This window comes from Nesterenkonia sp. CL21 (genome assembly GCF_031705515.1).
Lineage (GTDB): Bacteria > Actinomycetota > Actinomycetes > Actinomycetales > Micrococcaceae > Nesterenkonia > Nesterenkonia aethiopica.
Genome location: NZ_JAUTWR010000010.1, coordinates 1 through 114,139, shown reverse-complemented (window position 1 = coordinate 114,139; position 114,139 = coordinate 1). Strand labels below are relative to the sequence as shown.

At 69.7% G+C, this 114,139-nt stretch carries 102 protein-coding genes and 4 tRNA genes (1 of these 106 cut by a window edge); 50 read left to right on the top strand and 56 right to left on the bottom strand.

Annotated features, from left to right (window positions below; translation table 11 throughout):
- The 5 genes from Q7C18_RS13780 to Q7C18_RS13760 form a co-directional block, all read right to left on the bottom strand.
- A protein-coding gene (locus Q7C18_RS13780) for an NADP-dependent isocitrate dehydrogenase (protein WP_311025862.1) crosses the window boundary here: on the bottom strand, positions 1-169 show its 5' end (the start). 2,054 nt of this gene lie to the left of the window's left edge; 169 of the gene's 2,223 nt are visible here — the first part of the coding sequence; the start codon lies at positions 167-169; the stop codon falls past the left edge of the window.
- A 166-nt stretch (positions 170-335) separates the two neighbouring features.
- The gene (mgtE, locus tag Q7C18_RS13775) at positions 336-1,676 is read right to left on the bottom strand and encodes a magnesium transporter (protein WP_311025861.1); all 1,341 of its coding nucleotides are present in this window, start codon (positions 1,674-1,676) and stop codon (positions 336-338) included.
- A 104-nt stretch (positions 1,677-1,780) separates the two neighbouring features.
- On the bottom strand, positions 1,781-3,445 hold the full coding sequence (gene purH, locus Q7C18_RS13770; RefSeq protein WP_070159690.1) for a bifunctional phosphoribosylaminoimidazolecarboxamide formyltransferase/IMP cyclohydrolase: 1,665 nt from the start codon (positions 3,443-3,445) through the stop codon (positions 1,781-1,783).
- 148 nt (positions 3,446-3,593) lie between these two features.
- Positions 3,594-4,274 (bottom strand): response regulator transcription factor, encoded by a 681-nt coding sequence (locus tag Q7C18_RS13765; protein ID WP_070159667.1) that lies wholly within the window; start codon positions 4,272-4,274, stop codon positions 3,594-3,596.
- Complete coding sequence (locus Q7C18_RS13760; protein ID WP_083277443.1) at positions 4,271-5,509, bottom strand: cell wall metabolism sensor histidine kinase WalK; 1,239 nt, start codon at positions 5,507-5,509, stop codon at positions 4,271-4,273. The genes Q7C18_RS13765 and Q7C18_RS13760 overlap by 4 nt, the downstream gene beginning before the upstream one ends.
- A 206-nt stretch (positions 5,510-5,715) precedes the next feature.
- Here Q7C18_RS13760 and phoU point away from each other — a divergent pair, with 206 nt between their 5' ends.
- A complete protein-coding gene (gene phoU, locus Q7C18_RS13755) occupies positions 5,716-6,375 on the top strand; it encodes a phosphate signaling complex protein PhoU (RefSeq protein ID WP_070159669.1) in 660 nt (219 codons plus the stop codon).
- 168 nt (positions 6,376-6,543) lie between these two features.
- Here the strand turns inward: phoU and Q7C18_RS13750 are convergent, their stop codons facing one another.
- The 3 genes from Q7C18_RS13750 to Q7C18_RS13740 all read right to left on the bottom strand — a co-directional run bounded on the left by Q7C18_RS13750 (position 6,544) and on the right by Q7C18_RS13740 (position 8,969).
- On the bottom strand, positions 6,544-7,290 hold the full coding sequence (locus Q7C18_RS13750) for a phosphoglyceromutase (RefSeq protein WP_311025860.1): 747 nt from the start codon (positions 7,288-7,290) through the stop codon (positions 6,544-6,546).
- Between the two features lie 104 nt (positions 7,291-7,394).
- Positions 7,395-7,703 carry a DUF2516 family protein gene (locus Q7C18_RS13745; protein WP_070159673.1) on the bottom strand — a complete coding sequence of 103 codons (309 nt, stop codon included), beginning with the start codon at positions 7,701-7,703 and terminating at the stop codon, positions 7,395-7,397.
- Between the two features lie 9 nt (positions 7,704-7,712).
- Complete coding sequence (locus tag Q7C18_RS13740; RefSeq protein ID WP_070159692.1) at positions 7,713-8,969, bottom strand: PLP-dependent aspartate aminotransferase family protein; 1,257 nt, start codon at positions 8,967-8,969, stop codon at positions 7,713-7,715.
- Between the two features lie 164 nt (positions 8,970-9,133).
- Here Q7C18_RS13740 and tmk point away from each other — a divergent pair, with 164 nt between their 5' ends.
- The 5 genes from tmk (at position 9,134) to Q7C18_RS13715 (ending at position 14,006) form a co-directional block, all read left to right on the top strand.
- Positions 9,134-9,883 (top strand): dTMP kinase, encoded by a 750-nt coding sequence (gene tmk, locus Q7C18_RS13735; protein ID WP_070159675.1) that lies wholly within the window; start codon positions 9,134-9,136, stop codon positions 9,881-9,883.
- The gene (locus Q7C18_RS13730) at positions 9,876-11,066 is read left to right on the top strand and encodes a DNA polymerase III subunit delta' (protein ID WP_311025859.1); all 1,191 of its coding nucleotides are present in this window, start codon (positions 9,876-9,878) and stop codon (positions 11,064-11,066) included. Before tmk ends, Q7C18_RS13730 begins: the two co-directional genes overlap by 8 nt.
- A gap of 14 nt (positions 11,067-11,080) precedes the next feature.
- Positions 11,081-12,646: an alpha/beta hydrolase gene (locus tag Q7C18_RS13725; protein ID WP_311025858.1), complete on the top strand. Its 1,566-nt coding sequence runs from the start codon at positions 11,081-11,083 to the stop codon at positions 12,644-12,646.
- A 131-nt stretch (positions 12,647-12,777) separates the two neighbouring features.
- Entirely contained in the window at positions 12,778-13,788 is a 1,011-nt protein-coding gene (locus Q7C18_RS13720) for a universal stress protein (RefSeq protein ID WP_070159679.1), read from the top strand.
- A 145-nt stretch (positions 13,789-13,933) separates the two neighbouring features.
- Positions 13,934-14,006 (top strand) — tRNA-Thr (locus Q7C18_RS13715).
- A 66-nt stretch (positions 14,007-14,072) separates the two neighbouring features.
- On the opposite strand, the gene Q7C18_RS13710 is transcribed toward Q7C18_RS13715, so the two are convergent.
- The 3 genes from Q7C18_RS13710 to Q7C18_RS13700 form a co-directional block, all read right to left on the bottom strand.
- The gene (locus Q7C18_RS13710; RefSeq protein WP_311025857.1) at positions 14,073-14,543 is read right to left on the bottom strand and encodes an HD domain-containing protein; all 471 of its coding nucleotides are present in this window, start codon (positions 14,541-14,543) and stop codon (positions 14,073-14,075) included.
- 2 nt (positions 14,544-14,545) lie between these two features.
- The gene (locus Q7C18_RS13705; RefSeq protein ID WP_311025856.1) at positions 14,546-14,977 is read right to left on the bottom strand and encodes a hypothetical protein; all 432 of its coding nucleotides are present in this window, start codon (positions 14,975-14,977) and stop codon (positions 14,546-14,548) included.
- Positions 14,978-15,139: 162 nt separating this feature from the next.
- The gene (locus tag Q7C18_RS13700) at positions 15,140-15,598 is read right to left on the bottom strand and encodes a DoxX family protein (RefSeq protein WP_311025855.1); all 459 of its coding nucleotides are present in this window, start codon (positions 15,596-15,598) and stop codon (positions 15,140-15,142) included.
- A gap of 139 nt (positions 15,599-15,737) precedes the next feature.
- On the opposite strand from Q7C18_RS13700, the gene Q7C18_RS13695 reads away from it, so the two are divergent.
- Together Q7C18_RS13695 and Q7C18_RS13690 are read left to right on the top strand one after the other, a co-directional pair.
- Positions 15,738-16,328 (top strand): MarR family winged helix-turn-helix transcriptional regulator, encoded by a 591-nt coding sequence (locus Q7C18_RS13695; protein WP_311025854.1) that lies wholly within the window; start codon positions 15,738-15,740, stop codon positions 16,326-16,328.
- 59 nt (positions 16,329-16,387) lie between these two features.
- Positions 16,388-17,218, top strand: a complete 831-nt coding sequence (locus tag Q7C18_RS13690; RefSeq protein WP_311025853.1) for an SDR family oxidoreductase — start codon at positions 16,388-16,390, stop codon at positions 17,216-17,218.
- Positions 17,219-17,252: 34 nt separating this feature from the next.
- On the opposite strand, the gene Q7C18_RS13685 is transcribed toward Q7C18_RS13690, so the two are convergent.
- The gene (locus Q7C18_RS13685) at positions 17,253-17,990 is read right to left on the bottom strand and encodes a pentapeptide repeat-containing protein (protein WP_311025852.1); all 738 of its coding nucleotides are present in this window, start codon (positions 17,988-17,990) and stop codon (positions 17,253-17,255) included.
- Between the two features lie 118 nt (positions 17,991-18,108).
- Here Q7C18_RS13685 and Q7C18_RS13680 point away from each other — a divergent pair, with 118 nt between their 5' ends.
- Together Q7C18_RS13680 and Q7C18_RS13675 are read left to right on the top strand one after the other, a co-directional pair.
- Positions 18,109-18,546 (top strand): NUDIX hydrolase, encoded by a 438-nt coding sequence (locus Q7C18_RS13680; protein ID WP_237089932.1) that lies wholly within the window; start codon positions 18,109-18,111, stop codon positions 18,544-18,546.
- A 34-nt stretch (positions 18,547-18,580) separates the two neighbouring features.
- Positions 18,581-19,201: a flavin reductase family protein gene (locus tag Q7C18_RS13675; protein WP_311025851.1), complete on the top strand. Its 621-nt coding sequence runs from the start codon at positions 18,581-18,583 to the stop codon at positions 19,199-19,201.
- Here the strand turns inward: Q7C18_RS13675 and Q7C18_RS13670 are convergent.
- From Q7C18_RS13670 to Q7C18_RS13655, 4 genes are all read right to left on the bottom strand, one after another.
- Positions 19,192-21,222: a glucose PTS transporter subunit IIA gene (locus Q7C18_RS13670; RefSeq protein ID WP_311025850.1), complete on the bottom strand. Its 2,031-nt coding sequence runs from the start codon at positions 21,220-21,222 to the stop codon at positions 19,192-19,194. The genes Q7C18_RS13675 and Q7C18_RS13670 overlap by 10 nt on opposite strands.
- Before the next feature lie 120 nt (positions 21,223-21,342).
- Positions 21,343-21,777, bottom strand: coding sequence for a hypothetical protein (locus tag Q7C18_RS13665; RefSeq protein ID WP_311025849.1), 435 nt, complete (start codon positions 21,775-21,777; stop codon positions 21,343-21,345).
- Positions 21,778-21,896: 119 nt separating this feature from the next.
- The gene (locus Q7C18_RS13660; RefSeq protein WP_311025848.1) at positions 21,897-22,883 is read right to left on the bottom strand and encodes an NAD(P)H-quinone oxidoreductase; all 987 of its coding nucleotides are present in this window, start codon (positions 22,881-22,883) and stop codon (positions 21,897-21,899) included.
- A gap of 81 nt (positions 22,884-22,964) precedes the next feature.
- On the bottom strand, positions 22,965-23,834 hold the full coding sequence (locus Q7C18_RS13655) for a bifunctional 2-polyprenyl-6-hydroxyphenol methylase/3-demethylubiquinol 3-O-methyltransferase UbiG (protein WP_070160320.1): 870 nt from the start codon (positions 23,832-23,834) through the stop codon (positions 22,965-22,967).
- 200 nt (positions 23,835-24,034) lie between these two features.
- Between Q7C18_RS13655 and Q7C18_RS13650 the strand changes: the two genes are divergently transcribed.
- Positions 24,035-24,122 (top strand) — tRNA-Ser (locus Q7C18_RS13650).
- Between the two features lie 97 nt (positions 24,123-24,219).
- Here Q7C18_RS13650 and Q7C18_RS13645 read toward each other — a convergent pair.
- Entirely contained in the window at positions 24,220-24,774 is a 555-nt protein-coding gene (locus Q7C18_RS13645; protein WP_311025847.1) for an AAA family ATPase, read from the bottom strand.
- An 89-nt stretch (positions 24,775-24,863) separates the two neighbouring features.
- On the bottom strand, positions 24,864-26,156 hold the full coding sequence (locus Q7C18_RS13640; protein WP_311025846.1) for an HAAAP family serine/threonine permease: 1,293 nt from the start codon (positions 26,154-26,156) through the stop codon (positions 24,864-24,866).
- 312 nt (positions 26,157-26,468) lie between these two features.
- Between Q7C18_RS13640 and Q7C18_RS13635 the strand changes: the two genes are divergently transcribed.
- Positions 26,469-27,395, top strand: coding sequence for a hypothetical protein (locus tag Q7C18_RS13635; protein WP_311025845.1), 927 nt, complete (start codon positions 26,469-26,471; stop codon positions 27,393-27,395).
- A gap of 50 nt (positions 27,396-27,445) precedes the next feature.
- Here Q7C18_RS13635 and Q7C18_RS13630 read toward each other — a convergent pair whose 3' ends face one another.
- Together Q7C18_RS13630 and Q7C18_RS13625 are read right to left on the bottom strand one after the other, a co-directional pair.
- A complete protein-coding gene (locus Q7C18_RS13630; RefSeq protein ID WP_311025844.1) occupies positions 27,446-28,387 on the bottom strand; it encodes a hypothetical protein in 942 nt (313 codons plus the stop codon).
- Between the two features lie 65 nt (positions 28,388-28,452).
- Positions 28,453-29,667, bottom strand: coding sequence for an MFS transporter (locus Q7C18_RS13625; RefSeq protein ID WP_311025843.1), 1,215 nt, complete (start codon positions 29,665-29,667; stop codon positions 28,453-28,455).
- Positions 29,668-29,744: 77 nt separating this feature from the next.
- On the opposite strand from Q7C18_RS13625, the gene Q7C18_RS13620 reads away from it, so the two are divergent.
- The 9 genes from Q7C18_RS13620 (at position 29,745) to Q7C18_RS13580 (ending at position 40,573) form a co-directional block, all read left to right on the top strand.
- The gene (locus tag Q7C18_RS13620; RefSeq protein WP_311025842.1) at positions 29,745-31,160 is read left to right on the top strand and encodes a phosphomannomutase/phosphoglucomutase; all 1,416 of its coding nucleotides are present in this window, start codon (positions 29,745-29,747) and stop codon (positions 31,158-31,160) included.
- 108 nt (positions 31,161-31,268) lie between these two features.
- Positions 31,269-32,801 carry an OFA family MFS transporter gene (locus Q7C18_RS13615; protein WP_311025841.1) on the top strand — a complete coding sequence of 511 codons (1,533 nt, stop codon included), beginning with the start codon at positions 31,269-31,271 and terminating at the stop codon, positions 32,799-32,801.
- A 292-nt stretch (positions 32,802-33,093) separates the two neighbouring features.
- Positions 33,094-34,095 carry a DctP family TRAP transporter solute-binding subunit gene (locus Q7C18_RS13610; RefSeq protein ID WP_070160311.1) on the top strand — a complete coding sequence of 334 codons (1,002 nt, stop codon included), beginning with the start codon at positions 33,094-33,096 and terminating at the stop codon, positions 34,093-34,095.
- Positions 34,096-34,097: 2 nt separating this feature from the next.
- Positions 34,098-34,601 (top strand): TRAP transporter small permease, encoded by a 504-nt coding sequence (locus Q7C18_RS13605; RefSeq protein WP_070160328.1) that lies wholly within the window; start codon positions 34,098-34,100, stop codon positions 34,599-34,601.
- Positions 34,598-36,067, top strand: a complete 1,470-nt coding sequence (locus tag Q7C18_RS13600; RefSeq protein ID WP_070160310.1) for a TRAP transporter large permease — start codon at positions 34,598-34,600, stop codon at positions 36,065-36,067. Before Q7C18_RS13605 ends, Q7C18_RS13600 begins: the two co-directional genes overlap by 4 nt.
- 2 nt (positions 36,068-36,069) lie before the next feature.
- Positions 36,070-36,846 (top strand): SDR family NAD(P)-dependent oxidoreductase, encoded by a 777-nt coding sequence (locus Q7C18_RS13595; RefSeq protein ID WP_237089934.1) that lies wholly within the window; start codon positions 36,070-36,072, stop codon positions 36,844-36,846.
- Positions 36,847-36,895: 49 nt separating this feature from the next.
- Positions 36,896-38,065: a thiolase domain-containing protein gene (locus Q7C18_RS13590; protein ID WP_311025840.1), complete on the top strand. Its 1,170-nt coding sequence runs from the start codon at positions 36,896-36,898 to the stop codon at positions 38,063-38,065.
- A complete protein-coding gene (locus Q7C18_RS13585; protein WP_311025839.1) occupies positions 38,062-39,675 on the top strand; it encodes an AMP-binding protein in 1,614 nt (537 codons plus the stop codon). Before Q7C18_RS13590 ends, Q7C18_RS13585 begins: the two co-directional genes overlap by 4 nt.
- Positions 39,676-39,766: 91 nt before the next feature.
- Complete coding sequence (locus tag Q7C18_RS13580; protein ID WP_311025838.1) at positions 39,767-40,573, top strand: SDR family oxidoreductase; 807 nt, start codon at positions 39,767-39,769, stop codon at positions 40,571-40,573.
- Here the strand turns inward: Q7C18_RS13580 and Q7C18_RS13575 are convergent.
- From Q7C18_RS13575 to Q7C18_RS13555, 5 genes are all read right to left on the bottom strand, one after another.
- On the bottom strand, positions 40,549-41,301 hold the full coding sequence (locus tag Q7C18_RS13575) for an FCD domain-containing protein (protein WP_311025837.1): 753 nt from the start codon (positions 41,299-41,301) through the stop codon (positions 40,549-40,551). The genes Q7C18_RS13580 and Q7C18_RS13575 overlap by 25 nt on opposite strands.
- Before the next feature lie 71 nt (positions 41,302-41,372).
- Positions 41,373-42,308 carry an alpha/beta hydrolase gene (locus Q7C18_RS13570; RefSeq protein ID WP_311025836.1) on the bottom strand — a complete coding sequence of 312 codons (936 nt, stop codon included), beginning with the start codon at positions 42,306-42,308 and terminating at the stop codon, positions 41,373-41,375.
- A 113-nt stretch (positions 42,309-42,421) separates the two neighbouring features.
- Positions 42,422-44,578 carry an iron ABC transporter permease gene (locus Q7C18_RS13565; RefSeq protein ID WP_311025835.1) on the bottom strand — a complete coding sequence of 719 codons (2,157 nt, stop codon included), beginning with the start codon at positions 44,576-44,578 and terminating at the stop codon, positions 42,422-42,424.
- A gap of 44 nt (positions 44,579-44,622) precedes the next feature.
- Positions 44,623-45,630, bottom strand: a complete 1,008-nt coding sequence (locus tag Q7C18_RS13560; RefSeq protein WP_070160300.1) for an iron-siderophore ABC transporter substrate-binding protein — start codon at positions 45,628-45,630, stop codon at positions 44,623-44,625.
- A 108-nt stretch (positions 45,631-45,738) separates the two neighbouring features.
- Positions 45,739-46,632, bottom strand: coding sequence for an ABC transporter ATP-binding protein (locus Q7C18_RS13555; protein WP_311025834.1), 894 nt, complete (start codon positions 46,630-46,632; stop codon positions 45,739-45,741).
- A gap of 422 nt (positions 46,633-47,054) precedes the next feature.
- Here Q7C18_RS13555 and Q7C18_RS13550 point away from each other — a divergent pair, with 422 nt between their 5' ends.
- Genes Q7C18_RS13550 through Q7C18_RS13540 form a run of 3 tightly spaced genes read left to right on the top strand, consistent with a single transcriptional unit; the run spans position 47,055 to position 50,097 of the window.
- Positions 47,055-48,227 (top strand): iron ABC transporter permease, encoded by a 1,173-nt coding sequence (locus Q7C18_RS13550; protein ID WP_311025833.1) that lies wholly within the window; start codon positions 47,055-47,057, stop codon positions 48,225-48,227.
- Positions 48,228-48,254: 27 nt separating this feature from the next.
- The gene (locus Q7C18_RS13545; RefSeq protein WP_311025832.1) at positions 48,255-49,280 is read left to right on the top strand and encodes an ABC transporter substrate-binding protein; all 1,026 of its coding nucleotides are present in this window, start codon (positions 48,255-48,257) and stop codon (positions 49,278-49,280) included.
- Complete coding sequence (locus Q7C18_RS13540; RefSeq protein WP_311025831.1) at positions 49,267-50,097, top strand: ABC transporter ATP-binding protein; 831 nt, start codon at positions 49,267-49,269, stop codon at positions 50,095-50,097. The genes Q7C18_RS13545 and Q7C18_RS13540 overlap by 14 nt, the downstream gene beginning before the upstream one ends.
- Before the next feature lie 282 nt (positions 50,098-50,379).
- On the opposite strand, the gene Q7C18_RS13535 is transcribed toward Q7C18_RS13540, so the two are convergent.
- From Q7C18_RS13535 to urtA, 9 genes are all read right to left on the bottom strand, one after another.
- The gene (locus Q7C18_RS13535) at positions 50,380-50,886 is read right to left on the bottom strand and encodes a Fur family transcriptional regulator (protein ID WP_311025830.1); all 507 of its coding nucleotides are present in this window, start codon (positions 50,884-50,886) and stop codon (positions 50,380-50,382) included.
- On the bottom strand, positions 50,883-51,470 hold the full coding sequence (locus Q7C18_RS13530; protein WP_311025829.1) for a TetR/AcrR family transcriptional regulator: 588 nt from the start codon (positions 51,468-51,470) through the stop codon (positions 50,883-50,885). Before Q7C18_RS13530 ends, Q7C18_RS13535 begins: the two co-directional genes overlap by 4 nt.
- Positions 51,467-52,129, bottom strand: a complete 663-nt coding sequence (locus Q7C18_RS13525; protein ID WP_311025828.1) for a TetR/AcrR family transcriptional regulator — start codon at positions 52,127-52,129, stop codon at positions 51,467-51,469. Before Q7C18_RS13525 ends, Q7C18_RS13530 begins: the two co-directional genes overlap by 4 nt.
- Positions 52,130-52,140: 11 nt before the next feature.
- A complete protein-coding gene (locus Q7C18_RS13520) occupies positions 52,141-53,865 on the bottom strand; it encodes a hypothetical protein (RefSeq protein WP_311025827.1) in 1,725 nt (574 codons plus the stop codon).
- A gap of 26 nt (positions 53,866-53,891) precedes the next feature.
- Positions 53,892-54,590 (bottom strand): ATP-binding cassette domain-containing protein, encoded by a 699-nt coding sequence (locus Q7C18_RS13515; RefSeq protein WP_085437906.1) that lies wholly within the window; start codon positions 54,588-54,590, stop codon positions 53,892-53,894.
- Complete coding sequence (gene urtD, locus Q7C18_RS13510; protein WP_070158524.1) at positions 54,583-55,338, bottom strand: urea ABC transporter ATP-binding protein UrtD; 756 nt, start codon at positions 55,336-55,338, stop codon at positions 54,583-54,585. The genes Q7C18_RS13515 and urtD overlap by 8 nt, the downstream gene beginning before the upstream one ends.
- Positions 55,335-56,666 (bottom strand): urea ABC transporter permease subunit UrtC, encoded by a 1,332-nt coding sequence (gene urtC / locus Q7C18_RS13505; RefSeq protein WP_311025826.1) that lies wholly within the window; start codon positions 56,664-56,666, stop codon positions 55,335-55,337. The genes urtD and urtC overlap by 4 nt, the downstream gene beginning before the upstream one ends.
- The gene (urtB, locus tag Q7C18_RS13500; protein WP_237090229.1) at positions 56,663-57,541 is read right to left on the bottom strand and encodes an urea ABC transporter permease subunit UrtB; all 879 of its coding nucleotides are present in this window, start codon (positions 57,539-57,541) and stop codon (positions 56,663-56,665) included. The genes urtC and urtB overlap by 4 nt, the downstream gene beginning before the upstream one ends.
- 69 nt (positions 57,542-57,610) lie before the next feature.
- A complete protein-coding gene (gene urtA / locus Q7C18_RS13495) occupies positions 57,611-58,933 on the bottom strand; it encodes an urea ABC transporter substrate-binding protein (protein ID WP_311025825.1) in 1,323 nt (440 codons plus the stop codon).
- Positions 58,934-59,249: 316 nt separating this feature from the next.
- Here urtA and Q7C18_RS13490 point away from each other — a divergent pair, with 316 nt between their 5' ends.
- The 6 genes from Q7C18_RS13490 to Q7C18_RS13465 are packed head-to-tail and all read left to right on the top strand — an operon-like array spanning position 59,250 to position 63,928.
- Positions 59,250-59,579 carry an urease subunit gamma gene (locus Q7C18_RS13490; RefSeq protein WP_083277221.1) on the top strand — a complete coding sequence of 110 codons (330 nt, stop codon included), beginning with the start codon at positions 59,250-59,252 and terminating at the stop codon, positions 59,577-59,579.
- 14 nt (positions 59,580-59,593) lie between these two features.
- Positions 59,594-59,926, top strand: a complete 333-nt coding sequence (gene ureB, locus Q7C18_RS13485; protein WP_070158527.1) for an urease subunit beta — start codon at positions 59,594-59,596, stop codon at positions 59,924-59,926.
- Entirely contained in the window at positions 59,926-61,629 is a 1,704-nt protein-coding gene (locus Q7C18_RS13480; RefSeq protein WP_311025824.1) for an urease subunit alpha, read from the top strand. The genes ureB and Q7C18_RS13480 overlap by 1 nt, the downstream gene beginning before the upstream one ends.
- Before the next feature lie 10 nt (positions 61,630-61,639).
- The gene (locus Q7C18_RS13475) at positions 61,640-62,419 is read left to right on the top strand and encodes an urease accessory UreF family protein (RefSeq protein WP_311025823.1); all 780 of its coding nucleotides are present in this window, start codon (positions 61,640-61,642) and stop codon (positions 62,417-62,419) included.
- Complete coding sequence (ureG, locus tag Q7C18_RS13470; RefSeq protein WP_311025822.1) at positions 62,412-63,167, top strand: urease accessory protein UreG; 756 nt, start codon at positions 62,412-62,414, stop codon at positions 63,165-63,167. The genes Q7C18_RS13475 and ureG overlap by 8 nt, the downstream gene beginning before the upstream one ends.
- Positions 63,168-63,223: 56 nt before the next feature.
- Positions 63,224-63,928, top strand: coding sequence for an urease accessory protein UreD (locus Q7C18_RS13465; protein WP_311025821.1), 705 nt, complete (start codon positions 63,224-63,226; stop codon positions 63,926-63,928).
- A gap of 95 nt (positions 63,929-64,023) precedes the next feature.
- Here Q7C18_RS13465 and Q7C18_RS13460 read toward each other — a convergent pair whose 3' ends face one another.
- Positions 64,024-65,868 (bottom strand): phosphoenolpyruvate carboxykinase (GTP), encoded by a 1,845-nt coding sequence (locus Q7C18_RS13460; RefSeq protein ID WP_311025820.1) that lies wholly within the window; start codon positions 65,866-65,868, stop codon positions 64,024-64,026.
- A 364-nt stretch (positions 65,869-66,232) separates the two neighbouring features.
- On the opposite strand from Q7C18_RS13460, the gene Q7C18_RS13455 reads away from it, so the two are divergent.
- Positions 66,233-66,306 (top strand) — tRNA-Arg (locus tag Q7C18_RS13455).
- 172 nt (positions 66,307-66,478) lie between these two features.
- Here Q7C18_RS13455 and Q7C18_RS13450 read toward each other — a convergent pair.
- Both Q7C18_RS13450 and Q7C18_RS13445 read right to left on the bottom strand, forming a co-directional pair.
- Complete coding sequence (locus Q7C18_RS13450) at positions 66,479-67,495, bottom strand: hemolysin family protein (protein WP_311025819.1); 1,017 nt, start codon at positions 67,493-67,495, stop codon at positions 66,479-66,481.
- On the bottom strand, positions 67,492-68,844 hold the full coding sequence (locus tag Q7C18_RS13445; protein ID WP_311025818.1) for a hemolysin family protein: 1,353 nt from the start codon (positions 68,842-68,844) through the stop codon (positions 67,492-67,494). Before Q7C18_RS13445 ends, Q7C18_RS13450 begins: the two co-directional genes overlap by 4 nt.
- Before the next feature lie 334 nt (positions 68,845-69,178).
- Here Q7C18_RS13445 and Q7C18_RS13440 point away from each other — a divergent pair, with 334 nt between their 5' ends.
- Entirely contained in the window at positions 69,179-71,062 is a 1,884-nt protein-coding gene (locus tag Q7C18_RS13440) for a DUF2207 domain-containing protein (protein WP_311025817.1), read from the top strand.
- A 138-nt stretch (positions 71,063-71,200) separates the two neighbouring features.
- Here the strand turns inward: Q7C18_RS13440 and Q7C18_RS13435 are convergent, their stop codons facing one another.
- Positions 71,201-71,689, bottom strand: coding sequence for a GNAT family protein (locus Q7C18_RS13435; protein WP_311025816.1), 489 nt, complete (start codon positions 71,687-71,689; stop codon positions 71,201-71,203).
- Positions 71,690-71,999: 310 nt separating this feature from the next.
- Between Q7C18_RS13435 and Q7C18_RS13430 the strand changes: the two genes are divergently transcribed.
- From Q7C18_RS13430 to Q7C18_RS13410, 5 genes are all read left to right on the top strand, one after another.
- The gene (locus Q7C18_RS13430; RefSeq protein ID WP_311025815.1) at positions 72,000-72,806 is read left to right on the top strand and encodes a DeoR/GlpR family DNA-binding transcription regulator; all 807 of its coding nucleotides are present in this window, start codon (positions 72,000-72,002) and stop codon (positions 72,804-72,806) included.
- Entirely contained in the window at positions 72,803-73,801 is a 999-nt protein-coding gene (locus Q7C18_RS13425; RefSeq protein ID WP_311025814.1) for a hexose kinase, read from the top strand. Before Q7C18_RS13430 ends, Q7C18_RS13425 begins: the two co-directional genes overlap by 4 nt.
- A gap of 83 nt (positions 73,802-73,884) precedes the next feature.
- The gene (locus Q7C18_RS13420) at positions 73,885-75,921 is read left to right on the top strand and encodes a fructose-specific PTS transporter subunit EIIC (protein ID WP_311025813.1); all 2,037 of its coding nucleotides are present in this window, start codon (positions 73,885-73,887) and stop codon (positions 75,919-75,921) included.
- Positions 75,922-76,065: 144 nt separating this feature from the next.
- Positions 76,066-77,820, top strand: coding sequence for a phosphoenolpyruvate--protein phosphotransferase (ptsP, locus tag Q7C18_RS13415; RefSeq protein ID WP_311025812.1), 1,755 nt, complete (start codon positions 76,066-76,068; stop codon positions 77,818-77,820).
- A 132-nt stretch (positions 77,821-77,952) separates the two neighbouring features.
- Positions 77,953-78,225 carry an HPr family phosphocarrier protein gene (locus Q7C18_RS13410; protein WP_070158986.1) on the top strand — a complete coding sequence of 91 codons (273 nt, stop codon included), beginning with the start codon at positions 77,953-77,955 and terminating at the stop codon, positions 78,223-78,225.
- A gap of 159 nt (positions 78,226-78,384) precedes the next feature.
- Here Q7C18_RS13410 and Q7C18_RS13405 read toward each other — a convergent pair whose 3' ends face one another.
- The 3 genes from Q7C18_RS13405 to upp all read right to left on the bottom strand — a co-directional run bounded on the left by Q7C18_RS13405 (position 78,385) and on the right by upp (position 80,742).
- Positions 78,385-78,894, bottom strand: coding sequence for a histidine phosphatase family protein (locus tag Q7C18_RS13405; RefSeq protein ID WP_311025811.1), 510 nt, complete (start codon positions 78,892-78,894; stop codon positions 78,385-78,387).
- 39 nt (positions 78,895-78,933) lie between these two features.
- Entirely contained in the window at positions 78,934-79,746 is an 813-nt protein-coding gene (locus Q7C18_RS13400; protein ID WP_070158984.1) for a winged helix-turn-helix domain-containing protein, read from the bottom strand.
- A gap of 360 nt (positions 79,747-80,106) precedes the next feature.
- Entirely contained in the window at positions 80,107-80,742 is a 636-nt protein-coding gene (gene upp, locus Q7C18_RS13395; protein WP_070158983.1) for a uracil phosphoribosyltransferase, read from the bottom strand.
- A gap of 218 nt (positions 80,743-80,960) precedes the next feature.
- Between upp and tadA the strand changes: the two genes are divergently transcribed.
- The 3 genes from tadA to Q7C18_RS13380 all read left to right on the top strand — a co-directional run bounded on the left by tadA (position 80,961) and on the right by Q7C18_RS13380 (position 82,244).
- Positions 80,961-81,440, top strand: a complete 480-nt coding sequence (gene tadA, locus Q7C18_RS13390) for a tRNA adenosine(34) deaminase TadA (RefSeq protein ID WP_311025881.1) — start codon at positions 80,961-80,963, stop codon at positions 81,438-81,440.
- A 95-nt stretch (positions 81,441-81,535) separates the two neighbouring features.
- Positions 81,536-82,084, top strand: a complete 549-nt coding sequence (locus tag Q7C18_RS13385; protein WP_311025810.1) for an adenine phosphoribosyltransferase — start codon at positions 81,536-81,538, stop codon at positions 82,082-82,084.
- Positions 82,085-82,153: 69 nt separating this feature from the next.
- Positions 82,154-82,244: transfer RNA gene (locus Q7C18_RS13380), tRNA-Ser, on the top strand.
- Here the strand turns inward: Q7C18_RS13380 and Q7C18_RS13375 are convergent.
- The 5 genes from Q7C18_RS13375 to Q7C18_RS13355 form a co-directional block, all read right to left on the bottom strand.
- Positions 82,223-82,621, bottom strand: a complete 399-nt coding sequence (locus tag Q7C18_RS13375) for a helix-turn-helix domain-containing protein (protein ID WP_311025809.1) — start codon at positions 82,619-82,621, stop codon at positions 82,223-82,225. The genes Q7C18_RS13380 and Q7C18_RS13375 overlap by 22 nt on opposite strands.
- Positions 82,622-83,032: 411 nt before the next feature.
- On the bottom strand, positions 83,033-84,049 hold the full coding sequence (locus tag Q7C18_RS13370) for a LacI family DNA-binding transcriptional regulator (RefSeq protein WP_311025808.1): 1,017 nt from the start codon (positions 84,047-84,049) through the stop codon (positions 83,033-83,035).
- Between the two features lie 66 nt (positions 84,050-84,115).
- Positions 84,116-84,949 (bottom strand): nitrilase-related carbon-nitrogen hydrolase, encoded by an 834-nt coding sequence (locus Q7C18_RS13365; protein WP_311025807.1) that lies wholly within the window; start codon positions 84,947-84,949, stop codon positions 84,116-84,118.
- A gap of 7 nt (positions 84,950-84,956) precedes the next feature.
- Positions 84,957-86,123, bottom strand: coding sequence for a hypothetical protein (locus Q7C18_RS13360; protein WP_311025806.1), 1,167 nt, complete (start codon positions 86,121-86,123; stop codon positions 84,957-84,959).
- 30 nt (positions 86,124-86,153) lie between these two features.
- Positions 86,154-87,149, bottom strand: a complete 996-nt coding sequence (locus Q7C18_RS13355) for an ester cyclase (protein ID WP_311025805.1) — start codon at positions 87,147-87,149, stop codon at positions 86,154-86,156.
- 189 nt (positions 87,150-87,338) lie between these two features.
- Here Q7C18_RS13355 and hisD (Q7C18_RS13350) point away from each other — a divergent pair, with 189 nt between their 5' ends.
- The 3 genes from hisD (Q7C18_RS13350) to Q7C18_RS13340 are packed head-to-tail and all read left to right on the top strand — an operon-like array spanning position 87,339 to position 90,213.
- Positions 87,339-88,664, top strand: a complete 1,326-nt coding sequence (gene hisD, locus Q7C18_RS13350) for a histidinol dehydrogenase (protein ID WP_311025804.1) — start codon at positions 87,339-87,341, stop codon at positions 88,662-88,664.
- Positions 88,661-89,419: an SDR family oxidoreductase gene (locus Q7C18_RS13345; RefSeq protein ID WP_311025803.1), complete on the top strand. Its 759-nt coding sequence runs from the start codon at positions 88,661-88,663 to the stop codon at positions 89,417-89,419. The genes hisD (Q7C18_RS13350) and Q7C18_RS13345 overlap by 4 nt, the downstream gene beginning before the upstream one ends.
- A complete protein-coding gene (locus tag Q7C18_RS13340; RefSeq protein ID WP_311025802.1) occupies positions 89,419-90,213 on the top strand; it encodes an aldolase/citrate lyase family protein in 795 nt (264 codons plus the stop codon). The genes Q7C18_RS13345 and Q7C18_RS13340 overlap by 1 nt, the downstream gene beginning before the upstream one ends.
- A 101-nt stretch (positions 90,214-90,314) precedes the next feature.
- On the opposite strand, the gene Q7C18_RS13335 is transcribed toward Q7C18_RS13340, so the two are convergent.
- From Q7C18_RS13335 to hisD (Q7C18_RS13315), 5 genes are all read right to left on the bottom strand, one after another.
- A complete protein-coding gene (locus Q7C18_RS13335; RefSeq protein WP_311025801.1) occupies positions 90,315-91,031 on the bottom strand; it encodes an alpha/beta hydrolase in 717 nt (238 codons plus the stop codon).
- Positions 91,031-91,951, bottom strand: a complete 921-nt coding sequence (locus tag Q7C18_RS13330; protein ID WP_311025800.1) for a carbohydrate ABC transporter permease — start codon at positions 91,949-91,951, stop codon at positions 91,031-91,033. Before Q7C18_RS13330 ends, Q7C18_RS13335 begins: the two co-directional genes overlap by 1 nt.
- Positions 91,948-92,817, bottom strand: a complete 870-nt coding sequence (locus Q7C18_RS13325; RefSeq protein WP_311025799.1) for a sugar ABC transporter permease — start codon at positions 92,815-92,817, stop codon at positions 91,948-91,950. Before Q7C18_RS13325 ends, Q7C18_RS13330 begins: the two co-directional genes overlap by 4 nt.
- 71 nt (positions 92,818-92,888) lie before the next feature.
- The gene (locus tag Q7C18_RS13320) at positions 92,889-94,199 is read right to left on the bottom strand and encodes an extracellular solute-binding protein (protein ID WP_311025798.1); all 1,311 of its coding nucleotides are present in this window, start codon (positions 94,197-94,199) and stop codon (positions 92,889-92,891) included.
- A gap of 192 nt (positions 94,200-94,391) precedes the next feature.
- Positions 94,392-95,714, bottom strand: coding sequence for a histidinol dehydrogenase (gene hisD, locus Q7C18_RS13315; protein ID WP_311025797.1), 1,323 nt, complete (start codon positions 95,712-95,714; stop codon positions 94,392-94,394).
- A gap of 144 nt (positions 95,715-95,858) precedes the next feature.
- On the opposite strand from hisD (Q7C18_RS13315), the gene Q7C18_RS13310 reads away from it, so the two are divergent.
- A complete protein-coding gene (locus Q7C18_RS13310) occupies positions 95,859-96,794 on the top strand; it encodes a LysR family transcriptional regulator (RefSeq protein WP_311025796.1) in 936 nt (311 codons plus the stop codon).
- A gap of 37 nt (positions 96,795-96,831) precedes the next feature.
- On the opposite strand, the gene Q7C18_RS13305 is transcribed toward Q7C18_RS13310, so the two are convergent.
- Together Q7C18_RS13305 and Q7C18_RS13300 are read right to left on the bottom strand one after the other, a co-directional pair.
- Positions 96,832-97,047, bottom strand: a complete 216-nt coding sequence (locus Q7C18_RS13305) for a helix-hairpin-helix domain-containing protein (RefSeq protein WP_311025795.1) — start codon at positions 97,045-97,047, stop codon at positions 96,832-96,834.
- Between the two features lie 3 nt (positions 97,048-97,050).
- Positions 97,051-97,812 (bottom strand): polyketide cyclase, encoded by a 762-nt coding sequence (locus Q7C18_RS13300; protein WP_311025794.1) that lies wholly within the window; start codon positions 97,810-97,812, stop codon positions 97,051-97,053.
- A gap of 143 nt (positions 97,813-97,955) precedes the next feature.
- Between Q7C18_RS13300 and Q7C18_RS13295 the strand changes: the two genes are divergently transcribed.
- Positions 97,956-102,149, top strand: a complete 4,194-nt coding sequence (locus Q7C18_RS13295) for a 5'-nucleotidase C-terminal domain-containing protein (protein WP_311025793.1) — start codon at positions 97,956-97,958, stop codon at positions 102,147-102,149.
- 232 nt (positions 102,150-102,381) lie between these two features.
- Complete coding sequence (locus Q7C18_RS13290; RefSeq protein ID WP_311025792.1) at positions 102,382-105,216, top strand: ExeM/NucH family extracellular endonuclease; 2,835 nt, start codon at positions 102,382-102,384, stop codon at positions 105,214-105,216.
- Positions 105,217-105,333: 117 nt separating this feature from the next.
- Here the strand turns inward: Q7C18_RS13290 and Q7C18_RS13285 are convergent, their stop codons facing one another.
- From Q7C18_RS13285 to guaB, 3 genes are all read right to left on the bottom strand, one after another.
- A complete protein-coding gene (locus tag Q7C18_RS13285) occupies positions 105,334-106,476 on the bottom strand; it encodes a GuaB3 family IMP dehydrogenase-related protein (protein WP_311025791.1) in 1,143 nt (380 codons plus the stop codon).
- A gap of 141 nt (positions 106,477-106,617) precedes the next feature.
- Positions 106,618-107,403, bottom strand: coding sequence for a TenA family protein (locus Q7C18_RS13280; protein ID WP_311025790.1), 786 nt, complete (start codon positions 107,401-107,403; stop codon positions 106,618-106,620).
- Between the two features lie 12 nt (positions 107,404-107,415).
- On the bottom strand, positions 107,416-108,936 hold the full coding sequence (guaB, locus tag Q7C18_RS13275) for an IMP dehydrogenase (protein ID WP_311025789.1): 1,521 nt from the start codon (positions 108,934-108,936) through the stop codon (positions 107,416-107,418).
- Positions 108,937-109,251: 315 nt separating this feature from the next.
- On the opposite strand from guaB, the gene Q7C18_RS13270 reads away from it, so the two are divergent.
- The 4 genes from Q7C18_RS13270 (at position 109,252) to groL (ending at position 114,005) form a co-directional block, all read left to right on the top strand.
- Complete coding sequence (locus tag Q7C18_RS13270; protein ID WP_311025788.1) at positions 109,252-110,445, top strand: sulfurtransferase; 1,194 nt, start codon at positions 109,252-109,254, stop codon at positions 110,443-110,445.
- Positions 110,442-111,743 (top strand): YeeE/YedE family protein, encoded by a 1,302-nt coding sequence (locus Q7C18_RS13265; RefSeq protein WP_311025787.1) that lies wholly within the window; start codon positions 110,442-110,444, stop codon positions 111,741-111,743. Before Q7C18_RS13270 ends, Q7C18_RS13265 begins: the two co-directional genes overlap by 4 nt.
- Before the next feature lie 312 nt (positions 111,744-112,055).
- The gene (gene groES, locus Q7C18_RS13260) at positions 112,056-112,352 is read left to right on the top strand and encodes a co-chaperone GroES (protein ID WP_070160649.1); all 297 of its coding nucleotides are present in this window, start codon (positions 112,056-112,058) and stop codon (positions 112,350-112,352) included.
- A gap of 60 nt (positions 112,353-112,412) precedes the next feature.
- Entirely contained in the window at positions 112,413-114,005 is a 1,593-nt protein-coding gene (groL, locus tag Q7C18_RS13255; RefSeq protein WP_311025786.1) for a chaperonin GroEL, read from the top strand.
- Positions 114,006-114,139: the final 134 nt, after the last annotated feature.

Below are 114,139 nucleotides of genomic sequence, written 5' to 3'. Positions count from 1 at the left end.
CCTCGGTCAGGTGATCGGGGAACTGGGAGATGATGCGACCGGCCAGCGAGATGTCTCGGGTCTCCACCTCCACGCCTGCGGTCGAGGCGAAGGCCTCCACGATCGGTTTGAACGAGTAGGTCGCCAGCATCGGCGCTTCGTCGGTGTGGGTGTAGATGATCTTGGCCATCGGCGCGTGATCTCCCTCGAGGTCTGGGTTCAGGGAACAGGCTGGAGCGTCGCCCCGGCCTGTTTTCGGTCAGTCGACGATCCAAATCTACCGGAGTGCGGGCTTGAGCCCGTGCTCCGTTTCGTCGCCTGCGGCGACGCGCTCATCTCCCGGGTCATGTCCCGGGTCATATCCCGAGCACGGCGCGGGCGATGAGGAAGTAGACGATCAGTCCGGTCGCGTCCACGAAGGTGGAGATGAACGGATTGGCGAACACGGCGGGATCCGCACCCAGCTTCTTGCCCAGGATCGGCATGAGTCCGCCGGCCGAGGCCGCCAGGGTGCAGATGGCCAGCAGCGTGAGCCCGATCACCGCCCCCACATGCCATTCCCACCGCCAGCTGACCAGTAGGAACCCGAGGACCCCCAACACGGAGCCCAGCGTGAGGCCGACCCTGACCTCCCGCCAGAACACCTTGAACACGTCCCGGGTGGTGACATCGCCCAGCGCCATGGCGCGCGTGACGGTGGTGGCCGCCTGATTGCCGGTGTTGCCTCCGGTGCCGATCAGCAGCGGGACGAACAGCGCCAGCACGACGACGGCCTCCAGCGTCTCCTCGAAGACGTCGAGGACCTGCACCGTCAGCGTGGCCCCGATCGCCAGGACCAGCAGCCATACGATGCGCGAGCGCATGATCGTCAGCACCGGTGTCGACAGGTACGGCCGGTGCAGCGGCTCGGCACCGCCGTGACGGGCGGCGTCCTCCGACTCGGCGCGCTCGAGGATGTCCAGGGCGTCATCGACGGTGAAGATCCCCACGACCCGGTGCTCGGAGTCGGTGACCGGCATCGCCAGGTGCTTGCGGTCCGCACACAGACGGGCCGCGTCCTCGGCGTCATGGTCCGCATCCACCGAGTCCGCCTCCGTGGTCAGGGAGGAGATGCTCACGTCAGCGTCAGCGGCGACCAGGTCCCGCAGCGAGACGACCCCCTTCAGCAGCCGCTGCCGGTCCACCACCGGCAACGTGTAGAGGGTCTCCGCCTCATCCCCGGCCCGGCGGATCTTCTCCATCGCCTGCCCCACCGACCAGTGCTCCGGGATCGCCACGAATTCGGGGCTCATCTGGCGACCGATCGTGCCGGAGGGGTAGCCCAGCACGATGTTGGTCAGGCTCCGCTCGCGCGGGTCCAGATGCCGCATCATCTTGCGCGCCACCGAGGCCGGCATCTCGTCCATCAGACGCACACGGTCGTCGGGGTCGAGTGAGTCGAAGTACAGCGCGACGTCGACGTCCTTCAGGCCCTCGATGATCTCGTGCTGCAGCGCCTGGTCGAGCAGGTCGAAGACCTCCACCGCCCGGTCCTTGGGGAGCAGGCGGAAGGCCACGGCCCGGTCCTGCACGCCGAGGCGCTCCAGGAAGTCGACGATCTCGCCGACCGGAAGGTCGTCCAGCGCCTCGCGCAGATCTCGCAGCCGCTCATGGCGGACCAGGTCTGCGAGCTCATCCAGTCTCTCTGACACTGACATCACCCCTTCCGAGGGTGTTGGCACCGATGAGTGGTCATCGCCGGCGGGATCCGCCGGCCGGTGCCGAGCGGGCCCGCACGCTGAGGGGCTCGCGGCCCCTCAGGTCAGTGGAAGAAATGTCGCGCGCCGGTGAGGTACATCGTCAGGCCCGCCTCTTCGGCGGCGTCGACGACCTCCTGGTCCCGCTGCGAGCCGCCCGGCTGCACGACGGCGCGCACCCCGGCGGCGATCAGGCTCTGCAGCCCGTCCGCGAACGGGAAGAACGCATCCGAGGCGGCCACCGAGCCGCGGGCGCGGTCCACGCCGTCACCTGCGAGCGTGTTGGCCCGCTGCACCGCCAGACGGCACGAGTCCAGGCGGTTGACCTGGCCCATCCCGATGCCGACCGTCGCGCCCTCACGGGCTAGCAGGATCGCATTGGACTTCACCGAGCGCACCGCGCGCCAGGCGAACTCGAGGTCTGCCAGCGTGGCCTCGTCGGCGGCCTCCCCGGAGACCAGCTTCCAGGAGTCGACGACGTCGCCCTCGGCGTCCAGGGCATCCGAGGCCTGCAGGAGCATCCCCCCGGAGATCTGCTTGTACTCCACCCGGTCCCGCCGGTGGCCCTCCGGCAGCCGCAGCAGCCGGATGTTCTTCTTCCGGGTGAGGATCTCCAGAGCCTCCGGCTCGAAGTCCGGGGCGACGACGACCTCGGTGAAGATCTCGGCGACCGTGCCGGCCATCTCGGCGGTGATCGTGCGGTTGGCGGCGATGACCCCGCCGAAGGCCGAGAGCGGGTCGCAGGCGTGGGCCCGACGATGCGCCTCGGCGACCGTCTCCCCCACCGCGACGCCGCACGGGTTGGCGTGCTTGATGATGGCCACCGCCGGGCCCGCGAAGTCGTAGGCGGTGCGGACGGCCGCGTCCGCGTCGACGTAGTTGTTGTAGCTCATGGCCTTGCCGTGGAGCGTCTCCGCCTGGGCCAGGCCAGGGGCGGCGTGCGTCTCCGTGTACAGGGCCGCCGGCTGGTGCGAGTTCTCCCCATAGCGCAGCCCGGTGATCCGCTGGAGGGCCAGCCCGGCGTAGGGCGGGAACTGCAGCGCCTTGTCCTTCCGGGGCAGAGGGGGCGCCGGCACCGAGGCGGCGTCGAAGTCGTCGTCGTACTGCTGGGAGGTCCAGCGGGCCACCGCGGTGTCGTAGGCGGCGGTGTGGGCGAAGGCCAGGGCCGCCAGCCGCTGGCGGGTGGCCAGGGTGAAGCCGCCCTGCTCGGCGGCGGTGATGACCTCCCCGTAGCGCAGCGGATCCACGACGACGGCGACCGAGGCGTGGTTCTTCGCCGCGGCGCGCACCATGGAGGGCCCGCCGATGTCGATCTTCTCGACGATCTCATCCTCCGACGCGCCGGAGGCCACGGTCTCCGCGAACGGATAGAGGTTGACCACCACCAGGTCGAAGGGCCGGATCTCCAGCTCGTCGAGCTGCGCCCGGTGGTCCTCGCGCCGCCGGTCGGCCAGGATGCCTGCATGGACGCGGGGGTGCAGCGTCTTGACCCGGCCGTCCAGACACTCGGCGAAGCCGGTGACCTCGGAGACCTCGGTGACCGGCACGCCGGCGTCGGCGATGCGCTGGGCGGTGGAGCCGGTGGAGACCAGCTCGACGCCGGCCGCGTGCAGCCCCTGGGCGAGCTCCGTCAGCCCCGTCTTGTCGAAGACGGAGACCAGGGCGCGGCGGATGGGCTGCCGATCCGTGGCGGAGGAGTTCTCCTCAGGGCTGGGACTGGTGTTCTGCACGTTCGACACGCACGCTCCTTACTCTCCGACACGGCTGGAGGGCAGGACCGCTGCGGGTCCCGCCGCTGCGGGGCACGGCGGCCCGGGCGCCCTGGACGAGGGCGCGGCGGACCTCGATCAGTCTAGCGCCCCGGCACTGGCCTGCGCCTCACTCCTCGAACTTGTATCCCAGGCCGCGCACCGTGATCAGGTGCTGAGGCCGGGAGGGGTCCGGCTCGATCTTGGCGCGCAGCCGCTTCACATGCACGTCGAGGGTCTTGGTGTCCCCGACGTAGTCGGAGCCCCACACTCTGTCGATCAGCTGACCCCGGGTCAGCACACGTCCGGCGTTGCGCAGCAGCATCTCCAGCAGCTCGAACTCCTTCAGCGGCAGGCTCACACCGTCTCCGCGGACCTCCACCGTGTGCCGCTCCACGTCCATGCGGACGGGCCCGGCCGCGACGGAGGAGGTGTCATCCACCTCGGTGTCCACGTGCCGGCGCAGCACCGCACGCACCCGGGCCAGCAGCTCCCGGGAGGAGTACGGCTTGGTCACGTAGTCGTCGGCGCCGAGCTCCAGGCCCACCACCTTGTCGATCTCCGAGTCCTTGGCGGTGAGCATGATGACCGGCACATTGGAGCGCTGGCGGATCTGCCGGCACACCTCCGTGCCGGGCTGGCCCGGCAGCATCAGGTCCAGCAGGACCAGGTCGGGGCTCTCCTTGTCGAAGAGCTCCACGGCCTGCAGGCCGTCGTCGGCGACCGAGACGTCATACCCCTCCTTCTGCAGGGTGTACGACAGGGCCTCGGAGAACGAGGTCTCGTCTTCGACGATGAGAATCCTGGTCACGCTGTTCCTCCTTCACCGGCGCGAGCGCGGTCGGACTGTTGATGGTCGGTGCGGGGGGCGCCGTCGGCGTCGGCCTCCGGGGCGCCCTCCTCGGGCTCCCCGGGCCCCTGGCCCTCCTCGAGCTCCGGGATCCGCACGGTGAACGTGGACCCCTTGCCCTGCTGGGACCAGAGGGAGACCTCTCCCCCGTGGTTGGTGATGACGTGCTTGACGATGCTCAGCCCCAGACCGGTGCCCCCGGTCTGACGCGAACGGGCGGCGTCGACACGGTAGAAGCGCTCGAAGATCCGCTCCTGGTCCTCCGGGGCGATGCCGATGCCCTGGTCCGTGATGGTCACCTGCGCGATCCCGTCGCGGGAGGACAGCCCGATCCCGATGCGGGTTCCCTCCGGGGAGTAGCGCACGGCGTTGTCGATGAGGTTCCGGAAAGCCATGGTCAGCTGATCATGGTCCCCGTGGACCGAGCGGGTCAGGCTGCCCCCGACCTTGATGGTGATGTCTTTGGCCTCCGCGGGCAGCGTGGAGCGGTCCACCGCCTCCGAGATGACCTCTCCCAGGTCCACGGGGCGCCCCGAGTGGACCACGTTCTTGCCCTGCACGCGGGAGAGCTCGATGATGTCCTGGACCAGTGCCGCCAGGCGGGCCGACTCGCGCTGCAGGCGCTGGGCGAAGTGCCGCACCGCCTCCTCGTCGTCGGCGGCGTCCTCGATGGTCTCGGTCAGCAGCGAGATGGCGCCCACCGGGGTCTTCAGCTCGTGCGAGACGTTGGCGACGAAGTCATGCCGCACCGCCTGGGTGCGGGAGAACTCGGTGCGGTCGTCGGCCAGGACCAGGATGTACTCGTCCCCCAGCGGAGCCACACGCAGATGCACCACGATGGAGGACTCCCCCTGCAGCCCGCGCGGCAGCTCATGGTCCTGATCGATGATGACGCCGTCGGCCCGGACCCGCGCGGTGAGGGCGAGCAGCTCCTGGTGCACCACGGTGTGGCCGCGCACCAGGCCGAAGGCGTAGGCGGCCGGATTGGCGCGCACCACGCCGTCGACGGTGTCGACGACGATGTAGGCCAGGCCCAGCGAGGCGAGCACCTCGGTGGCGCCGGCGGGCATGGTCGGCTCGTCCACGTCGATCCCGGCGGCGCGCTGCAGCTCGCTGACCCGGAACGCGTGCATCCCGGCGACGCCCAGGAGCAGGCCGACCAGGCCGGAGACGATGGCGATGAGCAGGGAGTCCACGCCTACAGCTTAGGCATGTGTTCATGCGCTCGTCGCCGCAGGGCCCCGATGCGTCAAGGGGTTCAACGAGCGTTCACCTGGTGGTTGACTGGGGCGCGGGCCCGCGTTCACGTCCGTCGGTGAGCCTGGAGCGTCGGGATGCTCCGGGACGACCCGGCGCGCCCACGGCAGGCCGCGGCCCCCTCACGACGAAAGGACCGTCACCCGTGCGCAAGCTCTTTCAGGAAGACCTCCAGAACCTCGGCGAGCAGCTGATCGACATCGCCACCCTGGTCTCCCAGGCGATGCAGAAGGCCTACCGATCCTTCGAGACGGCCGACGTGCAGCTGGCGGAGGAGGTCATCGCCGCGGATCAGCGGATCGACGCGCTGCAGAACGACCTGGACGAGCGTGCCATCGACCTGCTGGCGCTGCAGGGGCCCGTGGCCTCCGATCTGCGCACCATCGTCGGCGCCCTGCGGATGAGCACCTCGCTGGAACGCATGGGGGATCTGGCGCGCCACATCGGGCAGCTGGTCCGCCTGCGCTACCCGGACCACGTCTCTCCGGAGCACCTGAAGCCGGTGTACGCGCGGATGGCCCAGCACGCGCAGGATCTCGCTGAGAAGGTCGTGAGGCTCCTGCAGACCCGGGACCTCGCCCTCGTGGACGAGATCACCGCGGAGAACGAGGCCATCAATGCGCTCCACGCCTCCGTGTTCCGCCTGATCGCCGAGGACGAATGGGATGCCAGCCCCGCCACCACGGCGGACTGCACGCTGGCCAGCCGATACTTCGAGCGCTTCGGGGACCACGGCGTCTCCGTGGCCAAGAAGGTCGCCTACCTGGTCACCGGAGAGTGGGACGTGAAGGCCCACGCCGAATGAGCTGAGTCGGCTCTCCGGCCCGGATGTGACCGCCCGAGCAGGTGAGGAAGACGGCCCCGACGTCATCGAGCGGGAGACCCGTGGTCGGGTCTCCCGCTCGATGACGTCGCTGGGACGGTGCTCGCGCGTCGCGCGGCCGTCCCGCTCAGCAGGGCGGCCCGGACAGCCTCACTTCTTGCCCTGGTTGGCCACCGCCTCGATGGCCTCCTTCGCGGCCTCAGGGTCCAGGTAGGTGCCCCCGGGCTTCACAGGCCGGAAGTCCTCGTCCAGCTGGTAGTGCAGCGGGATGCCGGTGGGGATGTTCAGCCCGGCGATGTCCTCGTCGCTGATGCCGTCCAGGTACTTCACCAGGGCGCGCAGCGAGTTGCCGTGCGCGGCGAGCAGCACCGTCCTGCCGGCCTTCAGGTCCGGGATCACCGCGGACTCCCAGTACGGCAGCATGCGCTCGACGACGTCCTTGAGGCATTCGGTGCGCGGGGCGGCGTCACCGAGGCCCGCATAGCGGGGGTCGCCGATCTGCGAGTACTCGTCGTCGGCGTCGAGCTCCGGCGGCGGAGTGTCGTAGGAGCGGCGCCAGGTCATGAACTGGTCGTCGCCGTACTGCTCACGCACCTGGGTCTTGTCCTTGCCCTGCAGCGCGCCGTAGTGGCGCTCGTTGAGCCGCCAGTCCCGCTTGACCGGGATCCAGAGCCGGTCCGCCGCCTCCAGGGACAGGTGCGCGGTGGTGATGGCCCGCTGCAGCAGCGAGGTGTGGGCGACGTCGGGCAGCAGGTCGTTCTCGGCCAGCAGCTCGCCGCCGCGGGCGGCCTCGGCCCTGCCCTGGTCGGTCAGCGGCACGTCGACCCAGCCGGTGAACAGGTTCTTCTGGTTCCAGTCGCTCTGTCCGTGACGGAGCAGAATGAGGTCATAGCTCATCTGGCGGTGATCCCTTCCGATGCGTGATGTGGGTGGAACGTCGGTGGTCAGGGCGCACGTCGGCGGGCGCGGAGTGGAACGGCGATCGCGTCAGCTCATCCGGCTCACTCGGAGACGGCGGGCTCGACGTCGGCCAGGTAGACGGCGGCCATGGTCGCGCCGATGACCGGGAACAGGAAGCCGAAGGGGCCTCCGAACAGCTGGGAGTAGACGCCGAACAGGCACAGCAGCGCCGCGCCGCCGGTCATGCCGAGCCAGAACCCCTTGGTGCGCTTGAATGCGATGTCGAAGCGCTGCGCGTTCTTCGGCAGGCATTTCAGCAGCGCCACGCCCGCCACGATCAGGCAGACGACGGCGAAGGCGAGGAAGAGGTAGATCTCAGAGACGAGGACGGCGTACCAGATTCCGGACATGTGTCGATGCTATCGCTTCTCGTCGCGGTTTTCCGAGGCGACCAGCCGCAGCGCCTGCAGCAGGTCGGCATACAGGTCGTCCACGTGCTCGATGCCCACCGAGAGCCGGATCAGCCCGTCCGGCACCGTCTCCGGTTCGGTGGAATGCCGACGGCGGCGCTCCGCCAGGGACTCAACTCCTCCGAGGCTCGTGGCCGGGGTCCACAGGGTCAGGTGCTGGAGGACGGCGTCGGCGGTGGCGGCGTCGGGCAGCTCGATGGTGAGGATCGCTCCGAAGCCGCCCAGCTGGGCCGCGGCCCGCGCATGCTGCGGGTGGCTCTCCAGCCCCGGGTACCGGACGCCGCGCAGGGGCGTCTCCCCGGTGGGGAGCAGCGCGGCGAACCGCCGGGCGAGCTCGGCGGCGTTGGACTCCGCGGCGTCGAGGCGCACCGCCAACGTCCGCACCCCGCGCAGGGCCAGGAAGACCTCCATGGGCCCGGGCACCGCGCCATGGAGGGTGCGGTGCTGGTGCAGCCTCTGATGCAGCTGCTCATCGGCCGTGATCGCCGCCCCCATGATCAGGTCCGAGTGTCCGGCCAGGAACTTGGTCACGGAGTGGACCACGACGTCGGCTCCGTGCTTCAGCGGCTGCTGCCGCAGCGGGGTGGCGAAGGTGTTGTCCACCACGGTGAGGATGCCGCGCCGCTTCGCCTCGGCGAGCAGCGCCGGCAGGTCGGCGACCTCGAGCATCGGGTTGGTGGGGGACTCGATCCAGAGCATCACCGGCGCGTCCTGCGCCTGGGCGAGGGTGGCGACGTCGGCGATGGTGGTCCTCACCGCCTCGGTCTCGGCGATGTCCACCCGGTGCAGGGTCAGCAGGCCCCGGTCCGCCATCTCCTGGGCCAACGTGGAGAAGCCCATATAGCTGTGCCGGGGCAGGATCAGGTGGCCGCCCGGGGGCAGCAGATGCACCACCGCGGAGATCGCGGCCATCCCGGAGGAGAACAGCAGACCCGGCAGCACCGGCACCGGGTGTTCCTCGGCGGTGGTGACGAAGCCCTGACCGCTGTGGCCCCGGCGCGTGCCGGCCTCCAGGTGGGCCAGCAGCTCCTCGAGCGGCTGCCAGGAGGGCACGCCTTCTCGGGCGTACTCCCAGCGGTTGTCGCCGCCGGGCCGATAGCTGTAGGTGGAGGTGAAGTCCACCGGGGGATTCACCGGGGAGCCGGCCTCATGGATGCCGCGGCCTCCGGACACGAGGTAGGTGCGTTCGTCAGTCACATCAGCCACGGTAGTCGACTCCCCCGTCACGAGGGCCGCCCGCCGGGCCGCGTCCAGGCTCTGAGACGCCGGCAGGGCTCGCGGGGCGCCGGCGGAGGTGCTCACACAGGCCTCCGGTGACGTTCGATGATCGCGTCACCAGAAGCGTCACCGGAAGCCGATAGGCTGTCCGCGTGACACAGACGAAGCCAGCGAGCACGCGCGGAGCCTTCATCGTCGTCGAAGGCGGCGACGGGGCCGGGAAGACCACGCAGCTGGACCTGTTGGAATCCTGGCTGAGCGCCCACGACGTCGCCTGTGAGCGGACCCGGGAGCCCGGAGGCACCCCCATCGGCGAGCGGATCCGGGCGCTGGTCCTGGAGCACGGCCACGGTGAGGTGGACCCCCGCACCGAAGCGCTGCTCTTCGCGGCCTCACGCGCGGCCCACGTGGTGCAGCGGATCCTTCCGGCTCTGGAGTCCGGGGCCACGGTGCTCTGCGACCGGTACATCGACTCCTCGGTGGCCTACCAGGGCGTGGGACGCGGCCTGGGCCCGGAGAAGGTGGCGGAGATCAACGGCTGGGCCACCTCCGGACTGCAGGCGGACCTGACGATCCTGCTGGATGTGGACCCGACGATCTCCCAGCGGCGGCGGGCCGGACGCGACGGCGGCCCCGGGGACCGTATGGAGTCCGCCGACGACGCTTTCCGAGCCCGCATCCGAGAGGCCTTCCGCAGCCGGGCCGAGGCCGAGCCGGACCGCTATCTCGTCATCGACGCCGACGACGACGTCGATGCCGTGCAACGGCAGATCCGGCGCCGAGTCGCCGCGCTGATCGGCGAGCCTCTGCGCGCCGCCCGGCCCGCCGGGTCCGAGGCCGCAGATCCCGAGCTGAACGAACCCGAGCTGAGCGAGAGCTCCGGGGAGGCCGGTCTTGGCTGAGCCCGCCGTCTTCGCCGAACTGCCCGCGGTCTTCGCCGAACTGGTGGGCCAGGAGCCCGTGGTGGACCAGCTGCGCCGGGCCGTGGCCGCGAGCGCTCCGGCCCATGCCTGGCTGGTCACGGGGCCGCCCGGATCGGGTCGGTCCAACGCCGCCCGGGCCTTCGCCGCCGCACTGAACTGTGAGGTGGCAGAGCCGACGGAGCGCGGCTGCGGGACCTGTCGCTCCTGCCGACTGGTCGCCTCCGGCGCCCACCCCTCGGTGAAACTGGTCTCCACCGAGAACGTCACCTACCGGATCGATGACGTCCGCGAGCTCGTCACCACCGCCCAGGACAGCCCGCAGGGGGCACGCTGGCGAGTCATCGTCGTCGAGGACGCAGACCGGATGACCGAGCGCGCCACCAACGTGCTCCTCAAGGCCATCGAGGAACCGCCGCCGCACACGCTCTGGGTGCTGTGCGCCCCGAGCCCCGCCGACGTCCTGGTCACCATCCGCTCACGCTGTCGACTGGTGAGCCTGCGGATCCCCCCGGCCGACGCCGTCGCCCGGCTGCTGGTGGAGCGGGACGGACTCAACGCCCAGCAGGCGCACTTCGCTGCCCGGGTGTCGCAGAACCACGTGGGGGTGGCCCGGCGCCTGGCCCGCGACCCCGAGGCGCGCCAGCGGCGGGAAGATGTGGTGACGCTGCCGCTGCGGGTGCGCAGCTCCACCGACGCCGTCCGGGCCGCCGGCACACTGGTGGCGATGACCCAGGCCGACGCCGAGGCGACGGCCGACGCCCGCCTCGCCGAGGAGCAGGCCGCGCTGCGGCGCTCGTTGGGGCTGGAGCCGGAGGAGAAGATCCCGCCCAAGCTGCGCAGCCAGTTCAAGAGGCTCGAAGAGGAGAACACCCGGCGCGCCAAACGCGCCGTGGCCGACTCGCTCGACCGGGCTCTGATCGACCTGACCGCGGTGTACCGGGACGTGCTGAGCCTGAAGCTCGACGCCGACGTCGAGCTCATCAACGACCACCTGCGCGAGCAGCTGGCCGACTACGCCGAGAGCCTCAGCCCGGAGCATGCCCTGGGCTGTCTGGATGCGATCGGCGCCGCACGCACCAGGATCGGTCAGAACGTCCCGCCGCTGTTGGCCATGGAAGCTCTCATGATGTCCTTCCTGCCCGTGGAGGCCCACCGACGCTGAAGGGAGCCCTTCCCATGGAGACCACCGCAGGCCCTGTGCTCCGCCATGCGGCGACCCTCGGCGTCGCCGCGATGCTGCTCAGCGGCTGCGTGCCGCTGGGCGAACCGCCCGAGACGCAGCAGCCCTCCCCCGGCGACACTGCCGAGGACGTGGGGGGCGGGAACGCCACAGACCCCGCCTACGCCAGGTTCTACGATCAGGAGCTGGACTGGGAGGACTGCGAGCGCGGGGCGCGATGCGCCGATGTGGAGGTCCCCCTGGACCACGCCGAGCCCGACGGCGAGACTCTCCAGATCCGCATCATCAGCTCCGGCACCGGCGGGCCCGACGCCCCGCATCTGCTCATCAACCCTGGCGGCCCCGGGTCCTCCGGATATGACTCGGTGGCCGAAGACCTGCAGTACTTCTTCACCCCGGCCCTGCTGGACGACTATGACATCGTCGGCTTCGACCCGCGAGGAGTCCACCGGTCGGCGCCCGTGGAGTGCCTCACGGACGAGCAGATGGACGAGAACCGGGAGCAGGTCGCTGAAGGGGACGAGGAGCTCGACGACGAGGCCGCCGTCGAACAGGCCCGCGAGGACGCCCGCTGGCTGGGTGAACAGTGCCTCGAGCAGACCGGCGAGGTGCTCGGACACGTGGACACCGCCTCCGCCGCCCGAGACATGGACATCATCCGTGCCGCCCTGGGCGAGGAGCGACTCAACTACCTCGGCTTCTCCTACGGGACCCACCTGGGGGTGACCTACGCGGAACAGCATCCGGCTTCGGTGGGACGGTTCGTGCTCGACGGGATGATGAACACCGCTCTGAGCGACCACGAGCTCTCCCTGGACCAGGCGGTCGGGTTCGAGGAGGCGCTGCAGGGCTACGCAGCATGGTGCGTCGAGCAGTCCGACTGTCCGGTGGACGGTGAGGCTGAGGACGTCGTCGACGCCGTGGCGGGCCTGTTCGAGGATGTCGCCGAGGAGCCCTCAGAAGGCCCCGACGGGCGGACCATCTCCGTGAGCGTGCTGGTGAGCGGGTTCATCCAGCCGATGTACTTCTCCGGGGGCTGGCCGATGCTGAACCAGGCGCTGGGCGCCGCCCTCGACGAGGAGGACTTCTCCTCCTTCCAGCAGTGGGCTGACCTCGCCGCAGGCCGCGAGCCCGACGGCAGCTACGGGTGGAAGAGTCAGCTCGCCTTCCGCGCGATCATGTGCCTGGACCACCCGGTCTCGGAAGACTCCGAGACCATCGAGGCGGAGTATGAGGAGACCGTGGAGGCCGCCCCCACGTTCGGCCCGTACCTGGGGCACGCCGGCATCGCGTGCTCCGAGTGGCCCTTCGAGCCGGTGGGCGAGCCGCGGGAGCCGCAGCTGGACGAGGTGGAGGAGATCCTGTTCATCGGCACCACCGGGGATCCGGCCACCCCGGTGTCCTGGGCCGAAGACATGCACGCCATGGCGCCCACCTCCTCCCTGTTGGTCTACGACGGCGAGGGCCACCTGGCCTACCGGCCCGGCAACACCTGCGTGACCGAGATCGTCGACTCCTACCTCCTCGACGGGGCGCTCTTCGAGGGCCGCCAGGACTGCTGACCCCGGCCAGCATCCCTCCTGGTGAGCGGCATGCCGCCGCTAGAATGGCGGCAGCTGGGTGACGGTGACGTCGCCTCGGTGGCCGCACCGTCGTCGACAGCTCTGACCGTCGTCGTGTCCAGGAGGTCGCCATGAACGAGGATTCCCGGCATCGAAAAGCTGTCCCCTACACCCCCGCATCCCGGGCACTGGGCGTGATCGTCGGATTCGACGGCTCGGACCAGGGGTCCCGTGCGCTGCACTACGCCGCCGTCGAGGCTCATAGGCGCGATCTCCAGCTGACAGTCATCAGCGCCTTCACGGTGCCGCGCGCCGTCGCCGGCTATGTGGACTCCGCCGCGGAGATCACCGGAGACTCTCTGGCCCGGCGGGGCGCCGAGGAGGTCCTCGACGAGGCACGCGATCAGCTCCACGGCTATCCCGGCCACGTCGAATACCGGGTGGAGCACGGGGATGCCGCCGGGGTGATGATCGCGAGGTCCGAGAACGCCACCCACGCCGTCGTCGGCGGCCGCGGACGCGGTGGTTTCGTCGGACGCCTGCTGGGTTCGGTGTCCTCGGCGCTGCCCGCCCACGCCCACTGCCCCACCACCGTGGTCAACCGCCGCTACGATCCCGACCTGGTGGGCGGCGACACCCGATTCACCGCGCGTCGGGACGCACGACCGGTGATCGTAGGCGTCGACGGCTCCGCCCACGGACGAGTGGCCGCACTGCACGCCGCCGAGGCCGCCGGGCTGCGAGGCACCTCCCTGCAGCTGCTGCTCGCGCTGCCGACGATCGACTCCTCCCTGCTCTGGTACGCGGGCCGCACCGCGAAGGAGTCCGGCATCACCGAACTGGAGATGCAGGGCCTGCAGGAACGGCTGGACGGGGACGTCCGCTGGCTCACCGGACATTTCCCGGACCTGAGCATCGAGGGAATCATCGAACAGGGCTCGCCGACCCAGGTGATGGCCCACGCCACCGAACGCGCCCAGCTCACGGTGCTCGGGACCCGCGGCCGGGGAAGCATCACCAGCGCACTGCTGGGCTCGGTGTCCCGCAGCGTGCTGATGGAGGCCCACGGGCCCGTGGAGATCGTCCCGCTGCTGACCGATCGCCGTCTCAACGACCACGGAGAGCACGAACCCGTGCTCTGAGACACGGGAAGATGTCGCGACCTGAGCCGGCGCGTCCGAGCTGAAAGGCCTGGACAGCAGAGATCGCGCAGCCGTTTTGACCAGTCCGCCCTGAGCCGAGTAATGTTGTGCATCGCGCGCGAGGGCACGCGGCCCACGCGAGCAGGCCACCTTAGCTCAGTCGGTAGAGCGATTCACTCGTAATGAATAGGTCGCCGGTTCGATTCCGGCAGGTGGCTCCGTGGATGCAGCAGAACCCCCGGTCAGGCACGCTGGCCGGGGGTTCTGTCATCTGTCGGGCGTGCTCAGAGGCCCAGCAGCTCCCGGGCCTTCGCGTACTTCGCGGCCAGACGGTCACGGGTCTCCGGGTCCAGCTGAGAGGTCCGTGCAGGATCGGTGTTGTCCGCGAGGTCCGCCGCCTTGACCTGCAGCGCCAGTTCATCAGACCGCACACGGCGGTAGTAGTCCTCGGACGACTCTCCCTCGCCTCGGGAGACCGCCTCCACCGCGGCGACGACCTCCTCGGGCATCCGACTGGCCAGCAGATCGACGGCCGTGACCGACGTGTCCTCGATGACGTCGTGCAGCCAGGCCGCCGCCACCACCTCCGGCGCCGCACCGGCCACCTCGGTATGCCCGGCCACCCGCTCCGGATGCCCGATGTAGTCCGCCCCCAGCTTGTCCACCTGCCCGCGGTGCGCCTCGGCGGCGATCTGCGCTGCCGCACGCACCAGGGCCGGCCCGCGCAGGGGCTCCCGTCCCAGCTCCGTGGTCATCCTCAGTCCTCCCACTCCGAGCAGTGCAACGTGCCCTCCACCTCGTCATCGCCCACTGCCGCGGTGGCGAACTCCACCTGCGCCTCCCCCAGCTCGATGCCGTCGGGAGACGTCGTCTCCTGCGGACGCTCGGCGCCCTCCAGGCGCACCTGGGCGAAATCCTCGCCCGCGACCTCGACACGCGAGGAGTCGTCACCGGTGGTCGCGATCAGGTGATGGACCTCCCCCGGGGGTCCTGAGCACAGGACCTCCGACGGGGCGACCCGATGAGTCTCCCCACCCAGGGTCACCTCCAGCTCCCCGAGGTCCCCGCCGGGGTCCGCGCCATGCCGGGCATCCGTCACCTCCAGCTCGCTGGGGTCGAGGTCCTTCGAACATCCGACCGCCACGAGCGCCGCAGCGACCCACGCCACCGTGACCCACGTCGTCCTCATGCCACGGAGGCTACCACCGCGCACCGACAGGACGCCCGAGACGAGCCTCCGGTCCACCGGCTCACACAGGTCAACTCCGCGCCTTCGCACAGCTCAACTGCGCACCTTCGCACAGCTCAACTGCGCACCTTCGCACAGCTCAACTGCGCACCTTCGCACAGCTCAACTGCGCACCTTCGCACGACGCCGCGGTGCCGGGGCGATGAGCCGGTCCACACTGAAGCGGCCGGCCCCAGCGGCGACCAGGATGACCAGACCGGCGAAGATCGCCAGGACCAGCTCGTAGCCGCCCTCAGCGACGAACAGGCCCGCCGGCGCATGGACCAGGAACAGGGCCACCACCATGGAGACCGCATTGACCGCCGCGGCGATCGGGGTGAACAGCCCCACAATCAGCAGCACGCCGCCGATCAGTTCCGCGCCCGTGACCACCGCAGCACTCACCGATGCGGCCGGCACACCCATCCCCTCGAAGGAGGCGGCCGTGCCGGCCACGGTCCACTCGTCGAACTTCTGCCAGCCATGGGCCACCAGGATCACCCCCAGCGCCACTCGGGCGACCAGCAGGGCCAGATCCGTCAGCGCCGGGGCCCCAGCCGACGGGTTGAGCAGCGTCTTCATCTCAGAACGTCCTTTCGTCAGCACCTGCCGCAGCAGACACAGAATCGTCCGCGGACCCCGGAACACACCGGGCCGACCCGCGACTCGTAAGTTGTTGCGACAACCAATGTAGGGCACAACAGTTGTCCCATCAACCCCGGTGCGCAAGAATCGACCTGTGGACGCGCAATGGTTGGACTCCCGACAGCTGGCAGCCTGGGTGCGGCTGACCGCCGTGCTCGAACTGCTCCCCGGCGTGCTGGACTCCCAGCTCCGCCACGACGCCGGCCTGACCCACTTCGAGTACTACGTGCTCGCGGTGCTCTCCGAGACCGAAGGCCAGTCCCTGCAGATGAGCACGCTCGCCGTGCGCACCAACGCCACACTTCCCCGCCTGTCCCATGTCATCCGACGCATGGAGGACCGCGGCCTCGTCCGGCGCCGCCGTCGTCCGGACGACGCGCGCGCCACCCATGTGGAACTCACCGAGATCGGCTGGGAGAAGGTGAAGGCGTCCGCCCCGGGCCACGTGGCCACGGTGCGTCACCACGTCATCGATGCACTCACCGCCGAGCAGGTCGACCAGCTGCGGGAGATCGCAGAAGCCATGCTGGGCCGTCTCGACCCCGAGGGGCGCCTGATCCCCGTCTACCGCCGCCACGACACGGTCGCCGATGCGGACGCGGGGAAGGACACCGACGCCGACACGGACGCCGACCCCGACGCCGGCGGCGGCTCCGCCGGCGCGTGACCAGCTCACCACTCGCCGACTCATGCCGCTCCCCGACGAACCGCATCTACGATGGGCGCATGACCGACAGTCCCAGCCCCCTGCGCCGAGATCCTCTCCCCCTGCGGGGTCGACGGATGCTGGTCACCGGCGTGAGTCGCCGGGACGGCATCGGTCATGCCGTCGCCTGCCGGCTCGCCGCCTACGGCGCCGACGTCTTCTGCCACCATCACAGCCCCCACGACGCCGACCAGCCCTACGGCGCCGACGATCTCGGGGCGGTGCTGGCCAGCGTGGCCTCCCATGCGATCCCGGGAGCGCGGGTCGAGGATCTCGGAGCCGACCTCACGGTGACCGGCGCCCCAGACCGCGTGGTCGACGCCGCCGTCGAGACCTTCGGCGGCCTGGACGGGTTGGTGTGCAACCAGGCGCTCAACGGCTCGGACGGCGGCCTCGGTGAGCTGACCGAGCAGCTGCTGGACCGCCACTGGGCCGTGGACGCTCGCGCCTCGATCCTGCTGGCCCAGCGATTCCTGCACCACCACCGGGACGGCAGGGACGCCTCGATCGTCTTCATGACCTCGGGGCAGGGCCAGGGCCCGCTGACCGGAGAGATCGCCTACGGCGCGGCCAAAGCCGCACTGGCCGGCATCACCACCACGATCGCCGCACAGGTCGCCCCCACAGGAATCCGCGTGAACACCGTCAACCCCGGGCCGGTGGACACCGGCTACATGACACCCCAGCTCTGGAGCCAGGTGGCTTCGATGTTCCCCCGCGGCCGGTTCGGAGAGCCCGACGATCCGGCCCGCCTCATCGCGTGGCTGACGACCCCAGAGGCCGAATGGATCACCGGGCAGGTGCTGCACACCGAGGGCGGTTTCGCCCGATGGCGCACCGCGGAGGAATGACCGGCCCCGAATCCGGGACGCGCGACGACGCCCGTCAGACCCGCACATCCAGCCCCAGATGCTCGGCGAGCGCAGGGGCCAGCTCCACGAGCTGCTCCGGACTGATGGTCGCCCCACGCAGTCCGGTGAGCCCGATGATGCGCTCCAGCCGAGCGCCCCGGAGGTCCACATGATCCAGAGACGCTCCGCTGAGGTCCAGGGTGCCTATGCCGGTGTCCGTCACGCGCAGCCGACGCACGCTGGCCCCACCCAGGTCCAGCTCGGTCAGCGTGCACCCGCTGAGCTCGACGTCTGTCAGGGACGCGCCGCGCAGGTTCACCAGATCCATCTTGGACTCGGCCACCCGGACCTCTGACAGGCCGGACTCATAGAGCTCCGCCACTCCCACCCGGGAGCCGAGGACCTCCACCGCGCGCCAGGTGGAGCGAGGCGCAGCCAGATGAGGACTCGCCAGCCGCTGCAGACGGGTCTCCGCCACCGTCGCCCCCGTCAGCGTCACCTCCTGCAGCACGATGTCGATGAGCTCGCTGTCGACGATCCGGGCCCCGGTGAGGTCCTCCCCGTGGAGCGTCTCACCGATGAGGCGCAGGCCTTCGGCATGCTGGCTGAACAGCAGCTCGGAGGCGTCACCGTCGACCAGGCCCGTCGGCGCCGCGAGGTCCAGTCGCGGTGGGTGCGGTCTCGGGATCTCGCCGGAGGAGGTGCGACGGGAGCTGGAGCGGGCCGCTGGGCGGCTGGCGGGGCGGCCGGTGTCTCGGCGGGAGGACGTCATCGGCCGAGACTATCGCCACCCACTGACGACCATGGAGCGTGGACGCTCCCGAGCGACCGGTCGTGAGGCTCCGACCTGGACCGGCTCCGCGCGGTCCACGATGCTAGAGTGCGGGATCGTGGACCTGAGAGTGGGCGCATACGCCGTGATCATCGACGACGAGGGCCGCATGCTGCTGCCCCACTGGCGCGACGAGACCCTGGGCTCGGGCTGGACCCTGCCCGGAGGAGGCATGGACCCCGGGGAGCACCCGCACGACACCGTGGTGCGGGAGGTCATGGAGGAGACGGGCTACGAGATCGAGCCCGGCGAGCTCCTCGACGTCGGCAGCCTCATCATCCCCGGCGACCGGCGTCGGGCCGAGCACGGCGGCACCCCGCTGCAGGCGCTGCGGATCATCTACCGCGCCCGCATCACCGGCGGCTCCCTGCGCGTGGAGCAGGACGGCACCACCGACGACGTCGCATGGTTCGCTCCCGAGGAGATCGACATGCTGGACCGAGTGGACCTGGTGGACCTGGCCCGTCGCCGGGCCGGCCTGCTCACCTCCGCCTGAGTCCGCGGCCGAGGCCGCTGCTAGGCTCACGCACGTGCGCACCTCATACTTCTACGAGCCCTCCGCCGGGCACGGGCTGCCCCACGACCCGTTCAACGCCATCGTCGCCCCGCGCCCGATCGGCTGGGTGTCCACCAGCACGGGGCAGGGAGGGCTGAACCTGGCACCCTACAGCTTCTTCAACGCGGTCAACTACACGCCGCCGCTCATCGCGTTCTCCAGCATCGGGCACAAGGACACCGTCGCCAACATCGAAGCCACCGGCGAGTTCTGCTGGAACCTGGTGACCACGGAGCTGGGCGAGCAGATGAACGCCACCTCGGCGGCCGTCGACACCGAGATCGACGAGTTCGAGCTGGCCGGGCTCACCGCCGCGCCCTCCCGGGTGGTGAGCGTGCCGCATGTGGGCCAGGCCCGCGTGGTCTTCGAGTGCCGCCGCACCCAGATCCTGCGCCTGACGGACGCCTCCGGTGAGGACACCCCGGCGAGGATGGTCTTCGGGGAGGTCGTCGGCGTCCACCTCGACGAGTCGCTGCTCGACGACGGGGTCTACCAGACGGCGGCCGCGGACCCGCTGCTGCGCGGCGGCGGGCCGGCCGACTACTTCAGGATCCGTGGCGAGGACCGGCTGAGGATGCACCGGCCTCAGCCCTGAGCGCCGGCGTCGCGCTCCTCGTCGGCCTGGTCCGCGGGCTGCTCCTTCTCCCCGGTGATCACGGTCATCACCAGGTCACCGGGCTCGACCTCGTCGACAGCGACGGGCGTCACCGAGGCGAAGTCCTGCGCGTTGGTCACCACCACTGCGGTGATCGCGTCGAAGCCGACCCCGTGCACGAGCTCCAGATCCACATCCACCAACGGCTGGCTGACCTCCACCCGGTCCCCGGGACGCACCGCCGGGGTGAAGCCCTCACCCTTCAACGTCGGGGTGCGGCTTCCGCAGTGGACCAGGATGTCGACGCCGTCGTCCGTCCGGATCCCGTAGGCGTACCCGCCGGACGGTGCGGCGATCACCACTCCTGCCACCGGAGCCACCAGGTGGCCACTGACCGGGCGGATCGCCACGCCGGGGCCCATGGTGCCGTCTGCGAAGAGCTCATCGTCCATCGCGTCCAGTGGGAGCAGCCGCCCGGGCAACGGGGCCATGACCTCCACCATCGACGGCGTGTCGGCCCGCCCTCCCCGCTGCTCCGCCGCGGCGGGCGTCGGCGTCACCACCGGCGACATCGAGGTGGTGGTCGGCGGTTCGGGGTCGGGTTCGGCGTCGGGGTCCTCGTCGGGTCCCTCCCGGTCCACCAGCAGCAGGGTGGGCACGAATCCGACCGCCAGAGCCAGCGCCAGCCCGCCCAGCAGCAGCGCTGCTGACCCGTGGGCCGTCATTGCGGGCACACCGGCCAGCGCGGGCGGGACTGCGCTCACGGCGGCCGCCCCGGAGGCCGCCGTGAGCGCACCGCCGACCGCTCCGCCGAGCATGCCGAACAGGAACGGCTTCTTCAGCGGAAGGGTGACCCCGTAGATCATCGGCTCGGAGACCCCGCCCACCAGGCCCGCCACCGAGGAGGCCCCGGCGATCTTCCGACGCGCGGCAGAACGGGTGCGCAGCAGCACCGCACCGGCGGCCCCGGCCTGGGCCACCACCGCGGCGGCGATGACCGCGGGCAGCGTCGCCGCCGTCGGGACTCCCGCGATGCCGGTGCCCACGGACTCGGCGATGGTCCCGAGCATGCCCCACTGCAGCCCCAGGATGGTCAGCACGTGCCACAGGCCGCCGAGCACTGCTCCGGCCAGCCACGGGGTGGACTCCAGCACGCCCACCACGAGCGCCACCAAGGCCTCCCCAGTGATCACCACCATGGGGCCCAGCAGCACCAGCGCCCCGGTGACCACCAGCAGCAGGGTCACCAGCGGGGTGCCCACGCTGCGCACGGCGGCCGGCAGCATGCGGTCCAGCGTGCGCTCCACCCAGGCCTGGACGAACACCACCAGCAGGATCGGGATCACCGAGGCGGCGAAGACCATGATCGGGAACGGCACCCCCAGCAACGATCCCGTGGGGGCGGCGGTATGTGACTGGGCCTCCCCCAGGTCCAGGATCGAGGGGTACACCAAGGCGGCGGCCACCGCCATGGCCGTGAACGGCTGGGCACCGAACCGTCGTGCCGCGGTCACCGCCAAGAAGAGAGGAAGGAACAGGAAGATGCCCTCCGAGACGGCGCTGAGCACGGTGAACGTCCCGGCCTCAGGGTTCAGCCATCCGAGCTCGCCGAGCACCACGACGACGGTCTTGAGCAGCCCTGCGGCGGCCAACGGCCAGATCACCGGGGTGAACACCGCGGCGAGCATGGTGACGATGCGGCTGCCCAGCCCGCGGACCGACAGCACCGCGGTGGAGAGCTCCAGCTCCGGCATGGGTCCGGCGGGACGGCGGGTCAGCAGCTCCAGCTCCTGGTGGACGAGCTCAGCGCCTTCCCCGGTGACCACGTGAAGCTCCCCGTGGGCTCGGATCACGGTGATGACACCGGGTAGCGCCCTCAGCGTCTCAGCACGGACGGCGGATTCGTCGCGCAGCACCACCCTGACCCGGGTGGCGCAGTGCGCGGAGGAGGTGACGTTCGCGGAGCCGCCCACGCCGTCGAGGATGTCCTCGGCAAGAGCACGGGGATCCTGGGTGCTCATGCGGTCTCATGCTCCTTGGGTCCTGATGTGGGGGCGGGCCGGTGCCCGTGGGCTCCAGCCCGGCCACTATAGGCCAGCGCCGGGGATATCACCAGAAGACCCCGCAGTCGCGGGCGCCGCTCAGTGCGCCCGCTCCAGAGCGGACTCCGCGTCCTGGAGGCTGGCCAGCACCCGGTCCGCGCGGCGGCGCACGGAGAGCACCTCCGCACTGCCCACGCGCACCATCGCGGCGGCCTCGGCCGTGGTGGCTACGTGGTTGGCGGCCTTGGACAGGCATGAGTGCAGCTCCGAGGCCCGGCCCGGGATGTTCATCCCCTCAGCGGGGAAGAGCCGGTGGGCGTGGCGGCAGAGGTCTCGCACCGCGGGGAGCTGGTCGGCCAGCTCGTCCCCGATGGCGACCAGGTGATTGTGCACGACGTCGTCGTCCACACCCTCGACCACCTGGTGATAGCGATCCAGGCCCCGGACGAACCGGTCGTGGGCCTGCCGCCAGAGTCCGTCGCCCAGCTCCTTCTCCAGTCGGCGGGCACGACGGCGGCCTGCGAAGAGCTTCATGCTTCCCTCCACCTGCGTGCTGGGCCGGCGGCGCCGGACGGTCGGACCTGCGACGGACGTCGTCGATCAGACAGTCTACCCACGTCAGCACAGGGCCGTGGGGAGAGGACAGGAGCCCGTCAGAACCTCAGTAGGATCTTGCCGCTGTGGGCACCGCTGTCGAAGTAGTCGTGGGCAGCCGCTGCGTCGTCAGCGGCGAAGACGCGGTCGGTCTGCACGCGGATCCGTCCCTGCTCGATCAGCGGCCAGAGCTCCTCCCCCACTCCGGAGACGATGCCGGCCTTGGTCGCCGCGTCCCGGGAGCGCAGCGTGGTGGCGATGATCCGCAGTCGGCGGGCGAGCATGAGTCCCAGGTCAGCCTCGGCCTTCCGCCCGCCCTGCAGCCCGATGATCACCAGCCGTCCGTCCACCGCCAGGCTGCGCAGGTTGGTCTGCAGGTACTTGGCTCCGATGACGTCCAGGATCACGTCGGCGCCACGGCCGTCGGTGATCTCGGAGACCCGGTCACCGATGTCCTCCTCGCGGTAGTCGATGACGTGATCGGCCCCCAGGCTGCGGGCCAGCCGCGCCTTCTCCGGACTGCCCACGGTGGTGAGGGTCCTGGCCCCGAGGGCGTGCAGATACTGCAGCGTGAAGCTGCCGATGCCGCCGGTGCCGCCGTGCACCAGTACGGTCTCCCCCGGCTGCACCCGGGCCTCTCCGCGCAGGTTGGAGTGCACGGTGGCGGCCACCTCGATGAGCCCGGCGGCGTCCACCACGTCCACACCCGCCGGCACGGGGAGCACGTGCCGGGCATCGACGACCACCTTCTCCGCGTAGCCTCCGCCGGCCAGCAGGGCGACGACGTCGACGCCGACGAGCTCCTGCACGGCCGCGGGGCTGCCCAGTCCGGCGGCCGCCACGCGACCCGAGACCTCCAGCCCGGGGATCGGGGAAGCCCCTGCCGGGGGCGGGTAGACGCCGCGGCGCTGCATGACGTCAGCTCTGTTGAGTCCGGCCGCGGCGACGTCGATGAGAACCTCCCCGGCGGCAGGGACCGGATCCGACACTTCCGTGAGCGCGACGACCTCCGGGCCGCCGGCGTCGGTGTATTCGACTGCTCTCATGGTGCTCCCTTCCTCTGGAACGAGTGGCCTCGGAAGACGGCATCTGCGCTCTGACACGCCGGTCCGACAGGCCAGACGGCGTCATTGCTGGCCACTGGACGACGACTGCGGGGTCCGGGCCGTCCACAGCGTCCAGCGGTCGACCTCGGTGACTCCGCCCTCCGGCAGCTGGGCCCGCAGGACATCCACCAAGCGGGCCAGCTCGGCGTCATCCAGTTCATGCAGGATGCTGCGTCCGGTGCGGGCGGCGACGTCGGCCAGCAGGCTCTCGCGATCCGGATGCTCGGCGCGGACCTCCCAGAGCGTGCTCACCTCCACGTGGACCCCGGCCTCCTCCAGCGCCTCGGTCAGCTCCTGAGCACCGGGCCGACGGGCGGCCTCCACCTGCAGCAGGCGGGGAAAGGCCTCGAAGAACCAGCCTCGCACGTGCCGGGCATCGCCCGGGAGGGCGGCCGCAGTGAGGTGCGCGGCGGTGAGGTCCGGCGCAGCGAGCTCTGCGGCGGCGAGGTCGACGTCGGCGGGCTGGGAGACGTCCTCGACGGTGCGGTCCTGGACGATGAGCGTCCCGCCCGGCCGCAGCAGGCGCCGGGCTTCCTCGGCGAAGGCCCGCAGGTCCGGGAGGTGATGGACCAGGGCCCGGGAGAACACGACGTCGGCGCAGGCCTCCGGAAGGCCGGTGGCGGTGGCGTCACCCCGGTGGAAGGTGATCTGCGGATCGGCACCGTGCTCCGCCGTCGCACTGGCCAGGATGGGGGCGCTGGAGTCCACGCCGATGACGCGTTCCGCACCGAGCTCCCGCCAGGCTCGGCTGTAGATGCCGCCCCCGCAGCCCAGGTCCACGACGACGGCGGCGCGCGGGTCCACGAGCCCGGTGACGTGCGCAGACCAGCTGGGGTGGGCGCGCCGCCCGGAGTAGGTGCGTGCGTTGTGTGCCGCGGTGAAGTCGATCATCGGTGGTCCTCCTGGACGTGCGGCCCCACCGCTGCGGGAGTGGGCCGCTCCGGCGCTGACCGGCCGACGTCGGCCCACGCCGTCCGACTCGATGCCGGGGCGGGGTCTCACGTATAGTCTGAGCCTAGGTTTTCACATCGGCAGGTGCGTCCGCGGAGGAATCTCCGAGCGCGCCAGCGTGTCGAGGACCCTGATGACCGGGAGCGCTGTCCGAGCGGCCGAAGGAGCCGGTCTTGAAAACCGGTGTGCGGCAACCCCGTACCGTGGGTTCGAATCCCACGCGCTCCGCTCATGAGCAGGCCCCTGACCAGGGATTTCTGGTCAGGGGCCTGTCCTGTGCGAGCACGAGAAGAGCTCCGGAGCCGACCAGCGTGAAGGTGCCGCATCAGCGTGCTCCCTGTGCCGTGGCGTCCCGCAGCCGGATGAGGGACTCGTGCACGTCCCCCGGAACGATGTTCACCCGAAGCGTCTGGGGGCGGTTCTCGATCATGGCGATCATCGCGTCGTAGAGCTCCTCAACCGGCCGCGCGTCTGTCGCGGACTGGAGCATCGTGGCTGCACGGTGATTCGCCTGCAAGGAACCGGCTCGTGCGTCGAACTGTGCCGCCGCCTGGTCGCGCGAACTCACCAGGCACAGCTCCAGGAATCGGGCACCTGCCTGGGCAGCCACGTCTTCGAGTTCGTCGATGAACTCCTCGCGCTGAAGGAACTGGGGAACGATCACGTCATGACCAGCGGCGAGGTGGCATTCGCACATCGCCAGGGCGAGCCGACGAGCGGACCAGCCCGCCTCCGTCGGGTCCTCCTCCCAGCGCGCCAATGCCCCACGGACGGAATCGACATCCAGGACGAGCGTCATGGCCCGGTCACGGGCGAGCAGGCCGGCCAACGTCGATTTGCCGCTGGCAGGAGCTCCATTGAGCAGCGTCACAGTGGCCATGTCTTCAGTCAACGCTTGGCCCGTTGGGGCGTCAACTCCGTCGGCGCCGGCGCCTCACCCGGTTTCTTGCTGTTCACCGCCGCGGCTGTTCAGCGCAGTAGGCCCAGCAGGATCCCGCTGACGGCGACGACGCCGGCCACCACGACGAACACGTTCGAGGCCCGGCCACGGAACCGGGCCAGGGCTGGCACCCGGTGGATCGCATACATCGGCATCAGGTACAGGACCGCGGCGATGACCGGGCCGGCAAGAGATTCGATCAGGGAGAGGATGCTGGGATTCAGCACGCCCACCAACCATGTGGTGAGGATGAGGAACACGCTCACCCCGATGGTTAGCGCACGGTCACCGATCCGGTCACCCGTGCGGTCGGCCATCCCGCGGACGATCCCCTTGGCCCCTTCCGCGGCGCCCAGCCAGTGACCGAAGAAGGACGAGCCGATGGCGGCGATGGCCACCGCAGGGCCCAGCCAGGCGATGATCGGCATGTCCATGACATTGGCCAGGTGCGCCAGCACCGGCAGGTTGGCATCGCGGGCCTCCCGCAGCCCCTCGGGCCCGAGGGCCAGCACGCAGGACCAGACGAAACCCATGGTGAACACCACCAGCAGCAGGGTGGTGACGCGCAGCACGGCCGACGCCTTACGCACCGAGCCCGTTCCGTAGCGCTGACGCAGTGAGACGGAGAACTGGGAGATCGCCGGGGAGTGGTTGAACGCGAAGACCAGCACCGGGATCATCATCCACACGGCCAGGGAGAAGTCCCCCAGCGCCGGGGCGGCACCGAAGCCCTCCAGGGACCAGGACGGGATCAGCATCAGCGTGACCGCGAACAGCACAGCGATCAGCGGGTACACCAACGCCTGGGTGACTACCAGCATGACCCGACGGCCCGCTACCATGACCGCCGACATCGCCAGCACCAGCACCGCGGCGAGCAGCCAGCGCGGCCACGGCTCCAGCCCCAGCTGGTTGACCATGAGGCTCTCCACCGTGTTGGTGATGCCGACCCCATAGATGAGGACGATGGGGTAGATGGCCAGAAAGTACAGCACCGTCATCACCCGGCCGGCGTTCTCACCGAAGTAGTCCCGGACCACACCGGTGATGTCCTGGTCCGGCCGCGGGGAGGCGCAGATGATCCGGGAGAGCGCTCGGTGGGAGAAGTACGTCATCGGCCCGATCAGCAGCGTGGCCACCAGCAGGGGCCACAGGCCGCCCAGGCCCGCATTGATGGGCAGGAACAGGACACCGGCCCCCACTGCGGTGCCGAAGAGGGCGATCGTCCAGCTGGTGTCGAACTGGTTCCATCGCGGGACGTCCGACGCCTCGGGGACGGCCTTCTCCGGCGGCACGGCGTGGGTGGGTGTCGACACAGGCATGCTCCTTCGCACATCCGGGACGGTCCGTCCCGAGTCGGTCCGCCGGGGTCGGGCGGGCAGGACTGACGGCTCCGGGATGGCGGCGACGACAGACCCGGAAGGAGTGTAATCCCGCTCATAGCTCGCCGCGAATCGGCTCCTCCCGTCACCGCCCACGGGCTCCGAACCCGGGCGGTGAACACCGGCCCTGACCACCGGGCCCCGCCCACCGGCCCTGACCACCGGGCGGCGTCCGTCAGGCACGTCCGGGGGATGCTGGCACACTGGTGTCCAGCGGCCGACCACACCGGTCCAGGACCTACGGAGGGGACGATGTCAGACGCACCGCACGATCCGCGCCGATCGGGTGAGCCCGAGGAGTTCGGCTCCGGGCCGCACTATCCGTCCCCGCACAGCCACGCGCCGTACGACCCGTCCCCCTACGAGGCCGCCCCTCCCGGGCCCGTGGGTCATGACCACAGCCGCCACCCCGGCCAGGATCCCGGCCAGGATCCCGGCCAGGATCCCGGCCAGGAACCCCGCTATCCGACGCCCCATGACCCGCACGCTGACTGGTCCCGGCACCCCTCTCCGACACCTCAGGGCCACTCCACCGCTCCGTCGGGAGGCGGACCTGGGGACAGCGCGGGGCAGCCCGCGGGATACGGGTACGGCTATGCCGCCGGTCAGCCCACCTGGGGCGGTCATACCCCCGGCCAGCCCGCCTGGGGCGGCTACGTCCCAGCCCCGACTCCGCCCACCGGCCTGGGCGTCACCTCCATGGTCTTCGGCATCATCGCCCTGCTGCTGAGCGTCCTCCCGCTCATCGGACTGCTCAGCCTGCTTCTCGGCCCCCTGGCGGTCATCCTGGGCATCATCGCGATCATGCGCCGCAACGGGCGCGGGTTCGGCATCGCCGGGCTCATCACCGGTGCACTGGGGACCGCCATCTCCCTCGCGGTGCACATCATCAGCGGCATATTCATCACCGCCATCTTCGAGGAGGTCGATCTGCTCCAGGAGAACCTGGTCGAGGACGCCGACCAGCACGAGGAGGCCCCGCTGGAGCCCGCTGAGGACGACGGCGGCGGCCCCGCCGACCTCCTGCCCCAGGATGTGCTCGACGACATCGAACAGCAGATCGAGGACGCCGATGCCGACGACGTCCGGCAGCTGCTGGAGCAGTGGGGCAGCGAGATCGACGAGGAGGAGCTGGAGCGCCTGCAGCGAGAGCTCGAGCAGCAGCTCTCCGGCGACTGAGCTCGCCGCCGGTCCAGACCTGTCAGCGCCGGCGGATCAGCTCCGGCAGGTCAGCTCTGATCCTTGAACACCACCAGGAACTTATGTGCCTCTTCCTGGGTGAGCGGCGAGTGGTCCGCCAGCAGCGTGGCGGCCTCGTCCACGTGGTCGTCGCGCAGCAGAGCATAGAGCTGGTCATGGACCCACGGCTCGAGGTCCTCGTGGGACAGCGTGATCTTCTCATCTCCGCGCTGAACCTCCAGGTGGAACCCCGCCAGCTCCTGATCCTCCTGGGCCCAGTCCTCCGGGATGGTGAGCTCCTCGTCCAGGGAGAAGCCGGACTCCTCCATCAGGCGGCGTGCCTTCGCGTCCACCTCATCCTCGCCGGCAGACTCGGCGGAGGCGGCCGACGCGGCCGAGTCCGCGGACCCTCCGGAGACCGCTGAGCCGTGCGGATCCGTCATCCGGGGGCGGCCGCCGGGGATGTCCGGCACGTCCTGGCTGTTGTCGCCCAGGATCTCTCCGGTCTCCGGGTCGGCCTCGGCGATGGGCCCCTCCTCCAGGCCGGCCTCGTCGCGGACCCCGTCGATGACGTCCTCGACGTACTCGCCGTCGTCTGCGCTGGCGGCAGATCCGGCAGGCGAGGCGGCCGAGGAGGCCGTGTCCGAGCCCGGGGCCGGTGCCCCGCCGTCCAGCTCCTCCTGGAGACGCAGCTCCGACGGGGAGGCCTGCGGGTAACGATGCAGGGCCTGCACCGCGATGATGCAGTCCTTCACCGGTGCCCCGGTGGCGTGCTTGAACAGCGCCAGGGCCCGTTGCCCATCGTCGGCGGCGATGGCCTGATAAACCTCGCGATGCTGCTCATCGGTGAGCACCTTCGCCGCCATCCGGGCGTTCTCCGGGGTGACGGCCTCATTGATCCGCTTGTTCAGGCGCTGCCCCTGGCGCTGAAGGAGCAGGCGGATCCCGAGGAACAGCAGGACGGCCAGTGCGATAACTGCGAGAAACTCCACACGGCCAGTCTAGGACAGGCACCTGGACGGTGTCTGCGGGGTCACATCCGGTGCCGTGGCTGCGCTCAGTCCCGCGGAAGCACCAGGGCCGCCGCCGCCGTCGCCACGGCGACCAGCGCCAACACCATGCCCACCGTCCCCGGCCATCCGGCCAGGTGGAGGAAGGTGCCGCCCAGGAATCCGAACACCGAGGACCCGGCGTAGTAACCCAGGTTGTACAGCGACGCCGACTGGGCCCGCCCCGCCACAGCGGACGCGCCGGCCCATCCGGCTGCCACCGCGTGGGCGCCGAAGAACCCGGCGGTCAGCACCACCATGCCGAGGATCACGACCGGCAGGCTCGGCACCAGCGTCAGCAGCACCCCGGAGGTCATCACCGCGTTGCCCAGCAGCAGCACTGACCGACGCGAACGCCGGGCCGCCAGCCGACCGGCCCGCGGCGATGACCAGGTGCCGGCCAGGTAGGCCAGGAACACGAAGGAGGCCAGCCACACCGGCAGCTGGAACGGCGGCCCCGCCAGTTGGAAGCCCAGGTAGTTGTACATCGCCACGAAGCCGCCCATGGTGAGGAAGCCTTGGAGGTAGATGACCCACAGGGCCGCCGAGCGGAGGTTGCCGGTCAGCGCGGCCAGCGCCTCCCGGATGCGGCTCCGGCGCGGGGTGAAGCGCACCGCCGGAGGCGCCAGCCGCAGGAACGCCACCACGCACACCACCGCCAACGCCGTGACGGCGAGCATGCCGAGGCGCCATCCCAGCTGCTCCCCCACCGGAGCCGCCACCAGCCGCCCAGTGAGTCCGCCCACTGTGGTGCCGGAGATGTAGGTGCCCGCGGCCACCGCCGCGGCCCGCGGGTGGACCTCCTCGCTGAGATAGGCCACCGCCAGCGCCGGGACTCCGCCCAGCATGAGCCCTTCCAGGAAGCGCACACCCAGCGCCATCCAGAACTCGGGCACGACGACGGCGGCGAGCGCGAACAGACAGGCCAGTCCGACGGCCCAGCCCATGGCGGGCTTCCTCCCCTTCGCGTCCCCGATGTAGGACCAGGGGATCACGCCCAGAGCCAGCCCGAGCGTGGCGGTGGAGATCATCAGGGCGGCCTGGTCGGCGGAGACGCCCTGATCGGCGGCGATGACGGGCAGCAGTCCCTGCGGGGAGTACAGCTGGGCGAAGGTCGCGACGCCGATGACGAACAGGGCGGCCAGCAGGCGGCGGTAGGCGGGTGTCCCGGGCTCCGCACCGGAACGGTCCGGGCCGGGGGCACGGGCGTCGTCGGCTGTCACTCATCTCACTGTACGCCGGGCGACCTGACCCCGGTGGGAGGAGCCGATCTGTGACGGCACTGGCTTACGATGATCTGGTGAGCATCGATCTTTCCGCCTCCTTCAAGGCCTATGACGTCCGCGGTCTCGTCGGCGAGACCATCACCGAAGACTCAGTGCGGGCGGTGGGCGCCGCGTTCGTGGACGTGCTGGACCTCGCCGGCCGCCAAGTGCTGGTGGGAGGGGACATGCGCCCCTCCTCCGAGGCCTTCGCAGCCGCCTTCACCGAAGGCGCCCGGACCCGTGGCGCCGACGTCGTGCAGCTGGGCCTGATCTCCACGGACATGCTGTACTTCGCCTCCGGCACCCTGCAGGCCCCGGGGGTGGTGTTCACCGCCTCCCACAACCCGGCGGCCTACAACGGGATGAAGATGTCCCGCGCCGGTGCGGTGCCGCTGTCCGCGGACACCGGGCTGCTGGAGATCCGTGACGCCGCCCAGGCGTACCTGGACGCCGCCGGCTGCGCGGGGGTGACGATCCCGACCGCCGGGCGGATCGGCTCCGTGGAGTCGGCCGACCAGCTGACCGGCTATGCGGAGTATCTGCGCTCCCTGGTGGACCTCTCGGGGGTCCGGCCCCTGAAGGTGGTGGTGGACGCCGCCAACGGCATGGCCGGGCTGACCACGCCCGCCGTGCTGGGCGACCAGATCCTGCCGACACTGCCCTTGGAGATCGTGCCGCTGTACTTCGAGCTCGACGGGACCTTCCCGAACCATCCGGCGAACCCGCTGGAGTCGGAGAACCTGCGGGATCTGCAGGCCGCGGTGCGGGAGCACGGGGCGGACATCGGACTGGCCTTCGACGGCGACGCCGACCGGTGCTTCGTCATCGACGAGCGCGGCGAGCCGGTCTCCCCCTCGGCCGTGACGGCACTGGTGGCGCGCCGGGAGATCGCCCGGGCCCGCACCGAAGGTGAGCAGACCCCGGTGATCATCCACAACCTCATCACCTCCCGGGCGGTGCCGGAGCTGGTGGAGTCCGCAGGAGGCCGTGCGGTCGAGACCCGCGTGGGACACTCCTTCATCAAGGCGGTCATGGCCGAGGAGCAGGCCGTGTTCGGCGGGGAACACTCGGCCCACTACTACTTCCGGGACTTCTTCAACGCAGACACCGGCATGCTCGCGGCCATGCACGTGCTGGCCGCCCTGGGGCAGCAGGAGCTCCCACTGTCCGAGCTGGCGGCCGAGTACAACCCCTATGCGGCCTCCGGCGAGATCAACTCCGAGGTCGAGGACAAGCAGGCCGCCGCCGAGCGGGTGCTGGCGGCATTCGCCGACCGAGACGCCGTCGTCTCCCACATGGACGGCCTGACGGTCCGCGCCGAGGACGGCACCTGGTGGTTCAACCTGCGCCCGTCCAACACGGAGCCGTTCCTGCGCTACAACGGCGAGGCGCACAGTACCGAGGTCATGGAGGCCGTGCGTGACGAGGTCCTGGGCATCGTCCGGGGCTGAACCGACTGTCAGGGCCATCTCCGGGTCACACCTGTTGACAGAATCAACGGATCGGGGCGTACCATCGCTCAGGTTTCATGATCTGCAGCACACGTCCCGGGAGGTCCCATGTCCGTCGCCGTCGCTGAGCGGTCCGCGTCCCTGCAGCGGATCACCGCCGGCCCAGGGTTCAACCGGTGGCTCATCCCACCGGCGGCGCTGTCCATCCATCTGTGCATCGGCCAGGCCTATGCCACCAGCGTGTACAAGACCTCGTTGGTGGCGCATTTCGAGACCAGCCTGACCGCCGTCGGGGTGATCTTCTCGCTGGCGATCGTCATGCTGGGCCTCTCCGCGGCGATCTTCGGCACCTGGGTGGACCGCAACGGGCCCCGGCGGGCCATGATCGCCTCGGCAGTGTGCTGGGCCACCGGGTTCTTCGTCGGAGCGGCCGGGATCCTCACCTCGCAGCTGTGGCTGGTCTATCTCGGCTACGGGGTGATCGGCGGCATCGGGCTGGGCATCGGCTACATCTCTCCGGTCTCCACCCTGATGAAGTGGTTCCCGGACCGCCCGGGACTGGCCACCGGGATGGCGATCATGGGCTTCGGCGGCGGAGCGATGATCGCCAGCCCCGTGTCCTCCTCCTTGCTGAGCCTCTACGACCCCGCCTATGACCCCGCCACCGGCGTGTATTCAGGGACCGCCGTCGCAGGGCTGTTCCTGACCCTCGGCGCCGTCTACCTGGCGGTGATGCTGTTCGGCGCCTGGTTGGTGCGCGTGCCCGCGCCCGGCTGGACGCCCGAGGGCTACGATCCCTCGCGGGAGAAGAGGAAGGCGCTGGTGACCAGCGGGCACGTCACAGCGAATCGGGCGCTGCGGACTCCGCAGTTCTGGCTGCTGTGGATCATCCTGTTCTGCAACGTCACCGCCGGCATCGGCATCCTGGAACAGGCAGCCCCCATGATCCAGGACTTCTTCCGCTCGAACGGGACCACGGTGATCGCCGGTGCGGCGGCCGCCGGATTCGTCGGCTTCCTCAGCCTGACGAACATGGCCGGCCGCTTCGTGTGGTCCTCCACCTCCGACCTCGTGGGCCGGAAGAACATCTACATGCTCTACCTGGGCGGCGGCGTGGTGCTCTACACCCTGCTGGCACTCCAGGGATCGGGCTCGGTCATCCTGTTCATCCTGCTGGCCGGCATCATCCTCAGCTTCTACGGCGGCGGCTTCGCCACGATCCCCGCGTATCTGCGCGACCTGTTCGGCACCCTGGAGGTCGGGGCCATCCACGGGCGGCTGCTCACCGCCTGGTCCTGCGCCGGCGTGATGGGCCCGCTGATCATCAACGGCTTCCTGGACGCCCGAGGTGAGCCCGGGAGCCTCACCGCCGCGGACTACCGGCCCGCCCTGCTCACCATGGTGGGACTGCTGGTGATCGGACTGATCGCCAACATCCTGGTCCGTGCCGTCGACGAGAAGCACCACGTCAGTACGTCTTCCGGGGACCCGACGACGACGGCCCACGACTCAGCGACACCGATCATCGAGCCGGCCGGAGCCCCGCGAGTGCCACTGTGGCTGCCCTGGACCGTCGTCGCGATCCCCCTGGCCTACGGGGTGCTGCAGACGGCGATCAACGCGCTGGGGCTGTTCGCCTGAACGGAGCGCAGCCTCCCTTCGAACCCTGCGTCCCCGTCGGTTTCGTTCGTCCCCCGGGTATTCCCCCATGTCCTGAGACTTCACACCCGGGTATTCCCCCAGGACGGACGAAGCCGATGGGGACGAAACGGTCGGCGAATCAGGATGGGCGGATCGACAGGGCTGCCGGGACGGGCCCAGTCCGATACCCCTCGTGGACCACCCAGAGATCGTCTTGACTGGTATTACCAGATGTGACAGCCTTCACAGTCAGGGACGTGTCCCAGTTCACATCTGCGCCTCAGGGGGACCCATGAAGACGATCGCTCGACTCACCGCCGTGACGGCAGCCGGCTGCCTGGCCCTCACCGCCTGCGGCGACGGCACCGCAGACGGAGAGGACTCCTACAGCTGGGACTTCACCATCACCACGAGCGAGACCTCCACCTGGTATGAGGCCGCCGAACATTTCGCGGACGTCCTCGACGAGCGCTCTGACGGACGGATGCAGGTGACGGTCCACGCCAATGAGCAGCTCTCCGGCGGCGACCCTGCAGCCGGCGTCGAGCAGCTGATGAACGGGGACAAGGCCTTCTCGTACAACTCGACCATCATCTATGACGGACTCGACTCCAGGTTCAGCGCCATCAACGCGCCCTTCCTCTACGACGACTACGAGCAGGCGGAAGCCACCATCGAAGCCAGCGCCGGAGCAGCCTACGAGGAGATCAGTAGGGAGCTCGGAGTGGAGATGCTGGGCTTCGGCGAGTCCGGCTTCCGCCAGCTCACCACCACGGACACCGAGGTCACCAGCCCGGATGACCTGACGAACCTCGTCGTGCGCGTCCCTGGCTCCGGCCTCTTCCTCGACATCTTCAACGAGCTCGGGGCGGACCCCACCACCATGAACTTCGCCGAGGTCTATACCTCCCTGCAGACCGGCACCATCGACGGCCAGGAGAATCCCTTCGACGTCATCTACTCCAGCGGGCTCCAGGAGGTGCAGGGGCACCTGAGCATCTGGAACTACGTCTACGATCCTCTGATCCTGGGCATGAACGCTGAGCTCTTCGACTCCCTCAGCGCCGAGGATCAGCAGATCGTCCAGGAGGCCGCCACCGAGGCCAACGAGCTGCAGATCAGCCAGAACCGTGAACGGGAGGCCGAGCAGCTCGAGGAGCTGAGCGAGGACATGGAGATCACCGAGCTCAGCGAGGCCCAGATCCAAGTCTTCCGCGACGCGATGGAGCCCGTCTACGACGCCCACGCGGACAGCTGGACCGAGGAACTGCTCGACGCCGTCCAGCCGGAATGACCATGGTCGACGCCGTCCTCACGAGGGTGGAGAACACGGTCATCGTCCTGGCCTTCATCACGATGACCGGGGTGTACTTCGCCAATGTCGTCAGTCGCTACTTCCTCCACGGCTCCCTGGCCTTCACCACCGAGATCGTCGTGAATCTCGCGGTCCTGCTGACGATGGTCGGGGCGGCCGCCGGTGTGAGGCTGGGCACCCATCCCGGCTTCGATCTGCTCCCCGCCATGGCCACGGGAGTGCTCCGCACGTCTCTGATCGCCCTGATCGCGGTCGGCACGTTGGTCTTCTTCCTGGTCTTCCTGTGGCTGGGTTGGGAGATGACGTCCCGCCAGATGGCTCAGGGGCGGGTCACCCCCGCGCTCGGGGTTCCCCAGTGGGTCTTCTCCATGGCGCTGCCCGTGGGCGCCGCACTCGGTGCCGTCCGGTCGGTCCAGGCAGGAGTCATCCAACTGCGCCGCGCGGCCGCGTCGTCTCAGGCCGAGGGCAGGGAGGTGCTGCCGTGATCGAGCTGATCCTGGTCGGCAGCTTCCTGGTGCTGGTCTTCCTCGGGATGCCCATCGCATTCTCCATGGGCCTGTCCGCCGTCATCGCGATCCTCTATGCTTCCGGCGCCCACGCGCTGAATCCGGCAGCCGGCGTCATGTACGCCTCTCTGTCCTCGGAGACCCTGCTGGCGATCCCGTTCTTCATCCTCGCCGGTGTCATCATGGAGCTCACCGGCATCTCGACTCGTCTCGTCGAGCTCGCGGATCGCTGTGTGGGCCATCGCAAAAGCGGCCTCGCACTCACGGCGATCATCGCTGCTCTGCTGTTCGCGGCGATCTCCGGCTCGGGCCCCGCGACCGTCGCGGCGCTGGGGGCCGTGCTGATCCCTGCGCTGGTGAAGCACGGCTACTCGAAGCGACACGCCGCCTCGCTCCTCGCCAGCGCCGGCGGCATGGGCATCGTGATCCCCCCGAGCATCGCGTTCATCGTGTTCGCCGTCGTGGCGAGCGACCACGAGCGGGTCTCCATCAGCAGGCTGTTCATGGCCGGCGTCGTCCCTGGAATTCTGATGGGGCTGGCGTTCTATCTCGTGGCCCGATTCCTCCCCCGGCAGTTCGAGAGTCTGCGCGACACAGCCGGTGAGAACCTGAGCCGCGGTGCAGCGCGTCTCGGCGCGGTCCCTGCGTCGACCACTGGTCACGACCGACAGTCAGCATCTGGCTCTCCCCAAGGCGACCACGCCACCGAAGGCATCATCACCCTCGAGGACACGGTGGATCCTGATGCCGACGTCGGCCGGCGGACCGACCGTGCTTCCCTGCGTGAGATCCTCCAGGCCTTCCTACGGGCGATACCCGGCCTGCTCGTGCCCGTCATCATCCTCGGCGGCATCTACGGGGGAATCTTCACGCCGACCGAATCCGCTGCGGTGGCCTGCGTCTACGCCCTGCTGGTGGGCCTGGTGGTCACCCGGGATCTGAGACTGGCCGACGTGCTGAAGGTCTTCACCACCGCAGGCGTACAGTCCTCTCGCATCATGATCATCGTGGCCGCCGCCTCCCTCTACGCCTACGTCATCACCAGCAACCGCATCGCGGCCCGCGTCTCCGAGTCGCTGCTGTCCCTGACCACCAACGTCATCCTGCTGATCCTCCTGATCAACGTCATCCTGCTCATCGCGGGGATGTTCCTCGATGCAGTCTCCGCCTTCTACCTGCTGGTCCCCCTGCTGGTCCCCGTCCTGCTGGAACTGGGAATGGACATCACGACCATCGGTGTCATGATGACGATCAATCTCGCCCTGGGGCTCGTCACGCCTCCGGTGGGAGTCAATCTGCTGGTCGCAGGAAGCATCGCCAAGATCAGCTACGCGGAGGCCACACGCGGAGTCTGGCCCTTCCTCGGCGCCGGACTGGTCGTCCTGATGCTCGTGACCTTCATCCCTCAGCTCAGCAACTGGCTGCCCGACCTTCTGGGAGTCTGACCATGAACACGCCACAGCCCAGCCCCGTGCGGATGCGCGAATTCGAGGACCAGGTCTGCCTGGTCACCGGCGGCGCGCGAGGCATCGGCCGGGCCGTCGTCGATGAGCTGCTCTCCCGAGGGGCCCAGGTGAACGTGCTGGACATCGCGGGCGCTGAAGACGCCGCTGAGTCGCTCGGACCCCGAGCCACCGGCTGGTCAGTCGATGTCAGCGACCGCCGTCAGGTCCACGAATGCGTCGACGCCGTCGCCCGCGAGCACGGACGGATCGACGTCGTCGTCAACAATGCGGGCACTGCGGCCCGCATCGACCTCGAAGCGATGGACGACGCGACCTGGGCCCGCGACCTCGACACCAACCTCACCGGCACGTACCTGATGACGCAGGCGGCGATATACCCCCATATGCGGGACCGACGATACGGGCGGATCGTCAACATCAGCTCCATCTCGGGGATCATGGGCGGCCCGTTCTCCTCGGGCGCAGGAGGAGGCCGCTCCGGTCCCGCCTACGCCGCCTCCAAGGGCGGCATCATCGCGTTCTCGAAGTGGGTGGCCAAAGAAGTGGGCTCGCTCGGAATCACCGTGAACTCGGTGGCCCCCGGTCCGATCGCCACCGCCCTGACCCAGGACGTCGACTATCCGCTCGACCACCAGGCTGTCCCACGCATGGGCACGCCGGATGACATCGCAGCCGCCGTCGCATACCTCGCATCGCCCCGCGCCGGTTTCGTCACCGGTGAGACTCTGAAGGTCTGTGGAGGATCCGCGATCGGCTGACCGTCCGCCCGCACACCGGCACCGCGCATCATGGAGAAGGGACCGTCCGATGGCCTCACCACCACATCTCATCGGCTGGGCGCACACAGCATTCGGCAAACATGCCGATGTCGACCTGGAATCACTGATGGCTGAGGTCAGCACCCAAGCGATCACCGATGCCGGGCTGGAGACCACCGACATCGACGCCGTCAGCGTCGGCGTCTACAACAACGGGTTCTCTCGCCAGGGCTTCGAAGCCGCGCTCGTCGGCGCAGGCGAACCGCAGCTCGCCAGCATCCCCGCCACACGCTCCGAGAACGCCTGCGCCACAGGAGCGGCGGCCCTGGTCGCGGCCATCGAGAAGATCGAGGCGGGGCGGGCACGTGCTGTACTCGTCGTCGGTGCGGAGCGGATGACGGCGACGCCGGGTCCCGAGATCCATGACATCCTCCTCTCATCCGCTCACCGCCGGACCGAAGAATCGGCGGGAAGCTTCGCGGGAATCTTCGCGCAGCTGGCGGATCTCTACGCTGAGACGTTCTCCGACCCCCGTGAGGCGATGGCACGGATCGCGGCGAAGAACCACCGCAACGCCGTCGACAACCCGTGGGCTCACCTCCGACGCCCCCTCGACCGTGAATTCTGCGCTACTGAGTCTCACGCCAACCCCAGCGTGGTCGGACGCCTGCTGCGGACAGACTGTTCACTCGTCTCCGACGGAGCAGCCGCGGTGGTGGTCGCCTCGGCGGACGTCGCCCGCCGGGCTCGCCGAGCCGTGCGCTTCCGCGGCCGCGCGCAGGCCAACGACCATCTGGCGCTGGCCCGCCGATCCGATCCTCTCGAGTTCGCCGGCGCAGGGGCTGCCTTCCATGGAGCCCTCGCGGAGGCCAGAGTGTCCGTAGGCGGGCTGGACCTGATCGAGACGCATGACTGCTTCACCATCGCCGAGCTCCTGCAGTACGAGGCCTTCGGCATCGCTCCGCGAGGACGGGCCGGCACGGCCCTGGCCGACGGGCTGACGGACCGCGACGGGCCGCTGCCGGTCAACCCTTCGGGCGGCCTCAAGGCGAAGGGCCACCCGATCGGCGCCACAGGGGTCTCGCAGCACGTCATGGCGTCGCTGCAGCTGACAGGAGAGGCCGGAGCCATGCAGATCGCGGACGCCGGGGTCGCCGCGGTCTTCACCATGGGAGGTTCGGCGGTCACGAACTATGCCTCCGTCTTGGAGGCAGTATGAGCGGAGTGGCCCCGGAGGCCCGCGCGGTCAATCTCTCCCACGCCTTGACTCAGATCGCCCGTCGACTTCCGGCCCACGACGCGATCATCCAGGGGGACGATCGTTGGAGCTGGCAGGAGCTCGACGCGCGGTGCTCCGCCGTCGCCGAGGAGCTGGCCCGCCGCGGCGTAGGCGCAGGCGACTGTGTGATGCTCGACGGGCCCAACTCGCCGGAGTACATCCAGGCCATGTATGGCGTCTGGCGGGCGGGAGCCACCGTGGCGCCGGTGAACTCGCGGCTGCATCCCGCGGAACTCGCCGGGCTGGCCGAGGTCTGCCAGCCGACCCTGATGATCGCGCATTCCTCGACGGCCACGCATGTCGCCGCAGTCCGCGCCGCCGTCCCCGGGCTCCAGCATCTCTGGCTCGACGACGGTCCGACGGAGGAGCCGGACGGGCGCCCGGAGAGCGAGGCGCCGCAGGACGGCACGCTGCAGCGGATGACCCGAGCCCGAGGACGCGTCGTCGACAGCCCTCGGGAGCGCGGAGACCATGCCTGGTACTTCTTCACCTCCGGCACCAGCGGCAGGTCAAAGGCGGCGGTGCTCTCCCACGACCAGCTCGGATTCGTCGTCACCAACCATCTGGCAGATCTGATGCCGGGCCTCATCGCACAGGACCGCTCGATCGTCGTCGCGCCGCTGTCCCACGGCGCCGGGATCCACCTGCTCTCCCAGGTGAGTCGAGGCGCCGCCACGGTGCTGCCGACGTCCCCGCGCCTGGACGCCGCTGAGATCTGGAAGCTGGTGGAGCGGGAGAAGGTCACCAACACCTTCACCGTCCCCACGATTCTGAAGCGTCTGGTGGAGGCGCCTGAAGCCCGCTCGCGGGACCACTCGAGTCTGCGACATGTCATCTACGCCGGCGCTCCCATGCCCTCTCCGGATCTCGCCACAGCTAGGGAGACTCTCGGTGACGTCCTCGTGCAGTACTACGGACTCGGCGAGGTCACGGGGAACATCACGGTCCTTCCCGCTGATCTCCACGATCACCCTTCTCCTCCAGGGGTCCCCTTCTCGACGTGCGGGCTGCCACGCACCGGGATGGAGATCAGCGTGCAGGACGACGACGGCCGCGCCCTGCCTGCTCTGGAACCGGGAGAGATCTGTGTGGCGGGCCCCGCCGTCTTCGCCGGATACCTGAACAACCCGACCGCCACCCGCGACGCCTTCAGGAACGGATGGTTCCGCACCGGCGATGTGGGACTGCTCGACGAATCCGGTTTCCTGTTCCTCACCGGTCGGGTCTCCGACATGTACATCTCGGGTGGCTCGAACATCCATCCGCGGGAGATCGAAGAGCACATCCTGCAGCACAAGGACATCCGGGAGACGGTGGTCCTGGGCATGCCTGATCCGGAGTGGGGCGAGGTCGGCGTCGCCGTCTGCGTCCGCCGAGCCGACACCCACCTGACAGGGGCCGAACTCCGCGACTGGCTGCGGGAGAGGACGGCACGCTACAAGGTGCCGCGTCACGTGGTCTTCTGGGAGGACCTGCCACGTTCCGGCTACGGGAAGATCGTCCGGCGGACCGTGCGGGAGAAGCTCCTCCTCGAAGGCTTCAGCCCGTGACTGGTGTCCCCCTCCACCTCTCGCCGCTCGTCCGCCCACGCTCTCCACACCGTCGTCCGACCCCGCAGCCCTCCACAGAGACGGAGACTCCATGACACTGACAGGCAGGACAGCACTCATCTTCGGGGGCGGGTCCCTCGACGGGAAGCTCACCAATGGACTGGCTGCGGCCCAGGCCTATGCCGGGGCCGGCGCGGAGGTCGTCATCGTCGATCTCCAAGGCCAGGCAGCCCAGGACTCGAGGGAGGCCATCCTTCGCGCCCTGCCTGACGCCCGGGTCACGGCCCTTCAGGGTGATGTCACAGACACCGATTCCGTGCGGACATGCGTCGCGGAGGTGCTGCGGACTTCAGGGCGTATCGACATCCTCCACAACAATGTCGGTGTGGCGGTGATGGGCGGGCCCCTGGACCTGGAGGTCGCCGACTGGGACAGAGCGCTCCGGCTCAATCTGACCAGCGCGTTCGTGACGGTCAAACACGTCCTGCCGGTGATGCTCCGGCAGGGCTCAGGGAGCATCATCAACATCGCGTCGATCGGCGGGATGCGCCATGTCGGGTATGACTACCCGGCCTATGCCGCCGCGAAGGCCGGACTCATCCAGTTCACGGCACATCTTGCGATCCAGCACGGCCGGGACGGGATTCGGGCCAATGCTCTGTCTCCCGGGTTCATCGCCACTCCGATGATGCACCAGCAGATCACCGGCAGCCACAGCACCGCGGAGGAGATGATCGCCGCGCGGGATGCGCTGTCCCCCACCGGCGCCATGGGTTCGCCCGAGGATGTGGGGGCGGCGGCGCTGTTCCTGGCCTCCGACGCGGCTCGGTATGTGAACGGCGTCTGCCTCCCCGTGGATGGAGGATTCCTCCATCAGGGGGTCCCGGGAACGTCCTGATCATCGGCCATCCGCTGACGAGACTGCGTGGCGAAGAGCTCATCGAGCAGCGCGAAGTGGCGGTCCACCGCACATCGTGCGCGCTCAGGATCCTGCGCCTCCACCGCCTCCAGGATGTGGGCGTGGACCTGCCTGACCATGTCTCGCTCGTCGGCGAGGGTCACAAGCCGCAGGGTGCCCCGCAGGACCGCCCTCAGAACGCGTGACAGGAAGATCAGACCAGATGAGTTGGAGGCCACGAAGAGGCCCTCGTGGAAGTCGATGTCTGCGGCCAGGATGTCGGCGCCGTCATCGGACGCGCGCATCCGGTCCAAGGCACCGCGCATCGTGGCCAGTCCCTCCGGCACGGGGTCGGTGGTGGCCAGGATCGCCGCCTCCCGTTCCAAGGCGTGCCGCACCGTCACCAGAGACTCCACATGGATCTCCGAGGAGATCAGCCCGAGGATGAGGGCCTCACCCATCCGCTCAGGCTGCAGACCCGTGTACACCGCACCGGCCCGCTCTCTGCGTTCCACGACCCCGAGCGCCTCCAACCTCCCGATGCGGTCGCGCAGCGCCGTACGGCTGACACCGAGGCGCTCGGCGAGTTCCCGCTCGCCGGGCAGACGGTCACCAGGAGACTTCGTCCCGATCAGCTCGACCAGATCACCGAGGATCGGGTCGCGGAAGTGCGCGGCTGTGAAACGTTCGCCGTCTCGAAGCTCGGGCTTTCCCGTACCGGTGTCCACTCCTCGATCGTAATTCAGATCACAGCCCGGTGCGCCGGACGGCAGAGGACGCATCCCCCTGCCCCGCGCGATCACACTCGGCTGAGCAGCCCCTGACGGTCCAGCCAGTCGAACCAGAGGTCGATCCACGCGTCCACGGGGGTGCCGGTGACCCGGGCTCCGAAGCCGTGCAGCGCCCCGGGGTAGATGTGCCCCTCCACCGCTGCGCCGCTGAGGCGCCAGGTGTCGATGAGCTCCAGCACATCCCCGGCGCACAGCGGGTCGTGGACGTCGACCAGAGTGAACAGATCCGGAAGGCCCGGCTCCACCTCGAATCCGGCCTCCGGCAACCGTCCCCCGTAGATGCAGGCCAAGGAGCCCGGCCGCCTCTGCGGATCCTCGGCGGCGACGGCGGCTGAGATGGCGTACGCCCCCGCGGAGAAGCCGATCGCGCTCACCCGGTCGGCGTCCACGCCCCACTCCCCGGACCGACTCCGGATCAGCGCCAACGCGTCCTCGACGTCGTCGACCGCCAATCGCTGATGTCCGCCCCGGGTGTCCACCACATCGGAGTCTTCGCTCGGCGAGAAGGCGCTGGCCAGGTGGGCTCCGAAGTCCTCCAGCGTCTCACCGGTATGTCCCAGCCGGTACTTCAGGACGAACGCCGCCACCCCACGCTCCCGCAGGAGATGGGCGACGTCGGCCCCCTCGCTGTCCATCGACAGCTTCAGGAAGGCCCCGCCGGGGGCGATCAGCACCGCTGCACCCGTGGCCGTGCCGGGATCCGGCAGATAGGGGATCAGCGTGGGCCGGGTGACGTTGCGCAGGCGGTATCCGCCGTCATTGCGGCACAGCGCCTGCTCGCGGTCCGGGACACCGTCGGCAGGGCGCAGCGGGACCTCCGGCCCGGTGGCGCCCAGCAGCGTGGGCTCGGTGACGGTGAACGCCTGGGCGAAATGCCGGGCCAGGTCCTCGTAGCTGGGCTCCGGGTTCTGGTCCGGCGTCTGGTCTGGCATCGTCTCCGGCATGTCGTCGCCTCGCATCCTCGCCGCTGGTCCTCTTCTCCCTTCAGACTCTAGCCGACCTGACGTGACGGGCTTCACCCTCCGCGAGGACAGGAGCCGTCCGGCCGGCCCCGCGCTCAGGCCCGCGCCGGCGTCGTCGCCCGGGTGGTGCGGGAGGTGGACCGCTTGAGCAGCCACAGCAGGTAAGGGGGGCCGATGACCGCGACCACCAGGCCCGCCGGCAGCTGATCGGGTGCGATGACGGTCCGGCCGAAGGTGTCCGACAGGGAGACCAGTGCGGCGCCCAGCATGGCGGAGACCGGCAGGAACCACCGGTGCTCCCGGCCCACCAGCATGCGCGCCAGGTGCGGGGCGGCCAGACCGACGAAGCTGATCACCCCGACGGCGATCACCGCCACGGCGGCCAGCAGCACAGCGATGCTCAGCGCCACCCCGCGCACCACCGGCAGGGAGACCCCGAGGATCCTCGGGGTGACGTCGTCGATGCCCACCAGGTCCAGCTCCCGCCGCAGCGCCAGCAGCACCGGCACGGCGACCACCAGGAGCAGCAGCATCGGCCCCAGATCCCGCCAGGCGGTGCCGAAGGTGGACCCTCCGAGCCAGGAGATCGCCATGGCCTGATTGTGCGGGTGCGTGGTGGCGATGAGCAGCTGGGTGATCGCCTGCGCGGCGGTCATCACGCCGATGCCCACCAACACCACCGTCTCCGGGGAGCTGGTGCGCGAGCTGGCCAGGGAGAACACGATCAGGCCGGCCAGGACGGCACCGGCCGCGGCTCCTGCTGACATGGTCCACGCCGAGGAGGCCGGCAGCACGATCAGCGCGATCACCGCGCCCGCTCCCCCGGAGGCCGCCACTCCGAGGATGCCGGGTTCGGCCAGCGGATTCCGCGTCACGGTCTGCACCAACCCTCCGGCCACGGCCAGCACGGCGCCGGCCAGCAGAGCGGCCGCCACGCGGGGGGCGCGGAAGTCCAGGGAGATCTCGATGGCCCGCGGCGCCTGCCCCTGCAGCCACAGGGCCAGATCCCCCACGCGCAGCCACCAGTCACCCAGCAGCATGCCGGCGGCCACCAGTCCCAGCAGCAGGACGCCCACAGTGACGACGACGGCGAGCCTCCGCGAGAGCCGCACCCCCGAGGGAAGCCCCATGGCGGCGATCTCCTGGCTGCTGCCGCCGCTGCGCATGCGCAGGGCGAGCACCACCAGGAACACGGCGCCGATCAGAGAGGTCACCACTCCGGTGGGGATGCCGACCGCCAGGTTGAGGTCTGTGAAGCCGAAGACGCCGCCCAGGAAGATGGCCCGCACCCCGACGTCGGCTCCGAGGACGATCAGCGCCCCGAGCAGTCCGGAGCCCGCCATGGCCCAGCCGAAGCGGCCGAAGCGGATCACCCGGGTGGACAGCAGCCGCACGATGGCCGGGGCGCACAGCCCCACGAAGCCCAGCGGCCCCACCATGGTCACCGCGGAGGAGGCCAGCAGCACCGAGCAGACCAGCAGCCCACCGCGGACCAGGCCGACTCGCACGCCCATCGACTGGGCGGTGTCGCTGCCCAGGGAGAGCACATCAGTGGCCCGGGACAGCACCACCAGCACGGCCAGGGCCACGAGCACCACCGGCAGCAGGCGCAGCACCGCGCCGATCCCGGAGAGGTTCAGGGTGCCGGATCCCCACAGGAACAGCCCCTGGGTGGACTGGGCGTGGATCATCAGCAGCGCCGAGGTCACCGAGGCCAGCCCCATGGCCACCACGGTGCCGGCCAGCACCAGGCGGATGGGCGCGGACTCGGAGAAGCCGGTCAGCGCCAGCACCAGTCCCGCGGCGGCGAAGCCCCCGACGAAGGCCAGGGCGGCGGAGCTCAGCAGCGGCAGCGACAGCCCGAAGGCCGCCGCCGTGGTCAGCGCCAGGTGCGCCCCGGCGTTGACGGCCAGCGTGTCCGGGGAGGCCAGCGGGTTGCGGGTCATGGCCTGCAGCGCGCAGCCGGCGATGCCCAGCACCACGCCCACCACGAGACCGCCCACCAGCCGTGGCAGGCGGGAATCCAGGGCGATGGCGGTCAGCTGGGCGTCCTGACCGGTGACGACGGCGGACAGCAGGTCCCGGGCGCTGACCCCGGAGGTGCCCTGAGTCAGGTGCACCGCGGAGAGCAGCACCAGAAGCCCCAGCCCCACCATCAGGGTGAGCAGCACCAGGGAGCGGGCCTTCGCCGGGGTGGTGCGCGCCGCGGCGGCGCTGGTGCGCACCGCCAGAGCGTCCTTCTGCTGGGTCACGGGTGTCCGCCGTCGTCTCGTGTCAGTCGAAGCCGAAGCGGCGCTCAGGCGTCGTCGGCGACGGTCTCAGCGAGCTGCTCGGTCCACTGCATGGCCGAGCCGGGACCGCCGTAGAGCCAGGTGCGCTCGATGACGTGCATGCGGTCGTTCTCCACGAAGCCCAGCGAGTTCCAGGTGGAGTTGTCCTCCAGCGGAGCGAAGGGGTCCTCCGGCTCGGTGGAGGCGGTCCACCAGAAGAACTCGGTGTCGTCCGGCAGCGCGGTGAGGCCTTCGACGTCGGAGGAGCTGATCGCCCAGCCGGCGTCGCCCTCCTCCTCCCAGGCCGGGGTGAGGCCGATCTCTTCGCCCACGGCGCTGACCATGGCGCCGGGTCCGTGGAGCCGGAAGGTGGCGGTGTTGCCCTCCACCGAGGGGTAGACGACCACGAAGGGCGTGTCCTCGGCGTCGGCCTCGTTGAGGGTCTCCCGGGCGTCGGTGAGGGTCTGCTCGTAGTCGTCCCAGACCTGCTCGGCGTCGTCCTGCGCTCCGATCAGCTCCCCGATCTGGAAGAACGTGCGCTCCATGTGACCCAGCGGGTCGGAGGCGTCGGCGGACTCCTGCAGCACCACCGGGGCGATCTCCTCCAGGTCCTCCAGCATGCCGTCCGGCACGGACTCCTCGGCGCCGATGATGAGGTCCGGGTTCGCCTGGCCGATCGCTTCGATGCTGGGCTCGGTGCGCAGGCCGACGTCGACGACGTCCTCGTCGTCGATCTCCGCGGCGGAGGCCCACGCCTCGTAGCCTTCCAGGTCGGCCACGCCCACGAGGTTGCCGCCGAGCAGGGCGACGTTCTCGGTCTGGGCCCATTCCAGGGTGACGACGCGCTGCGCGGGAGCGTCGAGGGTGATCTCTTCGCCGGAGTGGTCGGTGACGGTGACCGGGCCGGTCTCCGCGTCGGTGCCGGTGTCCTCGTCGGTGTCGACGTCAGTGGTGCCGCAGGCGGTCAGCGCCAGGGATCCGATGGCGGCCAGGGACAGCAGCCAGCGGGTGGAGGGGGCATCGGTGAGGGTCATGGTGTCCTTTCGGGACGTGAGGGGTTCAGGGCTGCTCGGGTGCGACGCCCGCAGCCGACCCGGACGGCACGGGGCCGCCCGAGCAGATGGGGAGGATCCGGGGGGGGATCAGGCCGGCACGGCCAGGGTCCGGGAGTCGTCCCGGGTCTGGGCGGCGGACGGATCCTCGGCGCTGCGTCCCCGGCGTCCGGCGCGCCGGGCACGGACGGCGAGCCCGCCGTCGGGCAGGGAGGTGACGTCGATGGGCACGCGATAGACCTCGGTGAGCCGCTCCGAGGTCATCACCGCGGACGGAGACCCGGCCGCGACGACCCGCCCCTCCTCGAGGAGGACCACGTGATCGGCGATGTCGGCGGCCTGCTCCAGGTCATGCAGCACGACGCCGATGGTCAGGCCGTGGACGTCGGCAAGGTCCCGGATGAGGTCCAGCAGGCTCATCTGGTGCTTCAGGTCCAGGAACGTGGTGGGCTCGTCGAGCAGCAGCACGTCGGTCTGCTGGGCCAGGCAGGTGGCCAGCCAGACCCGCTGCAGCTGACCGCCGGAGAGCTCAGTGACCGGCCGGTGACGCAGATCCTCCAGCCCCGCGAGCGCCACGGCCCGTTCCACGGCCTCCGCACCTCCAGGATCGGTGCGGCGGAACCGGCCCCGGTGGGGGTGGCGTCCGAGCTCGACCACCTCGGCCACCGTCAGACCGGTCGGCGTGGGCCGCTGCTGGGCGAGGATCGTGAGCCGCTTGGCGAAGCTGCGCGGCGAGAAGCTGGTGATGTCGACGTCGTCGAGGCTCACCTGGCCCTCGGCGTCGGCCAGTCGGCACATGCCGCGCAGCAGCGTGGTCTTGCCGCTGCCGTTGGGGCCGATCAGCGCGGTGACCCCGCCGGGCAGCAGCTCGGCGTCGACGCCGTGGACGATGCGGTGGGGCCCGTAGGACACGGACACGTCGAGGGCACGGAGCGAGGTCCGGGACGTCTGCGCCGAGTCCGGGCGCGTAAGGTTCGACAGCACGGGGTCATTTTGCACATCTGCATCTTACTCAATCAAGCATAGGTTCACCTAAGAGATGTGAGGAACGCATCCCCGAACGGGCCTCCCGAACCCCACGCACCGGCATGGATCCGCACCATGCGGGCCATTCACGGGGTCCAGATCACACGACACGACGGTGTCATATCACCCCGGCATGCCCCCTCACCGGGTGATCTCACCGGTTCGTGTCTGCGGCAGTGTGAGCGATTCGTCCCCCGCACGCGCTTCTCGTGGAGGCATGACCCCACCTCGGCGCGCCGCCGCGCCAGGCTCAGCGCACGAATCCGGCCCGGGATGTAACACGGCTGACATGTCGAGGTCCCTAGGCTTCATGCGACATCGTTGCAGGACGGGACTGCGGCGCCACGGCGTCGGCAGCTCCCCCGACGGACAGGACGAAGATGACCCTCACCGGCACCGGCTCGGCCGCTCGGGTCGGCCGCACGCGGCGCCCTCCTGCTGCCGTCCTTCCAGCCCCGGGACACGCCGCCACCGGTGGCGCGGCCCCCACCGGCCCACGCCGTCACGGCCTCACCTCCGGTCCCCGGCGCCGTGCGGCCGGGTGGACCATCGGCCTCTCGGCAGCGCTGCTGGTCTCCGTCCTGGTCTGCGTGGGCATCGGTCCCGCACCCATCGCCCCGGCCACGGTCGCCGGGGTGATCGCCCACCAGCTCGGCCTGCCCGTGACGCCCACGTGGACGGACGCCCAGGAGGCGATCGTGTGGACGATGCGCGTGCCGCGTGTGCTGCTCGGTGCCGCTGTCGGGGCCGGTCTGGCGCTGTGCGGAGCCGCCCTGCAGGCCATGGTCCGCAACGTCCTGGCTGATCCCTACATCCTCGGCATCTCCGGAGGCGCGTCCACCGGGGCCGCCGGAGCCATCCTCTTCGGATTCGGCGCCGGCGCCGGGCAGCAGGCGCTGCCGCTGAGCGCCTTCCTCGGAGCCATGGCCGCCTCCCTGCTGGTCCTCGTCGTCGCCCGGTCCCAGGGTCAGGTGACCTCGCTGCGCCTGCTGCTCGCGGGTGTGGCCGTCGGCTATGCCCTCTCGGCCACCACCAGCTTCCTGATCTTCGCCTCAGACGATGCCGAGGGCTCCCGGACGGTCATGTTCTGGCTGCTGGGGTCCCTCTCCCTGGCGCGCTGGGACCCGTTCCTGCTGCTGGTGCTCGCCCTGGTGGGCGCCAGTGCGATGGTGCTGATGCTCTGGTCCCGGCGGCTCGACGCCCTCGCCCACGGCGACGAGACCGCTCGGGCTCTGGGAGTCCGCCCGACGCAGGCCCGCGTCCAGGTCCTCACGGTCGTCTCCCTGGGCACCGGGGCGATGGTGGCCGCCGCCGGGGCGATCGGCTTCGTCGGGCTGGTCGTGCCGCATCTGGGCCGCCGCCTGGTCGGCGCCGTCCACGCGCGGCTGCTCCCCGTGGTCGCCCTCCTCGGCGCAGTGCTGCTGATCTGGGCCGATGCCCTGTCCCGCGTCCTCATGCAGCCCCGGGAGCTGCCCATCGGGATCGTCACCGCCCTGGTGGGCGCGCCCTTCCTGCTCCTGCTGATCCGCCGCATGCACGCCCGGACCTCCTGACCGGATCCACCCCTCGGAAGGACTCCCATGACTCCCGGACCCCGCCAGCCCCACTCCGCTGCCCCAGCAGCGCCGGCCGCCCTCGCGGCGCTGTCGGTGCTGTCGGCGCTGGCGGTGCTGGCCCTCAGCGGATGCGCGGACGAGGGCACCGCCGCGGAGCCAGAGCGCGGCGACGCGGTGACCGTGACCGACTGCGGCCGCGAGGTGGCCTTCGAGGCCGCTCCCGAGCGGGTCATCCTTCTGGAGACCGCCCCGGTGACCATCCTGGACGGCCTGGGAGTGATGGACCGCGTCGTCGCCCGGGCCGGGGACTTCCCCGCGGGGTACTACTCTGCGGAGCTGGCACGGCAGATCCAGGACATCCCCTCGCTCTCAGAGGATCTGGACGCCTCCGGGCATCTCATGCTCTCCCAGGAGGAGGTCGTCGCCCAGGAGCCGGACCTCGCCCTGGGGCTGCCCGACGGCGTCACCCGGGACGGGCTCCGCGACGCCGGCATCGCGGTGCTGGAGCAGGAGCTGCACTGCCCGAACCACGGCACGGACGCAGACTTCGAGACCCTCTGGGCGGAGATCGACCGGCTGGGCACCGTGTTCCGCGCCCCGGAGGAGGCCACCACGCTGATCGACGAGCTGCAGGACCGGGTCGCCGCCGTCGAGACCAGCGACGCCGTCCGGCAGGAGTCGCGCACCGCCGCCGTGCTGTACCCATCGGTCGGCGGCGGGCCTGTCTACGCCTACGGCACCGGATCCATGGCCCAGCCGCAGATCGAGGCGGCCGGGCTGGAGAACGTGTTCGCCGACGTCTCCGAGCGGGTCTTCGAGGTCCAGACCGAGGAGCTGGTGGACCGGGACCCGGAGGTTCTGATCCTGCTGCACCAAGGAGAGCCCGACGGCGTCGCCGAGGCTGTGACCTCCCTGCCCGGCGCGGAGACGGTGCGAGCCGTGGAGGACGGGTCGATCATCGTGCAGCGGTTCAACTTCACCGAACCGGCGTCGCCGCTGACGGTGGAGGGCCTGGAACGGATCACCGAGGAACTGCATGCCGACCGCTGACCCGCCTCCGGTCCTGCACACCTTCGGCCTCGACTGCGCCGTCGGCGCCGGGCGCGGCAGGCGCGTGATCCTCCGCGACGTCGCCCTCACGGTCGCCGCCGGGGAGGTGGTGGGGCTCATCGGCCCCAACGGCGGCGGAAAGACCACGCTGCTGCGGACGCTCAGCGGGGCGCTGCCCCCGGCCCGCGGGCAGGTGCTGCTGCACGGGCGCCCCCTCCACCGACTCACCGCCCGACAGACCGCCCGGGAGGTCGCTCTGGTGGCCCAGGAGCCCTCGGGAGAGCTGGCGCTCAGCGTGGCCGAGACGGTGCTGCTGGGACGCACCCCACACCTGGGTATGCTCCAGCGCCAAAGCCGCCACGATGAGGAGATCGCCGAGCGTGCCCTGAGAGAGGTGGGAGTGCACCACCTGGCCCCGCAGGAGGTCAGCAGCCTCTCCGGCGGCGAGCGGCAACGGGTGATGATAGCCCGCGCACTGGCGCAGGAGGCCACCTGCCTGCTGCTGGACGAGCCCACCAACCACCTCGACATCGGGTTCCAGCACCAGGTGCTGCAGCTGCTGCGCGGACTGCGCATCACCACGGTGGTGGTGCTCCACGATCTCAACCTCGCCGCCCGCTACTGCGACCGGCTCCTGCTGCTCCACAACGGCGGCGTGCGCGCCTCCGGGCGGCCGGACGACGTGCTCGCCCCCGACCTGCTGGACGAGGTCTACGGCGTCGGAGCCGACCCGGTGGCGGCCTCCGACGGCACCGCCCAGCTGCTGTTCCGCCGCGAGGCGAGACCGCCCAGCACCCCGAAGGAGCACCGCCCATGAGCGTCCAGGACGCCCTGGACGACCACTGGACCCGGTGGGCCCCGACGACGAGGCGCAGCAGCAGAGCCGGCTGAGCAACCCCCAGGAGACCGGAGCCTGGGGTCGCGTCTGGTGCCCCGCACTCCCTTCGACCCCGGCGCGCGTCCTCGACGTCGGCACCGGCACCGCCCCGGCCCGTGGAGCGCGCCGCCGCTGGCTGAGGCCGAGGACATCTCCGTCATCGCCGAGAGCGCATCGCGCGGGCGGGGTTCAGCGACGTCATCGTGGAGGAGCTGCCGGAGATCATGGAGCGGGAGAGGTGCCGCGACAACCAGGGCAGCGACCGAGCAGCGTGGAGCGCTGAAGGTCCAGGCGGAAGCCGACTCTCCCCTCCAGCACGGCCGCGAGCTCCTCGAGCTCCTGGCGGGGCAGCGCCGTCACGGCGTCGCAGCGGTCGCAGTGACCATGCAGATGCGAGGCCGAGGCCAGATGGTAGGCCGCCGCACCTCCCGGCAGCTGCCGGACCGAGACCAGCCCAAGGGCGGAGAAGATCTCCAAGGTCCGGTACACGGTGGTGCGGTGGACTCCTCGGGCCGCCAGCAGGCTGGCCAGCTCGTCGGCGCTGAGATGCTCGTGACGCCCCGCCAGCACCTCCAGCACCGCCCGCCGGGCGGCGGTGAGCCGCTCACCGGCCTGGCGCAGCCGACCCAGCGCCTCCTCGACCAGCCGCCGCTGGCCGCCGTCGTGCAGGACGTCGTGTGCGTGCTCGACCGCGGCGGGGCCGGGTGCGGGCCGGGGGCAGCCGCTCATCGGTCGCCCGCCGGTGCCCGCAGTGCGTCCAGCAGCGCCTCGGCGGCCCAGCCTGCGGCGTCGGCGACGTCCCGGACCTCCGGCCCCACCTGACGGTCCAACGCCACCCAGGAGGACGCGGAGTCCAGGTGGCACAGGGCTGCGACGAGCCCTGCACGCTCCTGCGCGCCGACCCACGGTGTCTCCTGGCGGATCAGCTCGTCGAGCCGAGCGGCGTCCGGGGCCGTGCCCAGGCCGGCGTCGCCCCGTGTGGCGGCCTCCGCCGCCAGATGGGCGAGCTCAGGGCGGCGCGCGTAGGCCTCCATGGACTCCCGCACAATGAGCGGCAGGTCGAAGATCGACTCGGCCGACCGGCGGGTGAAGACCGCATGCTCCAACCAAGAGGCGGCCGCCAGCTGCAGCTCGCCCCGGGTCCCGTAGTGCCGGAACACCGTGCGCTCCCCCATCCCGGCGCGCCGGGCCACCAGCCGGAAGGAGACGTCGTCGGAGCCCAGCTCCTCCACCAGCTCGGCGAAGGCCGAGAGGATCCTCGCCTGCGTGCGGCTCAGGCCCAGACTCTCCGCAGGATCCTGCCCAGCGGTCACCGGTGCGCCTCCTGAGTTCGGCTTCCCTCTCCTGCGCCCGCGCCCCGCCCGAGGGCGACCTCCGCCGTGTCCACCGCCGTGTCCACCGCCGTGTCCGCCGCCGTGTCCCGGGCAGTGTCGAACCTGCCGGTGAGCCGCCCCGCGGACTGGCGGAACGCCGCGGTGACGGCCGCGGCATCCATCGCGAAGCCGGCGCGGCAACGGGCCCAGAACTGGGCCGAGGAGAAGTGCACGAGCCCTCCGGTGAGCCGGGCGACGTCCCGACGTCCGAGCCGGGGCAGCTCGCCGGCGACCATGGTCGCCACGGCCTCGGAGAAGAAGCTGGGATGGACCGGTCCCACCGGGGAGACCACCTCGGCGCGCGCCACCACCAGGGCATGCCCCGGTGCGGCGTCGAAGGCTGAGAATCGGCGCTCCGCCGCGCGGAGGAACTCCTCCCAGGTGAGGAAGGTCGGCACCGGGAAGGTCCCGTCCTCCAACGCCCGAGCGACGGCGGTCAGCAGATGCCCCTGCGTGGGGAAATGCCGGTAGACGGTGCGTTCGGAGACTCCGACGGCCTCGGCCAGCCGGCTGTAGGGCACGTCGTCGAACGGAGCCAGCGGCATCGTCTCGGCGGCGCAGGCCACGATGGCCTCCGCCGTCTGCGGCTGTGCGCCCATCCTGCCCGCTCTCATCTCATCACCGCCCCACCCCGGGCCTGCCTGTCCACCATCTGCGGCGTCCCCCGCGTCCCCCACGGCGGCGCCGCCGTGGCGGACCCGCCGTCGGCCGGCAACACATAGCGGTCGGCATCGGCGAGGGTCAGCGCCAGCGAGGAGATGTGCTGGGTCTCCCCGAAGGGCCCGGGTTCCGCTGAGGCCAGCATATCGGGGCGTTCGAAGGTGTATCCGGTGACGTGGCAGCGCAGCCGCGCCGCCGACGGGCTGCCCTGGTCGTCGATCAGCGGCAGGTCGATGCCGTCCCAGCGGCGCCGCAGATACCACTGTCCCCGGGTCAGGGCCGCGACGGTGGGCGTCACGACGGCGGCCACCAGGATCGCCACGCCCACGGCGAAGGGCCGCAGAGCCTCTCCGAAGACGCCGAAGAACGTCAGCAGCGACAGCAGCGAGGCCGCGCCCACCGAGACCAGACCCACGGGGTTCCAGTCATGCAGCATGCCCCGACGATGCTCCGGCACCACCGGGGAGATGCCCAGAAGACGCTTGTTCACGGCGATGTCCACCGCCACGGTGACGAGCCAGGCCATCACCACGTTGGCGTACAGGCTCAGCACGAAGGACATCAGCGCGAAGACGTCCATGACCATCAGACCGTAGGCCGCCGAGAGGTTGACCAGCACGAACGGTGTCCGGCCCGGATACCGTCTGGTGAGGCGCGTGCAGGCGTTCAGGCAGGCCAGCGAGCCCGAGTAGCCGTTGGTCACGTTGATCTTCACCTGAGCCACCACCACCAGCGTCATCGCCAGCACGACGGCCAACCAGTCCGGCATGAGCCGCTCGTAGAGGCCCAGGATCTGCACCACCGGCTCCGCGGCACGGCCGCCGAGGGTGGGATCCACGCGCGCAAGCACATAGACCGCCAGGAAGACGCCGATCATCTGCTTCGCGCCGCTGAACGCCACCCAGCCGGGCCCAGCCAGCAGCACCGAGGCCCACCAGCGCCCGCGGTTCGCCCGCGTGCGCGGCGGCATGAACCGCAGGTAGTCGAGCTGTTCGGCCAGCTGCGGAGCCAGCGCGAAGCACACGGCGGCGCAGGCGACGACGGCTCCCAGCTCGACCATGCCCTCCCCCGCGCCGTCGAAGGCCAGGAAGGACTCCACGACGTCGGGATCGGTGAGCACCACCCAGACCAGCGGAACCAGCGCCAGCACGAGCCACAGCGGGGTGGTCCACCGCTGGAGTCGTTCCAGGGCCCGCATGCCGAAGATGACGATGGGGATCACCACCAGGGTGGAGAGCAGATACCCCACCGGCAGCGCGACGCCCAGCCCGACGTGCAGCGCCTGGGCCATGATCGCCCCCTCCAGGGCGAAGAAGAGACAGGTGAACCCGGCGAAGATCAGCGTGGTGATGACCGAGCCGCGGTAGCCGAAGCCGCAGCCGCGGGTCAGCAGGTCGATGTCCAGGTTGTAGCGGGCCGCATACACGCTGATCGGCAGGCCCACCAGGAAGATGATCACCGAGGCCAGCAGGATCCCCAGCAGGGCGTTGAGCGTCCCATGCTCTATCCCGATGCTGGCCCCGATGGAGAAGTCGGCCAGGAAGGCGATGGATCCCAGCGCGGTGCCGCCCACGGCCAGGGTGCTCCAGCGGCGGAAGCTGCGGGGGACGTAGCGGAAGGCGTAGTCCTCCAGGCTGTCCTCCGCCGCGCGCCGTGCCCGCTCTGCCGCCGTCATCGTCTGAGCCGTCTCGTCAGGGGCGCTCAGATGGCCATCGCCTGGCGGACCGCGTCCTGGGCTCCGGCTCCGCCCGCTCCGGCGCTGGTGACCCGTCCGGCCGCCAGGACGGTGTACCGCTGAGCGGCATGCAGCGCGAAGTCGATGTGCTGGACGGCCAGCAGCACGCTGAGTCCCTCGTCGGCGGAGAGGCTGAGGATGGTGTGCTCGATCTCGGCCACCACGGAGGGCTGGATGCCCTCGGTGGGCTCGTCCAGGATGAGCAGCTTCGGCTCCGTGATGAGCGCACGCGCGATGGCCAGCTGCTGGCGCTGGCCGCCCGAGAGCAGCCCCGCCTTGCGGTCGATGACCTCCGTCAGGGCAGGGAACCGTCCCAGGGCCTGGTCCACCAGTGCGGCGCGTCGCGCGCCGCGGCGCCGGTCGGCGACCACCTGCAGGTTCTCCCGTGTGGTGAGCTGCTCGAAGGACTGCTGGCCCTGCGGCACATACGCCATGCCGCGGGCCACCCGGGCGCTGGGCGGCAGAGCGGTGACGTCCTCGCCGTCGAACAGCACCGTGCCGCCGGTGGGGCGGATCAGCCCGATCGCGGTGCGCAGCATGGTGGTCTTCCCTGCACCGTTGTGGCCCAGGACCGCGGCGATCCCCTGCGGGGCTCCGTGGAGGCTGACGTCGTGGAGCACCCGGGTGGCGTCATAGCCGGCGTCGACGTGCTGGAGCTCAAGCATGGACGAGCTCCTCCTCGGGCTGGGCGGCGGTGCCGAGGTAGACCTCCTGGACCCGGGGGTCCTCCTGGACCTCGGTCACCGAACCCTGGGAGAGCACCTGCCCCTGATGCAGCACGGTGACCCGGGAGGCGAAGGTGCGCATGAACTCCATGTCATGCTCCACCACGACGACGGCGCGTCCCCGCTTGACGCGGTGCAGCAGCTCTCCGGTGGCCACCCGCTCGTCATGGCTCATCCCGGCCACCGGCTCGTCGAGCATGAGGGCCTGGGCATCCTGGACCAGCAGCATGCCGATCTCCAACCACTGCTTCTGCCCGTGGGAGAGCGTGCCTGCCGCGGCGTCCTGCAGCTCGGTCAGCCCGGTGTCCCGCAGGGCCTGCTCGACACGGGGCTCCACGCTGCGGCGCATGCCCAGCAGAGCGGGCCAGCGACGGTGGAGCCCCGCCGCGATGTCCAAGTTCTGCACCACCGTGAGCTGCTCGAAGACGCTGGCGGTCTGGAAGGTGCGGCCCACTCCCCGCCGTGCGGTCGCCTGCACGGACCGGCCGAGCAGCTCCGTGCCACCCATCGTCACCGATCCGGAGCCTCGCACCAGCCCGGTGATGGCGTCCACACAGGTGGTCTTGCCGGCGCCGTTGGGGCCGATGAGGAAGTGCACCTCGTCGTCCGCGGCGTCGAAGGAGACCCCTCCGACGGCGGTGAAGGCTCCGAAGCGGACCCTGAGATCTCGGATGCTGAGCGCGGTCATGGCCGGTCTCCCTCCTGGACCGTCAGGTCCGGCTGGGTTGGATGGTCTGCACGATCTGAATGGCCGGGCTGATCCGGCTGATCCGGCAGATCCGGCAGATCGGGCTGGCCGGAGTCGTGGGGGTGGTCGCTGCCAGGTCCGCCGTCGCGGGGTCGGAACCGGGTGAGGATCGAGGCGACCCCGCCGGGCAGGATCGCGATGACCAGCACCAGCAGCAGCCCCTGGAGGTACGACCACCCGGACGGGAAGGTCTCGGCGAGTGAGGACTCCGCCCACGCGACGGCCAGAGCGCCGATCACCGGGCCGAACAGCGTGGCCCGCCCGCCGATGGCCACACCGATGACGAACGCGATGGACGGCACCACGCCGATCTCCGCCGGGGAGATGATCCCCACCAGCGGGACGAACAGCGCCCCGCCGATGCTGGCCATCACGGCCGCCGTCGCGAAGGCCGCCGTCTTGATCAGCGCCGGGTTGTACCCCAGGAACCGGACCCGTTCCTCGGCGTCGCGGGTGGCCACCAGCAGCTCGCCGAAGCGGCTGCGCATCATCCACCAGGCGATCGCCACCAGGAGGATGAGCACGGCGGCCGCCAGCAGGTAGATCGCCCTCCGGTTAGCCGGGTCGTAGAGGGAGAAGCCCAGGAAGGACTGGAATCCGGAGAGCCCGTTGGACCCGTTGAGGGTGGCCTGCTGACCCACCAGCAGCACGGCGAAGGCGAAGACCATCGCCTGGTTGAGGATCGCGAAGTAGGCCCCCTTGACCCGACGGGTGAACACCGAGAGTCCCAGCACGACGGCGACGACCGCGGGCAGCAGCAGAATCGCGGCCACGGTGAACAGCCCGCTGCGGAACGGCTCCCACCACCACGGCACGTCCGCGCCGAAGGTCAGCATGAACTGTGGCGCCGCCAGGCCCTGGAGCTCGGCGTCGGCCAGCTGCATGTGCATGGCCATCGCATAGGCCCCCAGTCCGAAGAAGACACCCTGGCCGAGGGTCAGCATGCCGCCGCGGCCCCAGGCCAGCCCGATGCCGACGGCCACGATGGCGTAGCAGATGAACCGGCCGAGCTGGTTGAGCCGGAAATCGGTCAGCAGCATCGGGGCCAGCACCAGCAGTCCCAGGGCCAACAGCCCGAGCCCGATCATGGCATGCCTCGGTCCGGGGACCTCGGGGCCGCCGGTGAGACGCCTCAGCCCGGCCAGCAGCGCCTTTCCGGTCGGCAGCGTCCTGCCGGTGCCGCGGGCCGATGCCGAGGCGCGCTGTGGAGTGCGGGGCGCGGCGTCGGGGGTGGGGCGGGATGTGCCGCCGGTGGCGGTGATGCTCATGCGAGGCTCCTTGTCCGCACGGAGAACAGCCCTTGGGGGCGGATCTGCAGGAAGGCGACGACGATCACCAGGACCAGGAACTTGGCGATGCTGGCCGTGGTGCCGACCTCGATGAAGGCCTGCAGGATCCCGAGGCTGAAGGCCGCGATGACCGCTCCCTTGATCCTGCCGATGCCGCCGGCCACGACGACCAGGAAGGCGTCGACGATGTAGCTGGTGCCCAGCGTGGGGCTGGTGGACCCGATCAGGGTGATCGTCACTCCCGCGACGCCGGCCAGGCCGGAGCCGATGAAGAACGTCAGCCGGTCGGTGCTGCGTGTGGAGATCCCGGAGGTCTCCGCCAGGTTCCGGTTCAGCACCACCGCGCGGATCCTGCGCCCCAGCGCGGTGTGGGTCATGAGCAGCGAGAGTCCGGCGACGACGGCGACGACCAGACCCAGGATGAAGATCCGCGACGTCGGCACGGCTGTGCCGAGGATCTCCACGCTGCCCTGCAGCCAGGACGGGGTGCGCACGTCGACGGCGGGGGCGCCGAAGACGTCCCGGGCGAGCTGCTGCAGGATGATGCCCACCCCGAAGGTGGCCAGCAGCGTGTCCAGGGGACGGTGGTACATGTGACGGATCAGCAGCTGCTCCAGCAGGACCCCCAGCAGACCTCCCACCAGGAAGGCCGTCGGGATCGCCACCAGCAGGGAGATCCCGGCGTGCCCCAGGACGCTCTGCACCACGTAGGCCGTGTAGGCGCCCACCATGATGAACTCGCCGTGAGCCATGTTGATGACGCCCATCTGCCCGAAGGTCAGCGCCAGACCCACCGCGGCCAGCAGAAGGATGGACCCCACACTGACCCCGGCGACGAGCTGGGAGAGGATCATGTCCACGACGAGGTCCCCCTCGCCCAGGGTCGGGGGCGCCCGGGCGGAACCCGGCGCGGGTCTCGCAGCTCACTCATCCCCGGACCCCTGATCCTCAGACCCCTGATCCTCAGGTTCCTCGTCCCCTGCCTCCTCAGCCTCCTCCTCGTCGGCCCAGGAGTAGGTCTCCAGGAACGGGTCGGGCTCGGTGAGCTCTCCCTCCCAGATCGTCTCGATCAGCCCGTCCTCGGTGATCCGGCCGATCCTCGGGGTCTTGGTCACGTGCTGGGTCTCCCCGTCCACCGTCACGGTCCCCTCGGGCGCGTCGAAGGAGATGCCGTCGGCGGCTTCGCGGATCGCGGGGACGTCGAAGGATCCTGCCTCCTCGACCATGGCCGCCCAAAGGTGGAGGCTCGTGTAGGCGGACTGCATGACGTCCGAGGTCACTCGGGTCTCTCCGTACTCGTCCTGGAAGGCCCCTACGAAGGCCTCGTTCTCCGGGCTCTGGAGCGTCTGGTAGTAGTTCCAGGAGGTCAGCTGACCCTCGACGTTGGCAGCACCGATGCCGTCGATCTCCTCCTCGGCGATGGACACCGAGAGCACCGGCATGGTCTCGGCGTCCAGGCCCAGGGAGTTGTACTGGCGGAAGAACGCCACATTGGAGTCGCCGTTGAGCGTGTTGAACACGGCGTCGGCGTCTGAAGAGGCGACCTGGTTGGCGATGGTGGTGAAGTCGGTGGACCCCAACGGCGTGTAGTCCTCCCCGAGGATCTCGACGTCGTGCTCCTCGGCCCATTGCCGGATGATCATGTTCGCGGTCCGAGGGAACACATAGTCGGAGCCGACCAGGTACAGGGACTCCACGCCCTCCTCCTGCAGGAGGTAGTCCAGCGCCGGAATGATCTGCTGGTTCGTGGTCGCCCCGGTGTAGAAGATGTTCTCAGACGCTTCGAGGCCCTCATACTGGGTGGGGTAGAACAGCAGCGCGTCGTGACCCTCGAAGACCGGGCGCATGGCCTGCCGGGAGGCGGAGGTCCATCCGCCGAAGACGGCGGCGACACATTCCTGGGCGACGAGCCGCTCGGCCCGCTCGGCGAAGGTCGCCGGCTCGGATGCGCCGTCCTCTTCCACGATGTCGAGCTGTTTGCCCAGCACGCCGCCGTCGGCGTTGATCTCCTCGGCGGCCAGATGCAGGACGTCGTTGACCGTGGTCTCGCTGATCGCCATCGTCCCGGACAGGGAGTTGATGAAGCCGATCGTGATCTCCTCACCGTCCACGTCCACGCAGGACTCGACGGCGGCGGCCTCCTCCCCGGCCCGGGCGCCGCAGGCGGAGAGCAGCAGCACGCCGACCGCGCCCAGCGCGGCAGTGGCTCTCAGGGATCGATTGCGATGCTGGTGGTGATCGCCCATCTGGATGGTCAGCTCCTCATTCGGATGCGAGTGGGTGACCGCGCCGTGACGCGGTGGAACCAGCCTCTGGGAGTGGCATTACTCTGACGTTGCTCGGATATTTCTCTTCTGTAAAAGATTCCTGACGCATCGCCTGCTCCTCTCTCCGCACATCCCCTGATATGACGGCGAACAATGGGCTTCACTGGGTTCTCACCATCTTCAGACAGGGATGGTGGAGGAGATTTTTCCCTCACCCCTGAAACATCTTCATGGCAGACTTCTGACACCGGCATCCTCCGGGGTCTGACTCCCGACGATGCCAGGGACGCACGGTATGCACGGGACGACGAGAGGGACCACGGTGCACTTCACTCCCGCAGATCAGGAGAAGCTCCTGCTGGCCACCGCGGCCATGGTGGCTCGAGACCGCCGCGACCGCGGGGTCCGGCTGAACCTGCCCGAGTCGGTCGCGCTGCTGTCCTCCTGGGTGATCGAAGGCGCCCGCGAGGGACGGACCGTCGCCGACCTCATGGAGGCCGGCCGCCACGTGCTCACCCGCGGCGAGGTCATGGACGGCGTCCCCGAGGCCCTGACCGACATCCAGGTGGAGACGACCTTCCCCGACGGCCGGAAGCTCGTCACCCTCCACCACCCGATCGACTGAGGAAGGCCCACCCCATGGCAGGAGCATCATCGTCCGGCCCCGGAGCGATCCGGGTGCGGCCGGGCACCCTCGAGCTCAACGCAGACCGCGGCGCCCAGGAGCGCATCACGCTGGTCTTCACCAACACCGGAGACCGCCCCATCCAGATCGGCTCCCACCTGCACCTGCCCGACGCGAACCCTGCCCTCGAGTTCGACCGTGAGGCGGCCGCAGGCCATCGCCTCGATGTGCCGGCCGGGGCCTCGCAGCGTTTCGAACCCGGTGCCTCCCGGGAGCTCGCCGCCGTCGCACTCAAGGGCCGGCGGCATGTGGCCGGCCTGCAGATCCGTCCGGAAGGAGACGCCTGATGGTCAGCATCGACCGAGCCGCCTACGCCGCCATGTTCGGGCCCACGGTGGGCGACCAGATCCGCCTGGCCGACACCGACCTGTGGATCGAAGTGGAGCAGGACCACACTGTCGGCGGCGAGGAGGCGGTCTTCGGCGGTGGCAAGTCCATCCGCGAGTCCATGGCGCAGAGCGTGGTCAGCCGGGCCGACGGCGCCCTGGACACCGTCATCACCAACGCGATCATCCTCGACTGGTGGGGAGTCGTGCGGGCCGACATCGGCATCCGGGACGGACGCATCGTCGGCATCGGGCACGCCGGGAACCCGGACATCTCCGACGGCATCTCCCCCGAGCTCATCATCGGGCCCTCCACCGACGTCATCTCCGGGGAGGGAAAGATCGTCACCGCCGGGGCGATCGACTCGCATGTGCATCTGATCTCGCCCTCGCAGATCCATGAGGCGCTGGCCACCGGGATCACCACCGTGGTGGGCGGCGGCACCGGTCCCTCCGAGGGCTCCAAGGCCACCACCGTCACCCCGGGGCCGTGGCATCTGCGGCAGATCCACCGGGCCCTGGACGCGCTGCCGGTGAACGTGCTGCTGCTGGGCAAGGGCAACACGGTCTCCCGGGACGGCCTGGACGAGCAGGCGCTCGGCGGGGCGGCGGGCTTCAAGGTCCATGAGGACTGGGGCTCCACCCCGGCGGCCGTCGACGCCGCACTGAGCGCCGCGGACCGCTGGGGCCTGCAGGTGGCCCTGCATTCGGACTCCCTCAACGAGGCCGGCTTCGTGGAGTCCACGATCCGCGCGATCGACGGACGCTCCATCCACGCCTTCCATATCGAGGGCGCCGGCGGCGGGCACGCCCCCGACATCCTGACCCTGGCCGGCCTGCCGCACATCATCCCCGGCTCCACCAACCCGACGCTGCCGCACACCGTGAACACCGTGGCGGAACACCTGGACATGCTCATGGTGTGCCACCACCTGAACCCGTCGGTCCCGGAGGACCTGGCGTTCGCCGAATCCCGCATCCGCGGGACCACGATCGCCGCGGAGGACATCCTCCATGACATGGGTGCGCTGTCCATCACCTCCTCGGACGCCCAGGCCATGGGCCGCATCGGAGAGGTCATCACCCGCACCTGGCAGGTGGCCCACGCCATGAAGCACCGCCTGGGTCCTCTGGGCGGCGGGCTGCCGGCGGACAATGAGCGCGCCCGCCGGTACGTCGCCAAGTACACCGTCAACCCGGCCATCGCCCATGGGATCTCCCACGACGTCGGCTCGGTGGCCGTCGGGCGTCTGGCGGACCTGGTCGTGTGGGACCCCCGGCACTTCGGGGTCCGCCCCTCGGTGGTCGTGAAGGCCGGCTCGATCGTCTGGGGCGCCCTGGGGGACCCCAACGCGTCCATCCCCACGCCGCAGCCGGTGCTGCAGCGCCCCACCTTCGGTGAGCTGGCCGGCGCCGACCACGCCGTGACCTATGTGGCCCCGGGAGCCGTGGATGACGGCGTCGAACAGCGGCTGGGTCTGCGCCGGACCGTCCGGCCTGTGCACCCTACCCGGGAGGTCGGCAAGGCGGACCTGAAGAACAACACCGCTCTGCCGGACATCCGCGTGGAGCCGGACACCTTCGAGATCTCCATCGACGGCGATCCCGTGGAGCCGGCGCCCGCCCAGGAGCTCCCGATGGCTCAGCTCTACTCGATGTTCTGAGGGCGATCTGATGTCCCTGTCTCCCCTCACCGCCGCGCCGTCGTCTGGACCCGCAGCTGCGCCGTCGGACGCCGGCGTCGTCGCGCTGCTGCTGGCCGATGCGCGCCTGCCCTCGGGCGGGCATGTGAACTCCGCCGGGCTGGAGCCTGCGCTCATGGCCGGGCTGTCGCGCTCCGAGGTGCCCCAGTTCCTGCAGGTGCGCGCCCGGACCGCCGCCCTGGTGGACGCGGCGACCGCCGTGGTGACCAGCCGCAGCCTGTTCGCCGCGGGCTCGGAGACGGAGCTGGAGCTGGGCCCCCTGTTCCGGCAGCTGGACCGCGCATGGGCGGCCCGCACACCCAGCCAGGCCTCCCGGCACATCGCCCGGGAGCTCGGACGCGGACTGCACCGGCTGGCCGCGGCCCTGTGGCCCCAGGCTCCGGGTCTGCGGGCGCTGGGTCTGCAGTCTCTGGGTCAGACAGGGGGCTCGGTGTCCGAGCGTGTCGCCCCGCCGCGACCGCTGGTGCTCGGGGCCGTGGCGGCCCACGTCGGCCTGGGTGCGGAGGAGCTCATGCGTCTGGCCGTCTATGACGACGTCGCCTCCGCCGCGGCCGCCCTGCTGAAACTGGATCCCGGTGATCCCGTGGAGGCCATGGCGATGGTGCTGCAGGCCTGCCGCGCCGCCGAGCCTGCGGTGCAGGCGCTGGCCGGGATCACAGCCGCCGGGCAGATCCCGGCGCCCAGCGCACCCCAGACCGAAGAATGGATCGAAGCACACACACTCACCACCAGGAGGCTCTTCCGTGCCTGAGCACCACCATTCGCCCGTGTCCACCTCTGCACCCACGCTCTCGTCCCCGCGCGCCCTGCGGCTCGGCATCGCCGGCCCGGTGGGCACCGGCAAGTCCTCACTCATCGCGCTGATCTGCCGGGCGCTCGGCGAGGAGCTGCGGCTGGGCGTGATCACCAATGACATCTACACCGACGAGGACGCCCGGTTCCTCCGCTCTGCCGGCGTGCTGGAGCCTGAGCGCATCCGGGCGGTGGAGACCGGGGCCTGCCCGCACACGGCCATCCGCGACGACGTCACCGCCAATCTCCTGGCGGCCGAGGACATCGAACGGGACTTCTCCCCGCTGGACGCCCTGCTGATCGAGTCCGGTGGCGACAATCTCACCGCCACGTTCTCGCCCGCCCTGGTGGACGCACAGATCTTCGTGCTCGACGTCGCCGGCGGCGGTGACGTCGCCCGCAAGGGCGGCCCCGGCATCGGGCGGGCCGATCTGCTGGTGGTCAACAAGACCGACCTGGCCCCGCATGTCGGGGTGGACGTCGCCCAGATGGTCGCCGACGCGGAGCAGGCGCGCGAAGGGCGCGCCGTGCTGGCCCTGTCCCGGGAGGATGCCGACTCCGTGCAGGCCCTGCGCCGCTGGGTGCTGCAGGTGCTGGCCGCCCACCGCAGCGGCGAGCATGTGCCGCAGGACCCGGGCCCCATGGCCCCGCACTTCCACGCTGATGAGGAGCACCCCGAGGGCGGGTATGTGCACTCTCACCACTGAGCCGCAGCACCGGCCGGTGACACCGCCCGAGAGCCGCATATCGGAGGTCGGCTGAGATGCGCATCGCCGTGGCCGCAGGCGGACCCCGGGCCCGGGTGGAGCTGGTGGTGGGCTCGCTGGCTCCCCGGCTGATCTCCCGGGGGGCACGGCACGTCCACGTCGGCGTGACTGCGGCCGAGATGCTGCTGCTCGACGGCGACACGGTGGAGGTGTCCGTGCAGGTGGGGCCCGGGTGCGTGCTGCACATCGAGGACATCGGCGGCACCGTCGCCTATCCCCGCCGGAACGTCGCTGACCAGGCCAGCCCTCCGGCGCGCTGGCTGCTCGACCTCCAGGTCGCCCGCGGCGGGGTGCTCCTGTGGCAGGGGCTGCCCTTCGTCGTCGCCGGCGCCGCCGACGTCGTACGACACACCACGCTGACGCTGGCCGAGGACGCCCGGGCCGTGCTGCGCGAGACCCTGGTGCTGGGCCGCCACGGGGAACGAGGCGGACGGGTGCGGTCCGGGCTGGAGATCCACGACGACGGCGGTCCGGTGCTGCTGGAGGAGCTCACCGTCGACGGTGAGCACCCCGAACCGGGTGTGCTCGGCGACCGACGAGTCGCGGACACCCTGCTGGCGGCGGGCTTCCGGCCTCCCTCCGAGCAGGGAGACCTGCGGCTGGAGGCCCCCGGGGCGCTCGCCCGCCACCTGGGCGCCGCCACGCACGACTCGCCGCTGGACGAACGGTTCCAGCGCTGGGCCGCAGCCGCGGAGTCCTGACCACCCGGCCTCAGGGACCGCACACGACGACGCCCGGCACCGGACCGTGTCACGGTCCGGTGCCGGGCGTCGTCGTGTGCGGTCCCGCGAGGGCGTCAGGCGCCCACGCGGTCGCGCAGCTGCTGCAGCTCCGCCTGGATGGACTCCGGCAGAGACTCTCCGAAGCGGTCGAACCACTGCTCGATGTCAGCCAGCTCGGCGGTCCATTCCTGCTGGTCCACCGTCAGCGCGTCGTGGAGGTCCTCGGCGCTGATGTCCAGGCCGGTGGTGTCCAGCGCCTCGGGGGTCGGGGTGAGGCCGATCGGGGTCTCCACCGCCGCGCCGCGGCCCTCGATGCGCTCCACCACCCACTTCAGCACCCGGGAGTTCTCCGCGAACCCGGGCCAGGCGAAGCCGCCGTCGCGGTTCCGGCGGAACCAGTTGACCAGGAAGATCTTGGGCAGCTTCTCCGGGTCGGCCTTGCCGGAGACGCGCACCCAGTGGTTGAGGTAGTCGCCGGCGTCGTAGCCGATGAACGGCAGCATCGCCATCGGGTCCCGACGGACCTGGCCGACTGCACCCTCGGCGGCGGCGGTGGTCTCCGAGGACAGCGTCGCACCGAAGAAGATCCCGTGGTTCCAGTCCCGGGACTCGGTGACCAGAGGAACCGTGGTCTTGCGGCGGCCGCCGAAGAGGATGGCGTCCAGCTTCACCCCGTCCGGGGAGTAGTACTCCTCGGCCAGCATGTCGGTCTGATCGATCGGCGTGCAGAACCGGGCGTTGGGGTGGGCCGCCGGCCTGTCGGCGTCGGGAGTCCACTCGTTGCCCTGCCAGTCGATCAGGTGCGACGGCGGCTCCTCCGTCATGCCCTCCCACCAGACCCCACCGTCATCGGTGAGGGCGCAGTTGGTGAAGATGGAGTTGCCCTTGGCGATGGCGCGCATCGCGTTGGCGTTGGTGTGCCACCCGGTGCCGGGAGCCACGCCGAAGTAGCCGGCCTCCGGGTTGACCACCCGGAACTCGCCGTCCTTGCCGGGACGGATCCAGGTGATGTCGTCCCCGAGGGTCTCGGCGGTCCAGCCCTCCAGCGTGGGGTCGATCAGCGCCAGGTTGGTCTTGCCGCAGGCCGAGGGGAAGGCCCCGGAGATGAAGTAGCTGCGGCCCTCAGGGCTGGTGAGCTTGAGGATGAGCATGTGCTCGGCCAGCCACCCTTCGTCCCGGGCCATGGCCGAGGCGATGCGCAGCGCGTAGCACTTCTTGCCCAGCAGGGCGTTGCCGCCGTAGCCGGAGCCGTAGGACCAGATCTCCCGGGTCTCCGGGAAGTGGACGATGTACTTCTCCTCGTTGCAGGGCCACGGGACATCCTCCTGGCCCGGCGCCAGCGGAGCACCCACCGAGTGCACGGCGGGCACGAAGAACGCGTCGAGCTCCTCCATGCGGCGCAGCACGTCGGTGCCGATCCGGGCCATGATCCGCATCGAGGCGACCACGTAGGCGGAGTCCGTGACCTCCACACCGAACTTGGGATCCTCGGCGTCGAGCGGGCCCATCACGAACGGGATCACATACATCGTCCGGCCGCGCATGGAGCCGTCGAACACCCCGGCCAACGTGGAGCGCATCTCGGTGGGGTCCACCCAGTTGTTGGTGAAGCCGGCGTCGCGCTCGTTCTCCGAGCAGATGAAGGTGCGGGACTCCACCCGCGCAACGTCGGCAGGGTCGGAGAAGGCGGCGAAGGAGTTCGGGAAGTCGGGGCTGGTGAGCCGGGTCAGCGTGCCCGCCTCGACGAGCTCCTCGGTCAGCTGGCCATATTCCGCATCGCTGCCGTCCACCCAGTGGATCCGATCCGGTGTGGTCAGTTCTGCGATGTCGCTGACGAACTGGATCAGCTTCTCGTGCGTCGTGGGGGCATCCACCTGGATGTCCTCCGCACCGGGCGCCTTTGCAACGGTGTCGACCATCGTGTCCCTCCATTGGGTTCTTCAGTGCACGTGGGTTCTTCAGTGCACGGCCCGCTCAATCGCACTCCTGTGTGCGGCGACGACGGCGGACATCGTGCGTCGACGGTGACGCGCGCCGGCCGGTGTTCACCTCATCGTGAACACCGAGCCCGTCGAGGCCTTGAGGGACCGGATACCTTCCACTGTACTGGTCCGCGAACCCCGCGACGCACCGAAAGTCCACATAGTGGTCACGGGATGCAGAGTGAACCGATTTTCGTGAGGATCACCACGTTCGGGTCGACGATTTTGCCCTCCCTCCGGAGCCCGTGTATAGTCTTTCTGGTCGAGATCGCGACAGCGGGATCGGCCGACAACAGAACATGCGCCTATAGCTCAGCTGGATAGAGCGTCGGTCTACGGAACCGAAGGTCTGGGGTTCGAATCCCTATGGGCGCACCGAAGAGACGAGCCTCGATCCTTGGCATGACAGGGATCGGGGCTCTTCTCATGCTCGGCGAAGGTTTCGATGGGCGACGCCGGTCCGCTCGTGCGTCCAGTCATCGCGCACGCGCACCCGATGACGCCGCCACTCCACACCTCGTCCGACGACGGACGAACGGAGCACGTGTCACCGAGTTCTGGACGCTCCGGGCCAGATCTGGTCCAAGATGTCCTTCCACGTGATGATGCCGACCGTCTTTCCAGGGGCCCGCACCACGGCGAATTGCTCACCGGCGGCTCGCATCTCCTGGAGGGCGTCGAAGACAGTGGTCCCGGACACCATCAGAAGCGGCTTGCGTGCCACGCGCTCGGCAGGCTCCTCAGGCCGCGCGCGCAGGGTGTCGCGCACGTGGACCACCCCGAGGCCAGCGGTCCCGGAGCGCCCCACCAGCACCCTCAGCCTCCCGGACGCCCGACACGCTTCCTGCACCTCCGCCATCGTGGCCCCGTCGCGAAGCGTGGGCACAGCCTGCTGCGGGGACTCGACGACGTCATCCACTGTCTGCACGCCAAGGGCCAGCAGATCCGAGATCTGGCGCCCGGACTCCCCGTCCAGCGTTCCGGCCTTCGTGGACCGTTCCACCAGGGTGCGAATGGTTTCTGAGTCGTAGCCGGCGACGGCGGCCCGATCCACAGGCTCGACACCCGCCGCTGCGACCAGACGGTTGGCCAAGCCGTTGATGGCCCGCAGCAGGGGACCCAGGATCGACACGATCACCTGGGCCGGCAGGGCGACGAGAGTCGCGGAGCGCTCCGGATCGGCGATCGCCCAGGACTTGGGCGCCATCTCCCCGACCACTAGATGCAGGAATGTCACCAGCAGCAGCGCCAATCCGAAGCTCACAGCGTCAGCGACCCATGCGGGCAGGAAGCCGAACACCGGCATCAGCAGATGATGGACTGCCGGCTTGGTCACAGCGCCGAGGGCGAATGTGCAGGCTGTGATGCCCAGCTGCGCGGCGGCAAGCATCAGCGTGAGCTGGTCCAGACCTCGGATCGCCGCGCGGGCCGAGGCGCTGTGCTGAGACTTCGTCTCCAGGCGGTGCCGCCGCGCGGCCAGCAGAGAGAACTCGATGACGACGAAGAACGCCGACAGCGCGATGACCACCACTGTGGCGATCGTTGGAATCAGCCACTCAGTCACAGCGTCTCCTCCCTGAGCTCGAGGACGACGGAGTGCGGCACGTGGCGGTCGAGGGATCTGATATCCGCCTCGAGGAAGCGCAGCACCGGCGTCGCTCCGGTCAGGGGCACTGCGCCGCTGTGCAGATCAATCCGCACGCGGTCACCTGGAGCAGGCAATCCCCCAGAGACGTGGATGATGAGACCCGACAGCGTCTCGAAGTCGCCCCGTGGCAGATCATATCCGATCGCCCGTTCCACCTCATCGACATGCACAGATCCGTTGACGTGCCACGTCGACTCAGCAACGGACACGATGTCCAGGGGGATCTCCTCATCATGCTCATCAGTCAGCTCACCGAGGACCTCCTCAGCGAGATCCTCCAGAGAGATCACGCCCGCGAACCCACCATACTCATCGATCACACACGCGAACTGTGTCCGCTGGCGTCGAAGTTCATCGACGGCGTCAGGCATAGTCATCAATGTCGGCAGGATGACAGGAGGCCTCATGAGATCCGAGACCGGCCTGTTCCACGGCTGCTCTGCGGCGAGGACATCGAGGAGATGAACCACCCCTACCGGGGCGTCTGACTCATCGATGACCGGATAGCGGGTGTGCTCCCGAGCCATGAGCTCACGAACGCCGTCGATCGTGGTCTCAGGCGTGACGACGCCCGCCCGAGAACGAGGAATCATGGCGTGCTCCACATCATGGTCAGGGAAGTCCAACAGACGGTCGAGCACGAGGAACAGGTCCTCCGGGAGATCTCCGCTCTGTCGCGAATCGTCGACGATCTGTTCCAGGTCATCGGCATCGGCTGTGGAGTCGACATCATGAACGGGCTGAATCCCGAGCAGACGCAGGAGCACGTTGGCCGACCGGTCGAAGAACGTGATGAGCCACCCGAACGCCACCAGATACAGATGCGTGGATCCGGCGAGCCTCAAGGCAAGTGCTGTGGGGTTCGCGATCGCGTAGTTCTTGGGGAAGAGCTCGCCGAAGATCATCTGTACCACTGTCGAGACGCCGAGGGCCACCACGGTTCCGGCGCCGACGGCCGCGGCCCGGGGGACGTCGACCAGTCCGAACAGGTCCCCCAGCGCCTCACCCACAAGGGGTTCTGCGACGTAGCCGACGAGCAGTCCAGTCACGGTGATGCCCAGTTGGGCGCCGGAGAGCATGAACGATGTGCGGTTGGTGACCTTCAGCGCCTTCGCGGCCGCAACCTCACCACTCGCGGCACGCGTCCTCAGCTGGTTCCGGTCCACCGACATGTAGGCGAACTCTTGGGCCACGAAGTAGGCGTTGGCGGCGATGATCAGCAGGATGACCAGGCATCCCACCAGCAGCAGGAGGAGGGTCGTCATCGACTGCCGCCCTCGATTGCCCAGTCGGAGGTCCCGGCACCCTGAGCCGAAAACCTCCCCTGAGAGATGACGGGAGTGGGCTGGAGGCCCGAACGGTGCAACATGGCCGCCCGATGCAGATGGCGGGCGGCCGACGGTTGATCACAGTCCACGGGGGACGACGTCCTTCCTTAGGTGACGGATACGTACAGTATAGAAGCCTCCTGCGACGGGCGGCTTGGTGGTAGGCCGCGGCGACGCTACCTTGGCAGACGAGGATCACGCGCTCTGTCCGTCTGCGGAATACTCCCCGCGGATGATCCCCCACCCCAGGCGTTTCTCTAAGCTGGCCGACATGCACGCTCTGCGCACCCTGACAGCTGGTCCCGCCGTCGTCATGCTGGGCCTGGCCGCCGCCCTTCTGCCCGCGCCGGCCGCAGCGGCCTCCGGCGATCCCACCGATGATGTGGTCCGGGATCTGTCCATCAGCATCGACCTCGACGAGGACGGGGTGATGCACGTGAAGGAGACCTACGACTGGGACTTCGGTGAGCGAGAGGGCCTGGGCTTCTTCCGCACGCTGAGCACCCAGATGCCCTCCGACGAAGGACCCCGCGTCGTCGACTATGAGGACTTCGCCCTGACCAGCCCCACCGGAGCGCCCGCCGCCGTCGCGGACATCGAGGAGTCGAGGGACGCCCTCCAGCTCAGCCTCGGGGCTCCGGAAGGGTCCGAGGACACTCGCACCGGACTGCAGACCTATGAGCTCAGCTACACCGTCCATGGTGCCGTCGACCCCTCGTCCTGGGACTGGATCGTCGCCGGTCCGGACCAGGACGTCTCCATCGAGCGGGTCACCACCGAGGTCACCGCACCGGAGGAGATACTCGACGGCGCCTGCTGGCAGGGCACCGACTCCGACCTGGACGACGGCCGCCCCTGTCCGGCAGAGATCGACGGCGAGACGATGACCGCCACGGCCACGACCCTGGAGCCGGGCGGGTGGCAGGGCGTGGAGGTCACCGTCCCGGAAGGCACCTTCTCGGCAGCGACTCCGGTCTATGCGGAGCCCACCGCCTCAGAGCGTCTCGCCGACACCATCGCCCCGGTCTCGGACCGCATCGGCCACGCGGTGCTGCAGGCCTGGTGGGCCGCGGCGGCCGCGGGGGTCGCCGCCGTCGTCGGAATCTTCCTGCTGCGGCGCCGCTCCGGCCGCGATGAGCACTTCCCCCTCCTCGCTCCCGGGGCGCTCCCGGAGCCCGGGGCCACTCTGGGGATCGCGCGCCTGGAGCAGGAGCCCCCGGCCGTCCCCCGTCATGCGGTGCCGGACGACCTGAGCCCCTACGAGGCAGCCCTGCTCTGGAGGAAGTCCGCCCTGTTTCTTCCGGCCGACTTCACCACACTCACGCTGGTGGATCTGGCCGCCCGCGGCCACCTCCACCTGGAGGAGACGACTGCCGAGCACGACGACGACAGCCGCGACTGGCTGGCCTCCACCACGATCGCCGACCGGAGCGGCCTGCCCGACGATGAGCAGGATCTTCTCGCGGCCCTCGACGCCGAAGGGGACGGCGAACCGATCCGACTTTCCGAGCTGGGCGATGAGTTCTCCACCGCGGCACAGAAGGCCCAGGCGAAGGCCCTGGCCTGCTTCGACGCGCGGCACCTGCTCAGTCGGCGGTTGGGCGGAGCAGGCAGCCTGTGGGACTGGACCGCGGCCGCCGGCATCACGGTGCTGCTCGTCGTGACGATCCTCGCCTGGGCCTTGACCATGCCGACCTCGCTGAACCTGCTGCTCACCGGGATCACCGGGGCCCTCCTCCTGCTGGGGGTCCTCTGGGCGGCGACCGCGACGATGGGCACCCGACGCACTGCACTCGGCCGGGCCCACGTGGAGCAGCTGCGCGGACTGCAGGCCGCTCAGGCCGCCGTCGTCGAGACCTCCGACGGCACGGGACCGACCACCGAGCTGACGCCGGATCAGATCACCGCGCAGCTGCCGTACGCCATGGCTCTGGGCGAGGCCAAGCGCTGGTCCGCACTGGCCGAAGGCTCCGCCGCAGCCGGTGACAGCACCCTCCGCCCCCAGGGCCTCTCGGCCGGCAGCTGGTTTCTGCTGGCCACAAGCATGCAGCATACGATCGGCGCCTCGCACAGCTCCTCCGGCGCGGGTTCAACAGGATCGCCGGGGTTCTCCGCCGGTTCCTTCGGAGGAGGCGGTGGCGTCGCCGGGCGATGATCAGTCCGACTGAGCCTGCATGGTCTCCACGATGCTCCCCCTCCACGTCCGTGATGCGCTCCGCGGCCATTCCGTCTGCCGCCGGAACCGGAGACCGACTCGACGACAAGACCTGCGCCCTCATACGGGGCAGTGCGCTCAGAGGCTGCGCAGGAGACGCACCCCGGTGCCGCCGTCCCAGCTGGCCGAGCCCTGGACCCGGAACCCGTTGCGCTCCAGCACCCGCCGGGAGGCCACGTTCCCATGGGACACCTCCGCGGTGAGAGTGCACAGCCCGTAGGAGCCGACGGCCAGCTCGCAGATCCGTCCCACCGCCCAAGTAGCCACGCCGCCGCCGGCGGCCGCCTCCGCCACCCGGTATCCGAGGCTCGCACCGCCGGCGTCGACGTCGGTCAGGTTGATCCGGCCGATGATCGGCTGCCCGCCTTCGGGACCGAGGATCACATGGAACAGATCGGTGCCCTCCTCCTGCGCGTCGAGCAGCGCGTGCAGCCGGTGGTCGAACTGCGCGAAGAAGTCGTCGCCGCGGTCCGGGATGGACCGGGCGAAGTACTCACGGTTGCGTACCTCGAAGCTCAGCAGGCGGTCCCGGTGCGCAGCGGCCAACAGCTCGATGCTCCACGCCATGGGCGGGCTCCTTCCTGATCACCACCGCCGGACGATCTGCACCATCACATCACGTCTGCCTCACCACATCTGATGGGGCAGACGTGATTCTGGTGTGCAGAACGACGCCGCCTCGCCACCGAGACACGGGCGAATCCTCCGCGTCGGGCCGGGTGAACTCCCCACGGCCCACGTTGCGAGCACAGAAAAACACAGATAAAGTCTGGTAAATCCCAACGAACGTGGGTAGAATCACACTCACGGGCACTTCCAGGAGGCACAGGCTCCGTGACCCGCCCCACCGGCAGCACCCGCCAGATCGGAGGACACGATGGCCCTGCTCGCACCCGAGCGCCACGACCGCATCCTGGCCCACCTTCGCACCCACGGCACCGTGACGGTCCAGCAGATCGCCGAAGATCTGTCCGTCACCCGCGAGACCGTCCGCAGGGACCTGGACCACCTGGAGAACGCCGGAGCCCTCCGCCGGGTCCACGGCGGTGCAGTCCCCGCCTCCCCCTCCTCTCGCACCGAGACCTCCTGGCGGGACCGGCAGGCCAGCCGCGCCGCGCAGAAGCAGGCCATCGCTCGGGCCGCCGTCGACTTCCTCCCTCCCGCCGGCACCGGCTCCCTGATGATGGACGCCGGCACCTCCACCGAGGCGCTCGCCGACCTCATCGCCGCCGAGTCACGCGACGCCGGCCCGGCCGAGTCCCGCGTGGTGATCACCAACGCCGTGCCGATCGCCCAGAAGCTCAGCGACGTCACCGCCGTCGACCTGGAGATCCTCGGCGGTCAGGTGCGGGGGCTCACCGGCGCCGTCGTCGGTGACCGCGCCCTGGAGACGCTGGCCGGCCGCCAGGCCGACGTCGCATTCATCGGCACCAACGGGATCGACGCCGAGTTCGGCCTCTCCACCCCGGACGCCGCCGAAGCCGCCATGAAAGCCGCCCTGATCCGCGCAGCCCGCACCTCCGTGCTGCTGGCTGACTCCTCCAAGCTCGGCCGCTCCACCCTCGTCCGCTTCGCCCAGCTGAAGGAAATCTCCGTGCTCATCACCGACGCCGAGCCCGACCCCGGGCTGCAGGACGCCCTGGACGCCGCCGATGTGACCGTCGTCGTGGCGGTGCCGCGATGATCCTCACCCTGACTCCGAACCCCAGTCTCGACAAGACCGTCGAACTGGACGCCCCCCTGGCTCCGGGGGCCGTGCAGCGCGCCGTCCGTACCTCCACCGAACCCGGCGGCAAGGGCGTGAACATCTCGCGCGCCCTGGTCGCCGCCGGGCAGGAGACCCTGGCTGTCCTGCCCGGAGACGACACCGACCCGGTGCTCACCGCGCTCACCCAGCTGCGCGTCCCGCATCGTGGCCTGTCCCTGAGCGAAGCGCTGCGCACCAACATCACCGTCACCGATCCGGCAGGCACCACCACGAAGATCAACGAGCCCGGCCCAGCCTTCGACGAGGTCCGGACCGAGGCGCTGCTCGCCCTCGCCCTGGACGCCGCCGAGGGCGCCAGCTGGGCGGCCCTGGCCGGCTCGCTGCCCCCGGGCGTGCCCGTCGACTTCTACGCCCAGGTCATCGGGCGGCTGCGCAGGAACCTCGGGCCGGAGGCTCCGCAGATCGCCCTGGACTCCTCCGGTCCGGCATTGGCCCGCGCCGTGGCCGCCGAGCCGGAGCTGATCAAGCCCAACGGCGAGGAGCTGCTGGAGCTTGTCACCCTGCTCACCGGTTCCAGCCCGCGTTTCCCCGACGGCCGCACCATGGAGCCCGAGGAGCTGGAGAGCCGCCCGGCCGAAGTGCTCCGCCTGGTCCATATCGCCCAGGATCACGGCGTGCGCACGACCCTGGTCACCCTGGGGGCCCACGGCGCCCTGCTCGTCCCTGACCGCCCCGGGGACGAGGTGCTGCGGGCCTGGGGCCCGGAGCTGCTGGCCCGGTCCACCGTCGGCGCCGGCGACGCCTCCCTGGCCGGGCTGCTGCTGGCCGCTCAGCAGGGCCAAGGTCCTGCCGGCCAGCTTCGGCAGGCCGCAGCCCAGGGCCGTGCCGCCGCCGCACTCCCCGGATCGGTCATGCCGACCCCGGATGATCTCGACCTCGACGTCGTCGTCGTGGAGACGCTCTCCGACTGACCCCTGTCAGCCGGACCCATCCCTGGAACACCGCCCCGGAACACCACCCCGGAACACCGCACCCGAACTGCGAGGGACCCGCCATGAACAGCATCATCACCCCGGAGCTCGTCAGCCTCGACGAGATCCGCAGCAGCGCGAAGCGAGAGGTCATCGAACAGCTCGCCTCCCGCATCCAGCAGGCAGGTCGCACCGCGGCCGCCGAGACCCTGGTGGCCGACGCCTGGGCACGCGAGGAGAAGTCCGCCACCGGCATGCCCGGCGGCGTGGCGATCCCCCACTGCCGCACCTCGGCCGTCACGGAGGCCACCCTGGCCTTCGCCCGACTGCCCGAGCCGGTGGACTTCGGCGCCAAGGACGGCCCTGCCGACCTCGTGTTCTTCATCGCCGCCCCCGACGGCGCCGACAAGGCCCACCTGAAGATCCTCGCCGCGTTGGCCCGCTCCCTGGTCAAGAAGGACTTCGTGGCCGCCCTGCGTGAGGCCGAGGACGCCCAGGCGGTGGTGGACCGGGTCACCGAGGCCGTCGCCCCTGCCGTGGCCGAGCTCGAGGGGGCGACAGAGGCACCGGCCGACGCCGCGCCGACTGCACCCGCGGCGACCGCTGCGCCGGCCTCCTCCGGGGGCCGCCGGATCGTGGCCGTGACCGCCTGCCCCACGGGGATCGCCCACACCTACATGGCCGCCGACGCCCTGAAGCAGGCCGCCGAGGAGAAGGGCGTGGAGATCCACGTGGAGACCCAAGGGTCTGCCGGGGCCACCGCCCTGCCCGCCGACATCGTCGCCGGTGCCGACGCGGTGATCTTCGCCGTCGACGTCGACGTCCGGGACAAGGCCCGCTTCGCCGGCAAGCCGGTGGTGCACGTGCCCGTCAAGCGCGGCATCGACGAGTCCGCCGCACTGATCGACCGGGCCCTGGCGGCCGTGGACGACCCCTCCGCCCCGCGCGTCTCCGCCGAAGAATCCGGTGAGGAGTCACATTCCGGGGCTGAGGAGAGCTTCGGCAAGAAGACCCAGCGTGTGCTGATGACCGGTGTCTCCTACATGATCCCGTTCGTCGCCGCGGGCGGTCTGCTCATCGCCCTGGGCTTCCTTCTGGGCGGCCATGACATCACGGACGTCGCCGACGACGTCGTGTTCGGCAATACGCTGTTCAATCTCCCCGACGGCGGCCTCCTCACGTACCTCGGCGCCGTCGCGTTCACCATCGGCGCCACCTCGATGGGGTTCTTGGTGCCAGCTCTCTCGGGCTACATCGCCTACGGCATGGCTGACCGCCCCGGCATCGCCCCGGGCTTCACCGCCGGCATGGTCGCCGTGTCCATGGACGCCGGGTTCATCGGCGGCATCGTCGGCGGTGTGCTTGCCGGCGCCGTCGCCGCCGGGTTCCGCCGTCTGGAGGTCCCCCGCTGGCTCGCCGGACTGATGCCGGTGGTGATCATCCCGCTCATCGCCACTCTGGTCTCCTCCGGCCTGATGTTCCTGCTGCTGGGCGGACCCATCGCCAGTCTGACCGCGTCCCTGGAGAGTTGGCTGTCCGGGATGACCGGCACGGCCGCCGTCCTGCTGGGTGTCGTCCTGGGCCTGATGATGTGCATCGACCTGGGTGGACCGATCAACAAGGTCGCCTACTCCTTTGCGGTCGCCGGCATCTCCGCGGGGTCCGTGGCCGACAACCCGGGGCCGCTGATGATCATGGCCGCGGTCATGGCCGCCGGCATGGTTCCGCCACTGGGCCTGGCCTTGGCCACCTTCCTGGACCGGCGGCTGTTCACCCCGGTGGAGCGGGAGAACGGCAAGACCGCAGTGCTGCTGGGCGCAGCCTTCATCTCCGAGGGCGCCATCCCATTCGCCGCGGCCGACCCGCTGCGGGTGCTGCCCTCTGCGATGGCCGGCGGCGCCGTCACCGGGGCGCTGACCATGGCCTTCGGCATCACCTCGCTGGCCCCGCACGGCGGAGCCTTCGTGTTCTTCGCGATCGACTCGTTCGTGCTGTTCATCCTGGCCGTCCTGGCCGGTGCCGTGGTCACGGCCCTCTGCGTCATCGCCCTGAAGCGGTGGACCCGGCGCAGCCTGCCCGCCGCACCGGCCGCCGCCGAGCCAGCGACCGCCACCGCCTGACCCCCGCGCCCGATGGCCGGCCGCCCCGGAGTCTCACCGGAGCGGTCGGCCATCGGCCCGCCGAGCCCGCACACGCCCGCCCTGCGTCCCACGTACGGCCGCCCCGCGTCCCCGCACCCGACCCGCACCACCTAGGATTCACCCATGACCTCCCCCGAGAACCTCCCCTCCGCCCCCGCTGACCAGGCGAGCACGCTGCCCGGCACCCGGTTCACCGGGGTCGGGGTCTGCCCCGGGCGCGCCGTCGGACCGGTGCTGTCCATGCCGGACGCGATCGCCGAGCCGGAGAACTCCCCGCGGGACTCCGGCATCTCCGAGGCCAGCGCTGTGGAGTCCCTGGAGGCGGCCACCGCCGCGGTGGCCGAGCAGCTGCGCGCCCGGGCCGCCGAGGCCGCCGGCGACGCCAAAGGGGTGCTCGAGGCGACCGCCCTGATGGCCACCGACTCGATGCTGAAGAAGGCCGCGATCAAGCGCATCTCCGGGGGCAAGACCGAGGAGCGGTCCTTCTACGAGGCGGCCGCGGAGGTCACCCAGATGCTGGCAGCACTCGGTGGAAAGATGGCCGAGCGGCAGCGCGACGTCCGTGACGTGCGCGACCGGGTCATCGCCCAGCTGCGGGGCGTCACGCCCCCGGGCATCCCCCACAGCGAGACTCCGTTCATCCTGCTGGCCGAGGACCTCGCGCCCGCCGACACCGCCACCCTGGGCCCGGAGAAGGTCCTGGCCCTGGTCACCCAGGAAGGCGGTCCGCAGTCCCACACCGCCATCATCGCCCGGTCCCTTGACCTGCCTGCTGTGGTGGCCGCCCCGGGCGTGCTGCAGATCCCGGACGGCACCGAAGTGCACGTCGACGGCGCCGCCGGCGTCATCGACACCTCCGTCACCGACGAGCTGAAAGCCGAGGTGCAGGCCCATCGGGAGCGCCGGGCCCAGATCGCCGCGTTCGACGGCGACGGTCGCCTGGCCGACGGCACCGCCCTGCCGCTGCTGGCCAACGTGGGCAACGGAGCCGATGCCCGGGCCGCCGCCGAGGGGGGCGCCCAAGGTGTGGGGCTGTTCCGCACCGAGTTCCTGTTCTTCGACCGCGACTCCGAGCCCGGCCACGAGGAGCAGGTGGCCGCCTACCGGGAGGTCTTCGAGGCCTTCTCCGCCCGCGGCACCGCCGAGCAGCCTGCGAAGGTCGTGCTGCGCACCCTCGATGCCGGGGCGGACAAGCCGCTGCCCTTCCTCACCGACACCGAAGAGCCCAACCCGGCGCTGGGCGTGCGGGGCTTCCGCACCGAGCTCGCCTCCCCCGGTGTGCTGGGACGGCAGCTGGCCGCGGTCGCTGAGGCGGAGGCCGCCGCCGGAGACACGGTGGACGTCTGGGTGATGGCCCCGATGATCTCCACCGCTGAGGAGGCCGCGAGCTTCCGCACCATGGCCGCCGAGGCAGGACTGAAGACTCCGGGCGTGATGATCGAGGTTCCGGCCGCCGCGCTCACCGCGGGCCCGATCACCGAGGAGGTGGAGTTCGTCTCCATCGGCACCAACGACCTCACCCAGTACACGATGGCCTCGGACCGACAGCTGGGCTCCCTGGCGGCCCTCAACGACGCCTGGCAGCCGGCGGTGCTGCAGCTCATCGGCGCCACCGGAGCCGCCTCACACGGGCCGGTGGGTGTGTGCGGCGAAGCCGCGGCAGATCCGGCCCTGGCTCCTGTTCTGGTGGGTCTCGGTGCGACCTCACTGTCCATGAGCGCGGCCGCCCTGCCCGCAGTGGCGGCCGTGCTGCGCACCGTCAGCCCTGAGCAGGCGAAGGAGCTGGCCGCCGTCGCCACGGCCGCGCGGAGCTCCGCGGAGGCACGCGCCGCCGTCGTCGCCCAGCTGCCGGCGCTGCAGGAGCTCGGCCTCGCCTGAGGCCGTCTCCTGGCGCCATCTGCCGGGCGCGCCGGCCCCGCCACCCCATAAGATGTGTACAGACCTGCGGCGCCGGCGTCGCAGGACACGACGCTCATCCGAGCACGACTCCAGATCAGCAGGAGGAGAACCATGGCCCAGAGGACCGCAACCATCGGCTCCAAGGCAGGACTGCACGCCCGTCCTGCCGCCGTCTTCGCCGAAGCGGCAGGCTCACAGCCGGTGGAGGTGAGCATCGCCAAGGCGGACAGCCCTGAAGAGACCTTCGAGGCCGGCAGCATCCTGGGCCTGATGGGCATCGGCGCCGAGTACGGCGACCAGGTGGTGCTCTCCGCCGAGGGCGACGGCGCGGAGGCAGCCCTCGACGAGCTGGTGCGCATCCTGGAGACCGAACAGGACGACTGAGCGGCTCAGCGGCGAGCAGCGCTCCCCGCGACGCTGAGAAGAGGCCGGTGCACGGGTCATGGCGACCTGCGCACCGGCCTCTTCATCTCTGGACGGAACGCTGCGTGTCTGGACAGCGGCCAGCCCGCCTGGGCGTGGCTCTGCGGCTGTCCTGGGGGCTCAGTCCCAGAAGTCGATGAGCCGGGCGTCACGGCCGTCGAGCTCGGCCCACGGCTTCTCCACGACGAAACGGGCCAGGCCGGCGGTCGGGAAGCGCGAGGCCAGGCGAAGCACGGGATCCTCGGCGGAGTGCACCGAGGCGAGCTCCATGCCGAGGTCCTGGACGGTGGGCAGGTGCCCGATGACCAGCAGCCGGCGCACGGTCTCCGGAGTCTCGTTGATCACGGAGAGCATATGGCGGGACCCCGCCCCGTAGAGCCTGCCGTCCAGGTACGGGGTGGGGGCCTTCTCCCCCAGCTCGTGGTTGATCCAGATGCACGTCTGACGGGTGCGCATGGCATCGGAGCAGATGGTCGCGTCCGGCAGGACCTGCTCGGCCAGCAGCCGCTGTCCCACGGCGCGGGCCTGCTCGGCGCCGCGGTCGGTGAGAGTGCGACCGTGGTCGTCCTCCGAGAAGGCGTGTCCGGCCTGAGCATGGCGCAGGATGAGCAGCTCGACGGCGTCGTCCATGGTCCCCTCCCGCGGCGCCGGGCGCCGTTCAGATGCGGATCAGATGCTGTATTCGGGGGCGGCCCAGACAGTGACCTCGGGGTGCTCGTAGAACCGGTAGCCCTGGCCGCGGACCGTACGGACCGTGTTGGCCAGGCGACCCAGCTTCGAGCGCAGGCGCCGGATGTGCACGTCGATGGTGCGCTCGTTCGGCATCTGCTCGGTGTCGGCGTTGCGCCACAGGGCCTTGAGGAGCTCCTCCCGACCCACGGTGCGGGTCCCGTTCTCCACCAGGTAGTTCAGCAGCTCGAACTCCTTGTAGGTGAGGTTCAGGTTGTCCCCGTCCAGCTTGACCTCGCGGCGCGAGAGGTCGATCAGCACCCCGGAGCTTGAGGGAGCCTGAGGGGCTGCCACGGGCACCTCCATGGTGCGGTGGGTGACCGTGGGGTCGCCGAGCGCCTGACGGACGACGTCGAGGTCGCTGCCTTCGGCGGCCGCGGAGGCCATCGCCATGGCGATGTGGACCTGGGACTCGGGGGCGATCGACTCCACGTAGTCGCGGAGGTCGGTGGCGATCTTGTGCAACGAGGTGCCCGCCGCGGTCGCGGTGTCCTCGTCGAGGCCCACGTAGACCACGAAGCCGCGGGCGACGACGTCTGGCTGGACCAGCTGGGGGCCGCCGCCGTTCTGGGCGACCACCGGAACGGGCCCGGTGCGCGGCTGGCTCGAGGAGCGGCCTCGTCCTGCCCGACGGCCGGCCTGCTGGTCATCGCCGTCGCGCATCCGGCGGGCGATCTCCGCACGACGTGCCGCATTGCGGACGGACACGTGGACATACCCCGGATTCTGGGCCTGACTCGGATGTGCGGACATGAGGTGGTTCTCCCTGGCTGCCGACCGGTCGATTCGGACTCCAGACTCCACGTCACATAAGAAAAATGCAAGTAACAAAGCATGGAATATTCCACATGCTGAGACTATGCGGCGTGTTTGTGAGCAGGCTCACACTTTTGGGGCGTGAATCACGAGTGGACGAGCCCCCGACGGCGAGCGCGCCGCGGAAGCCGTCGACACCCCCGATGCCGCATGGCGTCGCGGGACGCAGCGAACGGGTCGCCTCGGAGACCGGGATCCGCACCAGCGAGCTGACATCGGACGATGCGCGAGACGAGCGCGAATAATAGCGCGTCCGGCCGCGCAGGGGCTGGGGAGATGCTCAGCAGAGCTCGGAACTCACTCCGCGAGGCCGTAGAGGCGATCCCCGGCGTCGCCGAGCCCGGGCACGATGTAGGCGTTCTCATCGAGCTTCTCGTCGATGGCGGCCAAGTAGAGGTCCACCTCCAGATCGCCCACGTCCTTCTGCAGCCGCTCGATGCCCTCCGGAGCGGCGAGCAGACAGATGCAGGTGACCTCCTTGGCGTTGCGGCGCTTGAGGAAGCGGATGGCCTCGGCCAAGGTGCCGCCCGTGGCCAGCATCGGATCCAGCACGAAGACGTGCCGTCCGGTCAGGTCGTCGGGGAGCCGCTCGGCGTAGGTGATGATGTCGAGGGTCTCCTCATTGCGGGCCATACCCAGGAAGCCGACCTCCGCGGTGGGGATCATGGAGGTCATACCGTCCAGCATGCCGAGTCCCGCGCGCAGGATCGGGACCACCAGCGGAGTGGGGCCGGCCAGCTGAGTCCCTTCGGTCTCGGTGACCGGGGTGGTGATGGTGATCGGCTCGGTGGCGATCGAATCGCTGGCCTCATAGGAGAGCAGCATCACCAGCTCCTTGGTGAGCTGCCTGAAGTGGTTGGAGCTGGTCTCCACCCGCCGGAGCTGGGTGAGCTTATGGGCGATGAGCGGGTGTTCCACGACCTGTACACGCATGGGACCAAACTACCAGGGCGCAGGGACGCCAGTAGGCTGGGCCCATGGCATCCCCCGTCCGCCCCGATCCGCGCCGTGACGCGCGTCGCGCCGCGCACCAGGAGCCGGTCCGCCCCGGGCACAGCGGCGACGGCGACCCCCGCGACTCGGCCGTGCCGGTCCGCTCGGACGCCGCACCGCCGGGTGGCCGGATCACCCGGGACGCCCGCGACGCCGGAGTGCAGCACGAGCTCATAGGCCGTTGCCTGGACCTGGCCGAACGGGCGGCCGCCGGCGGGGACGTGCCGGTGGGCGCCGTCGTCGTGGACCCGGACGGCCAGATCATCGGTGAGGGCCACAACACCCGGGAGGCCGACGCCGATCCGGCCGGCCACGCGGAGCTGATCGCCCTGCGCGAGGCCGCACGACACCGCGGCACCTGGCGCCTGGACGACTGCACGCTGGCCGTCACCCTGGAGCCGTGCCCCATGTGCGCCGGCGCCATCGTGCTCGCCCGCATCCGTCGGGTGATCTTCGGCGCCTGGGATGAGAAGGCCGGCGGGGCAGGGTCCGTGTTCGACATTCTGCGGGAGCCGCGGCTGAACCACTGGGTGGAGGTCCACCCGGAGGTGCGCGCCGAGGAGTGCTCCGCACAGCTCAGCGGGTTCTTCGCCACGCGGCTGCGGGAGGGCGGGACGGCCTCCGAGACCGAGGGCTGAGAACGAGGACTGAGACCGAGGACTGAGACCGGGCCCCGCCCTCGGGTGGCGGCAGGCGCGTGCCGGTCAGTCACGCGGATTGCTAGAGTTGCGCGGTGCTCTCCGCAGACCCCTCCCCCGATCTCACCGTCGCCCTGGCACGTGCCGAGTCCCTGATCGCGCTGACGCCGGACTACCCCGAGCCGGGGGTGCTGTTCCGTGACATCTCTCCGCTGCTGGTGGACGCCGCCGCGCTGGAAGCTGTGACGACAGGGCTCATCCAGCCGTTCCGTGGAGCCTTCGACGTCGTCGCCGGCATCGAAGCCCGCGGCTTCCTCCTGGCCGGGGCCATCGCGATCGCCGCAGGAGTGGGGACGCTGCCCATCCGCAAGGCGGGCAAGCTGCCGAACCCGGCTGCGAGTATCGAATACCACCTGGAGTACGGCTCCGCGGTGATCGAGGCCCCCGGGGTGCTGGAGCCCGGCGCGAGGGTGCTGCTGGTCGACGACGTGCTGGCCACCGGTGGCACCCTGGCCGCCTCCCGGCAGATCATCGCCGAGCTCGGCGGCGACGTGGCCGGCGCCGCCGTCGTGCTGGAGCTCGAGGAGCTGGGCGGGCGCCGTCACGCCGGGGCCGTGCATTCGCTCTTCCGCACCGGCGGCTGAGTCCGCTCCGGCCGGAGACAGCCACGATTGGAGTCCCGCGCGCATCTTCGGTAGCATCTTCAGGTCTGAGGTGACGTGTCCGAGCGGCCGAAGGTGCGACACTCGAAATGTCGTGTACGGTAACCCCGTACCGTGGGTTCAAATCCCACCGTCACCGCCAGTGTGATGTATCGGGACATCGTTGACAGATGTCTCACAACATCGTTGACAGAAGGGCCTCCGAACCCCCGGGTTCGGAGGCCCTTCGCCGTCTGTGCCTGGTCCGGGTTCACTCGGGGGCTCATCGGTGACCAGGTCCGCGGCCCGTAGGAGGCGACGAATCGTGGCCATTGAGGGCACCTTGTGGCCTTCGTTGCGAAAGTGACGGGTGGGTGTTCTGGAGCTGGTGGTCAGGGCCTCAGGGCCGTGTTGCTGGTAGCGGCGCAGCAGGGTGTAGACCCATTGCCGGGAGATGCCGTATTTGCGTGCTGTCTGCGAGACGCTGAGTCCTTGCTCGATCACGGCCTTCACGATGACGAGATTCTTGTGCTTGCCCATGCTCGTGGCAACGCCGCTGCCCTCGGCGTGGAGGCCTGCACTGGTGTCAACGATGTCGTGAGACAGATGTCAACTATCACTACCGGGACCCCGCGCCAGAGAGTGTCAACTACGTTCTGAGACTGGACACCACCGTCACCGCCAGTTTGAAGGCCCCTGACCAGGAGTTTCCGGTCAGGGGCCTTTTCTCTGCGGGCCGTGGGTCGTGACCTCACGGGCCGGCGAACTGTGAGCGCTCGCGCGAGACGCCCCGCTTGGAGCCCCCTCCTCAGCCACGTTCGGCGGAAGTTCACCACGGGCATGCGCGTTCCTACGGCGTCGGACGGTCACTCTCAGCCGAACGTGGCGCGAGCGGTGCCAATGAACCGCACCGGCCGACCCAGGCGGACCAGCCGAACCAGCCGCTGAGCCTCAGCTCTCAGAGCTCAGGTCCCGCAGGGTGCGCCTCTCGATGAGCTCAGGCTCCAGGACCACGCGCTGGGCGGACTCGTCCCGGCCTTCCGGGCTCAGCCGCCGCACCAGCAGCCGGGCCGCACTGGCAGCCATAGCGTTCAAATCATGCCCGATGGTCGAGAGCTGGAACGTCTCCCAGGAGGCCAGCGGGATGTCGTCGAAGCCGAGGACACTGAGGTCCCGCGGCACCTGGAGGCCCTCGGACATGGCGGCGTTGAGCACGCCCAGGGCGATCACGTCGTTGCCGCAGAAGACCGCCGTGGGCCGTTCCTCCGTCGGCCGGTCCACCAGCTGACGCAGGCCCCGCTCTCCCGTCTCGGACTCGAAGGGCCCCTCCAGGATGTTCTCGTCTGCCAGCCCGACGCCGGCATCAGCCAGCCCCATGATGAAGCCGAGCTTGCGCTCGCGCCCGGTGCTGGTCTCCTCGGGCCCGAAGATCCCAGCGATGCGGCGATGTCCCAGCTCGGCCAGCCGGTGCGCGGCCATCCGCCCGCCCGCCACATTGTCCACGACGGCGGCGTCACCGCTGCCGTCTCCGGCTTCGCGGTTGAGGAACACGAACGGCAGACCACGGCGGCGCAGCTCCGCGGGCAGCGGCGAACCGAGGACCGTGGTCAGGAGCACCGCACCGTCGATGGAGCCCGTCAGCAGCTGGGACGCGGCCATCTTCTGGTCCGAGCGCTCCGTGAACACCATCATCCGGTAGCCGTGGGACTCCAGCTCGTCATGCAGCGGGGCGATCACATAGGGGTAGAACGGGTTGGTCAGGTCGCTCACGACGACGCCGATCCGTCGGCTCTGCCGCGTGACCAGGCTGCGTCCGGCCTCGCTCGGCACGTAGCCCAGGGCCTCGGCGGCGTCGAGCACCGCCTGACGGGTGCGGTCCGAGACCTTGGAGTCTCCTCTGAGCGCGCGGGACACCGTCGGCTGGGAGACTCCTGCCAGCTTCGCGACGTCACGACTGGTGACGGCCATTCGCATCTTCCTCCCGCAGACGACCGGACCCCGGCCGATGCCTCGTGTCCTGGATCAGCCTGACCTTCATGGACACCCTATCCAGTAGAGCTCGGGGCGACGGTCGCCCCACACGTCATTGCGGGGACTCAGCGACTTGTTCCGGGAGCTGGTCGGCTCCAGGTCGGCTGCGAGCACGGCCGGACGCGCCGGGCCGTCGTCGGTTGTGGCCGGGCCGGCCGCCGGATACCCGGTGTCCTCGCAGATCACGCTTCCACCGATCCAGTCCACGCCCCGCTCCTGCCCGCATCGGTCCGCGACGACGATGTGCACCTTGAAGGTGCCTGCGGCGGCCTGGGCCTTGACGACCTCGAGCGGCCTTTCGCCGACGGGCCTGTCGAGCAGCGGCCAATTGCACGGTGCGGCGATGATGTCGGCACCGGCCGCCGCGGCGGTCCCCACCCAGTCCGGCATCTCCAGGTCGTAGCAGATCATCGCGGCCAACCGACCCACAACGGTGTCGACCACCAGCGGAGGTCCCTCCCCCGGGGTGAAGAGCTCCGACTCCCTGTCCCAGAGATGGACCTTCCGGTAGCAGCCCAGGAACTCGCCGTCCTGGACGACCATCGCACTGTTGTGCACCGCGCCGCCGTCGCCCTGCTCGCAGAACCCGGCCACGATGACGCTGCCGGTCTCCTGGGACAGACGCATGATCCGCGTGACGGAGGGGCCGTCCAGCGGCTCGGCGGCCCGTCGGACCTCCTCCTGCGATGCGAACATGTACCCGCTGAAGGCCAGCTCCGGGAGCACGATGAGCCGGGCGCCCGTCGACGCCGCCTCTCTCACGGCGGCGTCGACGGCACCCACGTCCGGACTGTCCACGTCCACGGCCAGTTGGCACGCGGCCACTCGGATCGCCATGGCGGAATCAGTCGTCCTCCGTGGCGGTACGCATGACGGAGGCGGGGGCCCGGTAGTGGTTCGGGTCCAGGACGATCCCGGCCTCGTGGGCGGCACGCACCGTGTCAGGCGCCCAGTCCATCAGCACGCGCCCGTCCCCTCCGTTGACCACGAGCAGCTCGCCGGTGCCCTCCTCTGCGGCCCTGCCGGCGTCGGCGTCGAGGAGCTCGATGGCCCGCCAAGTCCCCTCCGGGATGGACAGCGTGTCCATCGGGCCGAGCTCCACGATGCGCTCTTCGTCAGCGTCCCGGAGCGTGATGCGCCAGCGGCCGGCCTTGGCCGTGAGCACGGAGACCTGATCGTGCCGGTGCATGAGGACACCTTCGCCGGGCACGGCCCGGAGCCAGGCCAGATTGAAGCTGTGCGGCTCCGTGAGCCGGGGCGCGGCCCGGCGGTCCTCGCTCATGCCGTAGCCGATCACCAGGCTGAGCTCGGCGCCGCCTCCGGGCAGTTCGGAGCACAGGAACGGCCGTCGGATCCACCGGCGGTCACCTTCCTGGGTCACGCGCTGACGCATCTGCTCCACCGAGTAGGTGTCGAGCGCATCGATGTCCGACTGGTCCATCGGGGTGATGAGCTCTGCGCCCTCCGGGACGACGTCGCCGGCTAGGGTGTCGATGAGCTGGTTGGAGGCGGTGAGGTGCAGCCCGTGGGACTCCGCCTCCCGCAGCACCGAGGGACCCCAGATGATGCCGCCGGTGTCACTCTGCCCCAGCACGGTCAGGAGGATCCCGTCGTCGGGACCGATGTTGGTGAAGCCGCGGAAGATCCAGGACGGCACGGAGATGACGTCACCGTCGGTGGAGACATACTCCCCCTGCTGCCCGTCGGCGCCCCAGCGGACCCGGAACTCGCCGCCGAAGTTGATGAACACCTCGGCGGTGAAGTGCAGGTGTAGGCTGTTCGTCACCCCGTTCGGCATCCCTGCGGCCCCCAGGTTGAATCCGTGGTCCTCCTGGAGGTTGATGAACTGCTCGGAGCTCTGCGAGACGCCCACGCCGATGAACGAGTAGTTGTCTTTCTTGTCCGAGCCGGGCGTGCGGCAGTCGATGAACGCCGCCTTGCACGGCACCCAGTCCTCACGCAGGATGGTCCGCTTGGCGACCTCCTGGTCGAAGGCGATGGTCTGTGTCACGATATCTCTCCTCGTTCCTGCCTGATGGCGTCAGTAGATGTTGGTGAAGGGCACTTCGCCGTCGCCGCGAGTGCTGTTGATCTGGGACCGGAGGCCGATCTCGTCATAGACCCGGACCTCCTTCTCGATGCGACCGTCCCGGATGAGGAACTGTGAGATGCCCAGCAGGTCGATCGGCTTCCCCGTCAGCGGGCCGAAGTGGTTCATGCCGCTGTAGGTGCCGGTCATCTTCCAGGTCACCGCCACGCGCAGCCCGGCGTAGCGCTCGGCGTGGTTGGTCTGGACGTCCCGCACCTCGAACTGCGCGTCGGGGAAGGGGGACAGCATTCGGAGGAGCTCGCGCTGGTAGCCGTCCGGACGCAGCACGGTCCGGTCCCCGATCGTGTGGAGGAAGAGGTCGCGGACCATGAAGTCCCGCAGCCGGCTCAGGTCCCGGCGGTTCCACACCGTCTCGATGAATTCCAGGACCATCTCGCACTCGGACCGGAAGTCGTCCGGACGAGGGCCGCTGTCGCCCACGCTGAGCACGTCCTCGGGGGCCGGCTCCAGGAAGGAGCCCACGTAGCCCTGGAACGTCCTGCTGCGGGCCACCTCATCGGGGTCCTGTCCCAGCTGGAGCACCTGGGCGAGGTCGTCGCGGGCCACCCACTCCTCCACCATGCGGCCACGCCTGTAGAGGCAGTTGGCGATCGTCCGGTACCGCAGCTCGTGCGGGGCGGCTCCGATGGAGACCGGGTCGGAGGAGAAGACCAGATGGGAGCTGAGGAACGCGTCCTCGCCGCGGGCCTCCCAGATGACGTCCTCCGCCTGACCCACGTGCTGCGGCGTCTCCGCGATCCGCATCAGGGAGCCCTCGACGACGCCGTCGCGGCCGACCACCGTGCCGAGGGAACCATGGACGATCGAGTCCGGCTCGTAGTTCTCCTCGATGAAGCCGATGTTCCGGTCCACCCAGATCAGGTCCGTCACCTCACGGATGAAGTCGTCCGGGTCCTGCCACGGCTCATAGGCCACCTTGTCCAGCATGCTCTCGCTCTCCTCCGTGTCGGCACCGCCCCGTCCTCCTCTGGACGATGCGTTGTATTCGTATGCATCGTAGATGAGACTCACATCACACGCAAGAGGGAACGCGCGACACTTCCAGCGATTTCCGACCCCTTGACGACACCAGGGGGCACGTGCTTCATTGTGTATACGTATTCAGAAAGGGCATCTATGGCCTACCACCTCAAATCAGCCACCACCTCCTCATTCGCCGACCGCAGCCACGAGGACACCTCGCACCGCGTCCGCGCCATCGTGGACGAGATCCGCCAGGACGGCTCCGCCGCAGTCCGCCGGTTCTCCGAGCGGTTCGACAGCTGGACTCCGGAGAGCTTCCGCCTCGACGCCGCCACGATCGACCGCCTCATCCGTTCGCTGCCCACCCAGGTCATCGACGACATCGTCTTCGTCCAGGGCCAGGTCCGGAACTTCGCCCAGGCGCAGCGAGACTCGATGCAGGACGTCGAAGTGGAGACCCTGCCAGGTGTGACCCTGGGACACCGCCACATCCCCATCGACGCGGTGGGCGCCTACATCCCCGGCGGGCGGTACCCGTTGACCGCCTCCGCCCACATGACGATCGTCACCGCCAAGGTCGCCGGAGTCCCCCGGGTGGTGGCCTGCACTCCCCCGATCCGCGGGCAGATCCCCGCCGCCACGATCGCCGCGATGCACCTGGCGGGTGCCGACGAGATCCACGTGCTCGGAGGGGTCCAGGCCGTCGCCTCGATGGCCGTGGGCACTGAGGACATGGACCCGGTCAACCTGATCGCCGGCCCCGGCAACGCGTACGTGGCCGAGGCCAAGCGGCAGCTCTTCGGCGAAGTCGGCATCGACCTCTTCGCCGGCCCGACCGAGATCCTCATCGTCGCCGACGACACCGCGAATCCCTTCACCGTGGCCGTGGACCTGCTCTCCCAGGCGGAGCACGGCCCCGACTCCCCCGCAGTACTGGTCACGACCTCGGAGAGCCTCGGCCGCGAAGTCATGGAGCTGGTGGAGAAGGTCCTGCCCGGCATGTCGACCGAGGACTTCGCCGCCCCCGCCTGGCGCGACCACGGCCAGGTGATCGTCTGCGAGGACCTCGACGAGGCCTGGCAGGTCGCCGACTCCCTGGCCTTCGAGCACGTCCAGGTGTTCACCGCTGAGCCCCGGGACGCACTGGAACGCATGTCCAACAACGGTGCGCTGTTCCTCGGCGAGGAGACCTGCGTCTCCTACGGCGACAAAGTCATCGGCACCAACCACGTCCTGCCGACCCTCGGCGCCTCCCGATACACCGGCGGCCTCTGGGTCGGCAAGTACCTGAAGACCGCCACCTACCAGCAGATCACCGACACCGTCAGCAGCGCAGACCTGGGCCGGGTGTGCGGCCGCGCCGCCCGCGTCGAACTGTTCGAGGGCCACGCACGCTCCGGCGACGTGCGCGCCTGGCGCTACGGCGGAGAGAGCTTCGACTGGATCGACCAGGTCCTGGATCGGGAGGTCTCCGTATGAGCACATTGACCGACCGTACTGCCCTGGTCACCGGCGGCGGCACCGGCCTCGGCGCCGCCATCGCCTCCTCACTGGTCCGCCAAGGCTGCCGAGTCGTCGTCGTCGGCAGGCGGGAGGCCCCGCTGCACCAGCTCGCCGACGAGCTGGGAGACCGCGTGCGCGCCGAAGCCTGCGACGTCAGCGACCCGGAGAGCGTGGCCCACCTGGCCGACCGGCTGCATGACGAGCAGATCTCCATCGTGATCAACAACGCCGGCGTCGCCGGCCCGGTCGCACGGCTGGTCGACATCGCACCCGAGGAGTGGGACGACGTCTTCGGAGTCAACGTCCGCGGCACGTACCTCGTCTGCCGAGCGTTCCTGCCGGACATGGTCCGCCGCGGCTCCGGGGACATCATCAACCTCGCCTCGGTCTCCGGAAAACGGCCGCTCGCCGCCCGCACGCCCTACTGTGCCTCCAAGATGGCGGTCATCGGGCTGACCTCGACGCTGGCCTTCGAGGTCGGCGAGCACGGCATCTCCGTCAACTCCCTCTCCCCTGGTCCGGTGGAGAGCGAGCGGATGGACCGCAATTTTCGCCTGGAGGCAGAACGGACCGGAACCCACCCGGAAGAGGCCCGAGCGGCCTTCGCCGGCCGTTCCGCACTCGGGCGGCTCGTCGACCCCGACGAAGTGGCTCGAGCAGTCGTCGCCATGCTGCAGATGCCCGGCATGACCGGAGCCGATGTCGATCTCTCGGCCGGGATGGTGGCGTGATGGCGACACCACAGCTGCCTCTGAGACGACGCCTCTCCGACGGCGAGCAGGTCACCGGCTGCCTGCTGAGGATGCCTGCCGAAGAGACGGTGGAGATGCTCGGCGTGGCCGGCTTCGACTTCGTGCTCATCGACTGCGAACACGGTCCGGCCGACGTCACCTCGCTGCGCCAGCACATCGCCCTGGCCCAGCTGCACGGAATGGCCCCACTGGTGCGTGTCGGACTCGACGAGCACCAGCTGATCCTGCGCGCCCTGGACCAGGGCGCCGAAGGCATCATCGCCCCGCACATCGACACAGCCGCCGCAGCCTCCGAGCTCGTCGACGCCGTGCACTACCCTCCGCTCGGCCACCGGGGCTTCGCCACCTACTCCCGATCCGGCCGGTTCGGCACCGTTCCTGCGCCGGAGCACCACGCCCGATGTCAGGAGGGGACCCTGGTCATGGCCATGCTGGAGTCCCCTGAGGCCGCGACGAACGCCGGAGAGATCCTGGCACAGCCCGGTGTGGACGGCTACCTCATCGGCACCGCGGACCTGCAGGCCTCGCTCACCTCCGGCGATCTCACCTTCGACGAGGCCGTGACGATGATCCGGGGCCAGGCGGAGGTCGTCGGCGGCTTCCGCGCCGATCTGGCCTCCTCTCGTGCAGGAGCCGAGTCCTCACTCGCAGACGGTGCCCAGCTGGTGGTGTACAACCTGGCGCACCTCATGATGGAGCTCTTCGGCACCCTGCGACCACATTCGAGTCCCGACGTCGACGGATCACCGGAGACGGAAGCGCGGAGGCCCTGACACCGCCACAGAAGCATGACGGAGGGGGTGATCAGACCGTTCGGTCTGTCACCCCCTCCGAGTGTCAGTCTGCGACGCTCACCGGCCCTGCCTGCGCGCGGTCAGGTCCGCAGCCAGGTGTCGAGGGCTGAAGCCACGCTCTGAGGATCTTCCAGGGTGAGCAGATGCCCTCTGTGGGGCAGCACGATCAGCTGCGAACCGCTCACCAAGGACGCCATCTCCTGATGCGTGGTCACGGGGCAGAGGAGGTCACGGCCGCCGGCCAGGATCGTGGTGGGGATGTCGATCTGCGCCAGCGCGGCCCTCTCGTCGATGCGAGTCGACTGCATCCTGAGCTGCTCCTCAAGAGCGCACTCACCGACGTCGTCGGCCATCTGCAGGACGAGGTCGTCGAGAGCCTCCCGCCGATCTGCGGCCAGGAGCACCGGGAGCAGTTCCAGCTGGATCTGCCGGGCCGTCTCGCCGGCCCGGAGCCGCTCCCTGAGGGACCCCCAGGCTTCGAGCTGGTCCGTCCGTGGCCCCCGGGGATTCGTCGCCATCAGACACAGGCGCGACACCCGTGACGGGGCCGCACGGACGAGGGCCATCGCCACGATCCCCCCGAGGCTGAGCCCGGCGAGTGCGAAGCGATCCGGGAGCCTCTCCAACAGTTCCTCCGCGCAGGCCTCGAGGCTGGAGCCGGCCAGCGTCTCACAGCGAATCTCGCGAGAGTATCCCCGCGCCTCGAGTCCGTCGATGACCGGGCTCCACATGCGTGACGAGCAGTTCATGCCCGGGAGGAGCACCACCGGGTCCCCCGCCGACGTCTCCACTCGCACTACTTCCCTGCGCCGTCCGAGAGCCCCGACACCAGGTATTTCTGGGCGATGAAGGCGAACAGCACCACCAGCAGGGTCAGCAGGATGGATGCCGCTCCCACCTGCTGCAGCATCGGCAGGGTCTGCCCCAGCTGCGAGGCGATGAAGAGCGGGACCGTCATGGCCTGGTTGTCCGTGAGGATCAGCGGCGTCAGGTACTCCTGGAACGCGAAGAGGAACATGAAGACACCAGCGGTGAGGATCCCCGGCCCCATCATCGGGATGATGACCCTCCGCAGGGCCTGGAACCGACTGCAGCCGTCGATCATGGCTGCCTCGTCCACTTCTTCAGGCAGCTTCACGAAGAAGTTCCTCAGCAACCAGATGCTGAACGGCTGGTTGATCGCCACGAGAGCCGCCGAGAGCGCCAGGGTGGTGTCATGGATGCCGAACTGTCGGGACAGCTCATACATGGGCAGGACCACAGCCAGCCGGGGCAGCGCCCGGAAGACGAGGGCGATGATCAGCAGGATCGCTGAGACATAGCCGGGCGCCCTCGCCAGGGCGTAGGCTGCCGGCAGCCCGATGACCAGGGCGACGATCGTGCTGATCACGGCCACCCCGAAGGTGTTCAGCACGTACTGATAGAAGTTCGTCGCCTGCCAGAGATCGACGAACGCGTCCATCGTCGGCTCGTATGTCAGGACCGGCGGGCTGACGAAGGCGACGTTGGTCGGCTTCGTCACGGACAGGATCGTCCAGAGGAACGGCGCCAGCATCGCCAGACAGACGCCGGCGAGGAAGATGCCTCCCAAAATCGGCGTCGCGCTGCGTCGTCTCCTGACGCTGGGCTGCCGGGAGGTGACGCGTCGCCGCGAGACGCCTCGTCGCTGAGGAATGCGGGACCGGTCGCGGACGGTCCTCTCTGCTGTGCTCGTCATGCGCTCTTCGCCTCCCGGATCGTGTTACGCAGGAAGGGGATGAGCATGACGATCATGATCATGATCGTCAGCACGTTGATCACACTTCCCAGTCCCAGCTGCTGGCCGCCGTCCTGGAAGGCCATGTTGTAGGTGTACAGCGCGATGGACTCATTGCCGTTGAGGATGGCGTTCGGCGCCAGCGGGATCAGGTTGTCGAAGACCCGCAGCACGTCCATGATGCAGATGATGGCGACGAATCCGACCATCCCTCTGATGCTGGGCAGGATCACATGGAAGTGCCTGCCCCAGGTGCCGGCGCCGTCGATCGTCGCCGCCTCGATGATCTCCTTCGGAACTCCTTGCAGCCCGGCCAGCAGGATCAGCATGGAGAACGGGAGCATGGCCCAGATGACGTTGAGGGCGATCATGACCCGGTTGGGCCACGTGTCGGTGAACCACAGGAGGTCGCCTTGGCCTAGCCAACCCAGGATCACGTTGGCCACTCCACCGAAGTTGGTGTCGAAGAGCCAGGAGAACATGGTGGCCCCGACGACTCCGGGGATGACATAGGAGATCAGGAGGATCCCCAGCACCAGGGGCCTCATACGCCGCAGATTGTTCACCAGCACAGCCAAGACGTAGCCCAGCACGATGACCACGGTCATCACCGCCAGGGTAAGGCCCACGGTGAACCCCACCGATGCCGCGAATCGCGGGTCAGTCAGGGCGACCACGTAGTTGTCCAGCCCGACGAAGGTGCCGGGCTCCCCGTAGTTGACGTCCTGCAGGCTCCATTCGATGGTCCGATACATCGGCACCAGGAGGAGCCCGAACATCACCAGCAGGCTCGGCAGGATCAGGATCCAGTACTCACGTCTGCTCATCACGGTCCTTCACTCGTCGCCCAGTGCGCCCATGGGCTTCGCTCGGTCGACGCCAGCAGGCAGCACACACCTCACCCGGCATCGAGCACGTCCTGGGCGGCGTCCTGCATCTTCTCGACGCCTTCCTCCGGCTCGAGGTCTCCGCTGAAGACCTCAGCGATGATCGGCAGGATCGCATTGCCGACGCGGGGGATGTAAGGGTAGGGCTCTACGGGCGGCGCGGAGTCGATGGCACTGTTCGCCGCATCGCCATAGGGGCTGTTGTCCGGGGTGACCATGCCTTCTCGTGCGGGATAGGCATCCGGCAGAGCAGCCTCCGAGGCCTCTTCGCTGACCGAGGAGGCGATCATGTGGAACAGCAGCTCGTCATCGACGTCCGTATTCGCCGGTATCGACCAGCCGTCCACCGACAGGGCGCTGTACTGATACTCCCCGTCACCGACGACCGGCGGTGCCGCGAAGCCGATGTCGTCGTAATACTGGGTGTTGCTCTCCTGCACCAGATCATTCATCCGTCCGGAGAACATGATGGAGATGGCCGCTGAACCGTTGTACATCTGCTGCTGGACCGCCGGCTGGTCAAAAGTCGTCACCTGCGGGTCCATGTAGGGCCGGAGAGCGAGGAGCTCCTCGAAGGCCTCAATCGCCTCAGGCCGGTCGAAGTTCGGCTTCCCGGCCTCGTGGTCGACCAGGTCCACCCCCAGGGAGCCCAGCGCGGAATCGTAGGCGGTCAGCAGGTCTGAGCTGGTATGCAGCGCCAGGGCCAGCGGATAGGCCATATCGCCCTCCTGCTGGATCGTGTCGGCCGCCTCCCGAAGGTCGTCGAAGGTCTCCGGAGGCTCCAGACCGAGCTCCTCGAAGATGTCGGTGCGGAAGGCCATGATGAAGACCTGCGCCTGCATGGGCAGCGCGTACAACTGGCCCTCATAGCTCATGGCCTCGAGCATCTGGTCGTTCAGCTCACCGAGCCCGTAGAGGTCTCCGTGCTGCTGGACGAGGTCGTCGAGCGGGATGAGGCGCTCGGATGCGGCGTTCTCCGGGATGATGATGCCGTAGGTCTCGATGATGTCGTAGGTCCCGCTGTCACCGGCGAGCGTGGTGGTCGTCCGCTGGACCTGCCCGGCGAAGTCCACCGGCTCGTGGACCACTGAGACGTCGCCCTTGGAACAGTTGGCGACCAGCGCATTGGTGAACGGGTCGATCGCGGAGGAGTTGTAGGCCAGGACGTTGACCGTCGTGGGCGAATCGGGCGCCTCGAACTCGCAGGGGACTTCCGGGGCGGTCTGATCGGCGCTGCGCGAACCGGCTCCGCACCCGCTGAGCAGCAAGGTGGCTCCGAGGCCTATCGCCAGGGCGACCTTCGTCGTTGAACGGTGGAACATCGTGACTCTCCTGTGTGTCTGGACGAACCGTATTTATACGTATACAAGTGATCGGAGCCTCACACTGATAGCCCTGGACGCAGGTATCTCAAGAGGCAATCGACTTGCATGTGACGTGCACCACACGCTCATCGTAGCGTAATGCATACGTATACGCTACTGGTGCACGGAGATGACCCTGGCCGGATCGAATCAGGAGCGTCGGCGCTCCAGGCGCATGGTGGCCGTGACCCGATGGGCCTCCATTCCCTCATAGGTGGAGACGACCTCGACGTGCCTGGCCACCTCCGGCGTCGCCTCCTCGGACACGCGCTGATAGGTCAGCGGCTTGAGGAACCGCGAGACCGAGAGTCCTGCACTGGAGCGCGCCCCGCCGCCCGTGGGTAGCACGTGGTTCGTCCCCGAGATGCCCTTGTCGGAATAGGCGACAGTGGACCACGGCCCCAGGAAGATGGACCCGTAGTTGCTGAGACGGTCGTGATAGTAAGCGTCATCGACGGTCTGGATCTCCAGGTGCTCCGGCGCGAGGACGTCCATCAGCTCGACCGCCGCCTCACGACCCTCCGCGACATAGACGGTGCCGTAGTCCCTCCAGGCGGGACCGGCGATGTGCTCGGTGGACAGCGTCTCGAGCTGCTTCTCGACCGCGGCGATCACCGCCCTCCCGAACACCTCCGAGGTCGTCACCAGCGAAGCCGGCGACTGCGGTCCATGCTCGGCCTGACCGAGCAGGTCAGCCGCCACGAGCTCCGGATCCGCCGTCTCATCAGCGATGACCGCCACCTCGGACGGCCCGGCGAGCAGGTCCATCCCGGTCCGCCCGAACAGTTGCCGCTTGGCCTCGGTGACATAAGCGTTTCCGGCGCCGATGAGCATGTCAGCGGGCCGCTCCCCCAACAGGCCGAACGCCATCGCGGCGAGCGCCTGCACGCCCCCCAAGGCGAAGACGCGATCCGCGCCGGCCAGATGGGCGGCGTGGAGCACGGCGGGATTCCCGCCGATCGGGTCACTGGTGGGCGGCGTGCAGGCGATCACGCTGGGCACGCCGGCCGCCTTCGCCACACCTGCCGTCATGAAGGCACTGGCGAGGATCGGGAACCGTCCGGCGGGAAGGTAGGCACCAACCCGAGGCACCGGGGTGTACCGCTGCCCGACGACCACGCCCGGGAGGAGCTCCGTCTCGAAGTCCACCAGGTGCTCCTTCTGAGCCAGGGCGAACAGCCTAGTCCGTTCCGCCCCCGCAGCCAGAGCTTCACGCAGCTCCGGCGAGAGGGAGTCTCCAGCCCGAGCGAGGTCCGCGGCTGAGATCTCGATGTCCTGGCCTTCCCAACCGTCAAGCCTCCTGGAGTGCTCGAGCACCGCATCGATGCCGTTCGCCTCGATGTCCGACAGCATGGCCGAGACCGTCTCGACGACGTCGGGGAGCCGCTGCGCGGGCTCTCCACCGACCTCGGCGGCCTTCAGCGTGGAGAAGGACCCCTGGATGAACCTGTGATCTGCGTCATTGATCTGCATGCGATGACTCTAGGCAAGGTTCACTATCAGGACAACCCGGTAGAACATGAAGAAACATACAGGTTTTCCCTATATGCAGCCCGACGACGCCCCAGCACAGGGGATGCCCTGCCGAGACGGGCATCGCCGTCATAGGGTTGGCCCATGACGATCGCTCAGCTCAGGGCCTTCCTGGCCGCCTGCGACCTGGGGTCCTTCACCGCGGCCGCGCACGAGCTGGAGATCAGCCAGGCGTCGATGTCCGAGCTGATCTCCCGCCTGGAGGAGGAGCTCGGCCTGCCGCTGTTCATCCGAGGAGGCCGGCGCCTGATCCTGACCTCCGCGGCCGATGAGCTCCTGCCTCACGCCCGAGAGTCGGTCTCCGCATTCCAGAACGGCTTCAACGCCGTACGCTCGATCTCGGCCCTCGACGGCGGCGTCTGCACCTTCGGCGTGCTCCGCAACGCGAGCTACTACGACCTCTCCGACCTGGTCGAGCGGTTCCACAGCCGGTACCCCAACGTGAAGGTGCGCATGGTCGGCCTCAACTCCGCCCTCGTGGCGGAGGCGGTGGCCTCAGGCGAGCTCGAGGCCGGACTGGTGGTGCTGCCGGTCTCCGAGCCAGGCCTGCACATCCGCCCGCTCGTCCGGGACGAGGTGCTCTACGTGTCCGCGACGAGGAGCCCCGACGACGGTCCGGCCACAGTCGAGGAGATGACGCGGAACAAGCTGGTGCTCTACGACGCCTATGCCGGCTGGAGGGATTCGACCCGTCGGCAGCTGCTGGAGCGCGCCCGGAGTCAGGGACTGACGCTGGACCCGGACATCGAGGTGGAGCATGTCGAGACCGCACTGAGGCTCGTCGCCTCCGGCGCCGCCAACACGATCATCTCCCGCACCGTCCTGGAGAGCCCGAGCTGCCCCAAGGGCCTGACCGCCGTCCCGTTCGTCGACCCCCTGTACGACACCCTCGCCCTCATCCGTCGGGAGTCCACCACTCTGTCGCCGGCGACCCAGAGGATCGTGGAGTTCGCCGAGGAGACGCTGCGGGAACGGGCTCGGCACGACCCGACGCCGGGGCGCCCGGACAGCGGCATCTGACCGACCTCACGCACCGACCTCACGCCTGATCAGCCGCTCACTCCGGACGCCAGGACAGCCCCTTCTCCGCGAGCGCCTCGGTGAGGATCCGGACGGCCTTCGGCCCGACGCCGTGGATGGCCAGCAACTCCTTCGGGGTGTGCGCGGCGGCCTCGGCGAGGCTGCGCACGCCGTGATGCGACAGCTCGCGTGCGGCGGTCTTGCCGATGCTGTCCGGCAGGTCGCCGACGGGCCTGATGTCAGGTGTCGCCATGGGTCATCCCTCCGTGTCAGGTTCCTCTGCGTCAGGTGTCGCGCAGTCAGGTGTCGTATAGAAGACGGTGGTGCGTCGGGCGGCGGCCTGGGCCATCTCCGGCGATGTTCCCGCGGCCTCGGAGGCCCGACCCCACGCCTCGCTGCTGCCCGCGATGAACTCCGCCGCGGCCGGCGTGGTCACCCACAGGGACTGCTCGGCCGGCACCGTACTTCCGGTGCGCAGGTGATGAGCCAGACCCAGCAGGGCCAGATCCCACCCGACGCCACCGGCTCCAGGCCCGTAGGCGCGCCAGAAATCCAGGGGCACGATCCCACGATGCTCCAGCACCAGACGCGATGCCTGAGGAGGGCTGGCCCCGTCGGCTGACCCGGCGTCGCCGGCGCTCTCCGGCGCCTCCTCGCAGCGCAGCTCCACCTGGGAGACGTCCTCACCGAACTCCCAGCTCAGCTGCAGCTCGCCCGCGGCACCGGCACCAGGCGACGCGCACCGCTCCACCGTGCCGGAGGCGTTGCCCTCCACGCTGAACCGTCCGCCCAGCCGAAGGTCTCCGCCCACGACACCGAACCATCGGCTCAGACGATCGGCCTCCGTACAGCACCGCCACAGCTCGCCGACCGGGATGGGGAACCTCTGGACCAGTCGCGTGACGGCCAGGATTCCGTCGTCGCGCTGCCGGACGTCGAGCTCCCGGAAGACGGCGTCGAGCTGCCCGGCAGGCTCGATGATGACTTCCCCGGAGGCCCCCGCTGTGCTGTCGCTCATGAGGTCATTCATCCAGACTCCCAGCCGTCGAGGCAACCGATGAGTGCCCGATGACAGACCAGGTTCACCGGCAGGTCTGTCCCTGTTCGCCGAGATCTGTTTGGATGGACAACGATCCAAGCATCTGATTCGAGGGAGCCTCCATGCGCACAGCTGCGCCCACAGACCCCCAGGACCCACACCCGACGCGTGATCGCCGGCGCGGCAGATTCGCCGCCGGACTCGCGGCAGGCCTCGTCTCGGGCCTGGCGGCGACCCTCCTCACTCCGGCAGCCGCGAGCGCCGCAGCCGACGCGTCGACCGATGAGGTCGACGCCGAGGCCAGCTCCGAGGCCGGCGGCGACGTCGTCGAGCTGAGCATCGTCGGGGTCAACGACTTCCACGGCCGTCTGGAGGCCTCCGGCAGCGTCCCGGGCGCCGCGGCGCTGGCCTGCGCCGTGGAGCAGGTCCGCGGGGAGAATCCCCACACTCTCTTCGTCTCCGCCGGGGACAACATCGGCGCCACCACCTTCACCTCCTTCATCCAACAGGACCAGCCCACCCTGGATGCCATGAGCACCATGGACCTGGAGGTCTCGGTGCTGGGCAACCACGAGTTCGACGCCGGCGCCGCCGACGTCGACGATCGGGTCATCCCGGAGGCCGGATTCCCGCACATCGGGGCCAACATCCGCGATGCCGACGGCGAACACCTCTTCGAGCCGTACCACCTCACCGAGGTGGGCGGAATCACCGTGGGCTTCATCGGCGTCATCACCGAAGACATGCCCGGGCTGGTCAACCCCGCCGGAATCGAGGGCATCGAGTGGACCTCCGTCTCTGAGGAGGTGGACCGGTATGCCGAGCAGCTGACCAACGGCGACCCGGAGGACGGAGAGGCCGACGTCGTCGTCGTGCTCGCCCATGACGGCCTGCCGGGCACCGACCCGGGCAGCGCGCAGGGCCGCCCGTTCGGGGACCTGGTGGCCGATCCGCATCCCGCAGTGGACGCCGTCTTCAGCGGCCACACGCACCAGTCCTACGCGCACGACCTGGACGGCCTGCAGCTGGTCCAGGGCGGTGAGTACGGCGAGCAGCTCTCCCGGGTGGACCTCTCTGTGGACACCTCCACCGGTGAGGTCGTCGAGGCCTCCTCCGAGACGATCGATCTCGTCGTGGACGACGCGCCGATCTGCGAGCCGGACGCTGAGGTGGCCGGCATCGTGGACGACGCCGTCGAGGTGGCCGACGAGCTCGGCTCGGAGGTGGTCGCGGAAACTGCCGGCGAGGTGCCGTTCCGGCGGGCGGAGAACGGTGACGGCTCGGAGAACCGCGGCGCTTCGTCCACCCTCGGCGAGCTGGTGGCCGACGCCCAGCTGTGGGCGGTCCGCCAGACTCGCCCCGAGGTGGACTTCGCGATCACCAACTCCGGCGGCCTGCGCGCCGATCTTCCCTCGGGCGAACTGACCTACCGAGACCTCGCCGACGTGCAGCCCTTCGCCAACACCCTGACCACTGTGGAGCTCAGCGGCACCCAGGTCCACGAGCTCTTCGAGCAGCAGTGGCGGGAGGACGGCCGGTTCTCCAAGCACGCCCAGTCCGCCGAGGTCAGCTACACCTTCGACCCCCAGGCCGAGATCGGCCAGCGGATCACCGAGGTCCGGATCGACGGAGAGCCGGTGGACCCGGAGGGCAGCTACGAGGTGGCCATGAACTCCTATATGGCCGCAGGAGGCGGCGGGGTCGACGTCGTCCTGAAGTCCGGCCGGACCCTGGACACCGGGATGAACGACCTCGAGGCGTTCGTCTCCTACGCCCAGGATCGGGGATCCCTGGACGCTGATCTCGAACGCCGCGCGGTCGCGGTCACCTGGGACGGGGACCCGGAGCAGACCTACGGGCCCGGGGAGGAGATCTCGCTGCAGGTGGCCGGACTGGCCTACAGCTCCTCTGAGGTGCCGGCCGGGGATGTCGTGGAGGTCGAGCTGGGCGGCGTCGAGCTGGGTGAGTTCCCGCTGGACACCGGGATCGTGGACCACCAGGACCTCCGGGGCCAGGCCGAGATCGTCGCGGAGGTCCCCGACGGCGTGGACACCGCCGGCGGGGTCGCCGAGCTGCTGCTCACGGAGCCGGTCACCGGAACCGACGTGGCCGTTCCCGTCCGGGTCACCGAAGATGTCGCAGAAGATGTCGCCGAGAAGGAGGAGAGCCCAGGCGATCGGGACGGGACCGGTGAGGACGACAGGACCGGCGTCGTGGACCTGAACATCCTCTCCATCAACGACTTCCACGGTCGGCTCGAGCGCAGCGGTCCGGTGGCGGGCGCCGCGGTGCTGGCCTGCACCGTGGAGGAGATCCGCGCCGAGAACCCGAACACGTTGTTCGTCTCCGCCGGCGACGACGTCGGCGCCTCCACCTTCACCTCCTTCATCCAGGACGACGAGCCCACCCTGGAGGCGCTGAACCTGATGGGCCTGGATGTGGCTGCGCTCGGCAACCACGAATTCGACGGCGGCGCGGCCGACGTCGACGACCGCATCATCCCCACCACGGACTTCCCGCATCTCGGGGCCAACATCCATGACACGGACGGCGAACCCCTCTATGACCCGTATTGGATCACCGAGGTCGACGGCGTGCGGGTCGGCTTCATCGGGGTGATCACCGAGGACATGCCCTCGCTGGTGAGCCCCTCCGGCATCGAAGGCATCGAATGGGCCGACATGTCTGAGGCCGCCAACCGGTACGCCGAGGAGCTGACCTCCCAGGACCTGGCCGACGTCGTCGTCGTGCTGGCCCACGACGGCATCGGCGGCACCACGCTGGAGGACGCCGAGGGACCGTTCGGCACGCTCGTGGAAGAGGCCCACCCGGGGATCGACGCGATCATCTCCGGCCACACCCACCAGGAGTACCTGCTGCAGACGGACAGCGGCATGTGGGTCACTCAGGCCGGCCAGTACGGCGAGGCGCTGGGCCAGCTGGAGCTCAGCTACGACCTCGATGCCGACGAGCTGGTGGCCTCCGAGGCCTCTCTGCTGCGGCCCATCGACCCGGAGGACCCGGAGTCTGCCCGCTGCCAGGGTGACCCGGAGATCCAGCAGATCGTGGAAGACGCCGTGGAGGTCGCCGACGAACTGGGCGCCGAGGTCATCGGCGAGGTCGACGGCGACGTGCCGTTCGTCCGGGCCACCGACGGCGACGGCGGCCAGAACCGCAGCGCCGACTCCACTCTGGGAGGCCTGGTGGCAGACGCCCAGGCATGGTCCGCGCGGCAGACCGCCCCGGAGGTGGACTTCGCGCTGATGAACCCGGGTGGCCTGCGTGATGACCTCAGCCTCGGCACCATCACCTACAGAGAACTGGCCACTGTCCAGCCCTTCGCCAACACCCTGGTGGTCCTGGAGCTCGACGGCGCCCAGATCCGCGAGGTGCTGGAGCAGCAGTGGCGCGAGGACGGGGACATCAAGCTCTCCGGATCCACCGAACTGCGCTACACCTATGATCCTGCCGCGCCGCTGGGAGAACGCCTCCTGGAGGTGCTCATCGACGGCGTGCCGCTGGAGGACGCGGAGACCTATCAGGTCACGGTCAACAGCTTCCTGGCCGGCGGTGGAGACGGGTTCACTGCCTTCACCGAGACGCAGTCCGCCACCGACACCGGCATGACCGACCTGGTCGGCATCATGGACTACGTCCGCGAGCACACTCCCCTGGCGCCCGAGCTGGCCCGCCGCACAGTGGCAGTCACCTGGGAGTCCGACTCTGGCGCGGTCTACGCCCCAGGAGACCAGGTGGCGCTGCAGCTGGGCGGGCTGGCGCACAGCCACCCGGACGTTCCTGCCGGTGAGACGGTGCAGACCCGGCTGGGCGACGTCGACACCGGCGACTTCCCACTGGATCTGGACTTCGTGCCGGGAGGTGATGAGCGGGGACGCGTCGACGTGGTGATCGAGGTGCCGGACACGCTGGAGACCGCGGAGCCCGGCGAGGCGCCGCTGGTCATCCACGAGCCGGTGACCGGCACGGAGCTGACCCTTCCGCTGACGGTGGAAGCCGGCGTGGGGGACGAGGCCGGACCAGCTAGCCCTGGGAGCAGCACGGACGGCGGTCCTGATGTCGGGCTGAACGGCGGCGGTACGGACGACGGCGGTGCCGGAAGTGAGGCCGGACGTGAGGCCGGACGTGAGGCCGGACGTGAGGCCGGACGTGAGGCCGGGGAGGTCCGCTCCCCCGAGCGTGAGGGAGCTCTGGCGAGCACCGGCATCTCGGGGGCGCTGTGGCTCGGCCTGGGCACGCTCGTGCTGCTGACCCTGGGCGCCGTGCTGGTCCTGCGTGCTCGGCGAGGAGGAGCCTGATGACCTTCGCGGAGGGCGCAGACCATCGAAGTCACGTGTCATAGGCCCGCCCTAGACTCGTCCCCACAGCAATGACGCAGATCACACCCGCCCCGGCCCGCGCGTCACCGACCGTGACCGCAGCCCTCGCCCACCGGTGAACGCCGCTGAACCGACCACTGCCGACCACTGCCGATCACGACCGATTACGACCGACCCCTGCACGAACTGAGGATGAGGACACCCCTTGCCCATGCATACACCAGGTGAAGCCACCGCCGGATCCCGCCGAGCCCGCCGACCCCGCGTGCTCGCCGGGCTTGCCGTCGCGGGACTGACCGTCTCGCTGATCGGCCCCGCCCCGGCCTCCGCCACGACCGCCTCCACAGACCCCTCGGAAGGCGAGCACGTCGTCATCAGCGAGGTCTACACCACCGGAGCCGGCGCCGACGCCGCGTTCAACGAGCGGTTCATCGAGCTGCACAACTCCGGTGACGAGGCCGTGGTCCTCGACGGCTGGTCGGTCTCCTACCGGCCCGCCTCCCGCGGCGAGGAGAACCTCACGCCCTCGGGGCACGTGACCCTGAGCGGCACCATCGAGCCCGGCGGCCACTACCTGATCGCCAACCCGGGGCTCAGCGCCGGGGACGGCGCGGACCTCCCCGCACCCGACGCCCGCCTGTCCGGGTCCACTGCGATCCGCGACGGCGTGATCTGGCTGTCCTCCACTGAGGAACGTCTGGACGTCCCTCTCGGCGATGTGCAGGACCATGAGGACGTCGTCGACCTGATCGGCTACGGCGGAGCGAACACCTACGAGACGGCAGCCGCGCCGTCGCCGTCGAACGGGTCCGATGTGCGCTCCATCGCCCGGGCGGACGAGGCCGTGGACACCGATGACAACTCCGCCGACTTCACCCTCTCCGAGGCCATCACCCCCACGAACAGCGCCGGGGAGCAGGCCGTCCATGAGCCGGAGGAGACCGAGCGCCAGGACCCGAGGGAGCTGGAGATCAACGAGATCCCGCGCAGTCTGGACCCGGCGGAGAACGAGCTGCTGGAGCAGCCGGTCACCGTGCGCGGCGTGGTCACCGCCGCCTACCCGAGTGGGGGCCTCGACGGCTTCACCGTGCAGACCGAGGGCACGGGCGGCGACCTTGACCTGGACGCCCACGAGGCCTCGGACGGGATCTTCGTCTACTCCCCGTGGCGCGCGGACGACGTGGAGGTCGGCGATTTCGTGGAGGTCACCGCCGATGTGACCACCTACTCCGGTCAGGTGCAGCTCTCCCTCTATCCGGGCTCCGCGCAGACGCCCGAGCATGAGTTCGCGCTCATCGAGGACGAGCCTCACGAGGAGGTCAAGCCGGCGGTGGTCGCGATCCCGGAGACCGACGCTGAGCGGGAGTCCCTGCTGGGCATGCTGATCGACCCGCAGGGCACCTACACCGTCACCGACCACTACACGCTGAACCAGTTCGGCGAGATCGGCATCGTGCTCGGCGACGAGCCGCTGATCAACCCGACCTCCGCACACCGTCCAGGCCCTGAGGCCGACGCACTGGCCGAGGAGAACGCCCAGCGGATCATCTACCTCGACGACGCCGCGACCACGACATTCCACCGCTCCCCCGGCTGGGACCAGGAGCTGCCGTACCTGAGCGCCGACGAGCCGGTCCGGATCGGCGCCGAGGTCGAGTGGCACAACACCGTCGTCCTGGACCGCCGCTTCGATCAGTGGCGGCTGCAGCCCACCGGGCACCTCACCCCGGAGACCGCCGACGCCGTCCAGCCGGCCGGCTTCGAGGACACTCGGGCAGGCCGGGAGACCCCGGCCGAGCGCGACGGTGACCTGCGCATCGCCGGATTCAACGTGCTGAACTACTTCGTCACCCTCGGTGAGGACGAACAGGGGTGCGAGTACCACGCCGATCGGGACGGCGAGCCCACCACGGCCGACTGGTGCGAGGTGCGGGGCGCCTGGTCCACCGAGTCCTTCGAACGCCAGCAGGCCAAGATCGTCGACGCGATCAACGCCATGGACGCCGACGTCGTCGCCCTCCAGGAGATGGAGAACTCCGCGCGCTTCACCGACGACGCCGACCGCGACCTCGCCCACGCACGCCTCGTGGAGGCCCTCAACGAGGACCTCGGCACGCAGACCTGGGAGTTCGTGGCCAGCCCCGAGGCCACTCCGGCCCCGGAGGACGAGGACGTGATCCGCAACGGCTTCATCTACCGGGCTGACGCCGTGGAGCCGGTGGGAGACTCGGTGATCCTCTTCGAGGAAGGCGTCGCCGAGATCATGACTCCTGAGCTGGAGTCCTTCGACCTGGCCCAGGTCTACTCCAACGCCAGAGAACCGCTGGCCCAGCAGTTCCAGCCGGTGGACGGTGACGCCGAGGACGGGTTCATCGCCATCGTCAACCACTTCAAGTCCAAGGGCTCAGCCCCCGACGGCGGCCCCAACGCGGACTCCGGCGACGGCCAGGGAGCGTGGAACGCCGACCGCGTGGAGCAGGCCCGCGCCCTGGTGGCCTTCGCCGATGCCCTGACGGAGGACACCGGCACGGACAGCATCTTCCTGATGGGCGACTTCAACTCCTACGAGAAGGAGGACCCGCTGCAGGAGATCCTCGACGCCGGTTTCAGCAACATCTCGGCCGAGACCGGCCAGCACAGCTACATGTTCGACGGTCAGGTGGGCTCCCTGGATCATCTCTTCGCCTCGGAGGCGGCCGCCGAGTCCGTCTCGCAGGCCGAGATCTGGAACATCAACGCCGTGGAACCGATCGCCCTGGAGTACAGCCGCTACAACGGCAATGCCTCGGACCTGTTCCGGGCCGACCTGTGGCGCTCCTCCGACCATGACCCGATCGTGGCGGACCTGCGTCTCAGCGGCGCGGACGATCCCGAGGGCGGCGAGGACGGCTCCGGGGACGACGGCTCAGCCGGTCCTCCCCGGGGGCCTGGGAACTCCAACGGACAGGGCAACGGCCCCGGTGAGGGCCGGGGGCACGAGCGGGTGGACCACCCCGGCAACGGCCCTGGGCAGAACAACGGGAACGGCAACGGCCGCCACGGCTGACCGTCCCAGGCGCTGAGTTGGTCCGGAGTGTGCGGTACTCAGCTCGATCGAGTCGAGTACCGCAGACTCCGGACCAACTGAACCAACTCGACCAACTGGTCTAGGCAGGGCCGGCCCTCAGCGGGACTGCTGGCCCAGCGGGGAGACGATCGCGTCCACCCGCTGGAAGGACTTCAGGTCCGAGTAGCCCGTGGCGGCCATCGCGCGGCGCAGGCCGCCCATGAGGTTCGAAGAGCCGTCGGTGTGGTGGCTGGGGCCCCAGAGGACCTCCTCCAGCGGACCGACAGTGCCCACCCGGGTGCGGTGACCGCGCGGGAAGTCCGGGTGCACCGCTTCCTGACCCCAGTGCCAGCCGCGGCCCGGGGCCTCTTCGGCTCGGGCCAGCGTGGTCCCCAGCATGACGGCGTCGGCGCCCATGGCCAGCGCCTTGACGATGTCCCCGGAGGAGCCGAGGCCCCCGTCGGCGATCACGTGCACGTAGCGCCCGCCGGACTCGTCCAGGTAGTCGCGCCGGGCGGCGGCGACGTCGGAGATGGCAGTCGCCATGGGCACCCGGATGCCCATGGCCCGGCGCGTGGTGGTCGAGGATCCCCCGCCGAAGCCCACCAGCACGCCGGCCGCCCCGGTGCGCATCAGGTGCAGCGCGGGGGTGTAGCCCGCCGCCCCTCCCACGATCACCGGCACGTCGAGCTCGTAGATGAACTCCTTGAGGTTCAGCGGGTCTCCGTTCTGGGACACGTGTTCGGCCGACACCGTGGTGCCGCGGATGACGAACATGTCCACCCCGGCCTCCACCACGGTCTGGTAGAACTCCTGGGTGCGCTGCGGCGTCAGCGAGCCGGAGACCACGACGCCGGCCTCCCGGATCTCCGCCAGGCGGGCCTTGATCAGCTCCGCCTTGATCGGCTCGGAGTAGAGCTGCTGCAGGCGGCGCGTGTTCTCCGGGGACACCTCGTCATCGGCCAGGCGGGAGATCTCCTCCAGCACCGGCTGCGGGTCCTCGTAGCGGGTCCACAGGCCCTCCAGGTTGAGCACCCCGAGCCCGCCCAGCCGGCCCAGCTCGATCGCGGTCTCCGGAGACATCACGGAGTCCATGGGCGCCCCGATCACCGGGGTCTTGAACGTGTACGCATCGATCTGCCAGTCCAGGCTCACGTCCTGCGGGCTCCGGGTGCGGCGGCTCGGCACGACGGCGACGTCGTCCAGCGCCCAGGCGCGCCGTCCGCTCTTGGCCAGACCGATCGGGATCTCGTTGCTCAACTGGTGCTCCTTGCTCTCGCAGGGGTTGTCGGGTCGTGGTCGGCAGGACCGGGACGGTCCCAGAAATTCACAGGGCCTCCTGAGGCACGGGCTTCGTCCGTCAGCGGACCGCGCTCGTCAGCCGCGTGGCTCACAGGGCGTTCAGGCCCGCGCCCCCGAGGGCGGGGTGGCCCAGGACTCGCGGACATGCGCCGCCGCCCAGAAGCGGTGCTCATAGACGCAGCCCCGCTCGAAGGCGGCCATCATGCGGGCGCGGACTCCTGCGTCGGATGCGTCGACGAGCTCCTCGAAGATCCCGATCGCCTCCTCCACTGCGCGGTCGAAGGCCGGATCCGAGTACACCTCCACCCAGCTGCGGTACGGGTGCCGGTCCATGCCTTCCCCGATGCTCTCCACCAGGTGACGGCCCACCTCGGCGTACACCCAGAAGCAGGGCAGCACCGCGGCCACGGCCACCGCATGGTCATCGACGGCGGCGGTGGCCACCAGCCAGGAGGTGTAGCCCTGCGTAGTCGGAGAGGGACGCGGTGCGCCGTCGTCGTCCGCCATGCGGCGGGCCAGTGCGGAGAACTCCTCCGAGCCCATGAGCTCCGCCTGCATGGACTGCTCCTCAGCGATGGTGTCCGAGGTCGCCCGAGCCCAGAATCGGCGGTGCTCGGCCGACGGCGCGCGGGCCGCCAGCAGGGTCATCGCCTGGCCGTAGCCGGCCAGGTAGGCCGAGTCCTGCAGCAGATAGTGCACGAAGGTCTCCGCGGGAAGCGTGCCGTCGGCCAGCTCGGCCAGGAACTCGAGCTCGGAGATCGCGGCCAGGGCCTGCCGGGAACCGCGCCAGGCGGCCAGCCCGTGCTCCCCGGCCCGCAGTGCCGGAGAGTCCACGTACGAGGCCAGGCCTACGGCGGCGCCGGAGTGGGAGTCGGTGGTGCTCATCGCGTCCGCCGGTCAGCGACGCCGGTAGTTCGGCGATTCGACGGTCATCATCACGTCATGCGGGTGCGACTCCTTCAGCCCCGCCGAGGTGATGCGGACGAACCGACCCTTGGCCTTGAGCTCGCCGATGGTGTGCGCGCCGACGTAGAACATGGTCTGCCGCAGGCCGCCGGTGAGCTGGTGGACCACCGCGGAGAGCGGCCCGCGGTAGGGCACCTGGCCCTCGATGCCCTCCGGAATGAGCTTCTCGTCATCGGGGACGTCGGCCTGGAAGTAGCGGTCCTTGGAATAGGAGGTGTTCTTCCCGCGGGTCTGCATCGCGCCCAGCGAGCCCATGCCCCGGTAGGCCTTGAACTGCTTGCCGTTGTAGAACACCAGGTCGCCCGGGGACTCGGCGGCGCCGGCCAGCAGCGAGCCGAGCATCACTGAGCTCGCGCCGGCCACCAGCGCCTTGCCGATGTCTCCGGAGTGCTGCAGCCCGCCGTCGGCGATCAGCGGCACACCGGCCGGGATGGCGGCCTTCGCCGCCTCATGGATGGCGGTGATCTGCGGGACGCCGACCCCGGCGACCACGCGGGTGGTGCAGATGGATCCGGGCCCGACTCCGACCTTCACGGCGTCCGCCCCGGCGTCGATGATCGCCTGGGCGCCTTCCCGGGTGGCCGCCTGGCCGCCGATGACGTCCACTCCTGCGGCGCGCGGCTCGGCCTTGAGCTTGGCGATCATGTCCAGGACCCCACGGGTGTGGCCGTTGGCGGTGTCGACCACGAGCACGTCCACGCCGGCGTCGATCAGCGTCATGGCCCGCTCGAAGCCCTCGCCGAAGAACCCGACGGCCGCCCCGACGCGCAGCCGCCCCTCGGAGTCCTTGGTGGCCTGCGGGTACTTGTCCGCCTTGTCGAAGTCCTTGATGGTGATCAGCCCGGTGAGCCGGCCGTCGTCGTCCACCAGCGGCAGCTTCTCCACCCGGTGCTCCGAGAACAGTCGGATGACGTCCTCGCGCGCGATGCCCTCCTGGGCGGTGATCAGCGGCTGCGGGGTCATCTTCTCGTAGACCTTGGTGGTCAGGAAGTCCTCGGGCGCGACGAAGCGGGTGTCGCGATTGGTGATGATGCCCAGCAGCTTCTTCTCGGAGTCGACCACCGGCAGGCCGGAGACCCGGTAGTGGGCGCAGAGGTCGTCCAGGTCCTTCAGGGTGGCGTCCGGGGTGATGGTCACCGGGTCGGAGATCATCCCGGACTCGGAGCGCTTGACCTGGTCCACCTGCTTGGCCTGATCGTCGATGGAGAGGTTGCGATGCAGGATGCCGACGCCGCCGAGCCGGGCGAGCGCGATCGCCATCGGCGCCTCGGTGACGGTGTCCATGGCGGCCGAAGCCACCGGCGTGTTCAGCGTGATGTTCCGGGTGAACTGCGTGGAGGTGTCGGCGTCGGACGGGATCACGTCGGTGGCGCCGGGCAGCAGGAGGACGTCGTCGTAGGTCAGCCCTACGAAGCCGAAGGGGTCGTGTTCCTCTGCGGTGGTCTCTGTCACGGGTGTCGCCTCTCCAGGGTGTCGTCGATGCGGGTCGCTTGAGGACCGGCGGCTGCGGCGTCGTCGGTGTTCGGGCCACAACAAGTCTACTGCCGCGAGGATTCCTGTGCGTCGCGGCCGATTCCGCGGGATGACGCGGCCGCACGGACCCCACGGTGGCCCGCCGGCGTCCCTCAATGTGACAACGTATGAACTTATCTGTTCATATTTCTGAAGATATACCGCATAGTGGTGTCAGGCACTTCTGCACCGGAAGCAGCACCACACAGACTCTCAAGCACCGCACAGACCCGCAGCGAAAGGCATCAGCACATCATGAGCACCGATGAGGCACCCTCCCCCGAGCAGACGTCGAGCTCCGGCCGACGATCCAGCGGCAAGCTGGCCATCGCCTTCGTGGCCGTGGCCGCCCTGGCCGCCACCGCCGGGGGCGTGGTCACCAACAGCATCAGCGGCGGAGACGACGGCGCCGCCACCAGCACCGACTCCGGCTCCGGCGGCGGCGATCAGGCCACCACGGTGGCGAATGTTCAGGTTGCGGGTGAGCACCGCGGCTACGACGAGGTCCACCAGGGCGGCGACGAGGACCTGGAGAACGTCCTGGTCTCCACCGACTGGCTGGCCGACCGCCTCGACGAGGGCGACCTCGCCGAGCAGGGCATCGTCCTGATCGACGTCTCCGAGGAGCTTCCCACCTCCGAGCTGACCCCCTACTCCGAGGCCCACATCCCCCAGGCGCAGTACGTGAACTGGTCCACCGAGTTCACCCAGCCCAACACCCGCGAGTTCATCTCCCAGGACGAGTTCACCGAGCTGGCCCAGTCCCTGGGCATCGACGACGGCGACACCGTCGTGCTCTACGGCGACTCCAACAACTGGTTCGCCGCCTACGCCGCCTGGGTGTTCAAGCTCTACGGCGCCGAGGACGTCCGCCTGCTCGACGGCGGCCTGCACAAGTGGGAGGTCTACGACGAGCGCGAGCTGACCGAGGAGGTCCCCGACGTCGCCGAGGGCACCTGGGAGGCCCAGCCGCAGAACCTCGACATCCGGGCCCTGCAGCCGGAGGTCCTCGAGGTGGCCGAGGAGAACGTCGACGGCGAGTCCGCGACCACGCTGGTGGACATCCGCTCCGCCGACGAGCACGACGGCGCGATCGGCGTGGACCCGGAGATCTTTGAGGGCGAGTCCACCTCCATCTGGGGCCACATCCCCGGTTCGGTCAACGTCTCCTGGGGCACCATCGTGGACGAGGAGACCGGCCAGTTCCTGCCGGCCGACGAGATCCGGGCCATCTACGAGGACGCCGGCGTCGACCTCGACAGCCCGATCATCACCTACTGCCGCATCGGGGAGCGTGCCTCCCACACCTGGTTCGCCCTGAGCCAGATCCTGGGCGCCGACACCCAGGTCTACGACGGCTCCTGGACCGAATGGGGCAACTCGGTGGGCGTGCCGGTGGCCAACAACACCGACCAGCGTGCCGGCCTGTGGGGCAGCGGCGGCTCGTGAGCACCACCGCTGAGACCACCTCGACGGAGCCCGTCCGCCACTCCGGCGGACCGGGCTCCATCTCGGTCCGTGCCGACCGTCCCCTGGGCTGGACCCGGGCGGACACGGTGCGCACGTCCGTCGCACTCGCCGTGGCCGCGCTGCTGCTCGTACTGGCCGGCTGGCTGACCATCACCGACGGCGAGGGCCTGGGCGGATCGAACGCCGCCTTCGCCCTGCTGATCGGTGCCGGCCTCGGCATCCTGTTCGAACGCGGCCGCTACTGCTTCTTCTGTGTGTTCCGTGACTTCTTCGAGAAGGGAGACTCGCGCGGGCTCTACGCCGTGCTGGTCTCCATCGCCGTGGGGATGATCGGTTACGCCGTCGTCTTCTCCATGCGTGTGTCCAACCCCACCGGGGGCACCATTCCCTCGGACGCCCACATCGCTCCGGTCTCCCTGGCGCTGGTGATCGCCGGCCTGGCCTTCGGACTCGGGATGGTGATCTCCGGGGGCTGCATCGCCGGGCACCTGTATCGGCTCCCGGAAGGGCACCTGCGCTCCCTGCCGGCGCTGGTCGGCGTCGTGCTGGGCTTCGGCGCGGGATTCCTCTCCTGGGACACCATGTACTCCGGGTTCATCGCCGGGGCGCCGGTCCCCTGGCTGCCCGCCGGCGGCGGCTACACCACCGCGGTCGTGCTGCAGCTGGGCGTGCTGGTCGGACTCGGGATCTGGCTGCTGCGGTGGAACCCGCCGGTGACGGGCCGCGGGGACCGCGTGGTCGACGCCACCGAGGTCCGCCGCCTCGTGTTCTTCAAGCGCTGGCCGGCGCTGGCCACCGGTGCCGCCGTCGGGATCCTGGCCGTGCTGGCCTACTACAAGGACCAGCCGCTGGGCGTGACCAGCCAGATCTCCTCACTGACCCGCACCGGCATGGACGCCGCCGGGCTGCTGCCGAACTTCATGCCAGGCCTGGACGAGCGCCTCGCCGGCTGCGTGGCGGTGGTGGTGCACACCATCACCACCAACGGGTGGCTGATCGCCGGCATCGTGCTGGCCTCGCTGGCCGCCGCGCTGCCGGGGCGCCGGGTCAAGGTGGAGCCGCTGACCGGCTGGAATTCGCTCACCGCGGTGATCGGCGGAGTCCTGCTGGGCTGGGGTTCGATGATCGGGCTGGGCTGCACCATCGGCGTACTGCTCTCCGGGACCCAGGCGATGGCGCTCTCCGGCTGGGTCTTCGGCGCGGCCGTGGTCGTCGCCGCCGGCGTCGGGTTCAAGCTTGGGCTGCATCGCCGCGCCAACCCTGGGGTGTACCGCTGAGCAGGTCCCTCAGGGAAGGCCACGGACCCGCAGTCCGGCACGTCACAGGGACGGCCTTAGCACTCTGCTTGACCGAGTGCTAAGGCCGTCCTAAAGTTTGTGTTGGCACTCGAGGCCATCGAGTGCTGATGCGGCGTCGGCGTCACCGGCGCCGAAGGCCTGAAGGGGCGCCGTCCGGCACCGCGACGACGGATCGGTCACTCCCAAGGCGCGCAACAACCCCGGCCTGGGGCACGGCGTCGGCGTCACACGACGCGCGGCCCGGGCCTGTGAACAGACCCGATTCGACATCACGCAAAGGAGAGTACTGACGTGTCAGTCTCCATCAAGCCCCTCGAGGATCGTATTGTTGTCCGCCCCCTGGAAGCTGAGCAGACCACCGCTTCCGGTCTGGTGATCCCGGACACCGCCAAGGAGAAGCCCCAGGAGGGCGAGGTCGTGGCCGTGGGCCCGGGCCGTGTCGACGACAAGGGCAACCGCGTGCCGGTCGACGTCGCCGAGGGCGACGTCGTCATCTACTCCAAGTTCGGCGGCACCGAGGTCAAGGTCGGCGGCGACGAGTTCCTCGTCCTCAACGCCCGCGACGTCCTGGCTGTCGTCGAGAAGTGATCGCGGATCCTCCGCACACCTCTCGAGACCCGCATCTGACTCGCAAAGGAAGCAACTCATATGGCAAAGCAGCTTGAGTTCGACGATGCCGCCCGGAAGGCACTCGAAGCCGGCATCGACAAGCTCGCCGACACCGTCAAGGTGACGCTGGGCCCCAAGGGCCGCAACGTCGTCCTGGACAAGTCCTGGGGCGCACCGACCATCACCAACGACGGCGTCACGATCGCCCGCGAGATCGAGGTCGAGGACTCCTACGAGAACCTCGGCGCTCAGCTCGCCAAGGAGGTCGCCACCAAGACCAACGACGTCGCCGGCGACGGCACCACCACCGCCACCGTGCTCGCCCAGGCCCTGGTCAAGGAAGGCCTGCGCAACGTGGCCGCCGGCGCCGCTCCGGGTGAGATCAAGCGCGGCATCGAGACCGCCGTCACCGCGGTGACCGAGCGTCTGAAGACCAACGCCCGCGATGTCGAGGGCCCCCAGGTGGCCCACGTCGCCGCGATCTCCGCCCAGAACGACGAGGTCGGCGAGCTCATCGCCCGCGCCTTCGACGCAGTGGGCACCGAGGGCGTGATCACCATCGAGGAGTCCTCCACGACGTCGACGGAGCTCGACATCACCGAGGGCATGCAGTTCGACAAGGGCTACCTCTCCCCGCACTTCGTCACTGACGCTGACCGTCAGGAGGCCGTGCTGGAGGATGCCCAGATCCTCATCCACCAGGGCAAGATCTCCAACATGCAGGAGTTCCTGCCGCTGCTGGAGAAGGTGCTGCAGTCCAAGAAGCCGCTGTTCATCATCGCCGAGGACGTCGAGGGCGAGGCGCTCTCCACCCTGGTGGTGAACAAGATCCGCGGCACCCTGAACGCTGTGGCTGTCAAGGCTCCGGGCTTCGGCGACCGCCGCAAGGCCATGCTGGAGGACATCGCGATCCTCACCGGCGCCCAGGTGGTCTCCCCCGACCTCGGTCTGAAGCTGGACCAGGTGGGCACCGAGGTGCTCGGCTCCGCACGCCGCGTGACCGTCACCAAGGACAACACCACCATCGTCGACGGCGCCGGCTCGAAGGAGGACGTCGAGGCCCGTGCCGCCACGATCAAGGCGCAGGCTGACGCGACCGACTCCGAGTGGGACCGTGAGAAGCTGCAGGAGCGGCTGGCCAAGCTGGCCGGCGGCATCGGCGTCATCAAGGTCGGTGCGGCCACCGAGGTGGAGCTCAAGGAGCGCAAGCACCGCATCGAGGACGCCGTGTCCTCCACGCGTGCCGCGCTCGAGGAGGGCATCGTCGCCGGCGGTGGCACCGCGCTGATCAACGCGCTGTCCGCCCTGGACGAGGACGCGAACGTCCAGGCGCTCGAGGGCGACGCCGCCGCTGCGGTGGGCATCGTCCGCCGGGCGCTGGTGCAGCCGCTGCGCTGGATCGCCCAGAACGCCGGCGAGGACGGCTTCGTCGTCGCCTCGAAGGTCGCGGACCTGGAGCCGAACCACGGCTTCAACGCCAAGACCGGCGTCTACGGCGACCTGATCGCCGACGGCGTCATCGACCCGGTCAAGGTCACCCGCTCTGCTCTGCAGAACGCCGCCTCCATCGCGGCGCTGGTGCTGACCACCGAGACGCTCGTCGTCGAGAAGAAGGACGACGAGGAGGAGTGATCTCCGCACGCTGAGATCCCTCTGCCGAGACAGGGGCCCTGGCCACGTCACCCGACGGGCCTGGGCCCCTTCTCTGTCCACGGGCTCTCTGCGCTGAGTTGGTCTGGAGTTTTGGGGGGGGGGGGGGGGGGGGG

What these genes read in the sequence shown, in the direction of transcription:
- mgtE (WP_311025861.1), bottom strand. Translation starts at nt 1,676, where the DNA reads ATGTCAGTGTCAGAGAGACTGGATGAGCTCGCAGACCTGGTCCGCCAT.
- Q7C18_RS13750 (WP_311025860.1), bottom strand. Translation starts at nt 7,290, where the DNA reads ATGAGCTATGACCTCATTCTGCTCCGTCACGGACAGAGCGACTGGAAC.
- Q7C18_RS13745 (WP_070159673.1), bottom strand. Translation starts at nt 7,703, where the DNA reads ATGTCCGGAATCTGGTACGCCGTCCTCGTCTCTGAGATCTACCTCTTC.
- Q7C18_RS13725 (WP_311025858.1), top strand. Translation starts at nt 11,081, where the DNA reads ATGGAGACCACCGCAGGCCCTGTGCTCCGCCATGCGGCGACCCTCGGC.
- Q7C18_RS13720 (WP_070159679.1), top strand. Translation starts at nt 12,778, where the DNA reads ATGAACGAGGATTCCCGGCATCGAAAAGCTGTCCCCTACACCCCCGCA.
- Q7C18_RS13710 (WP_311025857.1), bottom strand. Translation starts at nt 14,543, where the DNA reads ATGACCACGGAGCTGGGACGGGAGCCCCTGCGCGGGCCGGCCCTGGTG.
- Q7C18_RS13705 (WP_311025856.1), bottom strand. Translation starts at nt 14,977, where the DNA reads ATGAGGACGACGTGGGTCACGGTGGCGTGGGTCGCTGCGGCGCTCGTG.
- Q7C18_RS13700 (WP_311025855.1), bottom strand. Translation starts at nt 15,598, where the DNA reads ATGAAGACGCTGCTCAACCCGTCGGCTGGGGCCCCGGCGCTGACGGAT.
- Q7C18_RS13690 (WP_311025853.1), top strand. Translation starts at nt 16,388, where the DNA reads ATGACCGACAGTCCCAGCCCCCTGCGCCGAGATCCTCTCCCCCTGCGG.
- Q7C18_RS13685 (WP_311025852.1), bottom strand. Translation starts at nt 17,990, where the DNA reads ATGACGTCCTCCCGCCGAGACACCGGCCGCCCCGCCAGCCGCCCAGCG.
- Q7C18_RS13670 (WP_311025850.1), bottom strand. Translation starts at nt 21,222, where the DNA reads ATGAGCACCCAGGATCCCCGTGCTCTTGCCGAGGACATCCTCGACGGC.
- Q7C18_RS13665 (WP_311025849.1), bottom strand. Translation starts at nt 21,777, where the DNA reads ATGAAGCTCTTCGCAGGCCGCCGTCGTGCCCGCCGACTGGAGAAGGAG.
- Q7C18_RS13660 (WP_311025848.1), bottom strand. Translation starts at nt 22,883, where the DNA reads ATGAGAGCAGTCGAATACACCGACGCCGGCGGCCCGGAGGTCGTCGCG.
- Q7C18_RS13655 (WP_070160320.1), bottom strand. Translation starts at nt 23,834, where the DNA reads ATGATCGACTTCACCGCGGCACACAACGCACGCACCTACTCCGGGCGG.
- Q7C18_RS13645 (WP_311025847.1), bottom strand. Translation starts at nt 24,774, where the DNA reads ATGGCCACTGTGACGCTGCTCAATGGAGCTCCTGCCAGCGGCAAATCG.
- Q7C18_RS13640 (WP_311025846.1), bottom strand. Translation starts at nt 26,156, where the DNA reads ATGCCTGTGTCGACACCCACCCACGCCGTGCCGCCGGAGAAGGCCGTC.
- Q7C18_RS13635 (WP_311025845.1), top strand. Translation starts at nt 26,469, where the DNA reads ATGTCAGACGCACCGCACGATCCGCGCCGATCGGGTGAGCCCGAGGAG.
- Q7C18_RS13615 (WP_311025841.1), top strand. Translation starts at nt 31,269, where the DNA reads ATGTCCGTCGCCGTCGCTGAGCGGTCCGCGTCCCTGCAGCGGATCACC.
- Q7C18_RS13610 (WP_070160311.1), top strand. Translation starts at nt 33,094, where the DNA reads ATGAAGACGATCGCTCGACTCACCGCCGTGACGGCAGCCGGCTGCCTG.
- Q7C18_RS13605 (WP_070160328.1), top strand. Translation starts at nt 34,098, where the DNA reads ATGGTCGACGCCGTCCTCACGAGGGTGGAGAACACGGTCATCGTCCTG.
- Q7C18_RS13595 (WP_237089934.1), top strand. Translation starts at nt 36,070, where the DNA reads ATGAACACGCCACAGCCCAGCCCCGTGCGGATGCGCGAATTCGAGGAC.
- Q7C18_RS13590 (WP_311025840.1), top strand. Translation starts at nt 36,896, where the DNA reads ATGGCCTCACCACCACATCTCATCGGCTGGGCGCACACAGCATTCGGC.
- Q7C18_RS13585 (WP_311025839.1), top strand. Translation starts at nt 38,062, where the DNA reads ATGAGCGGAGTGGCCCCGGAGGCCCGCGCGGTCAATCTCTCCCACGCC.
- Q7C18_RS13580 (WP_311025838.1), top strand. Translation starts at nt 39,767, where the DNA reads ATGACACTGACAGGCAGGACAGCACTCATCTTCGGGGGCGGGTCCCTC.
- Q7C18_RS13570 (WP_311025836.1), bottom strand. Translation starts at nt 42,308, where the DNA reads ATGCCGGAGACGATGCCAGACCAGACGCCGGACCAGAACCCGGAGCCC.
- Q7C18_RS13560 (WP_070160300.1), bottom strand. Translation starts at nt 45,630, where the DNA reads ATGACCCTCACCGATGCCCCCTCCACCCGCTGGCTGCTGTCCCTGGCC.
- Q7C18_RS13550 (WP_311025833.1), top strand. Translation starts at nt 47,055, where the DNA reads ATGACCCTCACCGGCACCGGCTCGGCCGCTCGGGTCGGCCGCACGCGG.
- Q7C18_RS13545 (WP_311025832.1), top strand. Translation starts at nt 48,255, where the DNA reads ATGACTCCCGGACCCCGCCAGCCCCACTCCGCTGCCCCAGCAGCGCCG.
- Q7C18_RS13540 (WP_311025831.1), top strand. Translation starts at nt 49,267, where the DNA reads ATGCCGACCGCTGACCCGCCTCCGGTCCTGCACACCTTCGGCCTCGAC.
- Q7C18_RS13535 (WP_311025830.1), bottom strand. Translation starts at nt 50,886, where the DNA reads ATGAGCGGCTGCCCCCGGCCCGCACCCGGCCCCGCCGCGGTCGAGCAC.
- Q7C18_RS13525 (WP_311025828.1), bottom strand. Translation starts at nt 52,129, where the DNA reads ATGGGCGCACAGCCGCAGACGGCGGAGGCCATCGTGGCCTGCGCCGCC.
- Q7C18_RS13520 (WP_311025827.1), bottom strand. Translation starts at nt 53,865, where the DNA reads ATGACGGCGGCAGAGCGGGCACGGCGCGCGGCGGAGGACAGCCTGGAG.
- Q7C18_RS13515 (WP_085437906.1), bottom strand. Translation starts at nt 54,590, where the DNA reads ATGCTTGAGCTCCAGCACGTCGACGCCGGCTATGACGCCACCCGGGTG.
- urtD (WP_070158524.1), bottom strand. Translation starts at nt 55,338, where the DNA reads ATGACCGCGCTCAGCATCCGAGATCTCAGGGTCCGCTTCGGAGCCTTC.
- urtC (WP_311025826.1), bottom strand. Translation starts at nt 56,666, where the DNA reads ATGAGCATCACCGCCACCGGCGGCACATCCCGCCCCACCCCCGACGCC.
- urtB (WP_237090229.1), bottom strand. Translation starts at nt 57,541, where the DNA reads ATGATCCTCTCCCAGCTCGTCGCCGGGGTCAGTGTGGGGTCCATCCTT.
- urtA (WP_311025825.1), bottom strand. Translation starts at nt 58,933, where the DNA reads ATGGGCGATCACCACCAGCATCGCAATCGATCCCTGAGAGCCACTGCC.
- Q7C18_RS13490 (WP_083277221.1), top strand. Translation starts at nt 59,250, where the DNA reads ATGCACGGGACGACGAGAGGGACCACGGTGCACTTCACTCCCGCAGAT.
- ureB (WP_070158527.1), top strand. Translation starts at nt 59,594, where the DNA reads ATGGCAGGAGCATCATCGTCCGGCCCCGGAGCGATCCGGGTGCGGCCG.
- Q7C18_RS13480 (WP_311025824.1), top strand. Translation starts at nt 59,926, where the DNA reads ATGGTCAGCATCGACCGAGCCGCCTACGCCGCCATGTTCGGGCCCACG.
- Q7C18_RS13475 (WP_311025823.1), top strand. Translation starts at nt 61,640, where the DNA reads ATGTCCCTGTCTCCCCTCACCGCCGCGCCGTCGTCTGGACCCGCAGCT.
- Q7C18_RS13465 (WP_311025821.1), top strand. Translation starts at nt 63,224, where the DNA reads ATGCGCATCGCCGTGGCCGCAGGCGGACCCCGGGCCCGGGTGGAGCTG.
- Q7C18_RS13460 (WP_311025820.1), bottom strand. Translation starts at nt 65,868, where the DNA reads ATGGTCGACACCGTTGCAAAGGCGCCCGGTGCGGAGGACATCCAGGTG.
- Q7C18_RS13445 (WP_311025818.1), bottom strand. Translation starts at nt 68,844, where the DNA reads ATGACGACCCTCCTCCTGCTGCTGGTGGGATGCCTGGTCATCCTGCTG.
- Q7C18_RS13440 (WP_311025817.1), top strand. Translation starts at nt 69,179, where the DNA reads ATGCACGCTCTGCGCACCCTGACAGCTGGTCCCGCCGTCGTCATGCTG.
- Q7C18_RS13435 (WP_311025816.1), bottom strand. Translation starts at nt 71,689, where the DNA reads ATGGCGTGGAGCATCGAGCTGTTGGCCGCTGCGCACCGGGACCGCCTG.
- Q7C18_RS13430 (WP_311025815.1), top strand. Translation starts at nt 72,000, where the DNA reads ATGGCCCTGCTCGCACCCGAGCGCCACGACCGCATCCTGGCCCACCTT.
- Q7C18_RS13425 (WP_311025814.1), top strand. Translation starts at nt 72,803, where the DNA reads ATGATCCTCACCCTGACTCCGAACCCCAGTCTCGACAAGACCGTCGAA.
- Q7C18_RS13420 (WP_311025813.1), top strand. Translation starts at nt 73,885, where the DNA reads ATGAACAGCATCATCACCCCGGAGCTCGTCAGCCTCGACGAGATCCGC.
- ptsP (WP_311025812.1), top strand. Translation starts at nt 76,066, where the DNA reads ATGACCTCCCCCGAGAACCTCCCCTCCGCCCCCGCTGACCAGGCGAGC.
- Q7C18_RS13410 (WP_070158986.1), top strand. Translation starts at nt 77,953, where the DNA reads ATGGCCCAGAGGACCGCAACCATCGGCTCCAAGGCAGGACTGCACGCC.
- Q7C18_RS13405 (WP_311025811.1), bottom strand. Translation starts at nt 78,894, where the DNA reads ATGGACGACGCCGTCGAGCTGCTCATCCTGCGCCATGCTCAGGCCGGA.
- Q7C18_RS13400 (WP_070158984.1), bottom strand. Translation starts at nt 79,746, where the DNA reads ATGTCCGCACATCCGAGTCAGGCCCAGAATCCGGGGTATGTCCACGTG.
- upp (WP_070158983.1), bottom strand. Translation starts at nt 80,742, where the DNA reads ATGCGTGTACAGGTCGTGGAACACCCGCTCATCGCCCATAAGCTCACC.
- Q7C18_RS13375 (WP_311025809.1), bottom strand. Translation starts at nt 82,621, where the DNA reads ATGGGCAAGCACAAGAATCTCGTCATCGTGAAGGCCGTGATCGAGCAA.
- Q7C18_RS13370 (WP_311025808.1), bottom strand. Translation starts at nt 84,049, where the DNA reads ATGGCCGTCACCAGTCGTGACGTCGCGAAGCTGGCAGGAGTCTCCCAG.
- Q7C18_RS13365 (WP_311025807.1), bottom strand. Translation starts at nt 84,949, where the DNA reads ATGGCGATCCGAGTGGCCGCGTGCCAACTGGCCGTGGACGTGGACAGT.
- Q7C18_RS13355 (WP_311025805.1), bottom strand. Translation starts at nt 87,149, where the DNA reads ATGCTGGACAAGGTGGCCTATGAGCCGTGGCAGGACCCGGACGACTTC.
- hisD (WP_311025804.1), top strand. Translation starts at nt 87,339, where the DNA reads ATGGCCTACCACCTCAAATCAGCCACCACCTCCTCATTCGCCGACCGC.
- Q7C18_RS13345 (WP_311025803.1), top strand. Translation starts at nt 88,661, where the DNA reads ATGAGCACATTGACCGACCGTACTGCCCTGGTCACCGGCGGCGGCACC.
- Q7C18_RS13340 (WP_311025802.1), top strand. Translation starts at nt 89,419, where the DNA reads ATGGCGACACCACAGCTGCCTCTGAGACGACGCCTCTCCGACGGCGAG.
- Q7C18_RS13330 (WP_311025800.1), bottom strand. Translation starts at nt 91,951, where the DNA reads ATGACGAGCACAGCAGAGAGGACCGTCCGCGACCGGTCCCGCATTCCT.
- Q7C18_RS13325 (WP_311025799.1), bottom strand. Translation starts at nt 92,817, where the DNA reads ATGAGCAGACGTGAGTACTGGATCCTGATCCTGCCGAGCCTGCTGGTG.
- Q7C18_RS13320 (WP_311025798.1), bottom strand. Translation starts at nt 94,199, where the DNA reads ATGTTCCACCGTTCAACGACGAAGGTCGCCCTGGCGATAGGCCTCGGA.
- hisD (WP_311025797.1), bottom strand. Translation starts at nt 95,714, where the DNA reads ATGCAGATCAATGACGCAGATCACAGGTTCATCCAGGGGTCCTTCTCC.
- Q7C18_RS13310 (WP_311025796.1), top strand. Translation starts at nt 95,859, where the DNA reads ATGACGATCGCTCAGCTCAGGGCCTTCCTGGCCGCCTGCGACCTGGGG.
- Q7C18_RS13305 (WP_311025795.1), bottom strand. Translation starts at nt 97,047, where the DNA reads ATGGCGACACCTGACATCAGGCCCGTCGGCGACCTGCCGGACAGCATC.
- Q7C18_RS13300 (WP_311025794.1), bottom strand. Translation starts at nt 97,812, where the DNA reads ATGAGCGACAGCACAGCGGGGGCCTCCGGGGAAGTCATCATCGAGCCT.
- Q7C18_RS13295 (WP_311025793.1), top strand. Translation starts at nt 97,956, where the DNA reads ATGCGCACAGCTGCGCCCACAGACCCCCAGGACCCACACCCGACGCGT.
- Q7C18_RS13290 (WP_311025792.1), top strand. Translation starts at nt 102,382, where the DNA reads ATGCATACACCAGGTGAAGCCACCGCCGGATCCCGCCGAGCCCGCCGA.
- Q7C18_RS13280 (WP_311025790.1), bottom strand. Translation starts at nt 107,403, where the DNA reads ATGAGCACCACCGACTCCCACTCCGGCGCCGCCGTAGGCCTGGCCTCG.
- Q7C18_RS13270 (WP_311025788.1), top strand. Translation starts at nt 109,252, where the DNA reads ATGAGCACCGATGAGGCACCCTCCCCCGAGCAGACGTCGAGCTCCGGC.
- groL (WP_311025786.1), top strand. Translation starts at nt 112,413, where the DNA reads ATGGCAAAGCAGCTTGAGTTCGACGATGCCGCCCGGAAGGCACTCGAA.